Consider the following 115,343-nt stretch of genomic DNA (forward strand, 5'->3'; position numbering starts at 1 on the left):
CCATTGTGTCATTTTTTTACGCACTACAGGATGTCCACCACGTTCTGAAACGCCATTAACAATTTCATCATTGGCTAAAACGGTTCCTAAAGCAGGACACCAATTTACTTCAGTTTCAGCTAAATACGTTAACCTGTATTGCAATAGTATTTCTTGTTGTCTTTCAGAAGAAAAGGTTTTCCATTCTTCCGAAGAAAATATTTTAATATCATCATCGCAAGCAGCATTAACGTTTGCATTTCCTTCTTTTTCAAAAACAGAAATTAAAGTTGAAATGTTTTCAGCTTTATCGCTCTCGTTATTGTACCACGAGTTGAACAGTTGAATAAAAATCCACTGTGTCCATTTGTAATAGCTTGGGTCTGATGTGCGTACTTCTCTACTCCAATCAAACGAAAACCCTATTTGGTCTAATTGACGACGATAAGTTGCAATATTGGTTTCGGTAGTGATTGCAGGATGCTGACCTGTTTGAATAGCATACTGTTCTGCTGGCAAACCAAAACTATCATAGCCTTGAGGATGCAATACATTAAACCCTTTATGACGCTTGTAGCGTGCATAAATATCACTAGCAATATAACCTAATGGATGACCAACATGTAAACCTGCTCCACTTGGATAAGGAAACATATCCAGTACGTAGTATTTTGGTTTATCACTATGGTTTTCGGCTTTAAACGTATTGTTTTCTGCCCAATATTTTTGCCATTTGGCTTCTATTTCGTTGAAATTATATGTCATAATAATGCTCTCGAAGGTGAGTATTTTATTTTTACTATCGCTTTTATGGATTCCGCATCAAGTGCGGAATGACAAATCGCACTTAATTTGGAAATTAGGTGCAAATTTAAGGTTTATTATACGATTGTAAAAGGAAGCGCTATCAAAAAACAGGTTGCATTAGTTTTCCTGAATACAGTACCCAAATCATCGATAAAAACGCTGAAATATTCATTGCAAATCCAAAGAGTTTCATTTGTTGTACTGAATATGGTTTTTCTTTAAAACAGACAAACACATCAGCTATAAGCCATAACGAAAACACAGCTAAAAACGCAGAGAGTACATAGTCTTTAAACCAATATGCTAGAATAAATGTTTCTAGAAGCAATAATAAGAGCATTAATAATTTGGTGTTCTTTCTACCAATTAATGTTGCTGTGGTTTGTTTTCCAGCTTTTAAATCGGGTTCAATATCCATGATTTCTCCTGCAATATGTGCTTGAAATGCAAACAATGTTAGATATAAAATGGTTTGCCAAGGCAACATTGGTAAATCATTAAGTACAACACTGAAAAAAGCTGTGAATACATAACCAACCTGAATGCATATTTCAAAAGGTGGACGTTCTTTGACTCTGAGAGGTTTAAAATTGTAAATGATGTTTATGACAATCATAAACACTAAAAGTAATAGCATTTTTAATCCAGATACTACTGTAAAATAGATTATAAAAGGCAATAGTATTACTGCTATTTTCTTAGGAATAGACACCAGTTGTTCTGCTGTGGATTTTGCTCCAAATAAAAAATTTCCTTTACGCTCATTGACTTCATCGGCTTCCACATCATTATAATCGTTTAAGCCATACACTAAATAATTAAGCGGAAAAGTGACAAAGAGTAAACCTATCCAGAAATTATAATCTTGCCAAAAATGGGTTTCTAAACTAAATGGCACCAAATAAATCCAAAGCGTTGGAAACCATAAACCTGGACGTGAAATTTTTAAATCGTGGAGCAAATACTAGATTTTAAAGTGCATTTTGCTTCAAATTTAAGGTTATTATAACAATGTTGAAAGATTAAACGTTGTAAACCTTACGGAAATAGTTTTGTTTATTATTTTTACACCATTAACCCACAATATTTATGAGTTCATCTTTTGATAGATACCAAAAACGAAAATTAATTTCGTCATACTTTTCTGTAGTTATCAGCATCGCCTTGGTTCTTTTTCTTTTAGGCTGTTTAGGTCTTTTGGTTTTAAATGCTAAAAAAGTAGCAGACCATTTTAAAGAGCAAGTTGTTGTTACTATTTTCTTGAATGATTCTGCTAAAGAGGTTGAAATCAACCAGCTTCAAAAAAGTTTAGCCATGGCTGAATACACCAAGAAAACGGTTTATGTCTCAAAAGAAGAAGCTGCTGAGTTTATGAAAGCAGATACAGGTGAAGATTTTATGGATTTTGTTGGGTACAATCCGCTACAAAACAACATTGAGGTTTACTTAAAAGCCGATTATGTTACTAACGAGACCCTTGATGGTATTACCGAAGAGCTTGCCAACAAACAGTTTATTGAAGACATACGTTATGACAATGACCTTGTGGAATTGATGAATGACAACGTTAAAAAAATAACCTTTTGGGTACTGATTGTAAGTGCATTATTTACCGTAATTGCGGTTTTACTCATTAACAGTTCTATACGTTTAGCTGTTTATTCTAAACGTTTTATCATAAAAACGATGCAAATGGTAGGTGCTACCAAAGCTTTTATTCGTAGACCATTTGTATTTAAAAGCGTTCAACTTGGTGTTATAGGAGCTATTGTTGCACTTATTGGCATGGCTTTAGTACTGTATTACCTTAACCGAACATTCCCTGATCTTGGCTTTGTTCAAAATCCTGTGTTGTTAGCAATATTGTTTGCTGGTATTTTTATACTTGGCATAATTATCACTTGGATTAGTACATTTATTGCCACACAACGTTTCTTGAATTTGAAAACCGACCAGTTGTACTATTAAATCGCAACACACTAAATACTAGGTTTTTTACGTTTTTAATGAAACCAACCAAGATTTCATTCATGAAACGAACAGTTCCTTTTTTTGCCCTTGCCCTTTTTCTAATGTTCTGGTCTTGCATTATTAATAATCCTAAACCAGAAGAATGTACTATGGTTACTGCTAAAATTGCCAATATTACTGAAGGTACATCGTATGATATTGTGTTTCATGATGACAAAACCGACTTCTTTTACATTAACAGAGGTTTGGAACGCGGATTAAATTTAGATACTCTTAACGCAAAAGTTTTAAATAAAACCGTTACTTTGCACTTACCTAAACTTTGGTTAGGCACCTCAGAACATATTGCACAACTTGCCATAGGTGATGAGATTATTTTTACAGAATTTGAGTAATTAAAATAGATTCCTGCTTTGGTAGGAAATGAATATGGGAGAACAAAAACGTAAAGAAAGCGCAAAAGCCGAATTTGTTTTCGGGAAGAAAAACTACAAGTTTATGCTAATAGGTTTAGCATTTATAGCCATTGGTTTTATTTTAATGTCTGGTGGTGGTAGCGATGACCCAAACGTTTTTGACCCAAGTATTTTTAGTTTCAGAAGAATTAGACTAGCACCAACACTTATCTTAATTGGTTTTGCTATTGAAGTGTATGCTATTTTATTGAACCCAAATAAAGAAAACAGTAAGAAATAAACCCAGCTTCTATTTTTTAATGTTTATCCGTTAGAACTACATCCTTTCTTTCGCTTTAGTTTCTACTTTGTTAATACTTAACATTTTTTCATTTGTTTTTAAATTTTCAAACGAAAAAATTCATGTACTTTTGCGCACATGGATATTATCGATTCAATTATATTAGGTATTATACAAGGACTAACAGAGTTTTTACCTGTATCATCTAGTGGACATTTAGAAATAGGAAAAGCCATTCTTGGAGATAATTTAGTTCCAGAAGAAAGCCTTCTATTTACGGTTGTACTGCATTTTGCCACAGCATTAAGTACAATGGTTGTTTTTAGAAAAGATATTTTGGACATCATTAAAGGTATTCTGAAATTTCAATGGAATGAAGACATGCAGTTTTTCACCAAAATTGTTATCTCAATGATTCCTGCTGTTATAATTGGATATAATTACGAATCACAACTGGCTGAACTTTTTGGCGGTAATATTCAATTGGTAGGATACATGTTATTATTAACAGCCTTCTTGCTGTATTTAGCCGATAAAGCCAAAGACACTAATAAAAAAGTGAGTTTTAAAAATGCTTTGGTAATTGGTTTTGCTCAAGCTATTGCAATGCTTCCTGGAATTTCGCGTTCGGGAGCAACTATATCGACTTCAGTATTATTAGGAAACGATAAAACCAAAGCAGCTCGTTTTTCGTTTTTGATGGTTGTTCCGTTAATTTTTGGTAAAATAGCAAAAGACGTTTTAAGTGGTGACATCACCTACGACAGCTCAAACTTTACAAGTCTAAGTGTAGGTTTTATTGCTGCTTTTGTTACTGGCCTTTTTGCCTGCACATGGATGATTGCTTTAGTTAAGAAAAGTAAATTGTCTTACTTTGCATTATACTGTATTGTTGTAGGTATTATTGCCATAATCTATTCTTATAGCGCTGGATAATGACTAAAGACGATGTACTTTCTGGTCAAGTTTTATTAATTGACAAACCTTTGCACTGGACTTCCTTTCAAGCCGTTAATAAACTGCGTTGGGAAATTAGGCAAGCATTCAACATAAAAAAAATAAAAGTAGGTCATGCTGGTACTTTAGATCCTTTGGCTACAGGACTATTGGTGATTTGTACTGGAAAAATGACTAAGCAAATCAATATTTTTCAAGGTCAGATAAAAGAATACACTGGAACGTTTGTTTTAGGTAGTACAACACCTTCTTATGATTTAGAAACCGAAATTGACCAAACCTATCCTACCGAACACATTTCAGAAGCACTCATACACGAAACCACCAAACAATTTATTGGTGATATAGAGCAGTATCCTCCTGTATTTTCGGCTATTAAAAAAGATGGTAAGCGTTTGTATGAATTTGCAAGAGCTGGTGAAACGGTTGAAATCAAATCTAGGACTGTACATATTTCAGAATTTGAAATTACTTCTATCAATGGTAATTCTGTGGAGTTTAGAGTAGTTTGCAGCAAAGGCACTTACATACGTTCTTTGGCTAACGATTTTGGAAAAGCCTTAAACTCTGGCGCTCACCTTTCGGTTTTAAGACGTACAAAAATTGGTGATTTTAGTGTTGACAACGCTGTTACTCCCGAAAAGTTTATTGAACAACTTGCTTCGGAATAATTATTGATAGCAAACTAGCTTTAAACCTAACAAAACCATGAAGCTATTTTTACAACTCTACTTTGCACTTTTTACTAGCCTTTTATTTTCTCAAGACACTATTAAAACACGAGGTCTTTTTTATAAAGTTTCGGCTGCTGTTACATTAACAACCAATGACGATTATAGCATTGGAAATGACGATGGTGAAACCTTTATAAACCCAAACGCTATTTTTATCAATAACACTTTAGGTTATCAGTTTGACGAACGCTCAAGTATTGGTTTAAACATAGAATATGACCGTTATTTTAAGCAAGAACTCAACTTTTTTCCTGTACACTTAAGTTTTAGATACAATGTGTTTGATTTTGATGACAAAGTGTTTGTAAGAGGAGGTTATGGTAAGATGATAGACTTAGGCAAAAACTTTGAAAGTGGTACGCTTTACAAACTAGGAATTGGATATCAAGCCTTTGATGACAACTTTAAAAACTCGTGGTTGATTGGGTTAGATTTTAGCCGAAAACGCTTCGGATTTAGACAAACCGAAAAGCTATCTAGTGTATCATTTTTTTTAGAATTTATGCTCTTCTAATCTATTTTCCTTATTTTAACGTATATATTGCGTACACAAATCATAACGTTTGGAATGGATTGAACGACATAAAGCAGCATTAATTACGGTTCTTTTAGCAGGCATCATACTATTTGCTATGTTTAGTTTTCATATTACTAAACAGCAAGAATTTATTGCTGAAAGTTTTTATGAAATAGAACCTCCTACCGAAGAAGAGCTTAAAGAACTTGAAGCTTTAAAAGCTTTGGAAAAAGGACTAAAAACGACTAATCAAGCTTATAACGAAGACGAAGAATTCAAGGAAATGATGAAGAACTTCAAATCCATGAATGCCAATGACTTTGATCGTACCACAAAAGCCCTTGAAGAAGAAGCTTCGCAAGAACTAAATGATGTGGTTACCTCATCGTCTTCCTACAACAGTTCTAGTGGCTATTCCGTTAATAAAGAAGAACTCAACCGTTATAAAAAAGCAAACGATGTACTTGCAATGCGTTCTCCAGAAAAGCGTGAAAAGAATCAAAAAGGAAATGCAATAAGTACTTTAACCTACTCTCTAAAAGGAAGAGAATTACTAGATTATAATACTCCTAGATACTTATGTGAAGACAGTGGTAAAATTGTAATAAACATTACAGTAAATGCTGATGGCTTAGTAACCGATGCTTATATAAACAGTTCTTCTACAACTCAAAATGAGTGTTTAACCGAACATGCTTTGGAGTATGCAAAATCAGCTACTTTTGATGCCTCAACCAACAATTCGCAAATAGGCTCTATTACGTTTTTCTTTAAAGGAAAAAACTAGTTCTCGATACATACCGACAGTTTCTGTCGGCATACTCGAACTGACACTTCTATCTATTTTTTATAATTGTTTTTAAAAATAATCGGCAGCTATAGTTTTCAATTAGACTCTTAATAACTGTAACACATCTTTAATTACAGTTTTACCTTTATCTTGATTGTACCAACGCTGTAAGTCTTCTTTAAACTCCGCAGATAGTGTTCCGTGTTTTGCTTTAAAATCGTTTACCAATTTAGTTGCTTCACTTGGTCTTGGTCCATAAGTATCCACAACTTTTTGTGTAACGTTATCAGTCATAATCAGTTTTGGGATAGACTTTGCTCCATTGGTTAAATACTGATTCATTAACTCCTCGTTTTCATCTCTAAAGACAAGTTGTAGTTCAATACCATCGTTAAGCTCAGCTATTTTATTTAACACAGGCACTACATGTGCTGCATCACCACACCAACTCTCGGTAAGTACTACCCAAGTAACATTTCCTTTAAAAGATTTTATACGTGCTTGGTCTTCCTCTGAAATTTTTACGGTCTTGTCCCAACGCTTCATTCTTCGGTCGTTGAGCATCGTGTAATTCACCAATGCTTCAGAAGTATCGTTACCAGTTGTTGATTTGTTTTCAACCAATTCAGAAACCAACTCTCTGTATTGATTGTATGATAGTTTTGTATCTATATTTGGGTTCATAATTGTATATTTGATAAAGCAAAAATAGTATCTTGTACGCTCTTGTTTTATGACTAATGTCATGAATAAGTCTAATTTATAATAAAAAACTTACAACTAAGTTATGCAATCAAAACACAGATGCGGTTGGTGTGTTGGAGACGACCTTTACGAAGCTTATCACGACCAAGAATGGGGAGTTCCTGTTTATGACGATGATACTCTTTTTGAGTTTTTAATATTAGAAACCTTTCAGGCAGGATTGAGTTGGATAACCGTTTTACGCAAACGCGAAAACTTTAGAAAAGCCTTTGATAATTTTGACTATAAAACCATTGCTAACTACAAGCAAGCTAAGATTGATAGTTTACTACAAGATGCTGGTATTATCCGTAACAAACTAAAGGTAAACGCAACCGTTACCAATGCCAAAGCATTTATGAACGTGCAGCAAGAGTTTGGAAGTTTTTCAAAATATATTTGGGGATTTGTTGATGGCAAACCTATAAAAAACACGCTTAAAAACTACAAGGATGCTCCTGCAACCACTGCGTTAAGTGATGCCATTAGCAAAGATTTAAAAAAGCGAGGCTTTAAGTTTGTGGGCTCAACCGTTATTTATGCGCATATGCAAGCCACAGGTATGGTAAACGACCATGAAGTGGGTTGTTTTAGGTATGATGAGGTTTAGTTGAAAGATTTTCACAAATACCCTAAAAACACCTCTCTATCCATGTCTTCAGCACCTAAACGCTCTAAATGATTGGTATAGACTTGGCAATCTATAAGCTTGTAATTGGTGTTTTGTATAAAGGTTATAAAACCAGCTTTACTCGCGTTACTTACTTTGGCAAACATACTTTCGCCACAAAACACACCATTACCAACATCTACACCATACAAACCACCAACCAACTCATTGTGTAACCAGACTTCAACAGATTTGGCATAACCTAATTGATGTAATTTGGTATAGGCTTCAATCATGGTTTGGGTAATCCAAGTTCCATCTTGTCCGTCGCGTTTTGCCTTAGCACACTCCTTAATTACTTGTGTAAATGCTTGATTTACGGTTATAACAAAATCGGTGTTTCGCAATACTTGTTTCATGCTTTTTGAAACTTTAAGCTTTTCAGGAAAGAGCACAAATCTTGGGTCTGGAGACCACCAAATAATAGGTTCGTCTTCGCTAAACCAAGGGAATATCCCAGATTTATAGGCCAACAATAAGCGTTCAACAGACAAATCGCCTCCAATGGCTAAAACGCCTTCAGGTGATGCCGAGGTTATTTCAGGAAACGCTATGTCTTTATTTAAAATGTGCATTATTACTAAAACGTTTTCGTTGATTTTTTACTGTTAAATATGGCTTAACACTTTGAAAAACAAACATTTTTAGCCATATTTGAGTAGACCTTTACTAATTAAATTTTGTTCATCATTGCTTTTTTTTGAGTTTGTTTGTAAAGGTCAAACCTAAAACCACATTATAAAGTCCTGAAGTTATTCAGGGCTTTTTTTATGCATTAAAAATAAAAAATCCCAATGGGTTTACATTGGGATTTTCATTAACACTTATTTTGGTTGCCAATTAAAATGGCAAATCGTCATGGTCATCTTCATTTAAATCGCCAGCAGGCTCAAACGCTTCTGCTGGTGGTACTGGTGGCATATCACTAGAGGCTTCTTGTTGTAAGTTTTCAATTCTCCATCCTTGTATAGAATTGAAATACTTGGTTTCACCTTGTGGGTTAACCCATTCTCTTCCTCTTAAATTGATGCTTATTTTTACTGGTTGACCTACTTGATAGTTATTTAACAAATCGGTTTTATCTTGAATAAATTCTACCATTATATGCTGAGGATATTGTTCCTCAGTAGTTACAACAATTTCTCTTTTTCTAAACCCATTACTTCCAAAAGTTTGGGTTTCTCCAATCATTTTTACTTTTCCTTGTATTTCCATCTAATATTTAATTTACTTATGATAATAATAACTTCCACGCACTACTTACATCGCCATAACTTAAATAGTTTCGCGCTATGCTATGCTTTTGGTGGTGAGACATGTTTTTAATATTTGGGTAATGCTCACTTACAGTGGTTATAAATGCGTCAATCTCCTTTTGGTTTGGTAACTCTTCTACATTACCCAACATACCCAAATCGTTTCCTGTCAACACCATACTGTTTTTAATTTCTTCAGGCATTGCATCGACACCTATACCTAGTGTTGAGAGTGGTTTAGGAATTTCAAAAAATCCTTTTTTAGCTCTATTGTAATAGCTTCCACCTGCTCTAGCAACTAAGTCTAGTTTTTCTTGGTTTATAACTTGGTTGTCGTCCAGTACTTCTTCAGTAATATGGAATTTAACCACTTCGCATATTACCAAATTACCTGCTCCTCCTTCGGTTCCTAGTTTAATAACATCGTTTACCTTACACTCAAATTGAATAGGTGATTCGGCTACTCTAAAGGGTTTTACCACATCAGATGCTAACATGGTTAAACCTGCTTTATCAAACTCGTTAACACCTTTAGCGTATTCGGTACTACTTAATGATGCTTGATGTACCATATCATAATTCACCACATTAATGACCACTTCTTTTATAGCTTCAACATTTTCTAAAGTGTGTTTTACTGTATTATCTCTTACACGTCTTGCAGGAGAAAATATCATAATTGGCGGATTAGCACTAAACACATTAAAGAAACTAAAAGGCGACAAGTTTGGGTTACCATCTTTGTCTATAGTACTTGCAAATGCAATAGGTCTAGGCGCTACAGCACTTAATAAATAACTATGAAGTTTTCCTGTTGAAAGGTCTTTAGGCTCAAAAGATATCATTACACCATTGATTTTGCACAAATGTAACCATATTAGTACTGTTATAAAAATGATTTGAAGTGGTTGATGTACAATATTATTAACAGATTTGCATTATATTTAATTATTGTAAACATTTTATAATGACACTTACCGCAAACAAGAACATTCTACGCTGGACCATTATTATAGTTTCTTTTATTATTATCTCGCTAATACTTTGGAATACCTATATTTTCTTTCAGAATTTTAAACAAGAAGAGCGAATAAAAATGCAAAATTGGTCAAAGGCTCAAAAAGAAATTACCAAAACCACAAACCTTGATGGCGACATTGGCGAATTACCCTTAGAAATTTTAAGAAGCAACTCCTCTACTCCAATGATTTTATTGGATGCAAAAGGAAATGTAACCAGCAGTAACAATATTGATGAAGAGAAAATTCAAGATCCTGAATATGCTAAAAAGTTAATTGAACAGTTTAAAAAGGAAAATCAACCTATTGAAATAAAATACAAAGACAAGATTTTTTCTACTCTATACTATGGCAACTCTCCTCTATTGAATAAGTTGAAGTATTACCCAATGGCATTGTTGCTTATTATTTTCCTGTTTATAGCTGTGGCCTACTTTTTTTACCGAAGTGCTAAAAATGCTGAACAAAATAAACTCTGGACAGGAATGGCAAAAGAAACAGCACACCAAATTGGGACACCATTGTCTTCATTAGTTGGTTGGACTGAAATTTTACGTTCTGAAAACGTAAATCCAGATTATATAAAAGAAATTGAAAAAGACGTCAATAGGCTTCAAACCATTACTGAACGCTTTAGTAAAATTGGTTCTGTGCCAACACTTAAAAAAACTGATATTGTACAAGAAACTTTAGACTCTTACGATTATTTAAAAGCACGTTCTTCCAAACTTATAGATTTTGAAATCACTACTCCTCATGCTAATATTTTTGTAAACCTCAACGCTCAACTTTACAGTTGGACTATTGAAAACCTTGTGAAAAATGCTATTGACGCTATGAAAGGTAAAGGCGAGCTTAAAATAGCAATAGTTGAAGATGGTAAATATGTAAAAGTAACTATTAGCGACTCAGGAAAAGGAATTCCAAAACACCAATTCAATAAAATTTTTGAACCTGGTTTTACCAGTAAAAAACGTGGTTGGGGATTAGGACTTTCGTTATCCAAACGGATTATTGAAGATTACCACAAAGGCAAGATAAAAGTCTTACAGTCCGAAATTGGCAAAGGCACCACAATGTTAATCAGTTTAAAATTAGTTTAGTACATTTGAAGTATGGCTAAAAAGTTTTTTACACTAAAAGAAGTTAAACTTAACAACAATTGTCCTGAGTGCTACTCCAACAATGGATTGCAACTCACCTTTAAGCAACAGTTTGTTGAAAACGCTTTTTACAAAGCCATTACCGAAGAAACCACACAATCTATGTCTTGCTCTACCTGTGATACTGATATTTTCCCAGTACGTTGGACTGATGAAATTGAACAAGTAGTTGCTTACCAAAAACGCGCTGCTAAGCCTAAACCAAAATCTTTAAAGCTAAAAACCTTAGCTTGGGTACTTATTGTTTTAGATTTGCTTATCATAGCAGGAGTTGTCCTATTTGCTATGGGAGTTTTTGGGTAGTTTACATAAACGAAGCAATACGTTTTGCTGTAGCTTCAAACGCTTCTTTATCCATTGCAACTTTTGAAATAAAACGAGCATCTTCCATTGAGTTTAATGGAATAAGATGTACATGTACATGAGGAACTTCTAGCCCAATAACCGAAACACCTACACGTTTACAAGGTACTGCTTTTTCTAGCGCAATAGCAACGCTTCTAGAAAACTCCATTAAACCTATATAGGTCGCTTCGTCAAGATCAAACAATTTATCTACTTCAATTTTTGGAATACAAAGCGTGTGTCCTACTGCATTAGGGTTAACATCCAAAAATGCCAAATAATCTTTAGTTTCGGCTACTTTATAACAAGGTATTTCACCATTTACAATTTTTGTGAATATGGATGCCATTTTTTAGGTTTTAGGTTACTTAGTTATTGCACTATATGTAAATATAAAAAGATTCCAACGTATGTGGAATCTTTTAGCAAATAATTATGTCATGAAAGCTTATCGGCTTATCTCTAAAATATCAAATTTCATTATACCATTAGGCACTTGTATATCGGCAACATCTCCTACAGATTTTCCTAACAATCCTTTACCTATTGGAGAGTTAACTGAAATTTTTCCTTGTGCTAAATTAGCTTCACCATCAGCAACCAAAGTATAAGTCATTTCCATACCATTGGTTTGGTTTTTAATTTTCACTTTAGACAATACCAATACTTTTGAAGTGTCTAATTGCGACTCATCAATAAGTCTTGCGTTAGCCAAAGTTTCTTCTAACTTAGAAATTTTCATCTCTAGCATACCTTGAGCTTCTTTAGCTGCATCGTATTCAGCATTCTCACTCAAATCACCTTTATCTCTAGCTTCGGCAATTGCTTGTGACGCTTTAGGACGTTCTATATCTTTAAGTTGGTTTAACTCTTCTCTTAATTTTTTTAATCCCTCAGCAGTATAATAAGATACTTTACTCATAACTTCATCGTTTACTTTATAATTAGCTTTGCGACTTTATTCAAAATATCCCGATGCTTATGCTCGGGACTAACGCAAAAAATCTCGCTCACACGAGATTATGACACAAATATACAAAATATTTATTTCACTATTTATTTTGTTTAAATTGCAGGCTTATAAATTCATGCTATGAAGAATTTTTTAACACTACTTACCTTTGCTTTATTGGTATCGTGCAGTAAAAGTGACGATAACAACAACTGCAATTTTTTACAAAATTTAGGGGTTAACGCAAGTATTAACCTTAACCTACCACAATACAGTCAATTACAGTTTACGAGTAACTCTGTATATATTCCCAACCAAGGTAATGGAGGCATTATTGTGACCAATGTTGGCTCAGGACTAAGAGCATGGGATGCTGCAGACCCTAGCCACACAGCTAGCAGTTGCTCAATTATGACTATTGATGGTGCAAATGCTAAGTGTGGTTGTGGTGATGAAAATGAATATAGCCTGTTTATTGGTCAGCCTCTTAACGAAGCATTACCTTGTGGTCTTAAAGAATACAGAGTTACTCCAACTGGAAGTAACACCTATAGTATTACTAATTAAAATCTTAAGGTTACTCCTACTAAAAAGTTAGTAGTTGCCTGCGGATAAAAGCCTGCACCTTCAATTGTTTCAACTTGTCCTGGATTAGACCAAGTATCATCATAGGTATAATAATATCCGTTAGACTCATATTTTTTACCAAACACATTGTTTACCAATCCTGTTAGCACTATGGATTTGAAAATAGAATTGGTTTTAATTTCATACATGATATTGAAATCGTTAACAAAATAGCTATCGAGTTTTGAAGCCTCAGCATCAGTATTTCCCATAAACTGCTCACCAACATACTTGCTTAAAAAAGACATTTGAAACTGTGGTGTTGGTTGAAAAACAAAAGCATTGGCTGCAATAAACTCTGGTGAAAATGAAATATTGGTTTTACCAAGATTTACTAGCTCGCCATCAATTGAGGCAACAGTTTCTTTGTTTTTATTAGAGCTAATGGTAAAATTAGGTTGCACTGAGAACTTAGGCGTTATGGCTAAAGCTGCATCAACTTCTAAACCTAGTCTATAGCTTTCTCCACTGTTGGCTCTTACAGGACTACCAACATCATCAATAGTTCCTGTTAAAACCAATTGCTCGTTATACTGCATATAGTAACCATTGATATTAAGTCTAAAGGTTTCTTTACTGTATCTCCAACCTAATTCAAAATCGTTTAACTGTTCTGGTTTTACATCTGGATTGTTTTCAAAATCATCTCGCTTTGGTTCTCTGTTAGCTCTAGCATACGAGAAATACAGGTTACTTGCTGTGTTTAACTTATACGTGACACCTGCTTTAGGATTGAAAAAACTGTAGTTTTCATCAATATTAAATGGCACTCTATCTGATGTCTCTCCTGAAGTTTTATAACCTACATTTCGTAATTGTAAATCACCATATAAACTAACTTTATCATTCAATCTGTAGGTTGCTTTTGCAAATACACTAAAATCATTTTTCTTACCATTTCCGTCATAATAATGGTCTCTTATTTCACTATTACTAGCATATTGAGCCCAAATTATTTCTCCAAAATGATCGCCATCATAATTACTATAAGATAACCCTGAAATAACATTTATAGCATCGTCTTTATAATTAACGTTAGCATTAACTACATAAAAATCGTTATCTAACCATCTACGTCTAATCAAATCTGTTTCATTGATAGTTTCACCACCAATAGTGATTTCTTCTAAATCATAATCTGAAAAGCTTTCGTCTTCTTTATACTGCTCAAAATAACCATGACCATAGGTATAGTTAAGCCCTAAGTTAGTTGACCAATTGTTATTGTAACGTTGGTTCCAGTGTAGCTGATAGTGATCTTGCTGGTAATTATCAACCTCGTTGTCGTAGAAGCGTGTGTTACCATCTTCGTCAGTATACATACCTGCTGTATTGAAGGTACGATCATTTTCTAGTTTTTCTAAATCTTCCAATCCATTCCAAGATTGATAGGTAATTTCTTTACCAGAAAAAGTAATGGCTTTAATTAAGGTATTAGCATCTACATAAGCTGCTTGTAGAAAATAGGAATTTAAATCAGAAGTTGCTCTGTCTATATATCCATCAGATTTTATTTGAGACAAACGACCTGCAATTTCAATATGGTCATTTAACTTTCCTGTGCTAAACTTTAAGGTGTGTTTTCTAGTATTATAACTACCAAATGAGTTTGAAATTTCGCCATAAGGTTTTTCAGAAATTGCATCAGTAAGCACATTAATACTAGCTCCAAAAGCTCCTGAACCATTAGTAGAGGTTCCTACTCCACGTTGCAATTGTAAGTTTTCAACTGAAGACGCAAAGTCCCCTAAATTCACCCAAAATGTTCCTAATGACTCTGCGTCATTATAGGGAATTCCGTTAATAGTTACGTTAGTAGATTGCGAGCTAATACCACGAACTCTAATTCCTGTGTAACCAACTCCTGCTCCAGCATCGGTTGTAGTAACAACTGACGGTAAATAATTTAAAAGTACAGGAATGTCTTGACCTAAATTGCGTTTTTTAAGGTCTTCTTTTTTTACGTTTGTGTGAGTAATTGGCGATGTTGCCTCAACACGAACTGCTTTTACTAGAACTTCGTCTAGTTTTTCTACTTCGGTAGAATCTTTTTGTTTTTCTTGTGAAAATGCACTGACAGATAGCACAAATAATGCTAAAAATGCGAATAAATTTTTCATTACGATTATGTTTATAATCGAATAAAAAGAGGTAATTATTCTTTGGTTAATAAATAACTATAAAATAGAATACTTTAGGTTGTTCCGGATACAGCATTAAGTATTCACAGTCCCTAAACAGCATTACCTGTTCTAGGTTCATTGGGTATGATCTCAGCCACTTATTGGCACCCCTTTTTGAGAACGCTGCAAAATTAATGAACTAATTTAGACTTTAAAAGACTTCTCGAAACAATTTTTTGTTACTTAAAAAATCACTGATAGTAATACCTATGACTTTTAAATTTCAGGAGGTTTTCTATTGGCTTTTTTTTCAGACAGTTGCCTTTTGTTTTGAAGTCGTTTTTGTTTTACTGCCTTAGGAACAGCTGTCTTTTTTCTTTTTTTAGGAACGATCAAACCTTGTTTAATAATTTCTAAAAAACGCTCAATTACAAGTGCTTTATTTTTATGCTGACTTCGGCTTTCACCACATTGTAAGATAAGTACATTTTGGTTGCTTAATCTTGTTTGTAGGTTTTTGAGCAAGAGCTCCTTTTGTTCCTCATTTAAAACTGTAGATGCTTCAACATTAAAAGTCAATTCAACTTTAGAAGCTGTTTTATTAACGTGTTGTCCACCAGCTCCAGAGCTTTTTATGGCTTTGAAAGATAATTCGGTAAGTAAGAGTTCTTCGTCAAGCATCACTTTTTATTTGATGCGGTGCTTTTAATAAATCGTTTACTGTTTTTACAGGATTAAAGGTAATAAGAGGTACTTCAACAAAAACCGTGTTCCAGTTAGACATGCTTCCATTCCATAAACCAGGTAGCTCAAGTGCTTTTAAATCTTTTCCTACTTTGGTCTTCATGGTAATGAATGCTGTTTTTGGGTCTACAAAGTCAGTTAAATCAAACTTTTCTCCTTTATAGTTTTTAACACTGCATACAATATCAACAGGATTAAAGTGTGTAGATTTTTTTAAAATGGCTTTTTGTGGCTTGTTTTTCATGTTTATTTGAGCAGACTCCACTATTTGAAGCGACACATTTCCGCTTTCGTCTTTTACCCAAAATGGTCCACCTCCAGGTTCGCCTTCATTTTTCACCATTCCGCAAATACGTATTGGTCTATTAAGTTTTTCTCTTAAATATTCAATTTGGTATTTAGCTTTATATTTTTCAAACTCAGGAGAAATTTTTACCTGTAATTTATTAAGAAGGAATTCAGCAATTTTAATCAGTTCGTCTTCGGTTGTTTCTTCATCATCCAATTGCTCCATATATTTAAACGAGGTTTCTTGAAGGTTTAGTAAAACGCCTGCAAGTAATTTTTTGTATTTAGCAACTTCAGTCTTGTACTTATACACCACAACATTATCAATGTTTTTAATAAAGATAATGTCAGCATTTAGGTCGTTTAAGTTCTCAATAAGCGCTCCATGACCTGATGGTCTAAACAACAATGTACCATCGTCTTCACGAAAGGGTTTGTTTTTTGGAGTTACCGCAATAGTATCAGTAGATTCTTTTTGGTATGAAAACGAAATATCAAATTTTGCGCCTGTTTTTTTCTCTACTTTTTCTTGAATTCTATTGAACTCATTCTTGAATTTGTCTTTATACTTTTCAGAAATTGTAAAGTGCAGTTTAGTTGTTGCATTTGTTGAAGAATACAAAGCCGACTCAAATAAATGCTCTTCAAAAGCCGTTGAGATTATTTTGTTTTTGTATTCATGAAAAGGCAATAAACCTTTAGGGAAATTACCATAGTTAAGCTTGTCTTCATCTAACATAGTTTTTACAAACAACAATGCTTGATGACCTGTACTTAGCGCTTTATAATTAGGATATTTTTCATTGAGCATATCCATAACCTCATAATAAAACGGAAACTTTTCTAAACCAACCATAAACATAGACAGATTACTGTTTTTTGTTCTGTTTATATAGGCATTTAAGGTTTCAGCTTCAGGGTCATAGTCTTTTATAAACTGAAATAAAAACTTAAACATGCGAGTTGCAGCACCAGAAGCAGGAACAAATTTTAAAACGCATAGGTCATTTTTTTTGCCTTCAAACACGTTTATATAATGTTCAACCTCAGTATCAGTATACCTGATAATTCCATCACCAATGGTAGCTGCTGACACAAGGTTAGAAAAAGGTAATCCTGTTACAAAAAGTTCTATTTGAGACTGGACTTTTCTAAGCGTTAGACCTTTACTTTCAATTTGTTTTAAATCTGAATCTGAAAAACTCATGTATTGCTTTTTAATAATTGATCAATGTGTTTTATGGCAGTTTCTAGACGTTCACTTTTATTTCCTTTAAGCAAAACATAAGGTTTTTTATGCTTGATTAATGCACTTTCAAACGCTTTAAACATACGTTCTCGCTCATTGGGTTTATCACGTAAATCGTCTGCCTCCCAAGGCGTATCAATATACGTTAAAAAGTATAAACTATAGGTGTTCTCTAAAGCAAATTTTTCTAAAATTGGATCGCAAGTCCCTGAGTAGTACGCTTCAGAATAAACTTTGGTTTCTAACAAGTCGGTATCGCAAATCAAAACAGTATTTGTTTTTTTAGCTAGCTCATTTTCTAAACGTATTTGTCCAATAGCAATTGGCAGCAAGTCTTTAGGTTCGCAGGTTTTACGCTCATTGTTCCATTTATTTTGAAGGTACTCACGTGCATACTCTGGTACCCAAACGGAATTATAATGTCTAGCTAACTGTCTAGAAAGTGTTGTTTTGCCTGTACTTTCCGGTCCAAACAAAACTACTTTTATGCAATTTGCTGGTTGTTGTTTAAGTTGTTCTTCCATGCTTTATATCCATAAATAGCTATAATAGTAAATAAAAAATATTGAAAAGACGTGAAAATTAGACCTTTATAAAAATATAAGGGTACCGAAATTAAATCTCCTATAATCCAATATGTCCAATTTTCTAATTTCTTTTTTGCCATTAACCACATACCAACAAAAAATATAGCAGTTGTAACAGTATCTACATAAGCTGTCCAAGAATCAAACTTATCATTTACTTTATAAATTAGAATCACAAAAAGAATTGTAGCTACAAAAATAACTGCACCCCACAAGTGTTCTTTTTTTGTAGTTTTTGTTACTGGCACTTCTTGGTTATTATCATCTTTTCTTGTCCAGAAATACCAGCCATAAATACTCATAGAAAAGTAATAGGCATTTATAAACATATCTCCTAAAAGACCATAAACCCAAAGAATATAAACAAAAATTGCTGTACTAATAATTCCTGTTGGATACACCAAAATGTTTTCTTGCTTGGAATACCAAACACTTAAAAAGCCAAAGAAGACTCCTATAAACTCAAGAACTATTAAATATGTATCTATACCTTGATACTGTGAAAATAACCAATCAAAAATGTGGCTCATAATCGTGTCTGTCTGATTTTACAATTTTCATATACAGTAAGCCTCTTTCCACAAGTTCAAATGCTTCTTTTATTTCGGTTGTAAGCACCTGCATAACCTCATCATACTCACCATAAACCTGAGTGCTTAATGGGTTTTCTAATACTTTAAGATTTGAAGCTCTCAACTTTTTAATAAAATGGATGATTGATGGTTCAAAATCGTCTTGTAATGGTGTTAATGTTAGTTCTACTGATATTTTCATATTTATTTTTTTAAACTGTCAAAAAATGATTCGTCTTCTTCAAAAGCGGTTCCTATAACCACAACATCTGCTCCTGCTTGATATGCCGCATTCATTTGTGTTTTACTTCTAATTCCTCCTCCTACAATCAACGGAATATTCAGTTCACTTTTCACTTTAGAAATAATACTTTCTGAAATTGGTTCACATGCTCCACTTCCTGCTTCAAGATAAATAAGTTTCATACCTAAAAGCTCTCCAGCTTTAGCTGTATTTACTATATGTTCACTATTGTTTTTAGGCATAGGTTGGGTTTGAGTAACTCGTTGTACAGCTGTTTCTTTTCCGTTTTCTATAAGTAAATATCCTGTTGGAATAATATCAAGCTGTGTGCCTTTTAGTTTTGAAACTGCTTTTATATGTTTACCTATTAAATATTCTGGGTTTCTTCCAGAAATCAATGATAAAAATAGTAAGCCATCAGCTTTATTTGTAATTTGAGTAACATCTCCTGGAAATAAAACAATTGGCAATTGCGTGTGTTTTTTTATTTCATTAACCAAAATATCTGTAAGCTGTTCTTCTACTTCACTTCCTCCAACAAAAATATGAGTTGCTATAGACGCGTTAACTTTACTAATGAATGCTGGTGTATGTTCTATTTGAAACTTATCAGGATCAATAAGTACTACCAATAACTTTTCGCCACTAGAAACAGACTGCATTATGTTTTTGTAAATCTGTTTCATTTATGATGGTAAAGCTAACGCACAGGTAAATCCTTCAAATTCTAAAAATGTGGTTTGGTAACGGTATTTCTTATTATCATAATCAATCCAAGCTATTGTTTCTTCATCTTTCATCATAAATGGAATTACCAATGTATGCTGAAAAAAGCTTAAACCTGGTGTTGCAAACAACTTATACAAGGACTCTTTAATACACCAAATTACAGTAAGCTTATTAATATAATCCGTTGCAGTTTTATCGAGATATTCAAACTCATACTCAACAAACTTTTGAGCAATAATGCTTATTTTTTCTCGTTGCTTTTCAATATCAATACCTACTTCTTTATCACTTACTACAACTGCCGAAAATATAAACGAATGTGTTATGGAAATATGCTTTCCATCTTTTAGGTGTGGCTTTCCATTTTCGTCATAAAACAAATCAGCATCAGTGTATCCAAACTCTGCTAGCAAATGTCTCACACTTAAAAAACCACGTTGATGCAACTCGCTTTTCATACCTAAAACACGAGTTTCACACTCTGGTCTTAAAAACATACCTTGCTTTAACTGGTTATAAGATTCTGTAATCTTCCAAATTTTAACAGTAGTATAAGAATTAGGAGTAAGGGTTTTATATAGAGGCATTTATTATTCTGAAAGTTATTAGTTATCTTTGCAGTCTCAATTAATTTTACAAAGACAAATATACTAATATGAACACAAAAACTGTTGCTTACGTACCTAATAAGGTAAAAGATATGTCGCTTGCGGCTTGGGGACGAAAAGAGATTGAATTAGCCGAAGCAGAAATGCCAGGTTTAATGAGCCTTCGTGAAGAATATAAAGATAAACAACCTTTAAAAGGTGCTCGTATTGCAGGATGTTTACACATGACTATCCAAACTGCTGTTTTGATTGAAACATTACAGGCTCTTGGCGCTGAAGTAACTTGGAGTTCTTGCAACATCTTTTCTACACAAGATCAAGCTGCTGCTGCTATAGCTGAAACTGGTACTGCAGTTTATGCATGGAAAAATATGACCGAAGAAGAATTTGATTGGTGTATTGAACAAACACTTTTCTTTGGTGAAGACAGAAAGCCACTTAACATGATTCTTGATGATGGTGGTGATTTAACAAATATGGTATTAGACAAATACCCAGAGTTAGTTCCTGGAATTAACGGATTGAGTGAAGAAACTACAACAGGTGTTCACCGTTTATACGAGCGTATGGAAAAAGGCACATTACCAATGCCTGCTATTAACGTAAACGATTCTGTTACTAAATCTAAATTTGACAACAAATACGGTTGCCGTGAGAGTGCTGTAGATGCTATTCGTCGTGCAACTGACGTTATGCTAGCTGGAAAACGTGTGGTTGTTTGTGGTTATGGTGATGTTGGTAAAGGTACTGCTGCTTCTTTTAAAGGTGCGGGAAGTATTGTAACTGTTACTGAAATTGATCCTATTTGTGCACTACAAGCTGCTATGGACGGTTTTGAAGTGAAGAAGTTGGAAACTGTTATTAGTAATGCAGATGTTGTGATTACAACTACTGGAAATAAAGATATTGTTCGTGGTGAGCATTTTGAAGCTATGAAAGACAAAACCATAGTTTGTAACATTGGACATTTTGACAATGAAATTGACATGGCTTGGTTAAACAAAAACCATGGTAACACTAAGGATGAAATTAAGCCACAAGTTGACAAATACAACGTAAACGGTAAAGATGTTATCATTTTAGCTCAAGGTCGTCTAGTAAACTTAGGTTGCGCAACAGGACACCCAAGTTTTGTAATGAGTAACTCGTTTACAAACCAAACATTGGCTCAAATAGAACTTTGGAATAACAAAGACGCTTACGAAAACAAAGTGTATATGTTACCAAAGCATCTTGATGAAAAAGTAGCGAAATTACACCTTGAAAAAATTGGTGTTGAGCTAACAGAACTTAAGCAAGACCAAGCAGAGTACATTGGTGTTAAAGTAGAAGGTCCTTATAAACCTGAGTATTATAGATACTAAAAAAACTAGCGTCTAAACTATAGATTGCTTTGCTTTTAGATAATAAAAAAACCCTTACTAAATTTAGTAAGGGTTTTATTTTTATCCTATTTATTGAGCTGTTTTACTAACTAATTTCATTTCTTCAATTAGGTGTTTTGCTCCTGCATATTTATCTATTATAAAAAGGACATATCTAATATCTACCATAATGTTTCTACAAATTTCAGGATCATAATTCATGTCACTCATAGTACCTTCCCAAACACGGTCAAAATTGAGTCCTATTAAATTTCCGTAAGCATCTATAGCTGGACTACCAGAATTTCCACCAGTTGTGTGATTAGTACCTATAAAACACACTGGCACTTTTCCATTGTTATCAGCATATGGACCAAAATCTTTAGTATTGTATAAGTCTATTAACTTTTGCGGTACATCAAACTCATAATCACCAGGAATATACTTTTCCATAATTCCTTCTAAATAAGTTACTGGGCTGTAATACACAGCATCACTTGGCGAATAGCCTCGAACTTGCCCATAAGTAACACGTAAAGTACTATTTGCATCAGGGAAATAACGTTCGTTAGGTAATGCTTTCATTAAAGCTGTCATATAATCAGTTTGCAATGCAGTTATTAGCTCGTTTTTTTCTTTATACTCAGGGTCTATTGTATTAAAATACTCCTCTATTATAGGTTTTGCGTAAGCATAAGCAGCATCCTTATTTAAATTTTTTAGAACTTTTTTAACGTCGCCTTCTAAAAGTTTTAAAGCAGAGTCTAAGTTTGTTAAAGCCGTTTTATCATAAATTGAGGCATCAACAGATTCTCCATATAATGGCATTACATTTAAGTAAACGCCTTTATCAACATCAATATCATAATTTTTATGAATTTTCTTAAAACGTTGGATTAAATCAGGTTTTTGCTTTTCAAAATCTTCAGGATTGTCAACAAGTGCTTGTTCAAATTTGTATAACCTATACGTCATTTGCATTAACTCATTGGTTACTAAAAAAACTTCAGTAAAATTCCTTCTTTTGATATTAATTGGAGCAAAGTCTTTATAAAGTCTATCAAACTCAGGAAGAATGTGCGCATACTTTTCTTCTAAATTATTCTCTTTTAAAGCTTTTGTAAATGTAGCTTCAAACTCACGTCGTTTAGCAACAGCATCACTCTTCTCAATGCCTAAATTCTCACCTATCCATTTTTTCCATGCATTTGCAATTCTAGCTTGCTTAGAGGCATATTTAATACGTACTTCATCACTCGCTTTCATCTTAGCATCAATCACTTTTAAAGCGGCTTCCCTAATTGCAATATTTGTAGGGTTATACTCTTCAGTAATATGCTCAATGGCCACAGCTGGAAGGTATTCGTTTGTTCTACCTGGAAAACCAAAAACCATTGTAAAATCTCCTTCTTCAATACCATCTAACGAAACAGGTAAAAAATGTTTTGGTCTATAAGGAACGTTGTCCTTGCTGTATTTTGCTGGTCTGTTATTTTTATCAGCATAAATTCTGAATAACGAAAAATCACCTGTATGTCTTGGAAATACCCAGTTATCAGTATCACTCCCAAACTTACCTATACTGCTTGGAGGTGCTCCTACCAATCTAATATCTTCAAATCGTTCGGTTACAAATAAGAAATATTGATTGCCTTTGTAAAAAGATTTTGTTTTTACATCTTGCCATTCTTCTTTTGGCCAAGAGTCCATTACTGCATTTCTATTTTGATCAATTAAAGACTGTTTTTCTTTTTCGGTCATAGAGTTATTAATCCCTTTTAAAACGGTCTCAGAAACATCATGAATACTTACAATGAACTCAATATAAAGTCCTTCGTTAGGCAGCTCTTCTTCCAAAGACATTGCCCAAAATCCATCTTTTAAATAATCGTTTTCTAAAGAAGAATGTGATTGGATTTGACTAAAGCCACAATGGTGATTAGTAAGTACCAAACCACGTTCGGAAATTACCTCACTTGTACAACCTCCATTAAAATGTCCAATAGCATCTTTAAGGCTAGAATTATTAACATCATAAATATCTTTAGCTGTTAATTTACTTCCAAGGCTTTGCATTTCATCTTCATTCATACCTTCTAAAAGAGATGGAATCCACATACCTCCTTGTTGGGCAGACATTTGAAAAACAACGAAAAAGCAAAGCAATTTTATTATGCGCATATTTAATATTTTATAGTTTGCGTAAAAATAAAAAAAGTACATTTTTATATCTTTAAAACTTATCAATTTAACGAGATATTATGATATACCACCAATCAAAACTATCCAACGTAGGCAACTCCATTTTTTCTGTAATGAGTACATTGGCAAATACCCATAATGCTATGAACTTAGCACAAGGGTTCCCTGATTTTAAAAGCGACCAAAAACTCATTGATGCAGTTTCAAACGCAATGAATTCTGGGTACAACCAATATGCACCTATGCAAGGACATTTGGGTTTGCGTCATGCTATAAGTAAAAAATATGAGTTACTCTATAATTCTAGTTACAATCCTGAAAATGAAATTACCGTTACAGCTGGAGCTACCCAAGCTATTTTCACCATAATATCAGCATTTATAAGACCAAATGACGAAGTCATTATTTTTAAGCCTGCTTACGATTGCTATCAACCTGCAATCGAGCTTAATGGTGGAAAAAGCATTGCTATACAACTAAATGCACCTAATTATACTATTGATTGGAATACTGTTGCGAAAAGCATAAACAGTAATACCAAAATGATTATTGTCAACACTCCTCACAACCCAAGTGGAACAGTACTGAGTAAAGCTGATATGCTCAAGCTACAAGAATTAACTAACGAAACAGATATTGTTGTTTTAAGTGACGAAGTGTATGAGCATATTATTTTTGATGGTGAACAACACCAAAGTGTTTGTAGGTTTAAAAACTTAAAAGAGCGAAGTTTTATAACAGCTTCTTTTGGGAAAACATTTCATAACACTGGTTGGAAAATTGGTTACTGTTGTGCGCCAAAAACACTAATGGACGTTTTTAGAAGTGTGCATCAATTTAACGTGTTTTCTGTGCATCATCCTTCACAAAAAGGACTATCGGATTATATGGAAGAGCCAAATCATTATTTGAATTTACCTGAGTTCTATCAGGAAAAACGCAACTTATTTCTAGAATTGATAAAAGATTCTCGTTTTAAGTTTACACCTTCAAAAGGCACATACTTTCAAGTATTGGATTACTCTGACATTACACTAGAGCACGATGTAGATTTTGCAAAACGCCTAACTATTGAGCATGGTATAGCCTCAATTCCATTATCAGTTTTTAACGATAATAATTTAGATGAGCATGTGCTACGCTTTTGCTTTGCTAAAACAAATGACACTCTAAAAAAGGCTGCAGAATTATTAAACAGCATTTAAAAAATAGTTGAATTAATTTGCTACAAAAGAGTTACTTTTACAATAATTCTGTGTCTTACTTTACATAGAAACCAAATACATAAATACATGAAATTCTGGATTACAATATTATTTTTAAGCTTAGGACTGTACTTAAACGCACAAGAAGTTAAACATGAAGGAAAAACTTACGAAATAAAAAAAGGAAAAATTTTCCTTGAAGGAAAAGATGTTACTGATACGTTTACTAAAGAAGAAATTGAAGCATTTAAAGTAAAAATAGCCAAAGCAAAAGAAGAATACGACAAAGCTCAAAAACAAGAAAAAGAGGCTAAAAAACTCGAAAACCAAGCAAAAAAGGCTGAAAAAGCTCAAAAAAAGGCCGAAAAAGAATTAAAACGAAAAGAAAAGGCGCAATCAAAATTTGATAAAGCATCTAAAAAATTAGAAGACGCTCAAAGCAAGTACGAAAAGCTAAAAAAGAAAGGAAAACTATCTCCTAATGACGAGGCAAAATGGCTTGAAAAAATAGAAAAACTAAAAGAAAACTACGATAAGTCTAAAAAGAAGCTCAAGTGAGCCTAAACTCAATGCAAGACCAACTAAAAATCGCTTATTTACAATCGGATTTAATTTGGGAAGATCCAAAACAAAACCGCAAACATTTTAAACAAAAAATAGAAGACATCACCAAGCCTGTTGACGTTATACTTCTTCCTGAAATGTTTACCACAGGTTTCACCATGAATGCCAAGGACAATTCTGAAACCATGGCAGATAAATCTGTAGAGTGGATGCAAAAAATAGCCAATAGCAAAAATGCAGCTTTAGTTGGCAGCTTAATTATTGAAGAAGATAATGCGTTTTATAATAGACTGTGTTTTGTTGAGCCAGATGGAACTATACATAAATATGATAAACGCCACACTTTCTCGTTAGCAGGTGAAGACAAAGTATTTTCGGCTGGTAATGATAAACTAGTGATAGATTTTAGAAGTTGGAAAATTTGCCCTCTTATATGCTACGATTTAAGATTTCCTGTTTGGAGTCGAAACATTGAAGACTACGACTTATTGCTATATGTTGCCAATTGGCCTAAACCTCGCATACAAGCTTGGGACGCATTGCTAAAAGCAAGAGCAATAGAAAACATGACATATTGCATTGGTGTAAACCGAATTGGTGTTGACGAAAAGGAAAACGAATATTGTGGACACTCAGCTGCTTACGATGTTTTGGGCAATGTGATGCTACCTATAAAACCCAATAAAGACCTTACTGAAATAGTTACGCTAGAGCGAAGCCATATTACATTTTATCGTAATAAACTCAGATTTTTAAACGATAAAGACCGTTTTACTCTAGAATAAACTCAATAATAGGGTCCCAATTAGCTCTTGCGTCTATAGCATCTGGGAAGTGACTAACGCGTTCGGGCTGTATCTTTTTAAGGTAATTTCCTGTATCCCATTTTTGGTTACCATTAGCATCATGCACAACTCTTAAAAAATAAGTTCCTGGAAGAATATACCTAAAATCTATTGGCTTTAACTCTGTAGCAAATTGTTCATATTTAACTTCGCCTTTATCATCAGTAAGTTGAACAACAGCAGGATATTTAGCGTTTCTTAAAGTCACTCTCACATTAGAATAATCAGAATAAGCTTTAGTTTTTAAATTAAAGTTTAGCGTATCATTAACTTCACCAAAAAAGTCGGTAAATGTTTCTGGTAACATCTGTATCTTATAGGTATTGTTTTGAGACTTTTCAAACTTAAAAGCATAGGTGTTTTCCATTTCGTTAAACTCTGTAGTGAAATCTACATTTACCGAATCTTGATCTAAGATAGTCACCTGCTTTTCGTTTAAAGACACAAAAGGCGTACTTCCTTGTAATGAAAAATCTTTACCAAAATCAATAGTTCCTGAAACCAACGCTCTAACAGTTAATGAGTCTTTATCTAAATCTCTAAACCTATGTTTTAGTGTATCAACATACGTTTTATTTTTAACCACAAACAATGTAGAATCTAATTCTAATTTAGGTTTGTACCAGTAATACAAAGTATCAGTTTTACTGTCTTTAGTTATTTTGGTTTTAAAGTTATTAGGTATACTGTCGTTGAGTATTTCAATCTGCATTCCGTTATAATCTCCTTCATAGCCAAAAGCAATTCGTTGTTTTGCAATTTGTTTTGGCTTTATAGCTTTAAAATCGAGTTCTTCTTCAAATAGTTTTAAAGTATAAATGGAATCGCTAGGGACTTCAATAAAGTCTTTATGAAACCCTATTTTATCACTTTTAGGCTCAAATGTGTAATTACTGTTTTCATCTTTTACAGCAACCATCAAGTATTTACCAGCTTTTAAGTTATCAATACTAAATGTTGTAACACTATCTAGTGTATTAGTAATGTATTTAGGTTTTTCTTTATAAATGATAGAATCAGTAAAAGTGGAATCGACTTCATACAGCATTACCGAAACAAAGGTATCTGGTTTTTTAAGTTTAGAATCCATAACCACACCTTTAACCGAAAGCGAATCGATATAATCACCTGTAGAGAATACATATCTGTAATAAGGGTAAGGGTTTTCTTCGTTGTTATCCACTATACTTTCACCAAAATTAAACGCATAAGTTGTATTAGGTTGAAGCGTATCTTTTATGGTTATTTTTATATACTTACTTGCTGAACTTAACGGAATAATATCTGGTTGTGTGTCCATTGGTGGCGAAATGATAAGCTGACGCTGAACATCTTTAACCTTAATGTATTCATCAAAATAAATTCGAATTTCGTTACCCTTAAAATTTGTCGTGAAGTTTTCAGGAACAGATTTTAGTATTACTGGTGGTTCAGTATCTTTTTCTCCACCTGATGGAGTTCCTCTATTAGCACAACTAGCAATAACTAATGCTAAGAAAACAATGCCTAAAATCCGTGTGATATATGAGCGCATTAAATAAGAATAATTTTGCACAAAGAAACAATTTTAAAAACTATACTCAAAACTCAAACTTATTAAGTTTTATTGTATTAAAAAACGAAAACCAACTACCGTTAAGCAATACGTTAATGTGTAATTGCCATAGTTGCCACACTTATTTTAACACCTTCTATTTGCAACATGGCATTAGCGCAAGCTTCTATTGTTGCTCCTGTTGTAATAATATCATCAACCAATAAAACATGCTTGTGTTTTAATGATTGGTTTTCAGATATAGCAAAAATAGTTTTACTATCATCGGTTCGTTTTAATCTGTCCTTAAATACTTGCGTTTTAGTATTTGCAATCTTTTGTAATGTTGTTGTGTTTACATTAACATTTAAGGCTTTGGCAATTTCATCTGCAAACTTTGAGACTTGATTATATCCTCGCTTTCTAAGTTTGTGTTTATGTAAAGGCACTGGTACCACTACATCTATTGTGTTATAAGCTTCAATTGTTTTTAATTCAGCACCTAACCACTTCCCTAAAAATGTTCCTACCTCTTCGTAACCTTTATATTTTAATTTATGAATAAGTTGCTGTACAATCCCTTTTTTAGAAAAGTGTAAAAAGGCGGTTGCATTTTCAAGTTTTACTCTTCCATAAAGTACTTTTTTAACGGTATCGTCCTCATTAAAATGAAAATTTGTCAATGGAAGATCATGCCTACACTTAATACAAATATATGCTTCATTATCACCCAAATAGCTTGCACATGACAGACAAACCTTTGGAAAAAACAAGTTTAACAAGTTTTTTATCATTTCATCGATAAAAATAATCAACCTTAACATAAAGTTATACTTTCGCGATGAAATAACAAATTAATAATGATAGTTAACCCTCAATTTTTTAACTACAGATTAATTATAGGTTCATTAGTAGCAACTATTGCGGTTTTATGTGTTTTTAGTTTTACAAGTTACCAATCCATTAGAACTCATCAACAATTTTTAGAACAAGAAAAACACTTAATGGAAAATGAATTATCTCAAATGATTTTGAGATATGACAACTCGCTTACCTCTAATAATCTTTTATCTTCTCAACTCGAAGACGCCAAAAGAGAAACACTAGTAGCTTTAGATTCTCTAAAGCTTATGCAAGTAGACTTATCAGTGATTTCGAAGTTTAAGAACCAAGTTATTAATCTTAAAGAAAAAAACAATTTATTGTTCTTTACTATAGACTCTCTAAAGGCTATTAATCACAATCTTCAAAAGGAAAAACTAATAGCTTACAACGAGTTACAAAAAGAGCGACTTACCAATAAAAAGCTTTCTGAAGAAAATTTTATCTTAAACAAAAAGCTAGAAGAAGGAGCTGTTTTAACTGCAAATTCTTTTAAAGCTAAAGCCGTTAAAAACTTTTTAGGAAAAGCTATAATTACTCGAAAAGCTAGTAGTACCAACCAAATAGACGTAAGTTTTACTTTGGTTGAAAATGCATTAGCTGAAAATGGTGATAAAGAATTATATGTTCAAATAGTAAACCCAAAAAACAATGTAGTAGCTGATAAAGGCTCTATTGATTTTGGAAATTCGCTATTAATCTACAGTCTTAAAGAAGTGGTTAATTACCAAAATAATGATATGGATGTCACACTGTCAATAGATACTGATAATGACGATCAACCTTTAACAAAAGGCACCTATCACATTAATGTGTTTCACAAAAATCATCATTTAGGTTCCACCAAAATAGAGCTTAATTAACTAACTAATTTTATTTTTTGAAAAACCGTTCCGTTAGTTGGTGCGGTTTTTTATTTTTGCACCATGGCAAACAACGACGATCAATTCAAAAAGGTTATATCACACGCAAAGGAGTATGGATACGTATTCCAAAGTAGTGAAATATACGACGGTTTAAGTGCTGTATATGATTATGCACAAAATGGAGCCGAACTCAAAAAAAACATACGTGACTATTGGTGGAAAGCCATGGTACAAATGCACGATAATATTGTAGGTATTGATGCTTCAATATTTATGCATCCAACTACTTGGAAAGCCTCTGGACACGTCGATGCTTTTAACGACCCATTAATTGACAACAAAGACTCTAAAAAGCGCTACAGAGCTGATGTGCTTGTTGAAGACTACTGTGCCAAAATTGAAGCTAAAATAGATAAAGAAGTTGCTAAAGCAGAAAAACGTTTTGGTGAGGCATTTAATAAACAAGAGTTTATTACCACCAATCAACGTGTTTTAGGGTATCAAGAAAAAATTGATACTATCTTATCGCGTCTTGCAAAATCTTTAGAAAATGAAGATTTAGCTGATGTAAAAGCGTTGATAGAAGAGTTGGAAATTGCCGACCCACTTACAGGAAGTCGTAACTGGACAGATGTAAAGCAATTTAACCTTATGTTTGGCACCAAACTAGGTGCTTCTGCTGAAAGTGCAATGGATTTGTACTTGCGACCTGAAACAGCTCAAGGTATTTTTGTAAACTTTCTAAACGTTCAAAAAACAGGACGTATGAAAATTCCTTTTGGAATTGCCCAAACAGGAAAAGCATTTAGAAACGAAATTGTTGCAAGACAATTTATTTTTAGAATGCGTGAGTTTGAACAAATGGAAATGCAATTTTTCATAAAACCAGGAACTCAAAAAGAATGGTTCGACTATTGGAAAGACACACGTTTAAAATGGCATAAATCTCTAGGCTTAGGCGAAGACAACTATCGTTTCCATGATCATGAAAAATTAGCACACTACGCTGATGCCGCTACTGATATTGAATTTAAATTCCCATTCGGATTTAAAGAACTAGAAGGCATCCACTCGCGTACAGATTTTGATTTAAAACAACACGAAGAATACTCTGGTAAAAAACTACAGTATTTTGATCACGAAGAAGGTAAAAGCTACGTACCTTATGTTCTAGAAACGTCTATTGGACTTGACAGAATGTTCTTAGCAGTGTTTTCAAACGCTTTAGTAGAAGAAGAATTAGAAGATGGTTCTAAACGTGATGTGTTGAAACTTCCTGCTGTTTTAGCACCTACAAAAGCTGCTATACTACCATTAGTAAGAAAAGATGAAGCTTTAACAAATATGGCTAAGGCTATTGTTGATGACCTAAAATGGGACTTCAACGTATTTTATGATGAAAAGGATGCTGTAGGTAAACGTTACAGAAGACAAGATGCTGCTGGTACGCCATTTTGTATTACTGTAGATGGAGAAAGTTTAGAAGACAATACAGTTACAATTCGTCATAGAGACACTATGGAGCAAAAGCGCGTTAAGGTTTCTGAGTTAAGAGACATTATCAAAAAAGAAGTTGATGTTCGTGAGTGGTTAATGAAAATGTAACTTATCACTACAAAAAACTAACATACCTCAATAAAAAAATCCCAAGTACACTCTTGGGATTTTTTTATAGCATTTTGTGTAGATTAAAATCTGTAACCAAAATTAACTCCAAACCTTAATTCGATATTTTCTAAATAATCAGTATCAAAATTTCCTAGGTTTCTTGCAATATCACCATAAAGTGTTAGAGTAAATTTATTACTAAACATCCATTTATGTCCAATTCCAAAGCCTGCTGAAAACCCATCAACATCATAGGTGTATTCTTCTTCAATTGATGTTTCATTTTCATAGTCATAGTAATAATATTCTTCAACAGTAATTTCTCCTGTTCTAACTTTTAATTGAGGGTAAAAGAAAAAACCTGCATGCTCTTTTTCTTTAGAAAAGTAAATTAAATAAGCAGCCTTAAAACTTAATGCATTGCTTTTTTCAATATATCCTGCGTCATAATAACCATAGGTATCAAAAAAGTTAGCACTAATTAATAATGATTGATTTTTGTCGAACAAACGCTCGTAATTTACATTTAAAGTTCCTGCTACTACTAAATCTAATAGGTTTGTTGAAATTTCAGATTTTTTTGGTGCTTCATCTGTTAATTCTTGAGCATTTACAGCAAAGACAGATAATAATAAAGCTACATGCAAAATTGTTTTTTTCATAAAGAATAGATAAAAATTAATACTATAAAGATGCAATAGTAGTGAAAACGTTGCGTGAGAATTCACTTATTTTTTAAAAATAAGCCTTTAACTGTACTGTTCCTGTATGAATGGTCTTGGAGGTTTCGGTTTTTCTTCCAAAGTAGTTTAAATTCAAATCTAAAAACTTAGTCAATTTCTTTTGAGCCAATAAACTCCAAGTAAAGTTTTTTCCTGGTTGTAAGCCTTCTAGCATTTGATAACTCACAGGTGTATTGGCATTACCCTCAAAGGTGTTTTGAAACAAATTGATTTCACCTGTAAGTGAAATTTTTTGAGCGTTATTATACGTAAAAGAAACTCCATAATTATTTTGAAGTAAGGTTTCCATATTACCAATAGTATTGTCTTTTGAAGTGTATTGGTAAAACACATCAAAACTTGCATTTTCATTGAATAAGTACGACAACTTTGGGTTAAACCTTACTTCGTCAATGGTATAATTTCTTGAGCTGTAATTTTCACTTTCGCTCTCATTGACATCAATAGCCGAAGTCATGTTAAGCAACCAGCTTTTCCCGAATTTATGATTAAAATTAAACTGATGACTCTTTAATTTATTTTGTTGAAATCCTATTGAAAGTACTGTTCTATTACTGTTGGACAAGAATGTGTAAGATGTTGTAAAACGCTGTTTCCCTCTATTAAAAAACAACACATTTCTTATACTTTTATTAACTGCCAGTTGGTTGTTTTCATCTTCTTCAAAAGGATTTAAATTAAAGTCATTGCCTTCTTTTCTCAACTTTCGGTCAATTAAAAATGCGGTTTGATTGTAAAAATGAGACCAGAACTTTTTGGATTTATTTTCTGAAACTGACCATTGCTGCGGATTTAAGGTTATAGTTTGACTTAACCTATTTTGATGTGTTTTTATAAATACCTGATTAGGCAATAACACGCGTATATAATTTCCTTCATCTTGAAATTGCGCTACTTCAAACTCGTTGAGCTCTTGTATACCATCTTCGTTATAATCAATCCAAGTATAGCTACCTTGTCCTGCTTCAACTTCAACATAAGTAAAATCTTGTTGTGGTAATGTTCCTGAATTGGTCTCAAAAATTGTATTCCACTGTACTAAATTATTAAACAAGTTTTGATTGTAGTTTACTCTAGAGTTCAACGACTGCTCATCTTCAACAGCTTCATCTACCCATTTTAATTTTCGGTAATTAACATAAACTCCTAAATTGGTATTATCATTTTGTATCAACTTTGACTTAATATAATACGTATTTGAACTGTTTACACGCTTAAGTCCTTCAACCCTTAAACTGTCATTAACCCTATGTTTATAACCCAATTCTACAAACACATTTGTACTATCACCAATACCTGTAAACACTTCGTAAGACGTAAAGCGCTGACTTAAATTAGTGAAATTACCTGATAGTTTTTCGCGTTGCTTGTTCTCTTCTGAAGCTAATTTGGCTCCAACCCATTGTTTGTTAAAACCATACACAGCACGATTAAATGACCTAAAAAACCTAGAATCTGAAATTGTGTTATCGCTCTTGGTTATGCTTGTATTTGTAAATACATTTAAACCTTTAAAATTCAAATTAGCCAAAAGGCTGTGACGGTTTCCTGTGAAGTTTTCAGAAAACCCTAAATGTTCAAACTTATAATTTGCAATTCCTTTTTTAGGATGAAATAATTCCACTCCTGAACTCAACAGGTTTTGATTACCAAGTGGATCTTCGAGGTTCCAATCTCTATTAAATTCGGCATAATACAAACGTTGAATGGTTTTAAAATTCTCCTGGATAATATCTGCATCTACATAAGCATTTAAGTTCCAAAGACTATCGGTTTGTATCAGTTTTTGGCTCACTTTTAATTTAGCAGCAAACCCATCGTTATTAGCATCATCTAAACCCGAAAATAAATTGAGATCGTTTTTGCTTCCTGCTACTTCAAAATACACATCTGTTTTCTCAGTTGGTTTATATGTTGCATTCAGTACTGCTATCTGCAATTTTGTAGGTGCTATCAACTGCACAACAGGTTCATAATTTCCTTGTGGAACACCATTTACTGGTGGTACATATTCGTAAATGTTATTAATGGCATTACTATTTATTATAATATAATTTCCCTGATTATCACCAACCAACGAGAATTTCACATTAAACAACTCGTCATCAGGATTGTTTGAAAACACAAAGGCTTCAACACCATTAATGAGTTCCTTTTTGTATAAAATTCGATTTTCGCTGTAATTTTCAGGAACATCAGAAGGCGCAACCATTAAGGAGCTGTCATCACCTGCATCGGCCAATATTTGCTTTTGTTCGTTAGATAGGTTTTGCTGCAAGGGTTGATTTTTAGCATCCACTTCAGAATACACCGAAACACCTAACTTTAGTTTTTCGGTTTCATAACTTCCGCCTCCATAAGCTGTAAAACGCGAAAAATTACGTTCACTAAACTGATAATCGACAGTGATACGCATTTCAGAAGTGATAGGATAGGTTGAGTTGAAAATAATCTCACCAGCATTATAATCTATGATATAGTCTTTGTTTTCTCCACGTTCAACCGGAATTCCATTAACATAAACCGTTTCGCTTCCAGAAACAATAAGCACAAACAACTCGTTATTTGGTCCTCTAAGTTTATAAGGACCTTGGTTACCCTCTTGAGCTGTAAACTTACTGGTTGTAAACTGTCCCCTTACCAAAGCACCTGAAGCAAAAAAATTGGTTTTAGAGTTAGGGTGTTCTAAATCCACATTAACCAGCAATCCTTGTACTCGCTTAGTAAAATTGGCAAAATAGCTACTGTTGTTAACCAAATCGATATCTCCTGCTCTAATGTTCCAATTGTCACTAAACAACTCAATAAACACTTGGTCAAACTCATCTAATCGTTGTGAATAACCACTCTCTTGCAAAGGTATATTTGCATCTTGTATTGATGCTCGTAGTGAAACTTTATCGTTCAATTTACCTGTGATTTGTAAATCCAATTCACTGTTTAATACTGAGTTTTGGTTGTTACCAATAGTAACACCTCTAGAGATACTTCCTGAAGTATTTAAACCGTCAAAAGGTGTGAAATTATTTTGTAGTGTAGATTGTTGCAACCTATACAATCGTTGTGTATCATTGGTGTTATTCACAATAATATTATCATCCAACTGAAAATACTTACGAGTGATAAACTCAGGAAAACGCAAGTATTCAATAACAAGTGTATCAGTTTCTATGGGAGCGTTAAAAGTTAAAAGCGCTTTAGAAAAATCGACATTGTACTTAGAGCTATCAATAACCACATTAGCTTTAGTCTTTAACACAAACTTGCTAGAGTTAATGCTTACAGTATCAATTTTTATGGTATCGCTTACTGCTACTTTTTTGGTTCTGTAATTAGAGGTCGTTTCTTGTGCTAAAGCACAAAAAGACATTAAAACACACACACAAGCTATAGCAATTTTCATCAGTACCTAAAACTCTTTAAACACAAAAATATTTTATAGTTAAAAGCTCCATAAAATTTTAGTGTAAAAGTACAGTATTATTTATTTTAGCTAAAATTCAAAAAAACGATTCAATGAAGATTATTTCCTATAACGTTAATGGTATAAGAGCAGCATTAAATAAAGGGTTTATAGATTGGTTAAAAATTGCAAATCCGGATGTTGTTTGCCTTCAGGAAATAAAAGCTTTAAAAGAGCAATTGGATTTAGATATTTTTGAAGAAGCAGGTTACACTCACAACTATTGGTTTAGTGCCCAAAAGAAGGGCTACAGTGGTGTTGCCATACTTAGCAAGATAAAACCTGATCATGTAGAGTTTGGTACAGGAATAGAGTCTATGGACTTTGAAGGCAGAAACATTAGAGCCGATTTTAATGGTGTTTCAGTAATGAGTATGTATTTACCTTCAGGAACCAATGATGATAGGTTAGCCCATAAATTTGAATACATGAACATGATTCATGAGTATTTAAATGAATTACGCGAAGCCTACCCTAACCTTGTAGTGTGTGGTGATTATAATATTTGCCATGAAGAAATTGACATTCACAATCCTAAAATGAAAGGCGTTTCAGGATTTTTGCCCGAAGAACGCGAATGGTTAGGCAATTTTATCAATAGTGGTTTTATAGATTCTTTCAGACATTTACATCCTGAAAAACAAGAATATACTTGGTGGAGTTATAGAGCCAATGCAAGAGCCAACAACAAAGGTTGGCGACTAGATTATGCTATGGTAACCGAACCTTTACAAGAAAACATAAAACGAAGCGTTATACTATCTGACGCTGTTCATAGTGACCATTGTCCTATTTTATTAGAAATTGATGCTTAGTTATCAGTAGGCAGTCATCAGTCAGCAGTTAAAAACACACATTAACAAATAAACAAAAAATATCTATGCTTAAAAAATTGTCGTTAATAGCACTTACACTAACCTTAACAACATCATGTGTATCTAAAAAAATCTATACTGATTTAGAAAACAAATATGCCGATTTAAAAAAGGAAAACAGAGCGTTATCCAGTGAGAACAAAAGTTTGTCTGATGCTTTAAACAAAGCTCAAAACGATTTGGCAAAACTTAAAAAAGATTACGACGCAACTGTTGCTCAGCGTGATAAATTGCAAACCGATTATGACGCTACAAAAACCAATCTCGACAACTTAAAAGAATCTTATGATGCATTAGAGAAAAACAGCTCTTCAGCTATTGCAGCAAACTCTAAAAAGAATAGAGAACTGTTAGCGCAATTAGAAGCTAAAGAACAAGCTCTTGCTGCAGAAAACGAACGTTTAGAGAAATTAAAAAAAGAACTGGAAAGTAGATCGCAACGTGTAGCTGAACTTGAAAATGTTATAGCCTCTAAAGATGCTGCCATGACACGATTAAAAGACGCTATTTCAAAAGCGTTAACCAACTTTGAAGGTAAAGGCTTAACTGTTGAGCAACGCGACGGAAAAGTATATGTATCTATGGAAAATAAGCTGTTGTTCCAATCTGGTAGTTGGGCTGTTGGTGCTAACGGACGAGAAGCTGTAAAACAACTTGGTAGCGTTTTAGCTGAGAACCCTGAAATTGCTATCCTTATTGAAGGACATACTGATAATGTTCCATATACAGGTAGTGGTCAACTTAGTGGTAACTGGGACTTATCAACAAAACGAGCAACTGCTATCGTTACTATTTTAAGAGAAAACCCTTCAATAAACCCTGAAAATTTAACTGCTGCAGGACGTGGAGAGTTTGCACCTGTTGCAAGCAATGATACTGCTGAAGGAAAAGCGAAGAACAGAAGAATTGAAGTAATTTTAACACCAAAGTTAGACGAGATTTCTAAGTTATTGAATGACATTTAATCGACATTCCTGCGAAAGCAGGAATCCTTTATCAGAAAAAAGTTTTAATTAGATGCTGAATCAAGTTCAGCATGACAAGAAAAGCAAAATGAAATACACTACACTCCCAAATACTGATATAAAAGTGAGCAAACTATGTTTGGGCACAATGACTTGGGGAAATCAAAACACCCAAGACGAAGGCTTTGCACAAATGGATATGGCTTTAGACCATGGCATAAACTTTTTTGATACTGCCGAATTATATCCTGTACCAGCAACACCTGAACGTTATGCGCACACCGAAATAATTATAGGAAACTGGTTTGAAAAAACTGGTAATAGAGACAAGGTTATTTTAGCAAGTAAAATTGCTGGACCAGGAGATTACACAGCACATATAAGAACTAATGGGTTTAGTAAAAACGCACTGCATGAAGCGGTTGAAAATAGTTTAAAACGATTAAAGACCGACTATATTGATTTGTTTCAACTGCATTGGCCAGAGCGTCAAACAAATACCTTTGGTATAAGAGATTATAAACACAATTCTGCTGATGCGTGGAGTGATAATTTTCATGACGTTTTAGAAACTTTAGACGATATTATCAAGTCTGGAAAAGTTAGACATGCTGGTATTTCAAACGAAAAAGCTTGGGGAACTATGCGTTATTTAGAAGCCTCTAAAACTCATGATTTACCACGAATGATCACCATACAAAATGCCTATTCATTATTGAACAGAACCTTTGAAGGTGACTTAGCTGAAATTTCATTACGTGAAAATATTGGACTTTTAGCCTACTCGCCAATGGCATTTGGTGTATTATCTGGTAAGTACATAAAAGGTCAAGATGACGAAAACGCGCGATTAAATCTCTTTCCAAGATTTGCAAGATACAGTAGCGCACAATCCACCGAAGCTACAAAGCGATATTTAAAAATTGCTGAAGACCACAACATGTCATTAGCTCAAATGGCTTTGGCATTTGTAACACAACGTCCTTTTGTAACCAGCAATATTATTGGAGCAACCAGTACCAAACAGTTACAGGAAAACATTGACAGTATACACATCACATTAACTGATGATATCCTTAAAGGAATAGACCAAGTACATGCTGAAATACCTAACCCAGCACCTTGACATTTAACAAATGTTAAAAAACAAAAACCCCTTTCCACGATAGTGAAAAGGGGTTTTAGATATTATTTGATTTCCTTACCATTTTTGTCAAAAAAATGATATTCAAGATATGTGTAAGCATCTCTAGGTAACACTTTTACCCATTTTTTATGTTCCATAAACCATTTTGTTCTAATGGATGGAAAACCTTTAGTTAAAAAGGCTGCTATAAAAGGATGTGTGTTTAAAGTCACCTTTTTATAGTCTTTATTGAAAATCCTTTCAAGGTCTTGTGTAATTTTATTCACAATTTTAATTGGTGCTTCAATTTCGTCACCATTATTACCATTAGGGTTTTCTTCTTTAGTTTTAATATTCCTTTCCGGACGTACACGCTGTCTGGTAATTTGTACTAGCCCAAACTTGCTCGGAGGTAATATCTTATGTTTTGCTTTATCATCTTTCATTTCTTCGCGAAGATGATTGTACAGTGTTTTTCGGTTTTCTGCTTTGTTCATATCAATAAAATCAACTACAATAATTCCTCCCATATCGCGTAAACGCAATTGTCGAGCAATTTCAGATGCTGATATCATATTAACTTCAAGAGCAGTGTCTTCTTGGTTTTTTTCTTTGTTAGATCGATTACCACTGTTTACATCAATAACATGTAGTGCTTCGGTATGTTCAATAACCAAGTAGGCACCTTTTGCCATTGATACTGTGCGTCCAAAAGATGTTTTTATTTGACGTTCTATACCAAATTTTTCAAAAACTGGTACGCCATTTTTGTACATCTTTACTATAGACTCTTTTTTTGGTGCAATTTCTTGCACATAATCTTTAATTTGTACGTACAACTCTTCATCATCCACAACAATACTAGAAAATGAATCATTAAATATATCTCTTAAAATAGAAGAGGCTTTATTCATTTCTCCAAGTACTTTGCTTGGGTGATGTGCTTTGTTAAGTTTTTTACACATTGCTTTCCATCTAGATAGTAAGTTTTGTAAATCTCTATCTAGCTCTGCAACTTTTTGTCCTTCAGCTACAGTACGAACTATAACTCCAAAACCTTTAGGTGTTATACTTTTTACCAATCGTTTTAAACGATCTTTTTCTTCTCTCGATTCAATTTTTTGAGAAATTGAAATTCTATCAGAAAATGGTACTAAAACAATATAACGACCAGCTATGGACAACTCACTACTAATGCGAGGTCCTTTGGTTGAAATTGGTTCTTTTACAATTTGTACTAATATTGATTGATTGGACTTTAAAGCGTTAGTAACGCTTCCGTTTTTATCAATATCTTTTTCAAACTGAAAGTTTTTGAGTAAAAAATCTGTGTGTTTTCCTGTGCTTACACGTTTTACGAATTTTAAAAGTGAAGGTAATTTTGGTCCTAAATCATGATAATGCAAAAATGCATCTTTTTCATAACCTACATTAACAAATGCAGCATTTAAACCAGGAACAACTTTACGTATTTTGGCTATAAACACATCACCAACCGAGAAGTTGTTATCCTCTTCATCTTTATGTAATTCAATAAGTTTTCCATCTTTTAATAAGGCAAAATCAACAATATCTGAACTCGATCTTATAATCAATTCATTCTCCATATTGTAAATTTAAATCCACCATGGTCATAAATGACCACGATAGATGGATTGTACTTTATTTTTTGACACAGGATGTTAAATCCGTTAAATCCATATTTTACGAAGGTAAACGTAAAGTATTATGGATTTTATATCAAAGAACGTTAGTTTTAAAAAATTGAAAAAGTAGCTTAAAAACTACTTTTTCAACTTTATTTCTTTTTGTGTCGATTAGCGCGACGTCTTTTTTTACGCTTGTGCGTAGCTACCTTGTGTCTTTTTCTTTTTTTACCACTTGGCATAAATTGTTGTCTTTTTTAATTAATATTTATTTTATAATGTCTTAGTTAACTTCAACATTTGTCTTTACACCTTCTACAAATACTTTAGCAGGCTTAAATGCTGGTATGTTGTGAGCAGGAATTTTAATTGTTGTATTCTTAGAAATGTTTCTTCCTGTTTTTTCTGCTCTTGTTTTGATAATAAAACTTCCAAAACCTCTTAGGTAAACATTATCACCACCTTCTAATGAGGTTTTTACTTCTTCCATGAATGTCTCTACTGTTGCTTGTACATCTCCTTTTTCAATTCCTAACTTGTCAGAAATTCTAGCTACTATATCAGCTTTAGTCATAGTTATTTAATTTTTGGGTTACTATTAATTATAAGGGATGCAAATATAGGAATTTTAATTTCAATATTTCAAGCCTAATTAATTAAAATTTAACGTTGTAAAGATTTATTTTTGTCAATATTTAGAAATTTAAATGAATTTTAAAGAAATTTTAACTAATTGGTATTCAGTAAATAAGCGCAAACTTCCATGGCGAAAAACCAAAAACCCATATTACATTTGGTTATCGGAAATAATTTTGCAGCAAACCCAAATTAAGCAAGGTTTACCATATTATGAAGCTTTTGTTACTAATTTTCCTACTATTTTCGACTTAGCTAATGCCAGCGAAGAAGAGGTTTTAAAACTATGGCAAGGTTTAGGTTACTACTCTAGAGCCCGAAATCTTCATTTCACTGCAAAATATATTGTAAACGAACTAAATGGGATTTTCCCTAACACATACAAGGAGCTACTTAAATTAAAAGGTGTAGGAGATTATACCGCAAGTGCAATAGCTTCAATTTGTTTTAATGAACCTACTGCTGTTGTAGATGGTAACGTATATCGATTTTTATCTAGACACTATGGTATTGAGACTCCAATAAATACTACCGAAGGCTTTAAAACTTTTAAGGCTTTGGCAACAGAGCTTATTGATACCAATAATCCTGCTGATTTTAACCAAGCCATAATGGAGTTTGGTGCTACACAATGTAAGCCTAAAAACCCTGAGTGTACTCGTTGTCCTTTTAACTCTAGTTGTGAAGCTTTAAAAAATGATACCATTTCTAAACTACCTGTTAAACTCAAGAAAACTAAAGTAAGTAAAAAGCACTTTAACTTTTTGGTGTGTATCTCTTCTGATAAAAAAACTGTTTTCAATAAACGAATAGGTAAAGGAATATGGAAAAACCTTTATCAATTTCCCTTAGTTGAAACTAAATCTAGTTTAAGTGTTGACGATTTTAAAACACATCCTTTGGTTAAAGGTTTTTTTAATGGTCAGCGTTATGACTTTACATTATATAATGAGACTGAAATTATACATAAACTATCGCATCAACATTTACATACTAAATTTTGGATCATTGAAGTTGACACCTTGCCTGAAGAAGGAATTTATATTACTGAGTTACACAATTATCCTACTCCAGTTTTAATAAGTAACTTTTTAAACGATTTTAATTTTCCTGTTTAGTAAAGACTCATATTTTTTTATTACTTTTAAAAAAGTCATTTTAAAATGGCTAATTTTGCTAACTTAAATTTTAATTTTAATTATGTCTGGAACCTTAAATAAAGTAATGCTCATTGGGCATTTGGGAGATGAAGTAAAACTGCATTATTTTGAAGGTGGAAATTGTGTTGGTCGTTTTCCTTTGGCTACTAACGAAACCTACACCAACAAGCAAACTAACGAAAGGGTTACTAATACTGAATGGCATAATATAGTGGTTAGAAATAAAGCTGCTGAAATTTGCGAAAAATATTTAACCAAAGGTGATAGAATTTATGTTGAGGGTCGTATAAAAACCAGAAAGTGGCAAGACGATAAAGGCATGGACAGGTATTCAACCGAAATACAATGTACAGACTTTACATTTTTAACTACTAAAAGTGAATCTCAACAAAACAACCCTACACCTCAACCACAAAAACCACAACCAACTGCCAATAGTAGTTCTGAACCAATGGTTGATGATAATGATGATTTGCCATTTTAATTATGTTTAACCAAATTTTTTAGAATTGGACCCTGAACCCTCGAGTTTAATAATAACATTAATTTCAGTAAACCTTCCGTTAATTTCGGGAATTATTCTGCTTGTAGTTTTGCTAACTTGCTCTGCACTTATCTCTGGAGCCGAAGTTGCTTTTTTCTCTTTAACACGATCTGATATTGATACAGGTTTAGACGAAAAACCTAACACTTTCAATATAATTTCTAACCTTTTGGAACGCCCAAAAAAACTTTTGGCAACCATACTTGTTGCTAACAATTTTATAAACATTGGTATTGTAATCTTGTTTGCTTATTTAGGAGAAAGTTTATTTCATAGCATACAAGTCCCTTGGGTACGTTTTTTATTAGAAGTGGTGGTGATTACCTTTTTAATTTTACTATTTGGTGAAATTCTTCCTAAAATTTATGCGAGCAGAAATAGGGTAAAGTTTTCATCTTTTATGGCTGTTCCTTTGCGCTTTTTAGATGTTGTTTTTACACCTGTGAGTATGCCTATGCGTTTTATTACCATTACTATTCAAAATAGGCTTGGAAAACAAAAATCCAACATTAGTGTAGACCAGCTCTCACAAGCTCTAGAACTCACTAGCGAACAAGACACCACTACCGAAGAACATAAAATATTACAAGGAATCGTTTCTTTTGGAAACACCGACACCAAACAAGTTATGCGACCAAGAATGGATATTTTCGCGCTTAATTCTGAACAGAAATACTCCGAAATTATTCCTGAAATTGTAAAAAATGGATATTCTAGAATTCCTGTTTACAAAGAAAGCATAGATACTGTTGTAGGTATTTTATATGTAAAAGATTTATTGCCATATATTGACCGAAAGCAGTTTGATTGGACCAGTTTGCTACGCGAACCATTTTTTGTTCCTGAGAATAAAAAACTAGATGATTTAATGGTTGAATTTCAAACTAAAAAAGTACATCTTGCAGTTGTAGTTGATGAGTATGGAGGCACATCAGGGTTGGTCTCTTTAGAAGATGTTATTGAAGAAATAGTTGGAGATATTAGTGATGAGTTTGACGATGAAGACCTTATTTACACCATAATTGATGATAAAAACTTTTTGTTTGAAGGTAAAACACCTTTAAAGGATTTTTATAGAATTATCTCGTTAGAAGACGACTCAGACTTTGAAGAGTTTAAAGGAGAAGCTGAAACCGTTGCAGGCTTTGTCCTAGAGATTTCTGGTATATTTCCAAGAGTGAGAAGTAAAATAAATTTCAAAAACTACGTTTTCACTATTGAAGCTCTTGACAAAAAGAGAATAAAACAAGTAAAGTTTACAATATTAGATTAATGAAGAAGCTCATTTTACCTGTCTTAGCAAGTTTATGCATGTCTTGTGGTGATGACCCAGTACCAAAACCTAATGGTTATCTTCGCTTAGATTATCCTGCTGCTGAGTATAAGCGCACAAACACTATTCTTCCGTTTTCATTTGAAAAAAATACACTTTCTGATAGTATTTCTTCAATAAAAATTGACGAGAATAGAAATGCTTATGGTATTGATATAAACTATCCTTCAATGAAAGGAACTATCTATCTTACCTATAAAAAAGTTACCGAAGACAACTTAAACAATTTACTAAGAGATGCTCAAAGTTTAACTCTAAAACATGTTAGTAAAGCTGATGAAATCGTTGAACAGCCTTATGAGAATGAAAAGCAAAGCGTTTTTGGAATGTTTTACGAAGTTGGTGGTAATGCTGCATCGCAATCTCAGTTTTATGTTACTGATAGCATTAATCACTTTTTAACAGGGTCACTTTACTTTTATGCAAAACCTAATTACGACTCCATTTATCCTGCTGCTGTGTATTTAAAAAACGACATTAAGCACATAATGGAAACCATAAAATGGAGACAATAAAATAAAAAAAAACCGCTGAAATGCTTCAGCGGTTTTTTTATAGTGATATATGTTATTATTCGTTCAATATCCACTCACCACCTTCTTTGATAAGGCTTAAAGATTCAACTGCACCACTACCAACATATACATCATAGCTTAATACATATTTTTGACCTTCTTCAGCAGTAGGAGCAATAACATTAGCTAATAAATCTGTTAATACAGTAAACATCATTTCATCACTCCAGCTAGTTCCACCACCAGTTCTGTTAAAGTTACCAAATGATGCTAAGTTACCTGCAGCAGCTTCAAACCCTTCTACTTCAGCATAATTTGTTGCTACGTAAGAGTAATCAGTTCCTGTTAATGTGTATTGAATTGTGTTATCAGGTAGCCACTCAGTACCATCATGTCCAAACTGTAAAGTTGTTTCGATAGTAGATTCGTGACCTGTCCAAACACCGTCAGTTACAGTGTAAAGGTTTCCTCTAATTTGCGCTCCAGTAGAACTTGAGAAATAGTCATAAATAATAAACATTTCTTCATCTTCTTGACCGTAAGGGAAAGTGATTTCCATAAACGCTGGCAAGTAGTTGTTTGGTGATACAGAACTACTAAAGTTATCGTACTGACCTGGTTGACCAGAACCTTCTCCCATTGCATCAAAATCATCAGAACTTAAATAGTATACACCTTCAACAGCTACCCAAGTACCTCCAGAATACATAAAGTATTCTCCTTTAGAGTTAGTGTCTCCTGTTGCACCAAGAGTTTTAATTTTTAAACTTGCAATTCTCCATCTAGCAGCATCACTATCAGTTGACTCATATCTAAATGCAACGTTAATTGTTTCTCCATCATAAGCTGAAAAATCATAATCTTCAGAAGAAGCCATATCTCCTGTTGCTGGGTTAGCTAAAGTAATTTCATCCCAAGTTGCAGTTAAAACATCATCAGTATAATCAGTTGAAACTAAGATCTTGATTAAAGATGTATCTCCAGCGAAATCTAACTCTTGAGTAATTTGGAATTTCAAATCACTTTCTCCTGATAAATCAATTGAAGGCGATACTAACCACTCTTCATTAGCTATTTGAGTTCCAAAATATCCGTTACCTTGAACATATCCTGATTGAGAAGTCCAAACATCATCAGCTCCTGATTCTTCAGCAACAGTCCATCCTTCCATGCTTCCTGCAAAGTTGTAAGCTACTAAGTCAGCTAAACCTACTTCAGGAGTTTCTGTATATTGATCGTATTTAGCTAAAACTATTTGTCCTTCAGTTGGACTAGCTATTTGAGCATCTAATATTGCAGGAATTTCGTTAGTAGCATTTACATTAGGATAAAAACCAAAAGCATCACTACCTGTTGTAGCATAATCAGAATTTGTGAATTCATAAATATCAGCTCCAGTAAAATCACTTACACCTTCAGCATTTCCAACATAAAGGTTGTACCCTACTACTACTGATGAACCATCTCCCCAAAATGGGTATAATCCTGCAAGGAAATCTGGTAACAATTCTCTAGCTTGGTCTTCAGAGTCGAAGCTACCAAAACCTAGTTCAAGATCTTCGTAATCATCATCTGTTAATGTGTATTCTGCATTTCCAACAACTGGGTTGTCAATTGCATCTATCTCATTATTGATGTCTTCCATAGGATTACATCCTACAAAGATGATTCCTACAATTGTTAATAAATAAACTATTCTTTTCATTGTTCTATTTTTTTAAAATTTAAGTTTTGCGCCTACACTAAATGTTCTTCCAAATCCGTAATAAACAAGTGCTGTTTGAGCATTAGAACCTGTTCCGTCTAAAGCATCAGCAATGTATTCAGTATCAAATACGTTGTTTATTCTCGCTGTTAAAGAAGCATCGAACTCTCCAAAAGAGAAACCGTGAGTTAATGCAGCATCAAAAACACCATACGCTGGAACTTCCCATGGATCTGGAGCACCTTCAGTACCTCTATCACTTGGGTCAAAATCAGCATATAAACGATCAAAATAATTATAATCTACTATTAATCTAGTATCAGCACCAAATTTATAGTTAATACCTAAAGCTAAAGTAGTTTGAGCAGCATCTCCTACAGGAGTATCTTCGATATATAAGTCTACTGTATCAACCACTTCTTGCTCTTCATTTAAGATTTGAACACCTGTTACATCTTCTTCCCATCTCCAGTCTCCTAAAGACGCCATACCAGTGATATCTAATTTATCAGTAGCTCTATATACAAAGTCTACCTCAATACCTTGGTGAACAGCGTTAATTCCTAAAATATTAGCAAACCCTGTTTCGTCTTCATTTAATTGGAAACCGATTGTCTCTGTTCTATCTCTCCAAGCTGTTCTGTATAAGTTAACATTTGCAGATAACTTATCACTTCTATATCCATATCCTAACTCAAAACTTAGAATTTTTTGGTTTTCAGCATCCTCATTAATTTCCTCATTGTTAAAGTTAGGGAATACAGCGTCAAAATCGGCAGCTTTTTCAAAGTATCCTAAGTTAACAAATACGTTGTGGTTATCAGTAAGTCTATAGTTAGCACCTCCTTTTGCTCCAAAACCAAAGAAGTTGTAACGATCAGTCTCTCTTAATGGATCGTCTGGAGTGTATAAGAAGTAATCTTTTCTTTTGTAAGAAGTGTTAGACGCGTTTAATGCAATAAATGTGTTGAATTTTTCATTAACGTCATACTCTAACTGAGCAAAAGCTCCAACCCAACCTACAAGACCATCGTTATAGTAAGAAATTTTATCACCTACTCTAGCAATTCCTGTTGGGTTGTTTACGTTATCTTCGTTGATAATGAATTGACCTCCTAATAAATCAGTTACTTCTCTAAAGTGAATACCTTTATAATTTCTAAAGTCTAAACCTCCTAAAAGTACTAAATCATCGTTAAGGTTAGTTTTTAATGTAGAAATAACTCCAAACCAGTTGTGGTCATTACGAGAAGCTCTTAATGCTGCAGTTGAACCGTTAGCTCCAAGAGCAATGTTTTCGTCAATTATTCTGTCGAAATCTAAAGGACCAAACTCTCCTATTCGATAGTCATCACTAGTAAATTTAGATCTACCATCTCCAGCAACTTCACCATCGCTACCAAGAGTTCCTCCTCCTCCTCCAGAGCCAAAAGAAACGTAAGCTGCAGTAGAAAGACTAGTGTTATCATTTATATCCCAATAGTGGTTTAAAGATATTTGTGGTTTGTGGTAAAAGTTATCTTCTATAAAAGCAACTTCTCCATTTTTGTAACCCCAATCAGAGTTGTATTTTTTACCTCTTTCGCTATCTCTATAAGTTGCAATTGTATGACGGTTTTGTCTTTGACCGTGACGTTGTTTAGCTCCAAAAGCTGTGAAAGATAATTTGTGTGCGTCATTAATTTGCTTAGATAAGTTAACAAAATAAGAAACAGCATTAAATTGAGTTCCATCTACATATCCTTCACCATCTGTTTTAGAAGCAGAAACTGTTGCAGCAAAACCGTTATCCATTAAACCAGTAGAATAAGTCACTCCAAATTTCTTGTAACCATCGTTACCTAAAGTTGTGTAAAAATTTCCACCAGCTTCAACATCAGTAGTTTTAGTTAAAATGTTGATAGTTCCACCAACAGAAGGCACAGCTACTCTTGCAGCTCCTAAACCTCTTTGTACTTGCATTGAGCTTGTAACATCAGATAAACCAGCCCAGTTACTCCAGTATACTTGACCATTCTCCATATCGTTTACTGGTACACCATTAATCATTACAGCTACGTTTTCAGACGTAAACCCACGTAAGTTAATACGACCGTCACCAAATCCACCACCAGACTTAGTTGCATATACACCTGGAGTAGATTTTAATACTTCAGGAAATTCTTGAGTTCCTAATTTTAACTCAATGTCAGCAGCCTTAACAGTAGATACAGCAACAGGTGTTTTTCTGTCTACTGCTACAGAAGCAATAATTTGTACTTCTTGTAAACCTACTTCGCTAGATTGTAAAATGATTTCACCTAAATCTTGATTACCATTAAAAGCAATAGTCTTTGTTGTGTAACCAACATAAGTAATAGTAATCTCACCCGAAGATGCTTTAGTTGTAATTGAAAATTCTCCATCAAAGTTTGTTGTTGTTCCGTTTGATGTTCCTTTCTCAATAACATTTGCTCCAGGTAATGGTTCATTCATGTCTGAACCAATAACTTTACCTGTAATAGTGCTTTGTGAAAAAGCAATTGTCGTAAAAAGCATTAGTACGACAATCGATAAAAATTGAGTAATTTTTTTCATACTGAATTATTAAAAAATTTGAATTAGTTTTTTGGCAAAATTACGCATTAAAGGAAATAATATATTACCTAAATGTTAAGAATTAAACCGATAGAAGTTACCTATAATATTGAGGTTATCAGTTATTAACGCCTTTAAACTATCAAGAACTTTTTAACAATTTTTATGTTAAATTTTTGTAGAATTTTAAAAGGTTAAGCGTAGATGCATCGTGTTTATTAACAATTTCTTTTTCGTCAATGTCTTTTAAAATTGCATTTGCCAGTTGCTTACCAAGCTCTACACCAAACTGATCGTAGCTAAAAATGTTCCAAATTACACCTTGAACGAATATTTTATGCTCGTATAATGAAATTAGCTTTCCTAAGCTTTCAGGTGTTAATTGGTTTATTAAAATTGTAGTTGTAGGCTTGTTACCTTCAAATATTTTAAAAGGCACTAATTTTTCAGGAGCACCTTCAGCAATTACTTGTTCTTTTGATTTACCATTTAACAAGGCTTCAGTTTGCGCAATAAAGTTAGATATTAACTTATCTTGATGGTCTTGATTACCGTGTAAAGATTCAGCAAAACCTATAAATTCTGCAGGAATTATTTTTGTACCTTGATGTATTAATTGAAAAAATGCGTGCTGTGAATTAGTTCCTGGTTCTCCCCAAATAATAGTTCCTGTTTGGTAGTTTACAGGTTCTCCGCTTCTGTCAATACTTTTTCCATTACTTTCCATTATACCTTGTTGCAAATAGGTAGCAAACTGGTTTAGGTATTGTGTATAAGGGATAATCGCTTCGGTTTCTACATTAAAAAAGTTATTGTACCACACACTTAGCAAGCCTGCAATTACAGGTATGTTTTTATCAAAGTCTTCAGTCTTGAAATGCTCATCCATTTTATGAGCTCCTTGAAGCAGTTTATCAAAGTTTTCAAAACCAACCGATAAACTAATTGATAGTCCTACAGCACTCCAAAGCGAAAAACGACCACCTACCCAATTCCACATTGGGAAAATATTGTTTTCGTCAATACCAAAAGCTTTTACTTTTTCAATATTTGTAGATACAGCTACAAAATGTTTAGCAACTGCATTATCTGGCGCTTTTTCTAAAAACCATTTTCTAATAGTTGTTGCGTTAGAAAGCGTTTCTTGTGTGGTGAATGTTTTGGACACTATAACAAATAGTGTTGTTTCTGGATTTAAGTTTTTGATAACTTCATTAACATGATCTCCATCTACATTACTTACAAAATGCGTTGTTAAATGATTTTTATAATATGACAAAGAATCGACTACCATTGCAGGACCTAAATCGGAACCACCTATACCAATGTTTACAACATCAGTAAAAGCTTTTCCTGTATATCCTTTTAATTCGGCATTAACAATTTTATTAGTGAAATCTTTAATCTTTTCTTTAACACTATAAATTTCTGGGATAACATTTTCTCCACCTACTAAAACCTCAGCTGTTTTTGGAGCTCTTAAAGCAGTATGAAGTACCGCTCTTCCTTCGGTTTCATTAATGATATCGCCTTCAAAATATTTTGAAATAGCATCTTTTAAATCAACTTCATTAGCTAACTCTAGTAAAAGGTTTAGCGTTTCTTCAGTTATTCTGTTTTTAGAATAGTCTACATAAAAATCTTCCCATTTTATGGTCATTTTATTTGCTCTTTCTGCATCTTGAGCAAACCATTGCTTCATGTGAACATCTTTAACATTGTTAAAATGCTCTTCTAATTTTTTCCAAGATTTTGTAGTTGTAGGGTTGATTGTTTTTAGTGCCATTATATACTTATGATATTATATCGTCCTCTATTGCTAATTCGATTTCAGGTTCTTGTTCTTCAAATAGAATATTATCCAATTGGGTTCTTATTGGTTTTATGTATTCTAAATATCTAACCTTTAAGCTATCAGAAATTGGTTCAGCTTCAGGTAATTTTTCTCTAAAAGGATCTACTTGTTTTCCGTTTTTCCAAAAACGATAACATACGTGTGGTCCTCCAGTATTACCTGTCATTCCTACCCAACCGATAACGTCGCCTTGCTTTACATAGTCACCTACTTTAACTTTTCGTCTGCTCATGTGCAAGTATTGGGTAGAGTAGGTTGCATTATGCCTAATCTTAACATAATTACCATTTCCTCCTTTTCGTCTAGATTCAGTTACAGTACCATTTGCTGTTGCCATAATTTCAGTACCAACAGGAGCAGCAAAGTCTGTTCCTTTGTGAGGTCTAATTTTATAACCGTAATAGGCTATACGTCTTTTTAAATTATAGCGAGAAGACAATCTACCATACTTAACAGGCATTTTTAAAAAGGCTCTTCTTAGGTTTTTGGCTTCTTCGTTAAAGTAATCTTTAATACCTTTAGTAGAATCTGTTTCAAACTGAAATGCGTAAAAAGGCTCTTTGTTATGCTCAAAAAAAGCAGCTTTAATATTATGCACACCTGCATAAATACTGTCATCAATATACTTATCAGTATAAATTACTTTAAACCTGTCTCCTGGTTGTAAGCGTCTAAAATCAATAGTCCAAGCATATATTTCGTCAGCCATTTTAAATGCTAACCTAGGGCTTAAACCTTGCTCTTCTAAAGCTTCTGAAATATTGCTAGAAATAGTTCCTGTAGCAACTTTTTCGACATACTTTATTGGTTTTCGGCTAGTGTAAGCATGAATGGAATCGTGAAAATTCACAACCACATATTCTTCTTTATTAGGTTGATAAATAAAACACCTAGGCGTTTGTATAGAATCTTTAGCACATAACAAGGTGTAGGGTTTTCCTACCTGTAATTTTGTAATATCAAAAGTGTCTTTGGCTCTTTCGGCAATTTGAAAAATTTTAGGGTATCCTAAATTGTTTCTTTCTAAGATAACACCAAAACTATCTCCTGATTTTATGGTATCTCTTTTTACAATATAATCGTTAAGATTAAACCCAAACTCTTTAATTCCTTCAGGTTCAACAAAGGTTTGTAGCGGAGCTTCTTCAATTTTTTCTTTTTCATCATCCTTACATGATAAAATTGAAGTGAAAATTAAAAGTGCTATTAATAATTTTTTTGATTGCATTATTTTGATTGATTTTATACGTCCATTCCCCAATTATCCAATTCTTCTTTGGTCCAAAGTTCAGGAAAAAATATACGTCTTTGATATTTTGGGTGCATGTATTTTTTCCAATCGCTTCCTCCAGTAGCTTCGCCATCACCTGTGCCGCTTTCAATATAGTGTTTTGCAGCGTTGTAATGCGCCATAACCCATGTAACGTTTACAGTGTAATCGTAATGTCTCATTGCCTTAACAAGATCTTCATCTTTTTGATCTTTTTCAGGCAATTCTTTAAAACGCGTCCAAAGGTTTTTGGTATTATAACTTTCCATAAACCTTAAAAACTCATCTTTGTAGCGTTTTTCAAAATTAACTAAAAGTGTTGATTTTTTACCAGTTTTATAATCTTTACCTGCTGCTTGCCAATACAAATGCTCAAAAGCATGTGTGTAAGGTGTATTTCGATCAATAGAGGCTCTAAACCTATAGTCAATTAAATTTATCAATTCGGTTGAAGCAAATTCAACCAATCTGTATTGCGCACTTTGAAAACCACTCGCAGGTGTTAAAGTATATCTAAACTTCATGTACTGTTCTATTTCCATACCTTCTCTCATAATATTGAATGAGGTGGTAAGCATATCAAAATAACGACTTATACGCATTATTTTTCCTTCAAAGAACGTAGCATCTAATTCTTCTTTTTCGGCTACTTGCTGAATTTCCCACAAAATCATTTTAAAGATAAGCTCGTTAATTTGATGATAAGCAATAAACACCATTTCATCTGGTAACGTGGTACGTTGCGTTTGTAGGCTTAAAAGTGCATCGGTTTGAATATAATCCCAATAAGTAATGGGTTTACTGTACAAAAGACCATATAAATGGTCTTCGGTATCTTGATTTATGGCTTTGTACTTCTGTTGAAGTGCTTCTATTATTGTATCGTAATCTTGTTGGTTAGACATGGTATTAATCAAATTGTACTTGAAAGGAGTGCTTTAGTCCTTTAAAAGCTTCTAAGTCTGCTCTTAATGATCCTACAGCTAAATCTGCTTTAATTTTTAATGGTATTTTATTTTCGTCTGCACTTACCCAAAGCGTCAAACTTTCTTGTTCTTTAAACACTCGTCCTGCCATAACGTATGGTCTGAATATTAGTGTTTTTACTTTTCCAAATTCAGTATCTATAGTTTCTCTTCCTAGAAATTTCAATTTAAAATTGAAGTTTTCTTCATCAAAAAACATATTAAGAGAGACCATGTCTCCTTCTTTTATAGATTCGGTTTTATAGTTGTTACGTAAAAAATAAAACGCAGACACCATATCTTGTACATCTTGCTCTGTAGCAATTACTTTTTTGGTATTGTGTTTTTTATTTTCAACATGAGCTTGCCTTTTTTTATGGTCAAAGTCTATTTCAATATCTTTTGTGTGACCACCTTCATCTATTTTTCTTATAAATTTATATGGAAGTCCTGTTTGTTTATCAAAATAGCTTTCATAGCGATCTTTCACTTTAAAAAACCACTTTATAGCTCCAGTTGTCCATCCTTTACCAACTACATGGTATACTTGCTTACCATTGAGGGTAGTTTCATCTACTGTTAATGTTGCGTTACCAGCTTTTAAAAAGCCACTGTAACTCATTCTAAACTTAAACCATTCTCCATCTTGAAATGCAGTTTTCTCTTGAGCAAAAGACGTTTGCATAAAAGACAGGGCAACTATTATAAGTAGTAATTTTTTCATGATCTATACAAGATTGTAAATGTAACTTATTTGCTTACATTTTATTGTTATAAACTACAAATTACAATTACTGTTCCAAAAGTATTAAAACAAAAAAACTCCACAATATTTTAGCGGAGTTTTTTGATACTGCAATTGTTAAACATTTGTTATAATGTTCCGCGCTTTTCTTGCTCTCTTTCAATGGATTCGAACAAAGCTTTAAAGTTTCCTGCTCCAAAACCTCTTGCACCCATACGTTGAATAATTTCAAAGAATAACGTTGGTCTATCTTCTACTGGTTTTGTGAATATTTGTAATAGATAACCTTCTTCATCAGCATCAATCATGATACCTAAACTTTTTAACGTTTCGATATCTTCACGTAATTCATGACTAAATTCTTCTAAACGACCAGGAACCGCTCTGTAATACTCTTCTGGTGGAATAGATAAAAACTCAACACCTCGAGAACGCAACTGCGAAACTGTTGTTATGATATCATCTGTAGCTACAGCAATATGCTGAACACCTGGACCTTCATAAAAATCTAGATATTCTTCAATTTGCGAGCGTTTTTTTCCTTCAGCAGGTTCGTTTATTGGGAATTTAATGCGACCATTACCATTACTCATTACTTTACTCATTAAAGCAGAATATTCGGTGTGGATTTGCTTGTCATCAAAAGACAAGAAATTTACAAAGCCCATGACGTCTTCGTACCATTTTACCCAAGTATTCATTTCGCCCCAACCTACGTTACCAACCATGTGGTCAATATACTTTAAGCCAACTGGTTCTGGATTGTAATCAGATTCCCATTTCACAAACCCTGGCATAAACTGACCTTTATAGTTTTTACGTTCTACAAACATGTGAACGGTTTCGCCATATGTGTAAATACCTGCTCTTACAACTTCTCCAAACTCATCGGTTTCAACTGTTGGTTCCATGTAAGATTTTGCACCACGCGATGTGGTTTCTTCGTAAGCACTACGTGCATCTTCAACCCAAAGGGCAACTACTTTTACACCATCGCCATGTTTTACAATATGGTCGTTAATTGGGTGTTTTGAGTTTAATGGAGTGGTTAATACCAATCGTATTTTGTCCTGTTTTAAGACATAAGATACTGTGTCTTTACTTCCTGTTTCCAACCCTTTGTATGCGTAAGATTGAAACCCAAAAGCGGTTTTGTAAAAGTGTGCTGCTTGTTTGGCATTACCAACGTAAAATTCCACGTAGTCGGTTCCTAATAAAGGTAGAAAGTCTTCTGCGCCTTCAAATATTTTTTCCAGTCCGTAGTTTACTGATTCTATGTTTTTGCTCATTTTATTTATTTTTTAGCCCTGATTGAGGCAGTTTGTTGGAGCTCTTAAAAACTGTATCTCGACTGCGCTCGATAGGACAGTTTTTAAAGCGACTGCCGAAAGCAGGATTAGCTTCTTATTAATATGTTATTCTAACCAAGATTTAAAATAATCTTCGTCTGCTATTTTTAATGCGTCTTCGGTTACTTGTAAGGGTTTAAATGTATCAACCATTACTGCTAACTCGTCGGTTTTTATCTTACCAATGCTACGCTCTGTTGCTCCAGGATGTGGTCCATGCGGAATTCCTGCTGGATGCAGAGAAATATGTCCTGCGTCAATATCGTTTCGGCTCATGAAATCGCCATCTACGTAATACAATACCTCATCGCTATCTATATTGCTATGGTTGTAAGGTGCAGGAATTGCTTCTGGATGGTAATCGTACAGCCTTGGTACAAAACTGCATACCACAAAGGCATCGGTCTCGAAGGTTTGGTGTACTGGTGGTGGTTGGTGCACACGACCTGTTATAGGTTCGAAATCGTGAATTGAAAAGGCGTACGGATAATTGTAACCATCGTATCCAACAACATCAAAAGGATGAGTAGCATAAACCATATCAAAAATATCGCCTTGCTTTTTAACTTTCATTAAAAAGTCTCCTGTTTCGTTATGAGTTTCCAATTCTTGCGGTTGACGTAAATCGCGCTCACAAAATGGCGAATGCTCTAACAATTGCCCAAACCAGTTACGATACCGTTTTGGCGTGTAAATTGGACGACGAGACTCCACAATAAACAAACGGTTGTCTTCGGTATCGAAATCTATTTTATAGATGATTCCTCTTGGTACTAACAAATAGTCACCATATTTAAAATCGAGATTTCCTAAATGTGTTCGTAGTTTTCCGCTACCACGATGCACAAAAATAAGCTCGTCGGCATCGGTATTTTTGTAAAAATACTCTTTGGTAGATTGTTTTGGTGCTGCTAAAATAATACTACAATCGCTATTGGTTAACACCGTTTTTCGGCTTTCGAGATAATCGTTGATCTGTGGAATTTTAAATCCGTGAAGCCTATAGGATTGAATGTTATTTGCTTTGGCAATTTTAGGCGCTACACTGTATTGTTTTTTTATCTCTTTGACTTGTGTTGGCCTATGCTCGTGATACATATTGGTGGACATACCATCAAAACCGATGGTTCCAAATAATTGCTCGTAGTACAAGCTACCATCTGGTTTCCTAAACTGTGTATGTCGTTTATGTGGGATTTTCCCTAATTTATGATAAAAAGGCATTTTTTATATTTTAATGTTCTGATATTAAAAGTTTAAAGTTACAGAACAGTCGTTATTTAATTTATATAAAGATACAAAATATAAGATTTCTGTCTAAGCAGAAATTACAATAGAGCCTAATTATTCTGGGTTTCTCTTGATGAGAAAATGTAAGTGTAGTAATAAGTCTTCCCAAAATGGTTTCATGTCCTCAAATATCGAAAAATTTAAGCGATTATTAAAACCAAAACCCAATATTAAAGACCCAAATGCTTTTATTGTTCTCTGGAGACCATGTATACTTTGCTTCAAGCGGTCCTAAAAATGTTTCTACTGAATAACCTAAGGCATAACCACTGTAGTCAACCTTAGAAATCCACTCTCCGGATTCAAACAATCCATCTTCAATATTTGCATAGTTAGCAGCAGCTATTATATGGTGTTTTTTAAATAACTCATAGTCTAAGGTTATGGTTCCTTTTACAAAACTATTACCTGTTAAGGCAATGTTTTCATACCCATAGAATGAAATAAAATTATTGATAAAGTTATTACCATAACCACCGAGTGCAAAATCGAGTGTTTTGGTAGAGTCGTCACCAATTTTAAAGCCTCCTTGTGATAAAAGGTTTACCGCAAACTTATCAGAAAAACTAAACGCATATCCTATATCAGCTTTAGCTATTGAGAATTCAGAAAACTCCTTGTTAAAGTTTGAAGCGTGTAAATACAAATGAAAATCGCCATTAAAATAAAATCCTTTCTTTGGAAAATACTTATTACTATATGTGTCTAGCTTAAGTCCTCCAAACAAACTTAAATAATCGGTGTTTTCAAAAATGACCTCATCATCATCGCTTTGAAAATCGTCGATTATCGTTTCCGATTTAATTCTTAAACGCTTATGCTCTGCTCCAATACTAAATGCAAAGTCTTTTCTGAAAAGGGTTTGTAAATAAAATTGATTGGTTTGATCCTGTAATTCTACATCTAGTTTATTGATTCCTGTTAAGTCTTGCTCAGCATCATCTAGCAATAATTGTGCACTAATTCCCTTTTGAAATTGGTTAAATCTAGATCTTAAACCAATACTCCAGTAAAACCCTTTGTCAATAAAATATTCAAAATTATATCTAACATTATCTCCTAGAATAAAATCGAAAGAAGCTACATCGTTATCAAATAAAAATCGCTTTTTAGTAATGTTTACTAAAGCTGCACTTTTATAAAGATCGTCATAATGTAAACCCAGTTTTAAAAACGTAGTTGCTTTACTTTCCTTTAAGGTTGCATCTAAATCGTAACCATCAGAGTCTTTTGACTTTTTGAACTTGTATTGAAAGGCATCAAAATTATTGGTTGCAACCAAATTATTTACGCCACTATTAAAATCTTCATAGCTTACTTTAGAGTTTTGTTTTAATCTTAACTTTCCTAGCACATACGACCTCGTGTAGCGTTTATTACCATCAAAATTTACTGAATTAATAAGTATACTATCTGGTGATTTAACTACTTTGTGTTGTACTGATTTTTGATGTGTTTTTGCTAATGCCACAAGTTCATCAATCTTTTGACTTGCAGCATATTCTCCATTTTCCACAATTTGACTTCCTTCACTAAATGAAATTACAGTAAAGTCTTTAATGTCTGGTTTTATGTAAACATCTGTTTTCTTTACTTTAGACTTCATATCATTAATTGTTCGGTAATTATTGATTTGAAGTAATATATCAGGTGCTGAAGTCAACTCGTCCCTTGTAGCCAATCCATCTTGCACATCAACACCAATAATTATATCCATCCCTTTGGCTCTAAGCTCATCAATAGGATAATTGTTTACTACACCTCCATCAATAAGTAGTTGCCCATCAATCTCAACAGGCTGAAATAAAGACGGAAACGCTCCACTTGCTGTAATAGCTTTAGCTAAATTTCCTTTATCTAGAATTACCTCCTTACCAGTTTCTACATCAGTAGCAATACAAAAAAACGGAATAGGTAATTTTTGAAAATCATCAACCTCACTCACATGTAGCGTTAAATAGGTCAATAAATTATATACATTTTGCCCTCTTGAAATTGCTGAAGGCAACTTAAGTTTAAATTTATCAAACGGTAAGCTCACTGCATATTTTTCGGCATTATCGCGCTCGTAAAATGTTTTTGCTTCTCGCGGAAGATTATCGCTAATAACATCATCAAAATTTAGAGTTCTAAAAATTGAATCTAATTGTTTTCCTGTATAACCAGACGCATACAATGATCCAATAATTGCTCCCATACTGGTTCCCGCAACATGGTCTACTTTAATACCTAAGCTATCAATAACTTTTAAAACACCTATGTGTGCAAACCCTTTTGCTCCACCACCACTTAGCACTAAACCTATTTTAGGCTTGGTTTCTTCTACGTTTTCTTGAGCATAAAGTGATATATTAAAAAATATCAGTGCTATTAAGATTATATGCTTCATTAATTATGATAGTAATTATAAATTTTATCTGCTTTTGATTTACCTACTACATCTTCTAATTCATCTAGCTTTGCATTAGATACTCGACGAGCCGATTTAAATGTTTTTAAAAGCTCAACAACTGTTTTTTCTCCAATTCCTGGAATGGTTTCCAACTCAGTATTTAAAGCACTTTTGCTACGTTTGTTTCTGTGGTGTTCTATTCCAAAACGATGTGCTTCGTTACGTAATTGTTGAATGATTTTTAGGGTTTCACTTTTTTTATCTAAATATAAGGGAATTGGATCATCTGGATAAAATAATTCTTCTAAACGTTTTGCAATTCCGATGATTGCTATTTTTCCTCTCAACCCTAAAACATCCAAACTCTTTAAGGCAGAAGAGAGTTGTCCTTTTCCTCCATCAATAACAATTAATTGAGGTAAAGGTTGATCTTCGTCAAGCAAACGCTTGTATCGTCTAAACACTACTTCTTCCATAGACGCAAAATCGTCTGGTCCTTCAACTGTTTTTATATTAAAATGTCTGTAATCTTTTTTACTTGGTTTACCATCTTTAAACACAACACAAGCTGCAACAGGATTGGTTCCTTGTATGTTTGAGTTATCAAAACACTCAATATGTCTAGGTTCTTCACTTAAACGCAAATCGGCTTTCATTTGTGCCATAATCCTATTGACATGTCTATCAGGATCGGTAATTTTTACCTGCTTAAAGCGTTCCATTCGGTAATATTTGGCATTTCGAAGAGACAGGTCTAAAATGTGTTTTTTATCTCCTAGCTTAGGAATTGTTGTTTTTATATGTTCTCCAATATTCACCTTAAATGGCACATAAATTTCTTTTGACTTTGAATTAAAACGTTGTCTTAACTCGGTAATTGCCAATTCTAAAAGCTCAACATCAGTTTCTTGAAGTTTCTTTTTAATTTCTAATGTATGCGAACGAATAATTGACCCATAAGATAATTGTAAAAAATTGACATAGCCATAAGATTCATCACTTACAATGCTAAACACATCAACGTTGCTAATTTTTGGATTGACAATGGTAGATTTTGACTGGTAGTTTTCTAAAACTTCAATCTTTTCTTTTATTTTCTGTGCTTCTTCAAACTGCATGTCTTCAGCATAGTCTTTCATTTGCTGTTTAAACTGCGAAAGCGAATCTTTAAAATTTCCTTTAAGAATTTCTTTTATAGCATCAATGTTTGCGTGATACTCTGTTTCAGTTTCATAACCTTCACATGCACCTTTGCAATTTCCTAAATGGTATTCTAAACATACTTTATATTTATCGGCATCAATTTTTTCCTGTGACAAATCATAATTACAAGTTCTTAATTGAAAAAGCCCTTTTATAAGGTTAAGCAATGTAGAAACTGTCTTCATACTTGTATAAGGACCAAAGTACTCACTACCATCTTTTATGACTCTTCTGGTAGAAAACACTCTTGGAAAACGCTCATTCTTAATACAAATCCATGGGTAAGATTTGTCGTCTTTGAGCATAACATTGTAACGAGGTTGGTATTTTTTAATAAGATTATTCTCCAGCAACAACGCATCGGTTTCGGTATCAACAACAATATGCTTTATAGTTGCAATTTTTTTTACCAACACTCTGGTTTTACCATAATCGTGCTGTTTATTGAAGTAAGAGCTTACACGTTTCTTTAAGTTTTTGGCTTTACCTATGTACAAAATCTTGCCATCACTATCAAAATACTGATATACACCAGGTTGATTTGGTAGGGTTTTTAGCTGAATTTCTAGTGATGTATTGCTCATTACTTCAAAGGTAAATATTTTAATTTTTTAGCGTGAAAAATTTATGATTTTTAAAATTTTTTGAATTAACTTATTTACTACATTGCGCCACTTTTTTAAAACGTAAAAAAACACATGACAAAACAAATTATTGGCAGAATTGACAGAGTAGATTTTCCTACGCTAGGTCTTTTTAGCATTGATGTTAAGATAGATACAGGTGCTTACACCTCTGCCATACATTGTTCAAAAATTATTGAAAAAGACAACAAACTTTTTTGCACATTTTACAGTGCTGGTCATCCTAATTTTAGCGGAAAAGAAGTTGTGTTTGACAGCTATACTCGTACTGACGTAAAAAGTAGCAATGGTTTTAAGGAAAATAGATTTAAAATAAAATCAACCATTATATTTTTTGGTAAAACGTATAAGATTAACTTAACTTTAAGCACTAGAGATGATATGAAATTTCCTGTACTCATTGGCAGACAGTTTTTGAGCAAGAAATTTCTTGTTGACGTTAATCAACAAAATGTATCATACAATACCAGCATCCATGAACATTGTCATTCTATCTAGAAATTCGCATTTGTATTCAACACGTCGATTAATCGATGAAGGAGAAAAAAGAGGTCATATCGTTGAAGTTATTGACCCTTTAAAATGTGATATTATTATTGAAAAAGAAAAACCAACCATCTATTATAAAGATAGATATTTGGATTATGTAGATGCTATCATTCCTCGAATTGGAACTTCGGTAACCTTTTACGGTTGCGCTGTAGTAAGACAGTTTGAAATGATGAATGTATTTACAACTGTAACCTCTGATGCCATTGTACGTTCAAGAGATAAGTTGCGCAGTTTACAACGCCTAAGTAAAGCTGGTGTTGGTATGCCAAAAACGGTTTTCACTAACTACTCTAGAGACGTTGAAGAAGTTATTGAACATGTTGGCGGAACACCTGTAATTATTAAACTTTTAGAAGGCACACAAGGTTTAGGAGTTGTTTTAGCTGAAACGAAAAACGCTGCCGAATCAGTGTTGGAGGCCTTTAATGGTTTACAAGCAAGAGTTATTGTTCAAGAGTTTATTAAAGAAGCAAAAGGAGCCGATTTAAGAGCTTTAGTTGTTGATGGACATGTGGTTGGTGCCATGAAACGCCAAGGTAAAGAAGGCGAATTTAGGTCTAACTTACATAGAGGCGGAACTGCTGAAGTAGTAAAACTAGACGATGCTGAACTACGATTAGCAATGCAAGCATCTCGCGCTTTAAAATTACCTGTTTGCGGTGTTGATATGCTGCAATCGGCAAGAGGACCTTTGTTATTGGAAGTCAACTCTACTCCAGGACTTGAAGGCATTGAAGGTGCAACAGGGAAAAATATAGCAAAAGCTATTATCACTTATATAGAAAGAAACAGAACATGACCTACAAACAGAGGAAAGTAATAACAATTTTAGGACGCGATATTAAAGTTGGCGAAAGCTGTGAACTTAGTTTTGGTGTTGCTAATTTGCATACTTCCTCTAGTGTTGATGTTCCTGTAATTATTGAACGTTCTAAAAAACCTGGACCTGTAGTTTTATTTACCGCAGGTATTCATGGTGATGAAGTTAATGGTGTTGAAATTGTACGTCAAATTATAGCAAAAGGCATCAATAAACCTAAGTGCGGAACTATTGTATGCCTACCTGTAATTAATGTGTTTGGGTTTATTAATCTCAACAGAGAGTTCCCAGACGGAAGAGATTTAAACCGTGTATTTCCAGGCACAAAAAAAGGCTCTTTGGCTAGTAGAGTTGCCAATAAATTAGTTACCGAAGTTATTCCTGATGTAGATGTTGTAGTCGACTTTCATACTGGAGGAGCAGGTCGTTTTAATGCACCTCAAATGCGTATTGTAAAAAACAATCCTGAGCTTGATTTACTAGCAAACATTTTTAATGCACCTTTTGTACTGTACTCAAAAAACATTAAAAAATCGTTTAGAAGCGTGTTAAGCAAACATGGTAAACCTGTACTATTGTTTGAAGGCGGAAAATCTAATCATATTGATAACAACATTACCAATACTGGTGTAAATGGAGCTAAACGCGTCTTAAATCATTTAGGTATGTTATCTACAAAGTTTAAGGTGTCTAAACCTAAAAACAATCCTGTTTATATTTTAGACAGTCGTTGGCAACGTGCAAATATTTCAGGTATGTTTAGAGCTTCAGTTCAAATAAGTTCTGAAGTGACTAAAGGAGATATTATTGGTAATATTACTGACCCTTACGGAAAATTCAACCATTTTGTGAGAGCTTCTTTTTCGGGTTATATTATTAATGTTAATGAATCTCCTATTGTATATCAAGGTGATGCCCTTTTTCATATTACCACTAAATTAAAACCCTCTTCAAGTGAAAAAAGCCACCTTAAGAGCAACTTATAAACAAAAACGCAACGCTTTAACACTAGATGATGTTGATGATTTGAGTCTTCAAATTGCAAATGCGTTACTCCAATTAGATATTTGGGACAAATCGTTTTATCATATTTTTTTATCTATTGAAGAACAAAAGGAAATCAATACCGATTTTATTTTAAATATACTCTCTGGAAAAGATAAAAACATAGTGATTTCAAAAAGTGATTTCAACACGTATGAAATGACTCATTTTCTATTAACTGATGCAACGATTATTAAGAAAAACCATTATAATATCCCAGAACCAGTTGATGGTATTGCAATTCCTTCGGAAAAAATAGATGTTGTTTTTGTTCCGCTTTTAGCTTTTGATAAACAAGGTCATCGTGTAGGTTATGGCAAAGGATTTTATGATAAATTCTTGTCGCAATGCAACCCTGAAACACTAAAAATTGGACTGTCTTTTTTTGAAGCAGAAACCCAAATTGAAGACACTTTTGAAAGTGACGTAACTTTAGATTATTGCGTGACGCCTAAAACCATATATAGGTTTAATTGCTCTCTTTAATTTTTCGGATTAACTCATCATCAATTACATTAGTGTTTAATCTTATATATTTAAATGAACTAACTATAGAATCGTTAAACTCAATTATTAACACTTTGTCTTTGTGAGAATAAACTATTCCTTTTTCAAAGACTAAATAATCTTTTCCAAATTTAGATTCTATATCTTTTTTTGTGGTTCCAACAAGGTTTGCTTTCTTTAAACTTACATCTTTATTAGAAATCTTTAGCTCTATCAATATTTCTGTTGAATCGTCATACTTGTGTTTGCTTTCTCCATATTTAAAGACAACTAGTTTATTAATTCCAAGCTTACCTCCTTCTTTTTCTGTTATAAAATTGTATTTATAAAAAATTGAATCTTTAAATTTTGGGGAGAAGTAGTAATTCATTCCATTAGTAACTGTTGTAGTGACATTTCTCTTTTTGTCGCTTTTAAATTTCTGTAAATCTATTGGATTTTTTAAAAATTCAACTAAACTAGAGTTAACATCTAATTTTGGCGTTTTAACAACTTCATTTTTTTCAATTGGAATTTCGCGATATTTCTTTTGAACATGAAAAAACATGCTAACCAAATAAATCAAAACTGAAATTACAAGAACCAAAAAAATAATTATCAATATGTCTTTAGACTTTTTCAAACCATTAATGACACTTAATTTTCACAACTCTCACAATAGGTTGTTCTTAAATAACTATCTTCCAACAACTGAAATGTAACTCCACCTTCACCATAAGGATTAAACAATTTACAATAGCGTGTTTTGTTCATGTTTAATGCATTTAGCATAATAGTTCTATAATCTGATGTTTGTGTAAGTTCAGGATTTATGATGGTTAAATTCAAATAGTAAAACAGCAAGTTTTCGTCAATATCAATGCTTTTTGCTTTTGGGCTTAATAGTTCCACAGCCATATCAGTATTAGCGTAATAGCTAAAAAACTGCGCTAAACTTAGATAATCATAGTCTGATAAATAAAAATTTTTATAACTGTTTTTAATATACGAAACAGCTTTGTCCTTGTTGGCATAATCGCGTTTTCGCATTAAATTTTCAGCTTCAATAATATGATAATTCACCAGCATTCTAGAGATTAGTTCCTGATTAATACCATATGTTTTTAAAGCATTTATTTTGCTTTTAAGTTTGTTTTTATCAATATCCATTGCTTTGTATCGCCACAACTTAAGCTCAATAGCTGCAATGTTGTACTTTACACGTTTGTCTTTTGGTGACAGTTTTTCTAGCTGTTGCAATTCGTTATAAACAATTACTATTTGAGGCTCTTCCAACATATATTTCATTGCTGAATTTTTATTCAAAAACGTAAGGTATTTTAATTGATTTGGTACTTGAAGTTTACCTATATGATCTGGTGAAACTTCTTTGCTCTTTAATTTTTCGAAAAGCGAATTTTGAATTTGCAATGCCTCATCAAGTTGGTCTTGGGTTAGTGCTGTATTAAACTTGTTTACCAGTTCTGTTCCACTCAAATCCTTGTACTTGTCCTTTTTTTCAAGTTCCAACTCCACTAAAGCTTTTCGATGGTTTTTTAAAATTGGTTCCATTTCAGTAGACAAACTACCAACGAGTTTTGCTTTAATTTCTGATTTACTTAACTCTTTTAAATCACTGTATTTGGTATTTTCAATAGCATTTAGAAATTCCACCCAATTCTCAGAAGACGAAATGTCATTTTTTATAGATGGTTTTTGAAACGATTGTAGTGCATTCGCAATACTTGCTGCACGCTGTTGCTGTAGTTCTATATTACGTTCCAAGCTACCTTCAACCGATGCATAAGCTTTTATTTTTATTGCTTTTATGTAATAATCGGTTAAGCGAAGTGAATCATAAATAGGTTTAATATCTTCAGGAGAGTATTCTGATTTATTCTTTTCAAAAGGAATTTTAAACTTTAAGGTTTTATTCTTTATAATGTAAGCGTCCTTAGCGTTGGCTTTTATCTGTTTTGCATTATAGGTTACAGAATCTAGATACATTCCCATATCCAATAAATCCCAAGGGTAAGACTCTAGATCATAAATTACATAATATTGACACAGGTTTTTATCGCTTAAAAAGAGAATATTAAACTCTAGTTCTTTATTCATAAGGTTTGCAGGAATACGACCTACTAAAACCCTATATGATGTTTCACTGCTTTTTTTAAGACCTGCTTTTAGCTTTTTAGCATATACAGGTGGTAAAAGTGTTCCTTTAATTTGCACTTGTTCTATTGACGCTACACTACAAGCATAACGGTCTTTATCTACTATATCTATAGCAATTCCGTCGGTTATATTTGTAAAAAGAGCATTGAACCATTCTTTATCATTGGTTTCAAAAAACAGATTAGAGTTTTCACGTTTTATTGCAAACTTTGATTCTTTAGGTCTGTTTACAAAAGCCTGATTGAACTTTTGACAAACTTGTTGCTCGCCTTGATTAGGAAAATGTATTCCGAAATAATTTTGGGAATGTAAAGTATTAGCACAATAAACGAATACAAAAAGACTTAAAAAATGTTTTAGCTTCATAAAAGAATGATTTTTAAGAAACTAATATAAGCTTAATTGAACGCTTTTTTATTAAAGAAGATTAAAATTCCTATTCCAGTACTTATTGCCATATCAGCAATATTAAAAACAGGTTCAAAAAATGTAAAGTACTTTCCGCCATAAAACGGAATCCAATTAGGCAAAACACCTTTCCAAATAGGAAAATGAAGCATATCTACAACCTTACCATGAAATAACGAATCGTAACCACCATCTTGCGGTAAAAATGAGGCAACCTGGTTAGAGCTAGAATCGAATAAAACACCATAAAATACTGAATCTATAATGTTACCTAAAGCACCAGCAAATATTAAAGAAACTGCAATGGTTAGTGTTTTGGATGCATTTTTTTTAACCGAAGTTACTAGCCAATATCCAATACCAACAACAGCTACTATTCTAAAAAGTGTTAGGCAAAGTTTAGCTGTTCTATCAGAAATAAAAGTAACAAAATCGCTGAGTTTAGTTCCCCAAGCCATTCCATCGTTTTCAACAAATACTATTTGAAACCAATCAAAAACTATTGCTCTTTCGGTTAGTGAAAAATTCGTTTTAATGTATACTTTACTTATTTGGTCAATAAGTAGTATTACAATTATTAAGAGTGTTGCTTTTTTTAATGACATATTTGGGTGCAAAAATAAACTATTATTTTATTAAAAATAAAAACGTCTTGCCATGAGCAAGACGCTAATTATAGTTACTTAAACTCGTTACAATATCACGAGGTTCTCACTTTTATGAGAATGTTATTGTTGCATATTTTTAGCTTCAATACTAAGTGTAGCATGTGGCACAAGCTTTAAACGTTCTTTATTGATAAGCTTTCCTGTAACACGACAAATGCCATAAGTTTTATTTTCTATTCTAATAATAGCATTTTTTAAATCGCGAATGAATTTTTCCTGACGAATAGCCAACTGTGAGTTTGCTTCTTTACTCATTGTTTCACTACCTTCTTCAAAGGCTTTAAACGTTGGAGAGGTATCATCAGTACCATTATTGAGGTCATTCATATAAGCACTTTTAATTAATTCTAAATCGTGCTCTGCTTTATCTATTTTCTCTTGTATTAAAGCTTTAAATTCTGCTAAATCTTTATCAGAGTATCTTACGTTTGTTTCTGCTGCCATATTCTCTAATGTTTTTGAATAAACAATTTGGTATTTACATCATCAAAAGCAATTTCTATACCATTGTTTACAGTGTCCATAATTTCAAGTTCTTCGGTTAAAGTTTCTGTTTTGATATACTCAAGATTTGTATCTATGGCTTTAACAATATTATCATCTTTTTGAAGTACAACATTAATTCTGTCTGTAACTTCAAAGCCTGAATCTTTACGTAAATTTTGAATACGGTTTACGAGCTCACGAGCAATCCCTTCTCTTCGTAAATTATCAGTAAGTGTAACATCGAGTGCTACTGTTAAAGCACCTTCGTTAGCAACAAGCCAACCTTCGATATCTTGAGATGTTATCTCAACATCAGCGAGTTCTAAAGTAATGTTTTTTCCGTTAACTTCAACATCTAAAACACCATTTTGCTCGATTTTTTTAATATCTTCTGAAGTAAACTTAGAAATTGCTCCAGCAATAAGCTTCATATCTTTACCAAAACGTGGTCCTAACGCTTTAAAATTAGGCTTTATTTGTTTTACTAAAATGTCTGAAGCGTCGCTTAACAATTCAATTTCTTTAATGTTAACTTCATGTTTTATTAAATCGGCAACTGCAAGAATTTCTTCCTTTTGTTGTTCACTATCAACAGGAATCATAATTTTTTGCAATGGTTGACGCACTTTAATCTTCTCCTTTGCTCTTAACGACAATACCAACGACGATATTGTTTGCGCATTCTCCATTTTACGTTCTAAACTTTTATCTACAAAGCTTTCATCGTATTTTGGAAACTCTGCCAAATGTACACTCTCAAAGTTTTCTTTTTGTGTTACTTGTGTTAAGTCTTGGTAAAGTTTATCCATATAAAATGGTGCAATTGGCGCGCCTAATTTAGCAAGCGTTACCATACAGGTATAAAGCGTTTGATAAGCCGAAATTTTATCGGTTTGGTAATCGCCTTTCCAAAAACGTCTTCTACTTAAACGCACATACCAGTTACTTAAATATTCTTGTGTAAAGTCTGATATAGCTCTTGCTGCTCTTGTAGGTTCGTATTCTGCATAAAACTCATCTACCTTCTTGATAAGCGTATGTAGTTCAGATAAAATCCAACGGTCTAACTCTGGACGTTCTTCTAAAGGAATATCAGCTTCGCTATAATTGAATTTATCTAAATTGGTATATAAACTAAAGAATGAGTAGGTATTGTAAAGTGTTCCGAAGAATTTACGTTTTACTTCCTCAATGCCATCTACATCAAATTTTAGGTTATCCCAAGGGTTTGCGTTTGAAATCATGTACCAACGTGTGGCATCAGCACCATAAGTTGATAAGGTTTCAAAAGGATCTGTAGCATTACCTAAACGTTTAGACATTTTTTGTCCGTTTTTGTCTAATACCAATCCGTTAGACACTACGTTTTTATAAGCTACCGAATCAAACACCATCGTTCCAATAGCATGTAGCGTATAGAACCAACCACGTGTTTGGTCAACACCTTCTGCGATAAAATCGGCAGGGAATGAAGTGTTGTTGTCTATTTTTTCTTTGTTTTCAAACGGATAATGCCATTGTGCATAAGGCATAGAACCTGAATCAAACCAAACATCAATTAAGTCGCTTTCGCGCTTCATTGGTTGTCCTGATGGTGACACAAGCACAATTTCATCTACAATGTTTTTATGTAAATCTAACTTTGCATAGTTTTCTTCGGAATTGTTTCCTACTTCAAAATCAGCAAAAATATCAGCTTTCATTACGCCAGCCTCAACAGCTTTAGCCATTTCAGCTTTTAGTTCTTCAACCGAACCAATACAGATTTCTTCTTTACCATCTTCGGTTCTCCAAATTGGCAACGGAATTCCCCAATAACGCGAACGCGATAAGTTCCAATCGTTGGCATTAGCAAGCCAATTTCCAAAACGACCAGTTCCTGTTGCTTTTGGTTTCCAGTTAATGGTTTCATTCAATTCAAACATTCTGTCCTTAACATCGGTTACTTTAATAAACCAAGAATCTAACGGATAGTATAGAATTGGCTTATCAGTTCTCCAACAGTTAGGATAGCTGTGTTTGTATTTTTCAACCTTAAAGGCTTTATTTTCGGTTTTTAATTTGATAGCTAACTCTACATCAACTGATTTTTCAGGAGCTTCGCCATCATTATAATATTCGTTTTTTACATATTTACCTGCAAATTCACCCATTTCTGGACGGAATTTACCTTGTAAATCTACTAAAGGCACCAAGTTTCCATTGGCATCTTTTACTAACATTGGTGGCACTTCTGGTGTTGCTTGTTTAGCAACCAAAGCATCATCTGCACCAAAAGTTGGCGCTGTATGAACAATACCAGTACCATCTTCAGTCGTTACGAAATCTCCAGCAATAACTCTAAAGGCATTTTCAGGATTGTCGTTTGGTAACGCATAAGGCAATAATTGCTCATACGTAATACCTACTAAATCGGCTCCTTTAAATTCTTTTACAACGTAGTATGGTATTTTCTTGTCTCCAGATGAATATTCTAATAATTCTGGTTTTGTTTCAACACGCTTAAACTTTCCGTCAAATTGCTTGTTAACTAACGGTTTTGCTAGCACAACGTTAATTGGTTCAAACGTATATTGGTTATAGGTTTCAACTAAAACATAATTTATTTTAGGGCCAACCGTTAAAGCTGTATTACTTGGAAGCGTCCAAGGTGTGGTAGTCCAAGCCAAGAAATGAATAGTTCCTTCGTTTTGTAAAAAGTCAGGAAGCGATGCTTCATTAGCTTTAAACTGCGCAACAACCGTTGTATCTGTTACATCTTGATAGGTTCCTGGTTGGTTCAACTCATGCGAACTTAATCCTGTACCAGCTTTTGGCGAATATGGTTGAATGGTATAACCTTTATACAACAAACTTTTGTTGTATATCTGCTTTAGTAACCACCAAACCGATTCCATGTATTTAGGTTCGTAGGTGATGTATGGATCGTCCATATCAACCCAGTAACCCATTTTTTGAGTCAGGTCATTCCAAACATCGGTATAACGCATAACCGCTTTACGGCAGGCAGCGTTGTAATCTTCAACCGAAATGGTTTTACCAATATCTTCTTTTGTAATTCCCAATTCTTTTTCCACACCTAACTCAATAGGTAATCCGTGGGTATCCCAACCAGCTTTACGTTTTACTTGGAAACCTTTCATGGTTTTGTAGCGCGGAAAAATATCTTTGATAGCACGTGCTAAAACGTGGTGTACACCAGGTAAACCGTTTGCAGAAGGAGGCCCTTCAAAAAACACAAATGGTTTAGCGTTTTCACGTGTGGTTACACTTTTTTCAAATACGTTATTTTCTTGCCAATAATTACCAATTTCTTCAGCAACTTTTGGTAAGTCAAGACCTTTATATTCAGGGAATTTCTTACTCATTATATCATTAATTCGTTTCGACGTGCGAAATTAATGATTTTTAGTAAAATAGTCATTGAAATGGTCTAAAACTATTTTGTATACAATCTAAAGGAATCAATGTGTTTTCTCAAAGTCTCTTTTAAATATTTCAGCCTTTTTAGAAAGTCTAGCAAATTCCCTTGCATGCTCTACTGTAGATCCTTTTGTTGTAAAGTATAGATATTGAGGATAAGAAGCTTCCGTTTCACCAACTAAAACGAAATAAAATTCACCATTTTTAAAGTAATAATTTTCAACTAGTGTCTTATCAGTTATTTCTATATTCTTTATCCTAAAGAGTTCATTTGTTTTCTCATTATAGAATACAGAATGTTTAAATCTTCCAACATCTTTAAATCCTAATGTATCTGTCAACGCTCCTTCTGTAATCTCTTGCTTTAAATTTTTATTGTTTTTAACCTCTTTTTCGTAATTTTTAAATGCTATTATTTCTTCTTTTAAATCTTCAAAAGACTTAACACTGTTAGCTTCTCGGGTAATTTTTGGACTACATGAAGCAAAAATTAAAAAAACAATTACTATTCTTATTTTCATTTGATTTTTTTTTAAACAATAAAATCTACCAAATCCTCAATTTTCGAAATCAATTGAATCTTGATAACTGTATTCTTGAGTGAGATTTTATTGTATTTAGATACGAAAATAGTTGAAAACCCTAATTTTTCAGCCTCTAAAATACGTTGCTCAACACGTTGAACAGGTCTAATTTCACCAGACAAACCAACCTCAGCAGCAAAACAAAAATCGCTTTGCAAAGCCTCGTCTTCATTAGATGATAAAATGGCAGCTACAACCGCTAAATCTATTGCAGGATCATCAACAGTAATACCACCTGTGATGTTTAGAAAGACATCTTTTGCACCTAAGCGAAAACCAGCTCGTTTTTCTAAAACCGCTAAAAGCATGTTTAAGCGTTTTGCATTAAAACCTGTGGCGCTACGCTGTGGCGTACCATAAACCGCTGTACTTACCAAAGCTTGCACTTCTATCATTAAAGGTCGCATACCTTCTAGAGTTGCTGCAATAGCGTTACCACTTAAGGCTTCATCTTTTTCTGAAATTAATATCTCGCTTGGGTTGGTAACTTCTCGTAAACCAGAACCTTGCATTTCGTAAATTCCGAGTTCGTTAGTAGACCCAAATCGGTTTTTATTGGCTCTAAGGATTCTAAACACATGATTTCGGTCACCTTCAAATTGTAAAACCGTATCCACCATGTGCTCCAATATTTTTGGACCAGCTATATTACCATCTTTGGTGATATGACCAATCAAAATTACAGGTGTTGCAGTTTCCTTGGCAAATTTGATAAGCTCTGTAGTACACTCCTTAATTTGCGAAATACTACCTGAAGACGACTCGATATAATCGCTATGCAATGTTTGAATAGAATCTACAACAACAATATCTGGTTCTAACTCTTCAATTTGCCTAAAAATGTTTTGTGTTTTGGTTTCGGTTAAAATATAACAATTGCTACTGTTTGGGTTAATACGTTCGGCACGCATTTTTATTTGCTTTTGGCTTTCTTCACCTGAAACATAAAGTGTTTTGTATGGTAATTTTAAAGCTATTTGAAGTAGTAACGTGCTTTTTCCAATTCCAGGTTCGCCTCCTAAAAGCGTTAACGATCCAGGAACCAATCCACCACCTAAAACACGATTAAACTCATGGTCTTGGGTGTTTAAACGTGCTTCTTGGGCTGTGTCAATTTCATTGATCAATAACGGTTTTGAAACGCGTTTTGTTGAAGCCTTTTCGGGAGTTTTCCAGTCGCTTTTTTCTGGTTTTTGAATGAGTTCTTCAGCAATGGTATTCCACTCTTTACAGGCTGTACATTGTCCTTGCCATTTAGAGTATTGTGCGCCACAATTTTGACAGAAAAATGTTGTTTTTACTTTAGCCATTAACCTTTCCTAACAACCTCTCCAAAGGAGAAGGAATTTATATTTTTATTATAATTTAGTACCCAAAATCTGCTTTAATCTCATCTGCCTTTTCTAGCATTAAGTCTTTTGTGATGCCTCCTATTTCTTCTAAAATATAAGCAGACCTATAAGTTTTCATTGCTTTTTTAGGCTCTCCTGTTTGCTCATAAAACTGAGCTAAATAATAATGTCCTAAAAGTGTATCAGGATATTCTTTTCTGGCAATTTTGCCTAAATCTTCAAAATAGTCCCACTGCTCTTTCTTTTTAATAGCAGCTTCAATGGCTCTAAAATCGTTTACAAGAATTTTCTTATCAATTCCAAAAAGGTCTTTTATTGTGGTGTATTTTTCCTGAAGGTATTCTACTGGAGAAGAGTCTAGTTTTAAGATACTTTCGGTATATTCTTTTTTACTAATAGGTTGAAACACAAAAAAGATACTTTCTAAAGCTTTAGGAATTGCATGAGCTGGTAAAGCATAATGAGAAGGCCCTTCAAAAGTATCAAAATTATATAATAGGTTTTTATTGTCTAAACCTGTTAAACTTTTATTTAAAGCTTCGGTTCCCTCTTTTATTGAACCAACGTCGTTGGTTGATGTTGCTAAATAATAAAAAATCTTGTTCTCTAATTTTCCAAATCTTTCAGCTAAATACTCATTCATATTTGGTGCTAAATCTGGACTAATAGTAATGTAAGCTTGAAATAGCGGAACGTCTTTCAGTAAATAATAATTAATGAAATTAGCGGTTTCTCCATGACCTACTGCTACTCTAAAGTTTTCAGTTTTGTACGATTTGTTCAAATACGGAATAAGTTCCATACCTACAAATTCAAAGAACGCTGCACCTGTTTCAATTGGAAGCGAATTTTGTTCAGAATACATACAATCGTCAAACCTTTTATCGGCTTGCTTGATACCTACAACAATAGCTTCAGGAATATCTTCCCAATAGGAATAATAATCTACATTTCCAGCTACTGCCTCAAACAAATAATCCCCATCCATAACAATGATTAACGGATATTTTTTATTGTCATCATCACTATAACCTCTTGGTAATAGTATTTTTAACTGTCTATCTTCTCCTAGTTTTTCAGAAAAAATAGATTCGTAATTAGCTTGTGAATAAATTGTGTTTGCTGAAAAACACAACAGCATTAGCAGGATAAGTTTTTTCATGGTTAGCCTATTAAAAATTGTTACTGCAAGGTAAACAATTATTTTATTCTATTGTAGATTGGTAAGTACAGAAACGATATACTTCCTAAAACAATAACCATTATGGTTTGCGAAGCCCACATAATCCACCCAAATGCATAGCTTGGGTCTTTTTCAATTCCAAAAAGTGTAAATGCAGCCATAACAGCAGCAGGATAGACAAAAATCCCTCCATTAGTTGCTGCAATGGTAAAACTTGCTGAAATAAAACCAACCAACACTACTCCAATTGTAACTTTATCTAAATCTGGTAAAGCAAAAGTAGTAACGTAAAACATTAAAACATACATTCCCCAAATGAACAATGTATGAGCAATAAATGCCCATTTATGTTTCATTTTAAAAATACTTAACACACCTTCCATTAATCCTTTGAAGAAGGTCTTCACTTTTACAGCAAATTTAGAACTGCTTTTTTTGATATAAATGAATACTAAAAATAGAGCTAAAATTCCTGTAAGACCTAATAGTATTAGTTTTTTAGGCTGAAATGATTGCTCAAGAAGATTGAAAATAAAATCGTATTCTATAATTAAAGTCACTAAGATAATACCAAGCATAACTACCAAATCTGCCATACGCTCAGCTACAATAGTTCCAAAGCTTTTTTCAAATGGTACTTTTTCATAATTAGTAAGTACTGCTGCTCGTAATACTTCTCCAGATCTTGGAATGCCATAATTAGCTAAATATGCGATAAATACAGCCATAATTCCATTAGGTAATTTGGTAGTATATCCTAAAGGCTCTAGCAAATACTTCCACCTATAAGCCCTTGATAAATGACTCAAGACACCTAAAAACACACCAAAAGCAATCCACCAATAATTAGCAGATTTTACAAAAGGAATGATTGTATCTACAGGTAGTTTAGAAAAGGTGTACCAACCAAAAAATACAGCAAGAGCAATTGGAATTGCTATGCGAAGTAATTTTTTAGTTTTTGCTGTCAATGTTTACTTTAATAGATTAGTTGCTTCGTCTGGAAACACTAGTGAAGGTTTAAAGCTTTTTGCTGTTTCAATATCCATGAATGCATAGGTAATTAAAATAAGCGTGTCTCCTACTGATACTTTTCTTGCTGCAGCACCATTAAGAGTAATTTCGCCACTTTTTCGAGGTCCAGGAATACAATAGGTTTCTAAGCGTTCGCCATTGTTATTATTTACAATTTGAACTTTTTCACCTTGAATTATGTTTGCTGCATCCATTAAGTCTTCATCAATAGTTATACTACCAATGTAGTTAAGTTCAGCACCTGTACATTTTACTCTGTGAATTTTAGATTTTACGACTTGAATTTGCATGAGGCAAAGGTAATTAATTTAATGCGATATTATCTATTAGTCTTATATCATCTGCATATACAGCTATAAATGCTCTATATGTTTTGTCTTTTGACTTTCGTTTTACTGTTTTTAGTGTTTGGGTATCAGCAATTGTGAAATATTCTAGTTTTAATAACCCATGATTTTCAAACTGTTTTTCAACCCATTCCGTCACTGTATTAGCACTTTTTGTGCCAAACTTTTCTTTGGCTGCTAATAACGTTTTATAGATAAAAGGAGAAGCGTTTCTGTATTCTGGTTTTAAACGTGTATTTCTAGAACTCATTGCCAACCCATCCTTTTCTCTATGTATAGGACAGCCAACAACATTTACTGGAATATTGTGTTTTTCAACAAGCTTTTTGATAATCATTAATTGCTGAAAATCTTTTTCTCCAAAATAAGCATTGTCTGGTTGTACAATTTCAAAAAGACGTTTTACAATAGTACCAACTCCGTCAAAATGACCATGTCTAAATTTGCCTTCCATAGCATGCTCTAGACCATCAAAAGTATAGTTAACTGACGCTACATTATCACCATAAACATCTTCAACCGTTGGTGCATACACAATAATATCGTTAGATACTGTTTTAAGCAGCTCTACATCAGACTCTAAAGTTCTTGGGTATTTTTTTAAATCGTCCTTGTTATCAAACTGAGTTGGATTTACAAAAATAGAAATAGCAACCCTGTCATTATTTTCAAGCGCTTTTTTGATTAAAGACAAATGACCATCGTGTAAAGCTCCCATTGTAGGCACTAACCCTAAGGACAGTTTTTGAGCTTTCAATTCTTTAATGAATTGATTTAAATTTTGCTTTTTATGATAAATTTCCACGTGTTTACTAAAAAATAACAGCTTGCAAACTTAATATTTTACTAGCAATCTGCATAAATTTTTGTAATTTTGCATGTTTTTTATTTTTAATTTCCAAAACGAACTGATTTATGAAAGATAAGCGAATATTGTATGTGTCTTCTGAAGTTGTACCATATTTACCAGAAACTGAAATTTCCTCAATGTCTTTTGAGGCTCCAAAAATGGTAAACAAACAAGGAGGTCAAATACGAATATTTATGCCTAGGTATGGAAATATAAACGAAAGAAGACATCAACTACACGAAGTAATAAGACTTTCGGGAATAAACCTAGTTATCAACGACTTAGATATGCCTTTGATAATTAAAGTTGCTTCGATTCCTAAAGAACGTATTCAAGTTTATTTTATTGATAATGAAGAGTATTTTAAAAGAAAAGCAACCTTAACAGATGAAGATGGTAATCTTTTCCCTGATAATGACGAACGCGCTATTTTCTTTGCTAAAGGTGTTATCGAAACAGTTAAAAAATTAAATTGGTCACCAGATATTATTCATGTAAATGGATGGATGGCATCATTACTTCCTTTGTATCTTAAGGAGTTTTATAAAAATGAACCATTATTTAATGAAAGTAAAATAATAACTTCGATATACAATCAAAGCTTTGATGGTACGTTAGATAAAAACATGATTGGAAAAGTTAAGTTCGACAATATTGACGAAGAGATTGTAAAAGTACTTGACACACCTAATTATAACAACTTGATGAAAATTGCTATTGATCATTCAGATGCTTTGATTAAAGGGTCTCAAGAAATTCCTAATGAGCTTGAAGATTACTTAAAAGCATCTAAAAAACCTGTGTTAGATTATTTTTCACCAGAGGAGTTTGCTGAACCATATACTGAGTTTTATAATTCTCAGTTTTAGACTAATACAAATTCACTGAGCACTTTCTAAAGTTTTGTTAAACCAAAGGCATCAAAAAAGATAAGATGTTACATTTGACAATCAAAAAACAAAAATTTTAAATGAAAAAGATAAAGTTTGCCCTGAAATACATTGCTATTTTAACAGTGTTAATAAGCTCATTTATTGCATGTGATAAAGATTTTGCAAGTATTGATTCAGATATCATAAATGGAGATAATGCTACACATTTCAATTCAAGCCAAATCCAGTATGATGTTATAGCTTACAACAAAAAGCTGCCTCCTGTACAAACAAACAATCTTCCAGTAAACCCTTTTGGTGTATACAACGACCCTGTTTATGGTAGAACTACAGCTAGCTTTGTAACTCAACTTAACATTTCAACTTTAGATCCAGATTTTGGAGAAAATATAGAACTTGACTCGGTAGTACTTACAATTCCTTATTTTAGTACTGCTACAGAAGTAAATAGCGATGGTTCTACATCATACAAGTTAGACTCATTATATAGCAACAATTATATTGATTTATCAATTTATGAAAGCAATTATTTTTTAAGAGACTTTGATCCAACTTCTGAATTTGATATAACCCAACGTTACTATTCTAATGCTTCTACTTCTAGTTCTGACCTAATCAATCCAGTTGAATTTGAAGGACAATTATTATATTTTGAAGAAAACTTCCAACCTAGTCCAGATCAAATCGTATTGAAAGAAGAAAACGAGGATGGAGAAATGGAAATTTCTGATAGATTACAACCAGCTTTACGTATCAAATTAGACAATGCTTATTGGCAAGAAAAAATTCTTGACAAAGAAGGAGAACCAGAACTAACAAATCAAAATAATTTTAGCGACTACTTCAGAGGCTTATACTTTAAAGCCGAAGCTGTTGGTGGAGATGGTAACTTTCTTCTTTTAAATCTTGCTAGCAGTAATGCTAATATTACTCTACATTACACCAAAGACCCAATATCTGATGATGGAGACAGAATAGCTTCAACATATACAATTGACTTTAGCGGTAACAGGTTTAACATTCTTGAAAATGAATACACCATACCTCTTGACGATGGAGATGCTGTTAATGGTGACGAAAAACTTTACCTAAAAGGTGGTGAAGGCTCGATGGCTATAATTAATTTATTTAATGGAGACGAAAATGGAGATTCTCCTGAGCTAGAAGAATTCAAATCAAATAACTGGTTAATAAACGAAGCTAACCTAGTGTTTTATGTTGACCAAGATATGATGATTGGTGACAACGAAACTGAACCAGATAGAGTTTATTTATACGATTTAAAAAATCAAACTCCTTTGATAGATTATTACTACGACTTAACTAACACAACATACCCTCTTTTATCTAAAGCTAATCACCTAGGCGCTTTACAAAGAGAAGATACTGGTTCTGATGATTTAGGAAAAGGAATAAAATATAAAATTAGAATCACTGAACACATCAACAATATTTTACTTAACGACTCTACCAATGTAAAGCTTGGGTTAACCGTTAGCAGCAATGTTGATTTTGAAAACAACACAGTACAATATAGCTTTCAAACTGATGATGAGGATTTTAATAGGATTCCTGGTAGTTCTATTATATGTCCTGAAGGAACTGTTTTATTTGGAAACAACACAACAAACGAAGAAAAAAAGGTATATTTAGAAATCTTTTATACCGAACCAAATAACTAAAATATTATGTGCGGAATAGTTGGCTATATTGGACATCGAGAAGCTTACCCAATAATTCTAAAAGGTTTAAAACGATTAGAATATAGAGGCTACGACAGTGCAGGTATTGCACTTTATGATGGCTCTGATATAAAACTTTCCAAAACAAAAGGAAAAGTTGCCGATTTAGAAGCACGTTTAGAAAAAGAAATAACTACAAATGGAACTCTAGGAATTGGTCATACTAGATGGGCAACTCATGGTGTTCCAAACGATATAAACTCTCATCCACACTATTCAAATTCAGGCAACCTTGTTATTATTCATAATGGAATAATCGAAAACTATGAGTCTTTAAAAAAAGAACTTATAAAAAGAGGGTACACTTTTAAATCAGATACAGACACAGAAGTTCTTGTCAATTTGATTGAAGATGTGATGAAAAAGGAAAACACAAAACTAGGTAAAGCTGTTCAAATTGCCTTAAATCAAGTTGTAGGTGCTTATGCCATTGCTGTGTTTGACAAAAACAAACCTAACGAAATTGTCGTTGCTAGATTAGGAAGTCCATTAGCCATTGGTATTGGTGATGATGAATTTTTCATTGCTAGTGATGCATCTCCATTTTTAGAATACACTAAAAACGCCATTTATCTTGAAGACGAAGAAATGGCAATAGTGAGAAGAGACAAGGAAGTTAAAATCAGGAAAATTAAAGACGACTCTCCTGTTGCTCCTTACATGCAAGAGTTACAACTCAATCTTGAACAAATTGAAAAAGGGGGTTATGACCATTTCATGCTTAAAGAAATATATGAGCAACCTAGAGCAATTTTAGATACTTTTAGAGGTCGATTAAGAACCAATGAAGCCATAATAAAAATGTCTGGTGTTGAGGATAACATGAAAAAATTTCTTAATGCTGACAGGATTATTGTTGTGGCTTGTGGAACCTCTTGGCATGCAGGTTTAGTTTCAGAGTACATCTTTGAGGACTTAGCAAGAATACCTGTTGAAGTTGAATATGCCTCAGAGTTTAGATATAGAAACCCAGTTATAACAGAAAAAGACTTAGTGATAGCCATTTCGCAATCAGGTGAAACCGCTGACACATTGGCCGCAATAAAACTCGCTAAATCTAAAGGTGCTTTTGTTTTTGGTGTTTGTAATGTAGTAGGCTCTTCTATAGCAAGAGAAACTGACGCTGGAGCTTACACTCATGCTGGACCAGAAATTGGTGTTGCTTCTACAAAAGCGTTCACAACACAAATTACTGTCTTAACGCTTATTGCTTTAAGATTAGCTAGAGCAAAAGGAACTATTTCAAGTTCAGACTATAGACATCACTTAATCGAATTAGAACTTATTCCTGGTAAAGTGGAAAAAGTTCTAAAATCTGATGACTATGTAAAAACTATAGCCAACATTTATAAAGATGTAAAAAACTTCCTGTATTTAGGAAGAGGTTACAACTTCCCTGTTGCACTTGAAGGCGCTCTAAAGCTTAAAGAAATTTCATACATCCATGCCGAAGGTTATCCTGCAGCAGAAATGAAACATGGCCCAATAGCATTAATAGATGAAAACATGCCTATTGTAGTCATTGCTACAAAAAAAGGACACTATGATAAAGTTGTAAGTAATATTCAAGAAATAAAATCTAGAAAAGGAAAAATAATTGGAATAGTTACTGAAGGTGACCAGCAAGTAAAAGAGTTAGCTGACCACGTTATTGAAGTTCCTGAAACTCTAGAGTCGTTATCTCCATTAGTTACTACAATCCCGCTTCAATTATTATCATATCATATTGCAGTAATGCTAAATAAAAATGTAGACCAACCAAGAAACTTAGCAAAGTCAGTAACTGTAGAGTAAATTTGCTCTTATTTTACTAAATATCAAATGTTAAATTCTCAGTTTAAGTGTTCAAAATTGCTAAAAACACAATTTTAGCCCTTAAATATTTTCAAAATTTTACTATGCGTGCATACTTTTTTAAAAAAACGCATTAAAATTTCGTATATTTATTTATATTGCCATTAATAAATTAACTAATTCTCTATACATGAAAACAATTCTTAAGATTTTTATGCTGTTTTGTTGTGCTGTTTCCTTTGCACAAACTACCGTGAAAGGGACTGTGACTGACAATAACGGTCAACCATTACCTGGAGCGAATATAATAGTAGTAGGTACAACAACAGGTACAATTTCAGATTTTGATGGTAAATTTACCCTAACCTACAATCAAGAGCCACCATTTTCTATACAAATAAGTAGTGTTGGCTTTGAAACAGTAACAAAAGAAATAACCACAAACCCTCAAACAGTAGAAGTTATTTTAGTTGAAGGAACCTCATTAGATGAAGTTGTTATTTCAGCTTCAAGAACTCCTGAACGAATTTTCGAATCTCCTGTTACAGTTGAGCGTTTTGGATTAAAAGAAATCAAGAATACTGCTTCAGCAGATTTTTATGATGGTCTTGAAAACTTAAAAGGTGTTGACGTAAACACCAACAGTTTAACCTTTAAATCTGTTAACACTCGTGGTTTTGCAACCTTTGCAAACACAAGATTTATGCAGTTAGTAGATGGTATGGACAACTCCACACCTGCACTTAACTTCCCTATAGGTAACCTTATGGGTATGAATGAAACAGACATTCAAAGTGTTGAGCTTTTACCAGGAGCTGCTTCTGCATTATATGGAGCAAATGCTTTTAATGGTATACTATTTATGAGAAGTAAGAGTCCTTTTGACCATCAAGGTATAAGTGGATATTACAAGCAAGGTATGACATCTCAAGATGCTGCTGGAGACAACACTTATAGAGATGCAGGAATAAGAATGGCTTATAAGTTTAGTGATAAGTTTGCTGCTAAAGTGAATTTTGGTTGGTTAAAAGGAACCGATTGGGCTGCTAATAACTACAATGGTAAACCAGGAACTGGAGACACAAGAGATGCTCTAGGTTACGATGGATACAATGTTTATGGTGATGAGGTTGCAACTAACATCAGAGCTGCTTCTGGAGGATTAGGAATAATTCCAGATGTTGTTGTTAGTAGAACTGGTTACAATGAAGAAGACCTAACTGATTATAATGCTGAAAGTGTAAAGGCTGATTGGGGATTATACTATCGTCCATGGGCTAATGACTTCGAAATTCAATATGTTGGTAAAGTAGGTACTGGGTCAACAATTTACCAAGGAACTAACAGGTATTACATTAATGGGTTTACTCAGGAACAACATAAAATTGAAGTTAAAAACGATAATTTCTTTTTAAGAGGATATATTGTATCTGACAAAGCAGGTGATTCTTATGACATGGTATTTACAGGAATTAATATCAATAGAAGTTGGAAAAGTGATGAAGATTGGTTTGGGCAATACATACAAACATATGCTGCTGCAACTTTAGGTGGTGCAAATGATACTCAAGCACACGCTGCTGCTAGAGCTGCTGCTGAAACTGGAAGATTAGTACCTGGAACTCCAGAATTCCAAGCTGCATTTAATAATGTAATTACTAACCCTGATTTTGCTAGTGGATCAAAATTCCAAGATGCTTCTAAATACTATCATGTAGATGGTAATTATAACTTTAGCCACCTTTGGGATGAAATAGAAATTCAAGTTGGTGGTTCTTACAGACAATACAGCTTAAATTCATTCGGTACAATCTATACTGATTATGATGGAAATATTGACTATAACGAATATGGATTATACACTCAGTTACAAAAACAACTAGACCTTAATGAGAATTTAAAACTTAAGCTTACAGGATCTATTAGATATGACAAATCTGAATTCTTTGATGGTTTCTTATCTCCAAGACTTTCAGCTGGTTTCACTATCAATGAAAACCACAACATTAGAGGGTCATTCCAAACAGGTTTTAGAAACCCAACTACTCAAGATTTATTTATTGGATTAGATGCTGGTAGAGCAATATTGGTTGGTTCTGCTCCTGATAACTTAGATCGTTATACAAGAACATATGGCGTTAGTGCATCTGGTCAATTATTAGGTGTACCATCTACAGTTCAACAATCAGGTAGAGCAGCTTATGAAAACTCATATCTTGCAACATCTGTTCAAGCATTTGCGCAATCAGAAAACCCAGCAGACTTAGTGATTGCTAATTCTGATTTAGTAACGCCAGAAAAAGTAACTTCATTTGAAGTAGGGTATCGTGGAAAACTAAACAAAACGATTGTTGACTTAAGTGTTTATTACAATAAGTACCAAGATTTCATTTCAGGTGAAAATGTAATTGCTCCGTTATATGGTGAAGTTGGTGACAACTCTCTTTCACTAGCTGCTGTAGCAAATGGAGATTATAAAGTATATCAAACTTATACAAACTCTCCTGCAGATGTGAATGCATTTGGTGGTTCTATTGGAGTTTCTACTAAAGTATTTGGTGACTTTGATTTAAGCGGTAACTATACTTATGCTAAGCAAGATTTTGATGAAGACGCATTCCCTGATTTTAGAACAAACTTTAATACTCCTGAGCATAAAGTAAAAGCTAGTTTTGGTAATACCGATTTATTTAAAAACTTTGGTTTTAACTTAGCTTGGAGATGGAGTGACAACTATTACTGGCAAGCTACTTTTGGTGACGGAGAGATTCCTTCATACCATACTTTAGATGCTCAAATCAACCTTAGAGTACCTTCTTTTAAATCTACATTTAAAGCAGGAGCAACTAATATTCTAGGAGATGAATACTTTACAGCAATTGGTACTGGTAATATAGGTTCAATGTACTATGTATCTTGGACAATTAACAACTTATAATAACATGAAAAAGAATATTATGAAAGTAAAATATATATGGTTACTTGCTGTATTATTAGGATTTACAGCTTGTGAAAATGACGACGATTCATCAAATGGTGGTGGAATGGAGTTACCAGCTTTAACTGCTGGAGAAGCAGATTTTTCTAACTATGTATCAGTAGGAAATTCTTTAACCGCTGGATTTTCTGACAACGCATTGTTCATTGCATCTCAAGAAAACTCACTTCCAAATATTTTAGCAACTCAATTTGCTTTTGCTGGAGGTGGAAGTTTTACTCAACCATTAATGAATGATAATATTGGAGGTCTTATATTAGGCGGAACTCCTGTTTTTCATCCTTTAACTGGAGAGCAACTATTTAAGCCTAGATTAGTAACTACTGGTGGAGCTCCACAAGACCTAGAAGATGTTATTGGTCCTGTAACTTCAACAACTGATTTCTTACTAAACAACCCAACTGGTCCTTTTAATAATATGGGAGTTCCTGGTGCAGCTAGTTTTCACTTAATAGCTCCAGGATATGGTAACATCGCTAATTTCCCTGCTGCTGCTAACCCATATTTCATAAGAATGACAGGTGCTACTCCTGATGCAAGTGTATTAGAACTTGCAATGGCGCAATCACCAACTTTCTTTACATTATGGGCTGGTAACAATGATGTTTTAGGATATGCTACTTCTGGTGGTGATGGTTCAAGTGCAATAACTGACCAAGCCACTTTTGATTTTGCTATAAACACCTTAGTAACTACATTAACTTCTGGTGGTGCAAAAGGTGTAATGGCTAACATTCCTGATGTGACTTCAATACCACATTTTACTACAGTACCTCACAACCCATTAGACCCAACAAATGAAGATTTTGGTCCTCAAATACCATTATTAAACTCAATTTTTGGTGCTATAAACCAAATTTATGTTGCTTTAGGTCAACCTGAAAGAGCTATAGTTTTTTCTGAAACTGAAGCAAGTGCTGTAGTTATTAAAGACGAAAGCTTAGATGATATTTCAGCTCAAATTACAGGAGCACTAATGGCAAGTCCAACATTCCCTGCTTTTATAGCACAATTTGGTTTAGATGGTAGTAACCCTATTGTTGTACAGTTAGTAGCTAACCTTTTAGGGCAAACTTATGGGCAAACAAGACAAGCTACTGAAAACGACTTATTCGTATTACCAAGTAGTTCAGTGATTGGTGAAGTGAATATGGATTATGCTGGCTTTTTAGCAGGTCAAGGTTTACCAGCCGAATTAGCAGGTCAATTTGCAATCGAAGGGATTACTTTACCTTTAGAAGATAAGTGGGTATTAATACCAACAGAGCAAGCTGAAATCGCTTCTGCAACAGCAAGCTTTAATGCAACGCTTGAAACTGCTGCTACATCTGCTGGTTTAGCATTTGTTGATGCTAACTCATTGATGATGCAATTAGCAAGTAGCGGATATTCTGATGGTGACTTTACACTAACTTCTGATTTAGTTACAGGTGGAGCGTTCTCATTAGATGGTGTACATCCAACATCTAGAGGTTATGCTTTACTTGCAAATGAATTTATGAAAGCAATTGACGCTACTTACGGTTCAAACTTTGAAGCTTCAGGTAATTTGGTAAACATTGGAAATTACCCAACAAATTACTCTCCTACACTTCAATAAACTATCTTAAAAAATCTTATACAAAACACCTTCAACTTGAAGGTGTTTTTTTATGCTTAAAAAGCCTAAAAAAATGATAGAGTTTTTAAATTAAAACTCATATATTTGCAGCGCGAAAACAATAGGTGTTTTCATTCAATTAAATTGCATAATATTAAACACATAAGTAATGTCAAAAGTTACAGGTAAAGTTGCACAAATAGTAGGTCCAGTTATCGATGTTGAATTCGGAGCTGGTGCTGAACTTCCAAAAATTTATGATTCGTTAGAAATTAAAAGACCTGATGGTTCTGTTCTAGTACTAGAGGTACAATCTCACATTGGTGAAGATACTGTACGTACTATTGCAATGGACTCTTCTGATGGTTTAAGTAGAGGAACAGAAGTTACTGCTACAGGTGCTCCTATTCAAATGCCAATTGGTGAAGATGTTTACGGACGTCTATTTAATGTAATTGGAGATGCTATTGATGGTATTGGAAATTTACCTAAAGCTGGTGACGCAGGTTTACCAATTCACAGACAAGCGCCAAAATTTGAAGATTTATCAACTTCTACTGAAGTACTTTTTACAGGTATTAAAGTAATTGATCTTATTGAGCCTTATGCTAAAGGTGGTAAAATTGGATTATTTGGTGGTGCTGGTGTAGGTAAAACCGTATTAATTCAGGAGTTAATTAACAATATTGCAAAAGGACATGGTGGTCTTTCAGTATTTGCAGGTGTTGGAGAAAGAACTCGTGAAGGAAACGATTTACTTCGTGAGATGTTAGAGTCTGGTATTATTAAATATGGTGATGACTTTATGCACTCTATGGAAGATGGTGGATGGGATTTATCTAAAGTAGATAAAACTGCTATGAAAGGTTCTAAAGCTACTTTCGTATTCGGACAAATGAATGAGCCTCCTGGAGCTCGTGCTCGTGTAGCACTTTCAGGATTAACTATAGCAGAATATTTCCGTGATGGAGCTGGTGACGGTCAAGGAAAAGACGTACTTTTCTTCGTAGATAACATCTTCCGTTTTACTCAAGCTGGTTCGGAGGTATCTGCACTTTTAGGTCGTATGCCATCTGCGGTAGGTTACCAACCTACATTAGCAACTGAAATGGGTGCGATGCAAGAGCGTATTACGTCAACTAAAAAAGGTTCTATTACATCTGTACAAGCGGTTTACGTACCTGCGGATGATTTAACGGATCCTGCTCCTGCAACAACGTTTGCTCACTTAGATGCAACAACAGTATTATCTCGTAAAATTGCAGAGCTTGGTATTTACCCTGCGGTAGATCCATTAGATTCTACATCAAGAATTTTAACTGCTGATATTTTAGGAAATGAGCACTATGACTGTGCACAACGTGTAAAAGAGTTATTACAACGTTATAAAGAATTACAAGACATTATCGCAATTCTTGGTATGGAAGAATTATCTGAAGAAGATAAATTGGCTGTATCTCGTGCGCGTCGTGTACAACGTTTCTTATCTCAACCTTTCCACGTAGCAGAACAATTTACTGGTATTCCAGGTGTTTTAGTAGATATTAAAGACACAATTAAAGGATTTAACATGATTATGGAAGGTGAATTAGATCACTTACCAGAAGCAGCGTTTAACCTTAAAGGAACTATCGAAGAAGCGATTGAGGCTGGTGAGAAAATGTTAGCTGAAGCTTAAAATTAGTTGGCAGTAGTCAGTCTTTATTGACTGCAAACTGCTACTGAAAACTAAAAAACTATGTATTTAGAAATTGTATCACCTGAAGCAACAATTTTTTCATCAGAAGTAGATTCTGTTGTTGTTCCTGGAGTTAATGGTGAGTTTGAAATGTTAAAAGACCACGCTCCTATCGTGTCGCTTTTAAAAGAAGGAACTATTAGAATCCACACTCACACACAAAGTCATTTAGTATTTGATGAGCTACATGCAAGTGTTGTTCCTCATAACGATAATGACAAAATACTAACTGTGAAAATTAATTCAGGAACTATTGAAATGAAAGACAATAAAGTAATTGTATTAGCTGACTAATTACATTTCTTTATTCTTAATATTAAAAAGCCAAACAATAATGTTTGGCTTTTTTTATGTAGCTTTAATTAAAATAACCATGACTCATAATTTAACCTAAGTCAGTACATTTACTAATATGTATAAAAGTGAATTTATAATTAAAGAACCTAATGTACCTTGGTTTTACCGTATTGTATTTTCACTAATTTTTACATCGTTTTTTGGTCTTATGTACTTCATTTTTAGTAGTAATATTATTCAAAGCTTAACATCTTCTGATATTATTAAAATGATTATTTTCTCTATTTTAATTTTCATAACGCTTATTTATTGCTTTACTCCAATTGTAGCACAACATTCAATACATTTTAACTTCAGTGAGCATAAAATAAAACATTCCTACACTATAGGTATATTTAATCATAATGAAAAATGGCAAAATCTTGAAGACTTAAATTACATTTCAATGTTTAGCTCACGAGGTAGTTACCAAGTAAACTTATGGTATGGAAACAATGAATTTTTAAACCTTTTTTTACTTGATGATTATGATTCAGTTATTGAAAAGGCCTTTATTTTTTCTGATAAATTAAACATTGATTTGTTAGACGCTCGTGAAAGAGGCAACCATAGGTGGGTAAATAAAGATGTATATAGAGAAACAAAACAGGTTAAATATCTGTGACACCCTATATTGTTTTAATCTTTAGTATACTCCAAAATATCTGAAGGCTGACAATCCAAAGCTTTACATATTGCTTCTAAAGTTGAAAACCGAATCGCTTTTGCTTTTCCTGTTTTTAAAATAGAGAGGTTTGCTGTAGTAATACCTATAATTTCTGCCAGCTCGTTGCTCTTCATATTTCTTTTTTCTAGCATAACATCTAGATTGACTACTATTGGCATAATTATATAGTTAATTCGTTTTCTGTTTGTAATTCAACAGCGCGTTTATATAAAAAAGCTATTATAAATATAACTCCAGCCATAAAAAGAAATCCTGAAGCATTCCAGTTAAATGCAAAAAACACTTTTTGAGAAAGCCAAACTGTATATCCATAAGCTAGTGCTGCAATTAAGCCTATACAAAATGAGACATAACTAATTTTAGTAATTGTTTTTGCAACTGTTAAATTAAACGGATTGTTGACATCTAAATGTCTAAACACTTTAATCAACAGATAGAATAAATAGGCTTTCAGTATTGCGGTAAGAATATATAACACAATTATGCTCGCGTAATGAAACACACTAAAATTGTACACATTTAATAAATCTAACCCAAGGTAAAGGTTCTTTGACGCAAATTCATTCACAAAAATGCTAACAATAAATGAGATTATTAATGCACCTGCCTTAATACTTAATCCTATAAAAATAATCCACGATATCACATGCATTATTTTAAAAACTTGTAATGACTTCATTCTTAAATTATCGTTTAACGATAACAAATGTATTAAAAATTATCGAAAAACAATAATTTTAACTAAAATCTAAAAAGCTATATTTATAATCCATTTAAAACAAATATGTCATCAACCTTTAAAACCATTGCAAAATTTCAGTATTCTACAGAAGCGCAAATTATAAAAGGACGTTTAGAATCTGAAGGTATTGAAGTCTTTTTAAGTGATCATTTAACTATAGATACTGATCCTTTGGTTAGCAATGCTATTGGTGGTGTTAAGCTAAAAGTACTCGCTAAAGATGCTTTAAAAGCACAACATATTTTAGAAACCATTAATAAATATTCTATAGATGACGATGGTAACGCTATACAATGCCCTAACTGCAATAGTAGTAAAGTAATGTTGTTTTCAACTATTAAAGATTTTAAATCATTTTTCTCTTTCCTTATTGGGTTTTTATTTAGTACTCTCCCATTTTATGCAAAAGACAAATACAGATGTCAGGAATGCAATACTGAATTTGATATAAAATAACTACAAACCTTTAATTGCCGTGTAAGACTCTTTTAAAATAGTAACGACTGCAGTTATTTCATCTTCATTTAAATGTCCATAGCCAAACCTAATAGCGCAAATAGTTTTGCTTTGATACAGTATTGTTTTTGGCAACAATAAATTTCGCGCTTTAGTTTTTTCAGCAAGTTTAGCAAGCGATATACTAGGTTTAAAATGCAACCAAATGGCTAAGCCACCAGAAGGCACTTTCCAATACAAATCATCGCAAAAATGATGTTGTAAACAAGAAATTAAATAGTCTCGTCGTGCTTTATAAATGGTAATATTCTTTTTAATTAAACGGTGTATCTCGCCTTCATTAATAAGTTCTGCAAGCATTTGCTTTTGAATTAAATCTCCTTGCTTATCCAAAATTTGCAAGTAATTGTTCGCTTCTTTAATAATAGTTTGAGGAGCTACTATAAAACCAGCTTGAAAACTTGGGAAAAACGACTGACCCAATCGTCCTAAATAGATAACAACACCTTCAGCATCTGCACTTGCCATTGGTAACATTGCAGACCCATCAAATTGAAAATCGTAGTCAAAATCATCTTCAATGATAGCAAAACCATAAACCTTTGCTAACTGTAACAGTTTTAAACGTCTTTCCGCAGAAAGCGTTACCGTAGTTGGATACTGCCTATGCGCACAAACATAAACGCAACGTATGCTTCCTTTAGTAAAATGTCTTTCAATAAAATCTACATCAATACCATTAGCATCAACAGGAATTGTCTTTAGCGTTGCTCCTGCCTGTTGAAAAATCATATTAGACTTGTAGTGACTTAAATCGCCTACAAGCACAATGTCATTTTGTTGAATAAGTAGTCGAGATACAATGTACAAACTCATTTCAGTACTTCTTGTACTTAAAATGTTATGCGGTTTTATATGAAACCCACGTGTAGCATTAAGGTAATTACACAATTGTGTATTGAATGTTGAATGCGATTGTTCATGGGTTTGATTCCATTTAGAAATTAAAGCAGTTCGTTTCATAGAAGCACTATACCATCTTGAAAACTGATGCGTAGGATGCAACCTTAAATCTGGTTGACCATCATTAATCACATAATTACATTGTGTTGTTTCTTCGGTAGAAGCCAAATTGAAAGACGGTTGAAACGGAAAACCTGTAGTTTCAGGATATGCTGTTAAGTGTTCAATACTTTGCGATGCAGCTTTAATGACAGCCGTTTTTTGCTCTGGCATCAGTACAAACGTTCCTTTATTGGGTACAATATCAACCCAACCTTGCGATGCTAACTCATCATAAACAGCAACAGCTGTATTTCTATTAATAGATAATATCTCACCAAATTTTCGTGTTCCTGGAAGTGCTATTCCTTCATGTAAATAACCTCTTTGGATAGCATTTACCATTTGCTGTGCAATTTGAATATAAACCGAAGTGCTTGACGCTTTATCAAATGCAATTAAGGATTTAAGATTGTCTTCAACCGGACTACTCATTGTTTTAAAACTGGACTATTTTAATGATCCGGAAAGTTACGACTTTTGCAGCGTTAAAAACACGAAAATCATTTATATTATGAGAGCAATCTCTTTATTTACTGTACTTTTTATTTTTTCATTATCAATACAAGCTCAAGAACTAGAGGAACAAAATCTAGACTCGGTTGTAATAACATCAACACGAATCGATGTTCCGTTTAAAGAAAACTCAAGAACCATTACTGTTATATCAAGTAAGGATATAAAAAATAGCGCAGCAATTAATGTTGCTGATTTACTTCAGCAATTTGCAGGAGTCGATATTAGACGTCGTGGTACTGGAGGCAGTCAAGCCGATTTATACATAAGAGGTGGTGGTTTTGATCAAACCTTATTACTAATTGATGGTATAAAAATGGACGATGCTCAAACAGGTCATCATACTATGAATGCTGCACTTCCGCTAGAAGTTATTGAGCGTATTGAAATTGTTAAAGGTCCTGCTGCTAGAATATTTGGCCAAAACGCCTTTAATGGTGCCATCAATATTGTTACCAAAAATAAGTTAGACACATCAGTGTCTGTTAATGCAGAAGCAGGTTCTTTCGGTCAACTTAACGGTTCAATAACTGCTGCTAGTGCGCTTGAAAATTCTCAACACCTAGTACATGCAGGAAAAATGACTTCGGATGGATATCGTACAAATACCGATTATGATAACACCAATTTCTTTTTGAAAAGCATTTTCAATACCAAACATAAACCTATTGAAATGCTTGCTACCTTTATGGATAGAAAGTTTGGTGCTCAAAATTTTTATACCACAAACCCAACATTTTTTGAATACGAAGAAACCCAAAATAGCCTTTTAGCATTTACAACAAAATTTGCATCAAACAAATTAAAGATACAACCAAGGGTTTACTGGAAAAGAAACCAAGACCTCTTTTTACTACGTAGAGAAGAACCTAGTTTTTACAGAAACCTTCATATTACAAACAAAATAGGAGCTGAAGCCAATGCGTCTTATACTTCAAAAGCAGGTGTAACAGGATTTGGTATCGATTTATCCCAAGTTTACATTAGCAGTAATAACCTTGGACAACGTAACCGCTTTATGGCTACAGCTTTTGTTGAACATCAATTTAAATTTGCTAATGACAAACTAGATGTTACTCCTGGTGTTGCACTAACTTACTTTTCCGATTTTAAGTTTCATGCATTTCCTGGTTTAGATATTGGTTATGACATTTCAGACCGTTTAAAAGCTTACGGAAATATTGGATATACCTATCGTATTCCTACTTACACTGACTTGTATTATAGCGACCCTGTTACCCAAGGAAATTCTAACTTAGAACCCGAAGAAGCTTTTGCACAAGAAGTAGGTCTTAAATATACTTCAGCAAAACTTACAGCTAGCATTGCAGCGTTTAACAGAGACGCAAAAAATTTAATTGATTATGTAAGAACAGACGTGTCTGAAGACACTTTCACAGCTACCAATATTACCGAAGTTAATACCAAAGGACTAGAGTTTGATGCTGCCTATAACTTCAACATTAATAACTATAAACAAACATTAGGCTTTGGCTATTCATACTTAGATGATAACATTTTAGATCAAAACGAAGATTTATCACGTTACTCATTAAATACCTTGAAGCATCAATACATTACTAGGTTTAGCTCTCAATTATTTAAAAATGTAAGACAAAACATAGTTTATAAATATGCCGAACGTACTACAGGACAAACTTACAATGTTTGGGATGCATCAGTTATTGTAAAAGTAAAATCTGCTGAGTTTAGTGTAACTGCAAACAACATTTTTGATGTAGATTACATTGAGTCAGGATTTGTTCCAATGCCTCCAAGCAATGTATTATTTGGGTTGCGTTATAACTTTAGATAAAAACAAGTAAACGCATTAAATGTAATTCCTGTCTATTTCAGACAGGAATTTTTTATTTAATTTATTTCAAAAATGTAACAAAATTAAATTGTAAACTACTGATATATTGAAAGTAGTTTTTACACCTTCCTTTTTTTGAGCTCAAAAAATATGGTTTAAAAACCGCCAAGACTAACCATCTTAAATTTATACTATTGACATTCCTAAATTTTGGATAATTCACTATCCAAAAAAAGATTTCAAAAAACATCCAAGACTATGTAAGTCTATAAGGTGGCTAAACTTTGTCGAAAACTTTCAAAAATAAGATAGAATAATCTTACAATGATTGTATATTTATTAACGCATTTAAAATCTTTAAAATATGACAGAGTGGTTTTCAAATTTAGAATTTTTGCCTAAAGTATATTGGGTAGTTGCCATTATAGGTTCTGTTGTATTTTTGGCAGTAATGTTTATGGCCTTTTTGGGAGGTGATGCTGATGAATTAGGCGATATTGACACTGATATCGATAGCGACATAGGTGCAGGTTTTCAGTTTATCACATTCAAAAATTTGGTTGGGTTCTTTACTATTTTTGGCTGGAGTGGAATTGCTTGTTTAAATGCAGGATATTCTAAGCCTACAACCATAATTATTTCTGTGATTAGCGGTTTACTCATGATGCTAATCATGGCTGCAATGTTTCATTTTATAAGTAAGCTTAGCGATAGCGGAACTCTTAACTATAAAAATGCTATAGATGCAGTTGGTGAAGTTTACCTTACTATTGGTGCAGATCGCTCTAGTATGGGTAAAGTAAGCGTAAATGTACAAGGAACTGTGCGTGAATTAGACGCTTTAACCGACTCGTTAACCGAATTAAAATCTGGAACAATAATTAAAGTTGTAGACGTTACTTCTAATGGTATTCTTATTGTTGACCAAACCAGAAAACCAATTGAACCCTCAGTTGCTGAGCATCAAAAACTCAATAACGGTAACAACAACTTAATTGAGTAACACACACTATTAATCTATCATAAAATCATAACACAATCTATTAAATCTTTAAAATGACTCAAATGAAATTTCTAACCCTTCAGGAAAGCTTCAACGTTGAAAGTTTAGGCGGTCCAATGCTACTTATTTTTGTAGCACTATTTATAGTTTTAACCTTAGTTATCCTTATTAAGCGTTACAAACGTTGTCCATCAGATAGAATACTTGTAGTCTATGGAAAAGTTGGAGGCGGAAAATCTGCCAAATGTATTCATGGTGGAGCTGCTTTTATAGTTCCTGTAATTCAAGATTATGAATATCTCGATTTAACACCAATTTCTATTGAAGTAAATTTAGTAAACGCACTTTCTAAACAAAACATTCGTGTAAATGTACCATCGCGTTTTACCATTGGTGTTTCTACTGAACCTGGAGTAATGCAAAATGCAGCAGAACGTTTATTAGGTTTAGGCTTACAAGACATTCAAGAACTTGCTAAAGAAATTATTTTTGGTCAGTTACGTTTGGTAGTTGCTTCTATGGATATTGAAGAAATTAATTCAGATAGAGATAAATTCTTAACCAATATTTCACAGTCTGTAGAATCTGAGCTAAAAAAAGTTGGTCTTAAACTCATCAACGTAAATATTACTGATATTGTTGATGAATCAGGATACATTGAAGCTTTAGGTAAAGAAGCTGCAGCACACGCTATTAATGCTGCTCGTAAATCGGTTGCTGAGAAAAACAGAGATGGAGCTATTGGTGAAGCTAATGCAGTACAGGACGAAAAAACACAAGTTGCCGCTGCAAATGCTAAAGCTGTTGAAGGAGAAAATACAGCTAAAATTTCGGTTGCAAATTCAGATTCCTTACGTCGTCAACGTGAAGCCGAAGCTGAGCGTGTAGCAATTGCTTCAGAGAAAGTACAAGCTGCAAAAGCATTACAAGAGTCTTATGCTGCTGAGCAAGAAGCTGAAACTGCCAGAGCAGAACGTGAACGCTCATCACAAATGGCTGATGTTATTGTACCAACCGAAATTGCTAAAAAGAAAGCTGAAATTGATGCAGAAGCTGAAGCGGAACGCATTAGAAGACGTGCAAAAGGTGAAGCAGATGCTATATTGTTTAAAGCGCAAGCAGAAGCAAAAGGGCTTTATGAAGTATTAACCAAACAAGCTGCAGGTTTAGATGAAATCGTAAAAGCTGCTGGTAACAACTCTAAAGACGCTGTACTTTTATTAATTGCTGATAAGTTACCAGAACTAGTAAAAACACAAGCTGAAGCCATTAAAAATATTAAGATAGATAAAGTAACTGTTTGGGAAAATGGAGGTAATAAAGACGGAAAATCTTCAACATCTAACTTTATCTCAGGAATGTACAAAGCTGTACCACCTCTACAAGAAATGTTTAATATGGCAGGAATGGATTTACCTGAGTATCTTAAAGGTAAAGACAAAAAAGATCCAGAAGAGACAAAATCTCTACCTAGCAAAAAGGAAGATGATAAAAACTAAACAATGAAAATCCGCTACTTAGCGGATTTTCTTTCTTTACTAAAAACTATAATTTACTTTATGAATAAAAAGATAAAATACATCCGAAAAGCACCAGTGATGAAACAAGTACTAGGAGTTACATTGTTTTGTTTTGGAATCTATGGATTTATATTTAATAATTACTTCAATTTAATTCTTTCAGGAATCGGTGTATTTCTTATGCTAAGAGAAGGTTCTGAAATTAACTTAGCCAATAAAACCTATCGTCAATTATACTCCGCATTGGGAATTGATATAGGTAAATGGAAACCTTTACCTGATATTGAATATGTATCTGTATTCAAAACAAAAGAAAACAAGCGAGTACAAGGAATGGGAGCTTCAGCAGTTTGGGAAAATCAAATTATCAAATTGAATTTATTTTATAATTCTAACAAAAAAATTGAAGCCTACATAACAACTGACAAAGACGATGCTTTTGAAGTAGCTAAACATTTAGCCGAAGTCTTGCAAATTGATATTTTGGATGCAACCGAAAATGAATCTAAATGGCTGTAATTCTTTTCAGTGTAAAATTTTTCAATATACAATGTAATTCATTTCGTAACGTTTTCTTAACTTTGGCGTTCTAAATTAATAGCATTGAAATTACAACTTCAGGACATCCCTCGAGTAAAAACCATCACTAAAGAGGATTTCATAAAACACTATTACAAACCACAAAAACCTGTGGTTATAGAGCGTTTTATCGAAGATTGGCCTGCGTATTCCAAATGGAATTTAGACTATATGAAGTCGGTTGCTGGTGATAAAACCGTACCACTTTATGACGACAGACCTGTTGATTATAAAGACGGTTTTAACGAGCCACATGCTAAAATGAAAATGCGCGACTATGTAGATTTACTTAAAAAAGAACCTACACGTTATCGTATTTTTCTTTGGAACATTTTAAAAGAAGTACCTCAACTTCAAAAAGATTTTAGCTATCCTAATTTTGGTATTCGCTTAATGAAAGGACTACCAATGTTATTTTTTGGTGGAGAAGACTCTTATACCTTTATGCATTATGATATTGATTTGGCTAACATTTTTCATTTTCATTTTGAAGGTAAAAAACAAATTATCCTTTTTGACCAAAAACAAAACAAGTATCTATATAAAGTACCTCACTCTTTAATCACAAGAGAAGATATTGATTTTTCCAATCCAGATTTCAAAAAATGGCCAGCATTACAACATGCAAAAGGTTACACTACTGAACTCAACCATGGAGAAGTCCTTTATATGCCTGAAGGCTATTGGCATTACATGAAATATGTGACCCCAGGCTTTTCTATGAGTCTAAGATCTATAGCAAAGCGTCCTAAAAATTTATCAAAAGCGCTATACAATATTTTTATCATGAGACATTTTGATAATGTAATGCGTAGAATTAAAGGACAGAACTGGATAGATTGGAAAAACGAAAAAGCCATAACAAAGACCAATAACTATCTTAAGAATTTATAATATATACAGGCTTAAAACTTTAAGACATTTTAATTATGAAAAACTTATTTTTATTTATTGCATTAATTTCATTTTCATTAGTAAATGCACAAGCATTTAAAGGAAAAGGAGACCAGAAATTTCAAGTCGGACTGAATTTGCAAGATGAAGCTACAGGAATTAACGTAAATTACGACTATGGTTTAGGCGAAAACATCTCTATTGGTGTATCCTCTACCTATGCTTTAGGAATTGATGATCGTTTAGATGCTGGTTTTGGTGATCGCTTTGATATTAAAGGGCGTTTTAATGCTAACTTAGGTAATGTGGTAAATATTGATGAAAACTTTGATCTTTATCCTGGTTTAAACATTAGCTTAAAGAATTTTGGAGGTCATGTTGGAGCTCGGTATTTTTTCACTGATGGTTTTGGAATTTTTACAGAAGCATCATTCCCTTTAGCAAAATATAACGATGATAAATCTGACATTAGTTATTACATTCATAATCAGTTTGCTTTAAATATTGGAGCTTCATTTAATTTGTAAGTTTATTCACCACAAATTAAGATTTATCCTACATAAATAATCGTTTAATCGAAAACAAATTGCATTTCATAGGTGAGTTAATCTAAAGTTGTATAATTACTCAACGATTAACCAAATCCAAACTTAACCTATGATAATTAAATTACTTAACCTACGAGTTATACGTGTATTGACCATTGCTTTTTGCTTTGGAGTATTAACACAAGCAAAAGCTTTAGCCTACACTGTTAGCGTTCCTTCAATTAGTGGATTTTCATACGAATATGAAAATGGTCCCTCAGCTGCACAATTTTTTTTAGTATCCGATGCGTTTTCATTAAGTAGACCTTACACCATTACTGCCCCAACTGGTTATGAGGTTTCTACTAATGAAAACTCAGGATATAGTTCTGAAATTACTATTCCAGGAGCATTAATTAGCTCAGGCTCCGTAATCGTTTACATTAGACTTGAAAGCGGACTAGTTATTGGAAACTATAATGGAACTATAGCAATTTCAGCCCCTGAGTTATTACCAAACCCTTCTGTTTCTGAATCTGTTTCTGTAAGTGGTGAAGTTGTTAGACACTCTACGACATGGAATGGAACTTCATGGAGCAACTCTCAACCTAACGAAAACAGTATTGTTGAGATAAATGCTGATTATATTACTAATCTTCAAGGAAATATAAACTCGTGGAGTCTTCAAGTTAATGCAGGTCATACATTATCAGTTGGTGATAACACACATGTCTCTGTAACTACTGACGTAGTAGTTGATGGAACAATAACTGTAGCTCATTATGGTGCTTTCGTGCAAGTTGAAGATACAGGTACATTTACTGTTAATGTAGGTGGTACTTCTAACGTTGTAAAGCAAACTGCACAATTAAACAACTGGTACAATTATACCTATTGGAGTTCGCCAGTTGTTGGTGAAACTGCTGGAGATGCGCTTTCATCATCTCAATATCGTTTTGTTTATAATGCACAAAATTATCTTGATGTTTTAGATGAAATTGGAAATACTGGAACATATGTTGCTGGACATGATAATATTGATGATGATGGTAACGATTGGCAAAGTATTTCTGACGCAACAGTTTTACAACCAGGAACAGGATATGCAGCAACACATACAGCAAGTGGGTTTTCATCTGGAACTTCATATCCATACACCTTTAGCGGACCATTTAACACAGGAGATATAACGACACCTATATATTATAATGGAGACAATGGAGATAACGATTGGAATATGATAGGAAATCCATATCCTTCAGCAATAAGTGTTGATGCCTTTTTTACTGAAAATACAGGTATAGTCTCTAACGCAGTTTATTTATGGTCACAAGCATCACCTCCTAGTGGTAATAACACAGGTAATGAAACGCTAAACTTTAACACCAATGATTATGCTGTTATTAACGGAAGCGGACAAATTGCAGGTGGATCAGGCATTGTACCTTGTAGATACATCCCTTCAGGACAGAGCTTTTTTATTCAAGGTTTAGCAAACGCCAATGTAACCTTTACCAACAGCATGCGTATGGGAGACGACATTAGTAACAATCAATTTTTTAGAGATGCAGGTTCTTGTAGTCCTTCAGCCGAAAGTAGATTATGGGTTAACCTTACCAATAACAATGGTGCATTTAATCAAACTCTTGTGGCTTATGTTAATGGTGCAACTGACGGTGAAGACTCTAGTTTTTATGATGCTGAAAAAAACCTAGCAAGTGGTGCTAATGCTTATTTATATTCACTAATTAACGAAACAGATGTTCACAAACTAGCTATACAAGGTAAAGCGCCTAGTACACTTACTGAAAACGAAATAATCCCATTAGGATTTATAGCAACTGAAGACGCTCAATTTACCATTTCAATACCTCAGCTTGAAGGAGATTTTTTAAATACACACACTATTTATTTAAGAGATAATTTTTTAAGTATAGAACATGATTTATCATCAGCTGATTATACGTTTAATGCTATAGCAGGAGAACATGATAACAGATTTGAAATAGTTTTTACAGAGAACAGTACTCTAAGTGTTTCTGAAGCTGAAATAAATGATTTTTCAATTTACAATTTAGACAGAACGAGTATTAAAGTTAAACACAAAACTCAAGACATAACACAAGTAAAACTTTATACCGTTTTAGGTCAAGTAGTAAATGAAACTAAAGCCAATAACAATGAAGTTGTTATTAACACTTCACAACTTTCTAAAGGCAATTATATTATTGAAACAACCCTAACAAACCATACTAGATTAACCAAAAAATTCATAAAGCAGTTTTAAATTTCACCTTTGGTTTTAAAAAAGTCCTTGTAGAATTTACTCAAGGGCTTTTTTTATATCAGCTCATTTACTTTATCGAATACTAAATGGGTTTCCCAACCTCTATACAGTAAATAATCTGCTAGTTTTTTTCTTTTCTTTTGAAGATTAGATTCCTTTATTTGTGCTACTTTTTTTTCGGCAAGTTGGTTAAAGGTTTCTAGGTATTCAGCATCAGAAATTTCTTTGAACGCTAACTTGATATTATAAGCACTAATTTCCCGTCTTTTAAGCTCTAACTCTAAGCGCTTACGACCCCATTTTTTTATTCTAAACTTCCCTAAAACAAACGTCTTTGTAAAACGCTCTTCGTTTAAAAAATTATGCTCAAGTAAATGCACAATAATTTTGTCTCTTGCCTCAGGAATCATTCGCATTTCATATAACTTTTTGGTCACTTCTTGATGACAACGTTCTTGATACGCACAATACCGTTCCATCCGTTTTTGCGCTTCGTCTAAAGTATATGTTTTTGGTCGATGCATAGTGCAAAAATAGTAACAATTTGTTAATAAAACCGAAAACTCAACCCCTTGAAAATTAAGTAATTTAGCTTATATTTACAGCTTGTATTTTTAGCGTTATATAATTTTCCCCTTTATGAAAAAGAAATACTCCCTCGTATTAATAGCCTTTTTATTCCTAACCGCAACTGGGTTTGGGCAGACTTATACCAAAATTACAAGTTTAGCAGAACTCACAGATGGTTATTATGTTGTCACAAACGAAGATGACCAATATGCTATGAACAACAACAATGGCGGATCTTATTTTGGTTATACCAATGTTTCACCAGTTAGTGGTGAAATCTCAAATCCCGCTGCCGCTATTATATGGAGAATTGAAGTCAATGGCTCAGGTAGAACCATTTATAATGAAGCTAGTAGTAGATATGTGTCTTATACTGGTACAAGTAATCATGCTTATGCTGTTACTGCTGTATCCAGTGATGAACAAAGATGGGTCTTTTCATATAGTAGTGGCAAATTTACAGTATTAAATGTTGATCATTCATCGAGACAACTTTCTTACAACGCTGGAGCTCCTAGATTTGCAGCATATGGAAATTCCGGACAACAAGAATTGCAATTATATAAGTTAGTAACTCCAACCTCAGACCTTGCCATTTCAGGCGCTTCAACAAACCATGGTTCTTCTTGCTTAAATACATCTGCTACAACACTACAGTATACAATAACCAATAATGGTACTGTGCCTGCTGTTGATGTTAATGTGGTTTCAGATGACCCTCAGTTTGTAGTAAGCAATTTATCTTCAACTACTATTGCTCCTTCTAGTACAGCCACCTATGATGTTACATTTACTCCTACTGCTATTGGAGCGCAAATAGCTACTTTAACAATAAGTAGCACAACAATAACAGATGATGCTACAAGCATTTTAACTGGTACAGGAATTACTGCTCCTAATATAACTACACAACCAACCGATCAAAATGCTATAATACCAAATACAGCAACATTCTCTGTTGCTTCTAGTAATGCTACAACATACCAATGGGAAGTTAACTCTGGTTCGGGTTGGAACAATGTAACAGATGGTACTGGAGCAACAACTAACACCTATACAACAGGAGCTACAAACACGACAATGGATGGTAATCTTTACAGATGTGTATTAAGTAATGCTTGTGGTTCAACAACATCAAACAGTGCCACTTTAAATCTTTCTAATCCTAATCCAAATAACGTAACTGGTATTTCAGGTTGTTTTGAAGATAATAGTGTTATTTTAAGCTGGACACCTCCAGCTACAGGAACTACTCCAACAGGTTATGTTGTTTTTGCAATCGACGGAGGAACCGATCCTGCAGGAACCAAAACTGACGCTAACACTTATACTGCTAATTCAGATTTTTCATTAGCTACTCCTGTAACACCTGCTTCATTAGGTCGCGTCGTTTATAAAGGTAATGCTACATCTGCTACTATTACAGGATTAACTGAGAATAACAATTATTCGTTTACAGTATATTCTTATGTTGGCGAATCACTTACTGGATGGTCAAGTGGAGGCACAGGTGGAAGTACTGTTACCAATGGTATTGCTCAGGGAGATATTAGCAACCTAACTGCTACACCACTTACTAACCAAGTCAATTTAAGTTGGAATAATCCAACACCTACTTCTTGTTGGGATCAATTAATTATAGTAGCTAACCAAGGTTCAGTTACCTTTACTCCAACAGGTGATGGCTCAGCTTATTCAGGAGCTGACAATGATGTTTATACTACACCTAATCAGCTTGTTTACGAAACAACAGCAAATGTTACCAACAAATCAGTTACTGGTTTAGTTAATGGCTTAAATTATTGCTTTAAAGTATTTATAAGAAGAGGCACAACTTGGTCCGAAGGAGTAGAAGTTTGTTCAGTACCTACATTAACATATTGTAGTTCTGATGGTGGAACTAATGCGTCTGGTATTTTAAATGTTAATCTAAATACTATTGATAATACAACTGTTTCTACTAATAGTTATTCGAATTACACAGCAATTACAACCAATTTGACTTTAGGTGATAGTTATAATTTAAGTGTTAATGTTAACACTTCAGGTAATTATACGTCTTATGTAAAAGTTTGGATAGATTGGAATCAGGACGGAACTTTTAATAATTCCGGAAACGAAGCCTTTGAATTAGGAACAACCACCAATAGTGCAAACGCTCAACCATCTTTATCTCCTTTATCTATTACAGTTCCTACAAACGCTGCACTTGGAAATATAAGAATGAGAGTAAGTGCAAAATCAGATAATGGAGGACCTTACGCAACACCTTGTGAAGATTTTAATTTTGGTGAGGTTGAAGATTACACCATTAATGTTATTCAACCAACAAATGCTGAAATAAATGTAATAGGTAATAATATTACTATACCAAACGGCTTTAACGCTCCTTATGGCTTAAACAACACATTATTTGGATCAACAAACGTAGGGTCAACTAGTGCTGAAAAAAGTTATTTTGTAGAAAACATTGGAGCAACTGCTTTAAACCTTACTGGAGCACCTGTCGTTGAAATTACAGGTGCAAACGCAAGTGATTTTACAGTAACCCTACAACCTAATGCTTCTATAGCTTCATCTTCTGATTCTGAATTTAGAATAGAATTTTCTCCTACTGCTGATGGAACAAGAACAGCTACTGTGAGCATAATTAATTCTGATAGCGACGAGAACCCTTATACTTTTGATATTGAAGGCACAGGAGTATGCACAGCAACTTTAGTTAGTTCTATTTGGCCAATTGAAGGACCTGAAAACACTGAAGTAACCATCACTTCTGCTGAAGATTTAACTGGAGCCTACGCTGAATTAAATGGCTTACTTATGACGACGGTTTCTTCAACTTCTACTGAGCTTGTTGTTTTAGTACCTGCTGGTTCAACATCAGGAAATTTAGTTGTTCAATTTCCAACTGGCTGTTCTTCTACAAATACTTTTACTTTTATTGATAATGCAATTAGTGGTTGTGAAACTGCTCTGTCATCAACAATTCCAAATGATTTATTTATAAGCGAGGTTACAGATGCAACAAGTGGAAGTTCATCCTATGTTGAGATTTTTAATGGTACATCAGGCACAATAAATTTATCAGATTATAGAATAAATGTATACAATAATGGTAATGCAAGCCCTTCTAGTTCAAATGTATTATCTGGTAACTTAACATCTGGTAGCGTTTATGTTGTAGCGCTTGGGACAACATCTTGTAGTCCATTAAATAATTTGAGTGTGAGCCCTAACCAAACTTTTAGTTCATCAAGTGGAATTAATTTTGACAATAATAGCTCTGATATGATTGCTCTTTACAGAATTTCCACAACTTCTATTATTGATGCATTTGGAGTTTATGGAAGTAGCACATGGGCTAATGGACTAGGTATTGGTGGTGATGGTGTTAATTTTAGAAGACAAAATAATGCTACTCCATTGCCTTCTAGCACATTTGACATTAATGATTGGGATATGATTGACTGGACTGATTGTTCTGATTCTGATTATGTAGACATTGGGCTATTTGATTTTTCTTTAGGAATTCCACCAACAGTTTCTGTATTAAACACACCTACTTTTGACTGTAATAACTCCATTCAACTTACAGTAAATGGCTCTGAAGGTGTTGCAGGAGGTCTACCTTTAAGTTATCAATGGTACTACCTTGCACCAAACGCTACTACTTTTGTTGTTGTTCCTAATAATGTCGATTTTAATAATGATTCAACATCAGCAACACTAGATATAATTAACCCAATTACTTATATTGATTATCAATTCTATTGTCAAGTTAGGGAAAATTCTAGCACTTGTTATACAGCTAGTAATGCTGTTAAAATAAGTGCTGAAACAGCAATTTGGGACGGAACAAACTGGTCATCTGCTCCTGCTTCTAATAAGACTGCAATTTTAAATGCCGATTATAACACTAGTGTAAATGTTAATGGAGAAACAAGCTTTGAGGCTTGTAATTTAATCATTAATGATGCAGAACTTATTATTGCAGATGCTAACAATGGTGGTATTAACACGTATGTAGAAGTTGGTAATGACCTTATACTAAATGGTACAGCTTCAATATTAGTTCATCCTCAAGGTGCTTTTGTACAAATTAATGATGATGGTTTAGTAACTGCCGATAATCCTGACAATATTCAAGTTAATAAGAGAACTGCAATGATGGATAACTGGTATGAATACACCTACTGGAGTTCGCCTGTTTTTGAAGAAAGTATTGGAGATGCTTTAGTAGATGCTTCGAGTAACAGGCGTTTTAAATTTAGCGCTCAAGACTATAGAGATTCTAATCAAGAAATTAACAATACTAACACATTTATAATTGGTCAAGACAATATAGATGATCCAAGCTCATTTGCTGATGGGACAGGGTACGATTGGCAACAAACAAACAATAGTGATTTTATGACTCCTGGTGTTGGATACGCTTCAACTCACGATTCTGGCTTATTTAGTGCACTTCCTTGTAATAATGGTCCTAACTGTCAATTTACTTATTCTTTTAGAGGTCTTTTTAATAATGGTGTTATTGAAGTTTGGATGTATAGAAATGATGAGGAAACCAACGATAATAATTGGAATTTACTTGGAAACCCATACCCTTCTGCAATAAGTGCTGATGCATTTTTAAATTACAATGCTGATATAGGTACCGCTACAAACAGAGTTGTTGATGGAGCTATTTACTTATGGTCACAAAACACTCCTCCTGATGGCAATACAAGCGGTAATGAGCAGCTAAACTTTTCTCAAAGTGATTATGCTATCATTAATGGTGTAGGAGAAACAGCTACTAGTGCTGGTGGAGATAGCAGTGACCCAACAAATAGAATGATTCCTTCGGGTCAAGCATTTTTTATTGCAATGTCTGATACTGCTCCTACTACTGAATATGTTTCAAACCCAACAGCACAAGCAGGAGATATACAAAGAAAACGTGTTGTTTTTAATAATTCAATGCGTGTAAGAGGAACCAACGATAACTCTCAATTCTTTAGACAAAACACAACCAACACACCTAATAAATTATGGTTAGATTTAACAACTGATAATGGAGTGTTTAATCAAATTTTAGTAGGTTATGTCAATAATGCAACTAACGGTTTGGACAAAATGTATTTTGATGCTCCTATGGCTTCGCCAAACGTTAATGCTGTGATGTATTCAATTATTGAAGGTTCTGATAAAAAGTACACCATTCAAGGAAAAGCGCCAGAGAGTTTAACCTTAAACGAAGTAATTCCTTTAGGATTTAGTACATTAATAAATACACCTACAATTTATACCTTAACTATCTCAAAACTAGAAGGTGAGTTTTTAACCACTAATACTATTTATGTAAAAGATAAATTATTAAATATCACTCATAATTTATCAGAAACTGATTATACTTTTACATCAGAAGCTGGTGAGTTTAATGAACGCTTTGAAATTGTATTTATGCCAGAAGCGCTATCAATTGACGATAAAGATATTAGTCCTAAAGATTTAACAATCATTGAGCTTAACGACAATGATGTTAAATTCACTATAAGTGCAAATATTACTATTGAACATGTTGAAATTATTGATCTTTTAGGAAGAACGCTATACAACTTTAATGGTAATAGCAATTCAGAAATTTATAACCTTTCGGCTTTAAGTCAAGCTACCTATTTGGCTAAAGTAACATTGTCAAACGGACAAGTAATTACTAAGAAAGCAGTGAAACGAAAATAAAATAATCATCACACAAAAAAGCCTCCTAAGTTGGAGGCTTTTTTATTTATAATGTGTACATCAAGGACAGAATTAAATTTCTTCCAGCAGAAGCAATACCTGATGAATATGTTTTATAGCGTTGGTCAGTAATGTTTTCTAAACTCGCTATTAATGTTGCTGCATCAGTAATCTTATACTTAGTTCTTAAATTAAGAGTATACCAAGAAGGCGAATAAGGATTTCCGTTAGCATCCAAAGCATAAATGTAATCTTTTTCAGCTTCAGAAGGCGCCAATTGATTAAATGACAACTCATTGTTATAAACCGCAAATGCATCTAACTGTAACTTATCATTTTGCCAAACTAAATGCGTGTTTCCAAAGTTTGGAGCAGCATGCCTTACTGGAACTTCAATACCATTATCTTCTTCTGTCCCTCCTATTATATTATATTGTGTGGTTAGTTTAAACTTTTCAGAAAAATTAAGTTGAGCTCCTGCTTCAAAACCATAAATCCAAGCTTTAGATGCGTTTTGAATAGCTTGCACATTACTTAATTCACCATTATACTCTATTTCAGTTTCACCATTAATATTAAAGTCTCTTCGCACAAGTGCATTATCTAAATAGGTGTAATACGTTGAAAGGTCAATGATAAATGTTTGATCAAAATTTAAATTAAGCCCAAGTTCACCACCATAAGCATACTCTGGTTTTAAATTGTTATTAGGCACAACTACTGAACCAGGTTCAGAGTCGAACACTTTACCAATGTCATCCATATTTGGAGCTCTAAAAGCCGAAGAGGCATTTAATTTCCATTGGATGGTTTCGTTTGGTATCCAACTTATTCCTGCTGTACCAGTAAATGCTCCTGCATTAATTTTTGATTCATTAAACGGAAGGTTCAAAAACTGATTGTTTTCAGTAAAATCAGCATTTGAAATAATATGATTATAACGCACTCCTGTTTGGAAAACAAATTTAGGATTAGGCTTATATTTCAAACTTGTGTAAGCTGCCATAGATTGCCAATCGGAACCATCAGGATATCTTGACACAGCGTTAGCAGTCTCGTTGGTTTCTATGTTGTATGTGTTTCCGTCTGATTTAATTTTATTGTAAACGTATTCTACACCATAAAACAACTCTGTTTTTGAACCCAACTGCTTTTCAAGATCAAGGTTAAATGATATAGCGTTTACACTTTCTTCGGTTGTATTTCTTTCAACAGACTGAAAATCTCTATCAATTCTGCTTTCCTGAAAATTTTGAAAAGCAACATTCGTTTGTATTTTATCATAAAAGCTAGAGTTACTGCTCAGTTTAGTGTACTGTAAGTTTGCCATAAACCAACGTTGTGGTCCGTAATTCCATTCGGCAGATCTTAAATCGTCGCCTCGATATCTTATTAATCGGTCGTATCTAGAATACTCTGAAGTTTCAGTATAATACAGCCCTAAATCAAAGCTTTGGCTATCTTCTGGTTGATACTTAATTTTTTGCAGAAGATTAATTTGATCATAGCCTGTTGGTTTTTGTACTAAGGGTTCATCATTAGCAACAATAACGTCTTCGCCATTAATGGTTTCAACATATTCAGGTCTAATGTATTCATCTGGACCATGAGCTCCCATTCTTAAATCGTCAAAATTAGTATAACTTACGCTTGTTAAAAATGCCCATTTTTTAAGTCCGAAATTTAAGTCTAAATGTCCTGTTTTTTCACTATTTGCTGTTGCATATCTTGCTATTGCATTGGCTTTAAAAAACAAAGAGTCTGAATACGAAAGCTGAGGTTTTTTAGTATAAAAACTCATAACTCCACCAATAGCATCGCTACCATAAACAACAGAGCCTGCTCCTAAATTAACTTCGGTATTTTGAATAGAAAAAGGATCAATAGAGATTACATTTTGAAGATTACCTCCTCTAAAAATGGCATTATTCATTCTAACACCATCAACTGTTATCAGCAATCGGTTAGTTGAAAACCCTCTAATCATTGGGCTTCCACCACCCAACTGGCTTTTTTGAACATAAATATTCCCTGTGTTTTCCAACAAATCTGCACTTGTTTGCGGATTTGAAAACTGAATTTTTTCAGCATCAAAGCTGATCACTTTCTGAGGAATATCTCTCTTGCTTTGTTCAAATTTTGAGGCAGAAACTACTACCTCATTCAACCCTTCAACGTTTTGAGTTAAATACACAATAAAATTGTTACTTGCTATTTCCTCTTTGGTTGTTTTTAGTTTTTGATATAACAAGTTTTGAAAAAAGATTGTTTCATTATCATCAAACTGACTTAAAGTCGTATATCCATCGATATCAGTAATTACCGATTTAGATTTATCAGAATTATAAATTGTAACTCCAGAAATGGGTAAATTTGTCCCTTTTTCAAGAACTTGAATTTGTTGTGCCTGTAAAAATGAAGTAAAGCAAATTAATACAAATAGAAATTTGTGTTTCATTGTACGTTTTTTTGTTGGTTTTAGTTAGTTAAACACTTGATTAAAAACAGTTAGCGATTTAGGTTTTTTAAAATCTCCTAAGTGTAACTCATAATAAAGTAATATCATATTTAAAAACGATTGCCTTTGTTTTGAGTTTAATTTAATCGTACTTAATGCATCAAAATTTATGCCTAACAGCTGTTTTAAGAGCACTAAATTTTCTCCAGAAATGGAATACATGTTAGTCTTGTTTACCTCAAACTCTCCACTGCTTAAGTTAAAGTATTTATTATCAATATTTGACTGTTGAGGATAAAACCCTAAATGCTTTGTTAGATTAAGTAAAAATAATAGATGAAAGTTTGAAAAACTACTTTCATTATCCAACCAAAGTAGTGTAGTCTCTAAATATTCAAACAACAAATCATTTTTCTCCTCCTCTTTTAATGTATTTGATAACACTTCTGACAAAAACATAGCAACAGACCCTTTTAAAACATTGGTATTTATACTTTCGTAAACATACTTAGGTTTAACTTCTTTAAGGGTTTGAAGAGATTGATTAGGTCGATAGTTTTCTTCAACTTGAAGCTGAGTTAACGGTTGAAAATAGGCAGTTTTAGCACTACCTTTTCTAGATTTGAGAACACCTCTTAAAATATAACTCACCAAACCTCTATGCTTGGTATAGCATTTTACAATAAGATCGTTATCTCTGTATTTGAGTTTTGAAAGAACAATTACATTAGTTTTTATAAGCATAAACTGTGTAATTGGATTATCTTACAATGAGGAGCTTTAAAACTTTTGTTTCAAAAGAATCTAAATCGGAAATCATAATTAGATACACACCTGTTGCAACAACATTATTAGCTAGGTTTTTACCATTCCACACTCCTGTTCCACCATCAATAGCAAAATTATAGTTAGAAGACCTTTGGTTAACGTTAGATTGAGCCTCGGCAACCAAATTGCCCTCAATATCAGTAATCTTTACGTTTACATTTTCAGTAAGCCCTTTTATTTTGACTCCTTTTGTAATATTATTTAAATCATTATACCCTAAAAGATCATATTCAGGCCTAACAGGGTTTGGATACACAAAGGCATTTTTTAACTCATCTTCAGGCTTTGATCCTCCAGAAAGAAAAGAAACCATTCCTTTGTCTGTAGCTATAAACACTTCTCCGTTACTATTATCAATTGAAACATCATTAATAGTATTTGAAGGTAAAGGAGAATTGTCTTTTGTAAAATGATAAATTGTTTCTTGCCCATCAGGAGAAAAGTAAAAAATTCCTGAAGTAGATGTCGCTACCCATTTATTGTTAGAACCATCTACTTCAATGTCAGTAATTAATTGATTAGACAATAATTCTTGAGGGATTCCATTATCTAAAATTACTATTTCATTAACCGAAAGTGACTGTTGTTCAAAAACATTTGAAGTATTATATAAAACTCTTAACCCTTTTCTAGTTCCAATCCATAATGCGTTATTCCTATCTAGAGCTAAGGCTCTCACATCTTCAACTGGCATATTTTGTTCTAATGAAACAATATTTATAACTGGAGCATCTGCACTTTCAGTATCACAAATTACTAAACCATAACTAAAAGTCCCTAAATAAACTTTATTTTGAGAGTCAACTTGAATTGAAGAAAAGCCTAAATTACTATCAGATGGATTAATGAGCGACAAGAAATCATATGATGTCCAATTTCCATCTACAAATTTATTAAGTGGTCTATCTACTCTTCCATTAGCGACCCACAACACACCTCTATCATCAAAATGATTAACCAATGTTAAATGCAAACTTGCTGCAAAAGGAACAATAGTACTATTATCTTGATTATATATTCCAACAATTTCATCGTCTAAAACCTCTAATAAACCAGAATAATAAGATGATATATATACTTGAGAATTATTAAAAGGGTTAATTGCTATGTGAGATAAATATCTTGGAAAATCAACAATAGACAAAATTGAATCATAAGGTTTATTTATCCACTGTTCATCTTTAAAGTGACTTATTCCAGACCTAGCCAATCCTCCACTAAAAGCAAACGAATTTGAATAACCTCCAAAAACTGTCCAAACTTCATTATTATTTGCATTAACCTCAAATACGTCATTCCTGAGAGGTCCGTCAGGATGTATAAACTGATATGTATCATCGTTAGAAAACTTGAGTAACCCGTATGCAGGTTTACCTATATTTTGTATCCCCTCTGTTCCAATAAATATAGTGCCGTTTGCGTCAATAGTTCCTGTGGTGTATTTTGTCTCTAAATCAACAGGAATAGTTTGAGAAAAAATCAAATCAAAATTTTCATTGTAAACATTAGACATAGTGCTAACTGTTACTACTATTTTATCTTGAGCTATTTGTGTGTCCATTATTTCTCCATTAATGATAAATAATTGGGTCAATGTACTTCCATCAATTTCATATACAGTTCCATTGAGTCTAACTGCATATACACTATCCAAAACACTTAAAACGGCAACATAGTTACCACTTATTATTGTTGACCACTGCGTAGCATCAATTAAGTTAGGATTAGAAAGATTAGCCATTTTCATACCGTTTCCTGATTTACATGCAGCGTAAATAATGCCATTACTAGTCGTTGTTTGTGTTACTTCAACAAATGTGTTGCCTGATCCAATATAATAAGTATCTCCAAACTCAATATTTGTTAAATTAAAAACAGAAATACCATAATTAGTTGATATATATATTGTTCCATCATCTTCATAAAAATGATTAATTCTCTTGATATTAGGTGGTATTGTTTCTTTGTTTACAATATCAACAACAGATATAACTTCTATTTCATCTTGAATATTAACAATCTCAATTAAACCGCTTTCATGACCAAGAAATAAATAATCAAATTCTGAGCTATAATGAATTGTAGTAATATCTTCTCCTGAAAGTCCATTAATGGTAGTTATTTCTTGTATTTCAGAAGTAATCGTATTGTAAACAAAAATAGAATTTTGAGAAGCTACATATATCTTGTCTTCATCATTTGCGACATCAGTAATCTCTAAATAAGAAAAATGTTCAGCCCACAAATCAGAATAGTCCTGAGCAAACGATAAATTAAAAGAGAAAATTAAAGCAAGTACAGCAATGTGTAAATTTAACTTCATAAGACAAAATAAGTTCAAAATAATATTAACCAAAAATAATATTAATTATTGTATTTTTGACTTCATTACTCATTAATAACAATACAGTCAATGCTGTTTAGTAGCCCTGTTTTTTTATTTGCTTTTCTACCTTTAGTAATTCTACTATATTTAATCATTCCCAAAAGGGTAAAAAACTTTTTTTTATTGCTTGTTAGTGTTCTTTTTTATACTTGGGGAGAAAAAGAACTGGTAATACTTATCTTACTTTCTGCAATAGTTGATTATTGTTGTGGTTTAATTATTAATTCTGGCAAAAGAAAAGTAGGCTTATTTATTTCTGTTTTCTTCAATTTAGGTATACTTATTTATTTTAAGTATTCAAACTTTGTATTCTCAAATCTTTGTGATTTACTCAGTGTTTTTAATGTAAGCATTGAGAACAGTACTAGATTTGCTGATGTTGTTTTACCTTTAGGTATTAGTTTCTATACTTTTCAAACTATGTCTTATACTATTGACGTTTATAGAGGAACTATTAAAGCTAATAAAAACTTTATTGATTTTGCTACATATGTAACTTTATTCCCTCAATTAATTGCTGGACCTATTGTAAGGTATAGTGAAATACAACATGAATTAAAAAACAGAAAAGTTACAGTAGATTCTTTTTCTAAAGGTGTTGAACGCTTCATTATTGGATTAGCAAAAAAAATGATTATAGCTAATAACTGTGCCTATTTAGCTGATGCTATATTTAACTTACCAGACGGAGAGATGAGTGCTATTACTGCTTGGTTAGGAGTTATAGCCTATAGTTTCCAAATTTATTACGATTTTTCAGGTTATTCAGATATGGCAATAGGAATAGGTAAAATGCTTGGGTTTAACTTTCCCGAAAATTTCAATTTTCCATATATATCCAAGACTGTTCAAGAGTTTTGGAGACGCTGGCACATGACTTTGTCTAATTGGTTTAAAGATTATGTTTACATCTCTCTAGGTGGAAACAGAAAAGGAAATAATCGCACTTATTTTAATTTAATGATTGTTTTTTTTGTTACTGGTCTTTGGCATGGCGCAAGTTGGACATTTATTGTTTGGGGTTTGTTTCATGGTTTATTCATTATAATAGAACGTATTGGGCTTAAAAAAGTGCTTGTCAAAAACCGTATTGTTTCCCATTTTTATTTACTACTAATTGTAACTGTTTCTTGGGTTTTTTTTAGAAGTGACAACTTAAGTTATGCTTTTAATTACTTAACAAGCATGTTCTCCTTTAATAGTAGTATCAACCTTGATTTTATAGCATACTACCTTAACAAAGAGGTTGCTATAGCTCTAATTTTAGCTCTTGTGTTTTCTATGCCTATTTACAAATTTATTAAAGCTAGGTTACTGCACAGTCAATTACATCAACTAAATAAGAGCTTACTGCTACTTAGACCTGTTGGACTAACTGTTCTATTTATAATTTGCTGTATGTATATTGCTTCAGACTCTTACAATCCTTTTATATACTTTAGGTTTTAATGAGTAATTATAAAAAAATATCACAACTACTCACCATAATACTGTTTATGGCTTTGCTTATTGTTCCTAGTACTATAATGTTTTTTAATCCTAAAGAGAAAAAACAAAATAAAAATGAAGAAGAGCTTAGTGAAATTGATAGAGTTAATGAGTTATTTCAAAAAGAATTTGGCTTAAAAACTGAGCTAATAGATTCATATTTTAAATTTAAAAACAACATCAATGTCAGCCCATTACCCAATAGTTGCGTAGTAGGAAAAAGTGGCTGGTATTTCTTAGGAAATGAATATAACAACTTATTTGATGACAGCTTTGGTTATAATACTGTTATTGATTCTCAAGAGTTAGAGACGATAAAAAACAACATTGAGTCTATGAGAAGCTTTTTAACTTCAAAAGGAATAGACTTTAAAATAGTTGTACCTCCTAATAAACACAGAGTTTATCCTGAATACTTACCTTATAGTCATCCTCAAAAGAAAACACGTTTAGAAATACTAAATGACTATTTAAAAAAAGAAATAGATTTTGAAATTGTTTATTTAAGAGACACACTAGTTAAGGCGAAAAGCGAAAAGCTACTATACTATAAAACCAACACACATTGGAACGACTATGGTGCATATATAGGCTATAACTATACTATGAAAATTATAAATAAAACTCATGATTTACCTATAGCAGGCATTGAAGAGTATGAAGAAGTTATTCAACCTATAAAAGTAAATGATGTTACGCAGCAGATAAACCTAACTTTCAAAGAAGATGCTATTTTTTTACAGAAAAAAGATACAATAGCAACCAAAATTATTTTTAGCAAATATCATAAACAAGTCTTTTCAAACCCCAGCAAAACTAAAACATTACTAATGCATAGAGATTCTTTTGCCAATGCTTGGATGGGATTTTTCAATGAAAGTTTTGGAACTACTATATACTTAAGAGGTTATAAACTAAATAAAGAGTTAATAAATAAGGAAAAACCAGATATTGTCATTTTTGAGATGATTGAACGTAATTTGTTTGAAAACTTGTCCAAATAAAAAAAGACCTATGATTTTCATAGGCCTTATTACTCTTTTTATTTTTTATTTGAAATTACACTACTCCTTGAGCTAGCATAGCATCAGCAACTTTTACAAAACCTGCAATGTTCGCTCCTCTAACATAGTCAACATAACCATCTTCATCTTTACCATACTCAATACATGCTTCATGTATGTTAGCCATAATTTCTTTTAACTTATTGTCTACTTCATCTCTCGTCCAGTTGTAACGTAACGAGTTTTGAGTCATCTCTAAACCAGAAGTTGCAACACCTCCTGCGTTAGATGCTTTTCCTGGAGCAAACAATATTTTAGCTTTATGGAATTCTGCAATCGCCTCTTTAGTTGATGGCATGTTAGCACCTTCACTTACACAAATGCAACCGTTATTTAATAATGCTTTAGCATCATCACCATTAAGTTCATTTTGTGTTGCACAAGGTAAAGCAACATCACATTTTACATTCCATGGCGTTTCACCTTTAAAGAATTTAGCGTTAGGATATTTCTCAACATACTCACTAATTCTTCCTCTTTTTACGTTTTTAAGCTCCATTACAAACGCTAATTTAGAAGCATCGATACCTTCTTCATCATAAATGTAACCTGAAGAATCTGATAATGTCACTACTTTTCCTCCTAATTGAGTTGCCTTTTCAGCAGCATATTGTGCCACATTACCAGATCCAGAAACCACTACTGTTTTTCCATTAAAATCATCTCCTTTGGTTTTAAGCATACTTTGAGCAAAGTAAACATTACCGTAACCTGTTGCTTCTGGTCTAATTAAAGAACCACCCCAAGACATTCCTTTTCCTGTTAAAACTCCAGTAAACTCGTTTCTTAATTTTTTATACATTCCAAAAAGGAATCCTATTTCTCTAGCACCTACTCCAATATCTCCTGCAGGAACATCTGTTTGAGGTCCAATATGACGGAATAATTCACTCATAAAAGAATGACAAAAACGCATAATTTCGTTGTCACTTTTTCCTTTAGGATCAAAATCACTTCCTCCTTTACCTCCACCCATTGGCAGAGTTGTTAAACTGTTTTTAAATACTTGTTCAAAAGCCAAAAACTTAAGAATACTCATATTTACTGATGGATGAAAACGTAATCCTCCTTTGTAAGGACCAATTGCAGAGTTCATTTGAATTCTATAACCTCTATTTACTTGTATTTCACCAGAATCATCTACCCAACACACTCTAAAAGTCACCACTCTTTCTGGCTCAACCATTCTTAATAGAATGTTTTTTCCATGATAAATATCGTGTTTAGCAATATAAGGAATAACTGTTTCAGCTACTTCTTCTACTGCTTGTAAAAACTCAGGTTCTTGACCATTTCTTTCTTTTACAAGGTCTAAAAAAGCTTCAATTTTTTCTTTCATTATATATTTATTTAATAATGCATTGATAATTTCAAGGCACAAAGATACGTTATCTCTAAAAAATACAACTTATTTTTTTATTATTCTCAAAAAAATAATATGAGAGTAACAATCTTATAAATCAGAACGTTTAAATTATAATTATAGCTTAAACACTAATTATTTGGTAGTTAAAGCAGTTTTTATATATTTGTTGATATCTATGCCCTCACTAAAAGAAACCATATGGCGCTTAATTTGAAACAGTTAACCATTATATTTGTTCTTCTTGCAAATGTAAATAATGTGTTTTCTCAACTAGGTTTTTCCCACGAAATTGGTGCTATAGTTGGACCAGTTCAATTTAGATCAGATTTTGGTAGTAGAAACGAAGAAGAAACCAATTTTGGAAACTCTGGTATTGGTATTGGTATAGTTCACTACATCAATTTTGC

Annotated in this window: 100 protein-coding genes and 1 riboswitch (2 of these 101 running past the window's edge); of the genes, 48 read left to right on the plus strand and 52 right to left on the minus strand. The window is 33.2% G+C overall.

Annotated features, from left to right (window positions below):
- Together DMZ43_RS03145 and DMZ43_RS03150 are read right to left on the minus strand one after the other, a co-directional pair.
- Positions 1-744, minus strand: partial view of a leucine--tRNA ligase gene (locus DMZ43_RS03145; protein ID WP_131506180.1) — the 5' portion only. Its footprint begins 2,367 nt before the window's first position; the window shows 744 of its 3,111 coding nt (coding positions 1-744); it begins with the start codon at positions 742-744; its stop codon lies off the left edge, out of view.
- A gap of 142 nt (positions 745-886) precedes the next feature.
- Positions 887-1,747, minus strand: coding sequence for a UbiA family prenyltransferase (locus DMZ43_RS03150; RefSeq protein WP_131506181.1), 861 nt, complete (start codon positions 1,745-1,747; stop codon positions 887-889).
- A gap of 128 nt (positions 1,748-1,875) precedes the next feature.
- On the opposite strand from DMZ43_RS03150, the gene DMZ43_RS03155 reads away from it, so the two are divergent.
- The 7 genes from DMZ43_RS03155 to DMZ43_RS03185 all read left to right on the plus strand — a co-directional run bounded on the left by DMZ43_RS03155 (position 1,876) and on the right by DMZ43_RS03185 (position 6,448).
- Positions 1,876-2,754, plus strand: a complete 879-nt coding sequence (locus DMZ43_RS03155; RefSeq protein ID WP_129759528.1) for an ABC transporter permease — start codon at positions 1,876-1,878, stop codon at positions 2,752-2,754.
- 62 nt (positions 2,755-2,816) lie between these two features.
- Entirely contained in the window at positions 2,817-3,152 is a 336-nt protein-coding gene (locus DMZ43_RS03160; RefSeq protein WP_131506182.1) for a hypothetical protein, read from the plus strand.
- Positions 3,153-3,186: 34 nt separating this feature from the next.
- Positions 3,187-3,453, plus strand: a complete 267-nt coding sequence (locus tag DMZ43_RS03165; protein WP_129759530.1) for a DUF3098 domain-containing protein — start codon at positions 3,187-3,189, stop codon at positions 3,451-3,453.
- A gap of 138 nt (positions 3,454-3,591) precedes the next feature.
- Positions 3,592-4,389 (plus strand): undecaprenyl-diphosphate phosphatase, encoded by a 798-nt coding sequence (locus tag DMZ43_RS03170; protein WP_131506183.1) that lies wholly within the window; start codon positions 3,592-3,594, stop codon positions 4,387-4,389.
- On the plus strand, positions 4,389-5,081 hold the full coding sequence (truB, locus tag DMZ43_RS03175; RefSeq protein ID WP_131506184.1) for a tRNA pseudouridine(55) synthase TruB: 693 nt from the start codon (positions 4,389-4,391) through the stop codon (positions 5,079-5,081). Before DMZ43_RS03170 ends, truB begins: the two co-directional genes overlap by 1 nt.
- A gap of 37 nt (positions 5,082-5,118) precedes the next feature.
- Positions 5,119-5,658, plus strand: a complete 540-nt coding sequence (locus DMZ43_RS03180; protein WP_131506185.1) for a hypothetical protein — start codon at positions 5,119-5,121, stop codon at positions 5,656-5,658.
- 49 nt (positions 5,659-5,707) lie between these two features.
- Positions 5,708-6,448, plus strand: a complete 741-nt coding sequence (locus DMZ43_RS03185) for an energy transducer TonB (protein WP_131506186.1) — start codon at positions 5,708-5,710, stop codon at positions 6,446-6,448.
- A gap of 102 nt (positions 6,449-6,550) precedes the next feature.
- Here the strand turns inward: DMZ43_RS03185 and DMZ43_RS03190 are convergent, their stop codons facing one another.
- Positions 6,551-7,135, minus strand: a complete 585-nt coding sequence (locus tag DMZ43_RS03190; protein WP_238155761.1) for a thioredoxin family protein — start codon at positions 7,133-7,135, stop codon at positions 6,551-6,553.
- 103 nt (positions 7,136-7,238) lie between these two features.
- Between DMZ43_RS03190 and DMZ43_RS03195 the strand changes: the two genes are divergently transcribed.
- Positions 7,239-7,805, plus strand: a complete 567-nt coding sequence (locus tag DMZ43_RS03195; RefSeq protein WP_131506188.1) for a DNA-3-methyladenine glycosylase I — start codon at positions 7,239-7,241, stop codon at positions 7,803-7,805.
- A gap of 11 nt (positions 7,806-7,816) precedes the next feature.
- Here DMZ43_RS03195 and aat read toward each other — a convergent pair whose 3' ends face one another.
- From aat to DMZ43_RS03210, 3 genes are all read right to left on the minus strand, one after another.
- Complete coding sequence (gene aat / locus DMZ43_RS03200; RefSeq protein ID WP_131506189.1) at positions 7,817-8,440, minus strand: leucyl/phenylalanyl-tRNA--protein transferase; 624 nt, start codon at positions 8,438-8,440, stop codon at positions 7,817-7,819.
- 265 nt (positions 8,441-8,705) lie between these two features.
- Positions 8,706-9,080: a DUF3127 domain-containing protein gene (locus DMZ43_RS03205; RefSeq protein WP_129759538.1), complete on the minus strand. Its 375-nt coding sequence runs from the start codon at positions 9,078-9,080 to the stop codon at positions 8,706-8,708.
- Between the two features lie 16 nt (positions 9,081-9,096).
- Complete coding sequence (locus DMZ43_RS03210) at positions 9,097-9,966, minus strand: flavin reductase family protein (protein WP_131506190.1); 870 nt, start codon at positions 9,964-9,966, stop codon at positions 9,097-9,099.
- 122 nt (positions 9,967-10,088) lie between these two features.
- Here DMZ43_RS03210 and DMZ43_RS03215 point away from each other — a divergent pair, with 122 nt between their 5' ends.
- Together DMZ43_RS03215 and DMZ43_RS03220 are read left to right on the plus strand one after the other, a co-directional pair.
- Positions 10,089-11,243, plus strand: a complete 1,155-nt coding sequence (locus DMZ43_RS03215; RefSeq protein WP_131506191.1) for a PAS domain-containing sensor histidine kinase — start codon at positions 10,089-10,091, stop codon at positions 11,241-11,243.
- Between the two features lie 12 nt (positions 11,244-11,255).
- The gene (locus DMZ43_RS03220) at positions 11,256-11,606 is read left to right on the plus strand and encodes a hypothetical protein (protein WP_131506192.1); all 351 of its coding nucleotides are present in this window, start codon (positions 11,256-11,258) and stop codon (positions 11,604-11,606) included.
- A gap of 1 nt (position 11,607) precedes the next feature.
- Here DMZ43_RS03220 and DMZ43_RS03225 read toward each other — a convergent pair whose 3' ends face one another.
- Both DMZ43_RS03225 and greA read right to left on the minus strand, forming a co-directional pair.
- Entirely contained in the window at positions 11,608-11,997 is a 390-nt protein-coding gene (locus tag DMZ43_RS03225) for an HIT family protein (RefSeq protein ID WP_131506193.1), read from the minus strand.
- A 99-nt stretch (positions 11,998-12,096) separates the two neighbouring features.
- Positions 12,097-12,570 (minus strand): transcription elongation factor GreA, encoded by a 474-nt coding sequence (greA, locus tag DMZ43_RS03230; protein ID WP_129759543.1) that lies wholly within the window; start codon positions 12,568-12,570, stop codon positions 12,097-12,099.
- A gap of 171 nt (positions 12,571-12,741) precedes the next feature.
- Between greA and DMZ43_RS03235 the strand changes: the two genes are divergently transcribed.
- Positions 12,742-13,167, plus strand: coding sequence for a hypothetical protein (locus DMZ43_RS03235; RefSeq protein WP_129759544.1), 426 nt, complete (start codon positions 12,742-12,744; stop codon positions 13,165-13,167).
- On the opposite strand, the gene DMZ43_RS03240 is transcribed toward DMZ43_RS03235, so the two are convergent.
- The 8 genes from DMZ43_RS03240 to DMZ43_RS03275 form a co-directional block, all read right to left on the minus strand.
- On the minus strand, positions 13,164-15,347 hold the full coding sequence (locus DMZ43_RS03240; RefSeq protein ID WP_131506194.1) for a TonB-dependent receptor: 2,184 nt from the start codon (positions 15,345-15,347) through the stop codon (positions 13,164-13,166). The two genes, DMZ43_RS03235 and DMZ43_RS03240, sit on opposite strands and share 4 nt — an antisense overlap.
- A gap of 93 nt (positions 15,348-15,440) precedes the next feature.
- A riboswitch (TPP riboswitch) is annotated at positions 15,441-15,532 on the minus strand.
- A 94-nt stretch (positions 15,533-15,626) separates the two neighbouring features.
- Positions 15,627-16,031 carry an alternative ribosome rescue aminoacyl-tRNA hydrolase ArfB gene (gene arfB / locus DMZ43_RS03245; RefSeq protein WP_131506195.1) on the minus strand — a complete coding sequence of 135 codons (405 nt, stop codon included), beginning with the start codon at positions 16,029-16,031 and terminating at the stop codon, positions 15,627-15,629.
- Positions 16,024-17,589 carry a DUF4301 family protein gene (locus DMZ43_RS03250; RefSeq protein WP_131506196.1) on the minus strand — a complete coding sequence of 522 codons (1,566 nt, stop codon included), beginning with the start codon at positions 17,587-17,589 and terminating at the stop codon, positions 16,024-16,026. The genes arfB and DMZ43_RS03250 overlap by 8 nt, the downstream gene beginning before the upstream one ends.
- The gene (locus DMZ43_RS03255) at positions 17,586-18,155 is read right to left on the minus strand and encodes an AAA family ATPase (RefSeq protein WP_131506197.1); all 570 of its coding nucleotides are present in this window, start codon (positions 18,153-18,155) and stop codon (positions 17,586-17,588) included. Before DMZ43_RS03255 ends, DMZ43_RS03250 begins: the two co-directional genes overlap by 4 nt.
- On the minus strand, positions 18,116-18,748 hold the full coding sequence (gene pnuC / locus DMZ43_RS03260) for a nicotinamide riboside transporter PnuC (protein WP_131506198.1): 633 nt from the start codon (positions 18,746-18,748) through the stop codon (positions 18,116-18,118). The genes DMZ43_RS03255 and pnuC overlap by 40 nt, the downstream gene beginning before the upstream one ends.
- Entirely contained in the window at positions 18,732-18,992 is a 261-nt protein-coding gene (locus tag DMZ43_RS03265; protein WP_129759550.1) for a thiamine-binding protein, read from the minus strand. The genes pnuC and DMZ43_RS03265 overlap by 17 nt, the downstream gene beginning before the upstream one ends.
- A 2-nt stretch (positions 18,993-18,994) precedes the next feature.
- Positions 18,995-19,720: a geranylgeranylglyceryl/heptaprenylglyceryl phosphate synthase gene (locus DMZ43_RS03270; RefSeq protein ID WP_131506199.1), complete on the minus strand. Its 726-nt coding sequence runs from the start codon at positions 19,718-19,720 to the stop codon at positions 18,995-18,997.
- Positions 19,721-20,350 carry a 4'-phosphopantetheinyl transferase superfamily protein gene (locus DMZ43_RS03275; protein ID WP_129759552.1) on the minus strand — a complete coding sequence of 210 codons (630 nt, stop codon included), beginning with the start codon at positions 20,348-20,350 and terminating at the stop codon, positions 19,721-19,723.
- A gap of 68 nt (positions 20,351-20,418) precedes the next feature.
- Here DMZ43_RS03275 and ahcY point away from each other — a divergent pair, with 68 nt between their 5' ends.
- Positions 20,419-21,735, plus strand: coding sequence for an adenosylhomocysteinase (ahcY, locus tag DMZ43_RS03280; protein WP_131506200.1), 1,317 nt, complete (start codon positions 20,419-20,421; stop codon positions 21,733-21,735).
- Between the two features lie 90 nt (positions 21,736-21,825).
- On the opposite strand, the gene DMZ43_RS03285 is transcribed toward ahcY, so the two are convergent.
- The gene (locus DMZ43_RS03285; protein ID WP_131506201.1) at positions 21,826-23,916 is read right to left on the minus strand and encodes a S46 family peptidase; all 2,091 of its coding nucleotides are present in this window, start codon (positions 23,914-23,916) and stop codon (positions 21,826-21,828) included.
- 83 nt (positions 23,917-23,999) lie between these two features.
- On the opposite strand from DMZ43_RS03285, the gene DMZ43_RS03290 reads away from it, so the two are divergent.
- From DMZ43_RS03290 to DMZ43_RS03300, 3 genes are all read left to right on the plus strand, one after another.
- Positions 24,000-25,142: a methionine aminotransferase gene (locus DMZ43_RS03290; RefSeq protein WP_131506536.1), complete on the plus strand. Its 1,143-nt coding sequence runs from the start codon at positions 24,000-24,002 to the stop codon at positions 25,140-25,142.
- A gap of 87 nt (positions 25,143-25,229) precedes the next feature.
- Positions 25,230-25,700 (plus strand): hypothetical protein, encoded by a 471-nt coding sequence (locus DMZ43_RS14830; RefSeq protein WP_161566726.1) that lies wholly within the window; start codon positions 25,230-25,232, stop codon positions 25,698-25,700.
- 11 nt (positions 25,701-25,711) lie between these two features.
- The gene (locus DMZ43_RS03300) at positions 25,712-26,491 is read left to right on the plus strand and encodes an amidohydrolase (protein WP_131506203.1); all 780 of its coding nucleotides are present in this window, start codon (positions 25,712-25,714) and stop codon (positions 26,489-26,491) included.
- On the opposite strand, the gene DMZ43_RS03305 is transcribed toward DMZ43_RS03300, so the two are convergent.
- Both DMZ43_RS03305 and DMZ43_RS03310 read right to left on the minus strand, forming a co-directional pair.
- Complete coding sequence (locus DMZ43_RS03305; RefSeq protein ID WP_131506204.1) at positions 26,478-28,085, minus strand: Ig-like domain-containing protein; 1,608 nt, start codon at positions 28,083-28,085, stop codon at positions 26,478-26,480. The two genes, DMZ43_RS03300 and DMZ43_RS03305, sit on opposite strands and share 14 nt — an antisense overlap.
- A gap of 113 nt (positions 28,086-28,198) precedes the next feature.
- Positions 28,199-28,768 carry a ComF family protein gene (locus DMZ43_RS03310; RefSeq protein WP_370450256.1) on the minus strand — a complete coding sequence of 190 codons (570 nt, stop codon included), beginning with the start codon at positions 28,766-28,768 and terminating at the stop codon, positions 28,199-28,201.
- 177 nt (positions 28,769-28,945) lie between these two features.
- On the opposite strand from DMZ43_RS03310, the gene DMZ43_RS03315 reads away from it, so the two are divergent.
- Positions 28,946-29,830 (plus strand): hypothetical protein, encoded by an 885-nt coding sequence (locus DMZ43_RS03315; RefSeq protein WP_131506206.1) that lies wholly within the window; start codon positions 28,946-28,948, stop codon positions 29,828-29,830.
- Between the two features lie 63 nt (positions 29,831-29,893).
- Positions 29,894-31,438, plus strand: coding sequence for a glycine--tRNA ligase (locus DMZ43_RS03320; protein ID WP_131506207.1), 1,545 nt, complete (start codon positions 29,894-29,896; stop codon positions 31,436-31,438).
- An 83-nt stretch (positions 31,439-31,521) separates the two neighbouring features.
- Here DMZ43_RS03320 and DMZ43_RS03325 read toward each other — a convergent pair whose 3' ends face one another.
- Together DMZ43_RS03325 and DMZ43_RS03330 are read right to left on the minus strand one after the other, a co-directional pair.
- Positions 31,522-32,103, minus strand: a complete 582-nt coding sequence (locus DMZ43_RS03325) for a DUF3575 domain-containing protein (RefSeq protein ID WP_129759561.1) — start codon at positions 32,101-32,103, stop codon at positions 31,522-31,524.
- 73 nt (positions 32,104-32,176) lie between these two features.
- On the minus strand, positions 32,177-35,587 hold the full coding sequence (locus tag DMZ43_RS03330; RefSeq protein WP_131506208.1) for a hypothetical protein: 3,411 nt from the start codon (positions 35,585-35,587) through the stop codon (positions 32,177-32,179).
- Between the two features lie 113 nt (positions 35,588-35,700).
- Here DMZ43_RS03330 and DMZ43_RS03335 point away from each other — a divergent pair, with 113 nt between their 5' ends.
- The 3 genes from DMZ43_RS03335 (at position 35,701) to DMZ43_RS03345 (ending at position 38,613) form a co-directional block, all read left to right on the plus strand.
- Entirely contained in the window at positions 35,701-36,462 is a 762-nt protein-coding gene (locus DMZ43_RS03335) for an exodeoxyribonuclease III (protein ID WP_131506209.1), read from the plus strand.
- Between the two features lie 65 nt (positions 36,463-36,527).
- A complete protein-coding gene (locus tag DMZ43_RS03340) occupies positions 36,528-37,487 on the plus strand; it encodes an OmpA family protein (RefSeq protein WP_131506210.1) in 960 nt (319 codons plus the stop codon).
- Between the two features lie 88 nt (positions 37,488-37,575).
- Positions 37,576-38,613 (plus strand): aldo/keto reductase, encoded by a 1,038-nt coding sequence (locus DMZ43_RS03345; protein WP_131506211.1) that lies wholly within the window; start codon positions 37,576-37,578, stop codon positions 38,611-38,613.
- Between the two features lie 62 nt (positions 38,614-38,675).
- On the opposite strand, the gene DMZ43_RS03350 is transcribed toward DMZ43_RS03345, so the two are convergent.
- Together DMZ43_RS03350 and DMZ43_RS03355 are read right to left on the minus strand one after the other, a co-directional pair.
- Positions 38,676-40,220, minus strand: coding sequence for a ribonuclease E/G (locus DMZ43_RS03350; RefSeq protein ID WP_131506212.1), 1,545 nt, complete (start codon positions 40,218-40,220; stop codon positions 38,676-38,678).
- A 322-nt stretch (positions 40,221-40,542) separates the two neighbouring features.
- Positions 40,543-40,833 carry an HU family DNA-binding protein gene (locus DMZ43_RS03355; protein ID WP_129759568.1) on the minus strand — a complete coding sequence of 97 codons (291 nt, stop codon included), beginning with the start codon at positions 40,831-40,833 and terminating at the stop codon, positions 40,543-40,545.
- Between the two features lie 133 nt (positions 40,834-40,966).
- Between DMZ43_RS03355 and mutY the strand changes: the two genes are divergently transcribed.
- From mutY to gldD, 4 genes are all read left to right on the plus strand, one after another.
- Entirely contained in the window at positions 40,967-42,013 is a 1,047-nt protein-coding gene (gene mutY / locus DMZ43_RS03360; RefSeq protein ID WP_131506213.1) for an A/G-specific adenine glycosylase, read from the plus strand.
- 82 nt (positions 42,014-42,095) lie between these two features.
- The gene (locus tag DMZ43_RS03365) at positions 42,096-42,539 is read left to right on the plus strand and encodes a single-stranded DNA-binding protein (RefSeq protein ID WP_131506214.1); all 444 of its coding nucleotides are present in this window, start codon (positions 42,096-42,098) and stop codon (positions 42,537-42,539) included.
- A gap of 25 nt (positions 42,540-42,564) precedes the next feature.
- Positions 42,565-43,872, plus strand: a complete 1,308-nt coding sequence (locus DMZ43_RS03370) for a gliding motility-associated protein GldE (RefSeq protein WP_129759571.1) — start codon at positions 42,565-42,567, stop codon at positions 43,870-43,872.
- Positions 43,872-44,447: a gliding motility lipoprotein GldD gene (gene gldD, locus DMZ43_RS03375; RefSeq protein WP_131506215.1), complete on the plus strand. Its 576-nt coding sequence runs from the start codon at positions 43,872-43,874 to the stop codon at positions 44,445-44,447. The genes DMZ43_RS03370 and gldD overlap by 1 nt, the downstream gene beginning before the upstream one ends.
- A gap of 55 nt (positions 44,448-44,502) precedes the next feature.
- Here gldD and DMZ43_RS03380 read toward each other — a convergent pair whose 3' ends face one another.
- The 10 genes from DMZ43_RS03380 to uvrC form a co-directional block, all read right to left on the minus strand.
- Positions 44,503-46,152: a choice-of-anchor J domain-containing protein gene (locus tag DMZ43_RS03380; RefSeq protein WP_131506216.1), complete on the minus strand. Its 1,650-nt coding sequence runs from the start codon at positions 46,150-46,152 to the stop codon at positions 44,503-44,505.
- 12 nt (positions 46,153-46,164) lie between these two features.
- Positions 46,165-48,729, minus strand: coding sequence for a TonB-dependent receptor domain-containing protein (locus DMZ43_RS03385; protein WP_131506217.1), 2,565 nt, complete (start codon positions 48,727-48,729; stop codon positions 46,165-46,167).
- Positions 48,730-48,892: 163 nt separating this feature from the next.
- Positions 48,893-50,515: a glucose-6-phosphate isomerase gene (pgi, locus tag DMZ43_RS03390; RefSeq protein ID WP_131506218.1), complete on the minus strand. Its 1,623-nt coding sequence runs from the start codon at positions 50,513-50,515 to the stop codon at positions 48,893-48,895.
- 7 nt (positions 50,516-50,522) lie between these two features.
- Positions 50,523-51,812, minus strand: a complete 1,290-nt coding sequence (locus DMZ43_RS03395) for a peptidoglycan DD-metalloendopeptidase family protein (RefSeq protein ID WP_131506219.1) — start codon at positions 51,810-51,812, stop codon at positions 50,523-50,525.
- A 14-nt stretch (positions 51,813-51,826) separates the two neighbouring features.
- On the minus strand, positions 51,827-52,759 hold the full coding sequence (locus DMZ43_RS03400; RefSeq protein ID WP_131506220.1) for a tryptophan 2,3-dioxygenase family protein: 933 nt from the start codon (positions 52,757-52,759) through the stop codon (positions 51,827-51,829).
- Between the two features lie 4 nt (positions 52,760-52,763).
- Positions 52,764-53,543 carry a DUF3108 domain-containing protein gene (locus tag DMZ43_RS03405; protein WP_131506221.1) on the minus strand — a complete coding sequence of 260 codons (780 nt, stop codon included), beginning with the start codon at positions 53,541-53,543 and terminating at the stop codon, positions 52,764-52,766.
- A gap of 149 nt (positions 53,544-53,692) precedes the next feature.
- Entirely contained in the window at positions 53,693-54,853 is a 1,161-nt protein-coding gene (hppD, locus tag DMZ43_RS03410; protein WP_131506222.1) for a 4-hydroxyphenylpyruvate dioxygenase, read from the minus strand.
- Between the two features lie 126 nt (positions 54,854-54,979).
- Complete coding sequence (locus tag DMZ43_RS03415; protein WP_131506223.1) at positions 54,980-56,137, minus strand: homogentisate 1,2-dioxygenase; 1,158 nt, start codon at positions 56,135-56,137, stop codon at positions 54,980-54,982.
- A 217-nt stretch (positions 56,138-56,354) separates the two neighbouring features.
- A complete protein-coding gene (locus DMZ43_RS03420; protein WP_131506224.1) occupies positions 56,355-58,592 on the minus strand; it encodes a patatin-like phospholipase family protein in 2,238 nt (745 codons plus the stop codon).
- Positions 58,592-60,382, minus strand: a complete 1,791-nt coding sequence (uvrC, locus tag DMZ43_RS03425) for an excinuclease ABC subunit UvrC (protein ID WP_131506225.1) — start codon at positions 60,380-60,382, stop codon at positions 58,592-58,594. Before uvrC ends, DMZ43_RS03420 begins: the two co-directional genes overlap by 1 nt.
- A gap of 114 nt (positions 60,383-60,496) precedes the next feature.
- On the opposite strand from uvrC, the gene DMZ43_RS03430 reads away from it, so the two are divergent.
- Genes DMZ43_RS03430 through DMZ43_RS03445 form a run of 4 tightly spaced genes read left to right on the plus strand, consistent with a single transcriptional unit; the run spans position 60,497 to position 63,344 of the window.
- On the plus strand, positions 60,497-60,940 hold the full coding sequence (locus tag DMZ43_RS03430) for a RimK/LysX family protein (RefSeq protein ID WP_129759583.1): 444 nt from the start codon (positions 60,497-60,499) through the stop codon (positions 60,938-60,940).
- On the plus strand, positions 60,918-61,793 hold the full coding sequence (rimK, locus tag DMZ43_RS03435) for a 30S ribosomal protein S6--L-glutamate ligase (protein WP_129759584.1): 876 nt from the start codon (positions 60,918-60,920) through the stop codon (positions 61,791-61,793). Before DMZ43_RS03430 ends, rimK begins: the two co-directional genes overlap by 23 nt.
- Positions 61,790-62,800, plus strand: a complete 1,011-nt coding sequence (locus DMZ43_RS03440) for a succinylglutamate desuccinylase/aspartoacylase family protein (RefSeq protein WP_131506226.1) — start codon at positions 61,790-61,792, stop codon at positions 62,798-62,800. The genes rimK and DMZ43_RS03440 overlap by 4 nt, the downstream gene beginning before the upstream one ends.
- Complete coding sequence (locus tag DMZ43_RS03445) at positions 62,769-63,344, plus strand: 5-formyltetrahydrofolate cyclo-ligase (protein ID WP_131506227.1); 576 nt, start codon at positions 62,769-62,771, stop codon at positions 63,342-63,344. The genes DMZ43_RS03440 and DMZ43_RS03445 overlap by 32 nt, the downstream gene beginning before the upstream one ends.
- Here DMZ43_RS03445 and DMZ43_RS03450 read toward each other — a convergent pair.
- The 11 genes from DMZ43_RS03450 to panC form a co-directional block, all read right to left on the minus strand.
- The gene (locus DMZ43_RS03450; RefSeq protein ID WP_131506228.1) at positions 63,328-63,987 is read right to left on the minus strand and encodes a hypothetical protein; all 660 of its coding nucleotides are present in this window, start codon (positions 63,985-63,987) and stop codon (positions 63,328-63,330) included. The genes DMZ43_RS03445 and DMZ43_RS03450 overlap by 17 nt on opposite strands.
- 14 nt (positions 63,988-64,001) lie before the next feature.
- The gene (locus tag DMZ43_RS03455) at positions 64,002-65,888 is read right to left on the minus strand and encodes a hypothetical protein (RefSeq protein ID WP_131506229.1); all 1,887 of its coding nucleotides are present in this window, start codon (positions 65,886-65,888) and stop codon (positions 64,002-64,004) included.
- Positions 65,889-65,920: 32 nt separating this feature from the next.
- Complete coding sequence (locus DMZ43_RS03460) at positions 65,921-66,535, minus strand: lipoprotein signal peptidase (RefSeq protein WP_131506230.1); 615 nt, start codon at positions 66,533-66,535, stop codon at positions 65,921-65,923.
- Positions 66,536-66,658: 123 nt separating this feature from the next.
- Positions 66,659-67,042 carry a TraR/DksA C4-type zinc finger protein gene (locus DMZ43_RS03465; protein WP_129759590.1) on the minus strand — a complete coding sequence of 128 codons (384 nt, stop codon included), beginning with the start codon at positions 67,040-67,042 and terminating at the stop codon, positions 66,659-66,661.
- A gap of 5 nt (positions 67,043-67,047) precedes the next feature.
- Positions 67,048-70,452, minus strand: coding sequence for an isoleucine--tRNA ligase (gene ileS, locus DMZ43_RS03470; RefSeq protein ID WP_131506231.1), 3,405 nt, complete (start codon positions 70,450-70,452; stop codon positions 67,048-67,050).
- Positions 70,453-70,548: 96 nt separating this feature from the next.
- Entirely contained in the window at positions 70,549-71,028 is a 480-nt protein-coding gene (locus DMZ43_RS03475) for a hypothetical protein (protein ID WP_131506232.1), read from the minus strand.
- An 11-nt stretch (positions 71,029-71,039) separates the two neighbouring features.
- Positions 71,040-72,401, minus strand: a complete 1,362-nt coding sequence (gene radA / locus DMZ43_RS03480) for a DNA repair protein RadA (RefSeq protein WP_131506233.1) — start codon at positions 72,399-72,401, stop codon at positions 71,040-71,042.
- Between the two features lie 55 nt (positions 72,402-72,456).
- Positions 72,457-73,605, minus strand: coding sequence for an alpha/beta hydrolase (locus DMZ43_RS03485; RefSeq protein WP_131506234.1), 1,149 nt, complete (start codon positions 73,603-73,605; stop codon positions 72,457-72,459).
- A 38-nt stretch (positions 73,606-73,643) separates the two neighbouring features.
- A complete protein-coding gene (locus tag DMZ43_RS03490; protein ID WP_131506235.1) occupies positions 73,644-74,597 on the minus strand; it encodes a lysylphosphatidylglycerol synthase transmembrane domain-containing protein in 954 nt (317 codons plus the stop codon).
- 3 nt (positions 74,598-74,600) lie between these two features.
- A complete protein-coding gene (panD, locus tag DMZ43_RS03495; RefSeq protein WP_129759595.1) occupies positions 74,601-74,951 on the minus strand; it encodes an aspartate 1-decarboxylase in 351 nt (116 codons plus the stop codon).
- Positions 74,952-74,964: 13 nt separating this feature from the next.
- Positions 74,965-75,813: a pantoate--beta-alanine ligase gene (gene panC, locus DMZ43_RS03500; RefSeq protein ID WP_131506236.1), complete on the minus strand. Its 849-nt coding sequence runs from the start codon at positions 75,811-75,813 to the stop codon at positions 74,965-74,967.
- A 110-nt stretch (positions 75,814-75,923) separates the two neighbouring features.
- Between panC and DMZ43_RS03505 the strand changes: the two genes are divergently transcribed.
- From DMZ43_RS03505 to DMZ43_RS03540, 8 genes are all read left to right on the plus strand, one after another.
- Positions 75,924-76,727, plus strand: a complete 804-nt coding sequence (locus DMZ43_RS03505) for a glycogen/starch synthase (RefSeq protein ID WP_131506237.1) — start codon at positions 75,924-75,926, stop codon at positions 76,725-76,727.
- A 101-nt stretch (positions 76,728-76,828) separates the two neighbouring features.
- The gene (locus tag DMZ43_RS03510) at positions 76,829-78,433 is read left to right on the plus strand and encodes a DUF4270 domain-containing protein (protein ID WP_131506238.1); all 1,605 of its coding nucleotides are present in this window, start codon (positions 76,829-76,831) and stop codon (positions 78,431-78,433) included.
- Between the two features lie 6 nt (positions 78,434-78,439).
- On the plus strand, positions 78,440-80,287 hold the full coding sequence (glmS, locus tag DMZ43_RS03515) for a glutamine--fructose-6-phosphate transaminase (isomerizing) (protein ID WP_131506239.1): 1,848 nt from the start codon (positions 78,440-78,442) through the stop codon (positions 80,285-80,287).
- 190 nt (positions 80,288-80,477) lie between these two features.
- Complete coding sequence (locus DMZ43_RS03520) at positions 80,478-83,225, plus strand: TonB-dependent receptor domain-containing protein (protein WP_131506240.1); 2,748 nt, start codon at positions 80,478-80,480, stop codon at positions 83,223-83,225.
- Positions 83,226-83,229: 4 nt separating this feature from the next.
- Positions 83,230-84,885: a G-D-S-L family lipolytic protein gene (locus tag DMZ43_RS03525; RefSeq protein WP_238155762.1), complete on the plus strand. Its 1,656-nt coding sequence runs from the start codon at positions 83,230-83,232 to the stop codon at positions 84,883-84,885.
- A gap of 169 nt (positions 84,886-85,054) precedes the next feature.
- On the plus strand, positions 85,055-86,563 hold the full coding sequence (gene atpD, locus DMZ43_RS03530; RefSeq protein ID WP_131506241.1) for a F0F1 ATP synthase subunit beta: 1,509 nt from the start codon (positions 85,055-85,057) through the stop codon (positions 86,561-86,563).
- Between the two features lie 60 nt (positions 86,564-86,623).
- On the plus strand, positions 86,624-86,917 hold the full coding sequence (locus DMZ43_RS03535; RefSeq protein ID WP_129759603.1) for a F0F1 ATP synthase subunit epsilon: 294 nt from the start codon (positions 86,624-86,626) through the stop codon (positions 86,915-86,917).
- A gap of 118 nt (positions 86,918-87,035) precedes the next feature.
- Positions 87,036-87,584 carry a hypothetical protein gene (locus DMZ43_RS03540; protein ID WP_131506242.1) on the plus strand — a complete coding sequence of 183 codons (549 nt, stop codon included), beginning with the start codon at positions 87,036-87,038 and terminating at the stop codon, positions 87,582-87,584.
- A gap of 14 nt (positions 87,585-87,598) precedes the next feature.
- On the opposite strand, the gene DMZ43_RS03545 is transcribed toward DMZ43_RS03540, so the two are convergent.
- Positions 87,599-87,805, minus strand: coding sequence for a helix-turn-helix transcriptional regulator (locus tag DMZ43_RS03545; RefSeq protein ID WP_131506243.1), 207 nt, complete (start codon positions 87,803-87,805; stop codon positions 87,599-87,601).
- Positions 87,806-87,807: 2 nt separating this feature from the next.
- Positions 87,808-88,326, minus strand: coding sequence for a DUF2975 domain-containing protein (locus DMZ43_RS03550; protein WP_131506244.1), 519 nt, complete (start codon positions 88,324-88,326; stop codon positions 87,808-87,810).
- Positions 88,327-88,431: 105 nt separating this feature from the next.
- Between DMZ43_RS03550 and DMZ43_RS03555 the strand changes: the two genes are divergently transcribed.
- On the plus strand, positions 88,432-88,845 hold the full coding sequence (locus DMZ43_RS03555) for a putative signal transducing protein (RefSeq protein ID WP_131506245.1): 414 nt from the start codon (positions 88,432-88,434) through the stop codon (positions 88,843-88,845).
- Here DMZ43_RS03555 and DMZ43_RS03560 read toward each other — a convergent pair whose 3' ends face one another.
- Positions 88,846-90,342, minus strand: coding sequence for a PLP-dependent aminotransferase family protein (locus DMZ43_RS03560; RefSeq protein ID WP_131506246.1), 1,497 nt, complete (start codon positions 90,340-90,342; stop codon positions 88,846-88,848).
- Positions 90,343-90,421: 79 nt separating this feature from the next.
- On the opposite strand from DMZ43_RS03560, the gene DMZ43_RS03565 reads away from it, so the two are divergent.
- The 7 genes from DMZ43_RS03565 to DMZ43_RS03595 all read left to right on the plus strand — a co-directional run bounded on the left by DMZ43_RS03565 (position 90,422) and on the right by DMZ43_RS03595 (position 99,049).
- Complete coding sequence (locus DMZ43_RS03565; protein WP_131506247.1) at positions 90,422-92,239, plus strand: TonB-dependent siderophore receptor; 1,818 nt, start codon at positions 90,422-90,424, stop codon at positions 92,237-92,239.
- A gap of 364 nt (positions 92,240-92,603) precedes the next feature.
- Positions 92,604-93,242: a hypothetical protein gene (locus tag DMZ43_RS03570; RefSeq protein ID WP_131506248.1), complete on the plus strand. Its 639-nt coding sequence runs from the start codon at positions 92,604-92,606 to the stop codon at positions 93,240-93,242.
- 62 nt (positions 93,243-93,304) lie between these two features.
- On the plus strand, positions 93,305-94,741 hold the full coding sequence (locus tag DMZ43_RS03575) for a flotillin family protein (protein ID WP_131506249.1): 1,437 nt from the start codon (positions 93,305-93,307) through the stop codon (positions 94,739-94,741).
- Between the two features lie 60 nt (positions 94,742-94,801).
- Positions 94,802-95,281, plus strand: a complete 480-nt coding sequence (locus DMZ43_RS03580; RefSeq protein ID WP_131506250.1) for a hypothetical protein — start codon at positions 94,802-94,804, stop codon at positions 95,279-95,281.
- Positions 95,282-95,365: 84 nt separating this feature from the next.
- A complete protein-coding gene (locus DMZ43_RS03585; RefSeq protein WP_131506251.1) occupies positions 95,366-96,235 on the plus strand; it encodes a cupin-like domain-containing protein in 870 nt (289 codons plus the stop codon).
- Between the two features lie 35 nt (positions 96,236-96,270).
- On the plus strand, positions 96,271-96,762 hold the full coding sequence (locus DMZ43_RS03590; protein ID WP_131506252.1) for a DUF6646 family protein: 492 nt from the start codon (positions 96,271-96,273) through the stop codon (positions 96,760-96,762).
- Between the two features lie 130 nt (positions 96,763-96,892).
- Positions 96,893-99,049 (plus strand): T9SS type A sorting domain-containing protein, encoded by a 2,157-nt coding sequence (locus tag DMZ43_RS03595; protein WP_131506253.1) that lies wholly within the window; start codon positions 96,893-96,895, stop codon positions 99,047-99,049.
- 53 nt (positions 99,050-99,102) lie between these two features.
- Here the strand turns inward: DMZ43_RS03595 and DMZ43_RS03600 are convergent, their stop codons facing one another.
- Positions 99,103-99,573, minus strand: coding sequence for a regulatory protein RecX (locus DMZ43_RS03600; RefSeq protein WP_131506254.1), 471 nt, complete (start codon positions 99,571-99,573; stop codon positions 99,103-99,105).
- A gap of 115 nt (positions 99,574-99,688) precedes the next feature.
- Here DMZ43_RS03600 and DMZ43_RS03605 point away from each other — a divergent pair, with 115 nt between their 5' ends.
- Positions 99,689-105,346, plus strand: coding sequence for a GEVED domain-containing protein (locus DMZ43_RS03605; RefSeq protein ID WP_131506255.1), 5,658 nt, complete (start codon positions 99,689-99,691; stop codon positions 105,344-105,346).
- Between the two features lie 46 nt (positions 105,347-105,392).
- On the opposite strand, the gene DMZ43_RS03610 is transcribed toward DMZ43_RS03605, so the two are convergent.
- Genes DMZ43_RS03610 through DMZ43_RS03620 form a run of 3 tightly spaced genes read right to left on the minus strand, consistent with a single transcriptional unit; the run spans position 105,393 to position 110,955 of the window.
- Positions 105,393-107,804: a TonB-dependent receptor domain-containing protein gene (locus tag DMZ43_RS03610; RefSeq protein WP_131506256.1), complete on the minus strand. Its 2,412-nt coding sequence runs from the start codon at positions 107,802-107,804 to the stop codon at positions 105,393-105,395.
- A gap of 24 nt (positions 107,805-107,828) precedes the next feature.
- Complete coding sequence (gene recO, locus DMZ43_RS03615; RefSeq protein ID WP_131506257.1) at positions 107,829-108,548, minus strand: DNA repair protein RecO; 720 nt, start codon at positions 108,546-108,548, stop codon at positions 107,829-107,831.
- Positions 108,549-108,564: 16 nt separating this feature from the next.
- Positions 108,565-110,955, minus strand: coding sequence for an ABC transporter substrate-binding protein (locus DMZ43_RS03620; protein ID WP_131506258.1), 2,391 nt, complete (start codon positions 110,953-110,955; stop codon positions 108,565-108,567).
- Between the two features lie 186 nt (positions 110,956-111,141).
- Between DMZ43_RS03620 and DMZ43_RS03625 the strand changes: the two genes are divergently transcribed.
- Both DMZ43_RS03625 and DMZ43_RS03630 read left to right on the plus strand, forming a co-directional pair.
- The gene (locus DMZ43_RS03625; protein ID WP_238155763.1) at positions 111,142-112,467 is read left to right on the plus strand and encodes an MBOAT family protein; all 1,326 of its coding nucleotides are present in this window, start codon (positions 111,142-111,144) and stop codon (positions 112,465-112,467) included.
- Positions 112,467-113,510: a hypothetical protein gene (locus DMZ43_RS03630; protein ID WP_131506260.1), complete on the plus strand. Its 1,044-nt coding sequence runs from the start codon at positions 112,467-112,469 to the stop codon at positions 113,508-113,510. The genes DMZ43_RS03625 and DMZ43_RS03630 overlap by 1 nt, the downstream gene beginning before the upstream one ends.
- Positions 113,511-113,565: 55 nt before the next feature.
- Here the strand turns inward: DMZ43_RS03630 and gdhA are convergent, their stop codons facing one another.
- On the minus strand, positions 113,566-114,909 hold the full coding sequence (gene gdhA / locus DMZ43_RS03635; RefSeq protein WP_129759622.1) for an NADP-specific glutamate dehydrogenase: 1,344 nt from the start codon (positions 114,907-114,909) through the stop codon (positions 113,566-113,568).
- Positions 114,910-115,134: 225 nt separating this feature from the next.
- On the opposite strand from gdhA, the gene DMZ43_RS03640 reads away from it, so the two are divergent.
- Positions 115,135-115,343: the 5' portion of a glutamate dehydrogenase gene (locus DMZ43_RS03640; protein WP_131506261.1), read on the plus strand. 598 nt of this gene lie beyond the right edge of the window; only the first 209 of its 807 coding nucleotides appear in the window; its start codon is at positions 115,135-115,137; its stop codon lies beyond the right edge, outside the window.

This window comes from Meridianimaribacter sp. CL38 (genome assembly GCF_004328055.1).
Classification (GTDB): Bacteria; Bacteroidota; Bacteroidia; order Flavobacteriales; family Flavobacteriaceae; genus Gaetbulibacter_B; species Gaetbulibacter_B jejuensis.

Excerpts from the sequence above, each read along its gene's own strand:
- DMZ43_RS03155 (WP_129759528.1), top strand. The coding sequence starts at position 1,876 with ATGAGTTCATCTTTTGATAGATACCAAAAACGAAAATTAATTTCGTCA.
- DMZ43_RS03160 (WP_131506182.1), top strand. The coding sequence starts at position 2,817 with ATGAAACGAACAGTTCCTTTTTTTGCCCTTGCCCTTTTTCTAATGTTC.
- DMZ43_RS03165 (WP_129759530.1), top strand. The coding sequence starts at position 3,187 with ATGGGAGAACAAAAACGTAAAGAAAGCGCAAAAGCCGAATTTGTTTTC.
- DMZ43_RS03170 (WP_131506183.1), top strand. The coding sequence starts at position 3,592 with ATGGATATTATCGATTCAATTATATTAGGTATTATACAAGGACTAACA.
- truB (WP_131506184.1), top strand. The coding sequence starts at position 4,389 with ATGACTAAAGACGATGTACTTTCTGGTCAAGTTTTATTAATTGACAAA.
- DMZ43_RS03180 (WP_131506185.1), top strand. The coding sequence starts at position 5,119 with ATGAAGCTATTTTTACAACTCTACTTTGCACTTTTTACTAGCCTTTTA.
- DMZ43_RS03190 (WP_238155761.1), bottom strand. The coding sequence starts at position 7,135 with ATGAACCCAAATATAGATACAAAACTATCATACAATCAATACAGAGAG.
- DMZ43_RS03195 (WP_131506188.1), top strand. The coding sequence starts at position 7,239 with ATGCAATCAAAACACAGATGCGGTTGGTGTGTTGGAGACGACCTTTAC.
- aat (WP_131506189.1), bottom strand. The coding sequence starts at position 8,440 with ATGCACATTTTAAATAAAGACATAGCGTTTCCTGAAATAACCTCGGCA.
- DMZ43_RS03205 (WP_129759538.1), bottom strand. The coding sequence starts at position 9,080 with ATGGAAATACAAGGAAAAGTAAAAATGATTGGAGAAACCCAAACTTTT.
- DMZ43_RS03210 (WP_131506190.1), bottom strand. The coding sequence starts at position 9,966 with ATGATATCTTTTGAGCCTAAAGACCTTTCAACAGGAAAACTTCATAGT.
- DMZ43_RS03215 (WP_131506191.1), top strand. The coding sequence starts at position 10,089 with ATGACACTTACCGCAAACAAGAACATTCTACGCTGGACCATTATTATA.
- DMZ43_RS03220 (WP_131506192.1), top strand. The coding sequence starts at position 11,256 with ATGGCTAAAAAGTTTTTTACACTAAAAGAAGTTAAACTTAACAACAAT.
- DMZ43_RS03225 (WP_131506193.1), bottom strand. The coding sequence starts at position 11,997 with ATGGCATCCATATTCACAAAAATTGTAAATGGTGAAATACCTTGTTAT.
- greA (WP_129759543.1), bottom strand. The coding sequence starts at position 12,570 with ATGAGTAAAGTATCTTATTATACTGCTGAGGGATTAAAAAAATTAAGA.
- DMZ43_RS03235 (WP_129759544.1), top strand. The coding sequence starts at position 12,742 with ATGAAGAATTTTTTAACACTACTTACCTTTGCTTTATTGGTATCGTGC.
- DMZ43_RS03240 (WP_131506194.1), bottom strand. The coding sequence starts at position 15,347 with ATGAAAAATTTATTCGCATTTTTAGCATTATTTGTGCTATCTGTCAGT.
- arfB (WP_131506195.1), bottom strand. The coding sequence starts at position 16,031 with ATGCTTGACGAAGAACTCTTACTTACCGAATTATCTTTCAAAGCCATA.
- DMZ43_RS03250 (WP_131506196.1), bottom strand. The coding sequence starts at position 17,589 with ATGAGTTTTTCAGATTCAGATTTAAAACAAATTGAAAGTAAAGGTCTA.
- DMZ43_RS03255 (WP_131506197.1), bottom strand. The coding sequence starts at position 18,155 with ATGGAAGAACAACTTAAACAACAACCAGCAAATTGCATAAAAGTAGTT.
- pnuC (WP_131506198.1), bottom strand. The coding sequence starts at position 18,748 with ATGAGCCACATTTTTGATTGGTTATTTTCACAGTATCAAGGTATAGAT.
- DMZ43_RS03265 (WP_129759550.1), bottom strand. The coding sequence starts at position 18,992 with ATGAAAATATCAGTAGAACTAACATTAACACCATTACAAGACGATTTT.
- DMZ43_RS03270 (WP_131506199.1), bottom strand. The coding sequence starts at position 19,720 with ATGAAACAGATTTACAAAAACATAATGCAGTCTGTTTCTAGTGGCGAA.
- DMZ43_RS03275 (WP_129759552.1), bottom strand. The coding sequence starts at position 20,350 with ATGCCTCTATATAAAACCCTTACTCCTAATTCTTATACTACTGTTAAA.
- ahcY (WP_131506200.1), top strand. The coding sequence starts at position 20,419 with ATGAACACAAAAACTGTTGCTTACGTACCTAATAAGGTAAAAGATATG.
- DMZ43_RS03285 (WP_131506201.1), bottom strand. The coding sequence starts at position 23,916 with ATGCGCATAATAAAATTGCTTTGCTTTTTCGTTGTTTTTCAAATGTCT.
- DMZ43_RS14830 (WP_161566726.1), top strand. The coding sequence starts at position 25,230 with ATGAAATTCTGGATTACAATATTATTTTTAAGCTTAGGACTGTACTTA.
- DMZ43_RS03300 (WP_131506203.1), top strand. The coding sequence starts at position 25,712 with ATGCAAGACCAACTAAAAATCGCTTATTTACAATCGGATTTAATTTGG.
- DMZ43_RS03305 (WP_131506204.1), bottom strand. The coding sequence starts at position 28,085 with ATGCGCTCATATATCACACGGATTTTAGGCATTGTTTTCTTAGCATTA.
- DMZ43_RS03315 (WP_131506206.1), top strand. The coding sequence starts at position 28,946 with ATGATAGTTAACCCTCAATTTTTTAACTACAGATTAATTATAGGTTCA.
- DMZ43_RS03320 (WP_131506207.1), top strand. The coding sequence starts at position 29,894 with ATGGCAAACAACGACGATCAATTCAAAAAGGTTATATCACACGCAAAG.
- DMZ43_RS03325 (WP_129759561.1), bottom strand. The coding sequence starts at position 32,103 with ATGAAAAAAACAATTTTGCATGTAGCTTTATTATTATCTGTCTTTGCT.
- DMZ43_RS03330 (WP_131506208.1), bottom strand. The coding sequence starts at position 35,587 with ATGAAAATTGCTATAGCTTGTGTGTGTGTTTTAATGTCTTTTTGTGCT.
- DMZ43_RS03335 (WP_131506209.1), top strand. The coding sequence starts at position 35,701 with ATGAAGATTATTTCCTATAACGTTAATGGTATAAGAGCAGCATTAAAT.
- DMZ43_RS03340 (WP_131506210.1), top strand. The coding sequence starts at position 36,528 with ATGCTTAAAAAATTGTCGTTAATAGCACTTACACTAACCTTAACAACA.
- DMZ43_RS03345 (WP_131506211.1), top strand. The coding sequence starts at position 37,576 with ATGAAATACACTACACTCCCAAATACTGATATAAAAGTGAGCAAACTA.
- DMZ43_RS03350 (WP_131506212.1), bottom strand. The coding sequence starts at position 40,220 with ATGGAGAATGAATTGATTATAAGATCGAGTTCAGATATTGTTGATTTT.
- DMZ43_RS03355 (WP_129759568.1), bottom strand. The coding sequence starts at position 40,833 with ATGACTAAAGCTGATATAGTAGCTAGAATTTCTGACAAGTTAGGAATT.
- mutY (WP_131506213.1), top strand. The coding sequence starts at position 40,967 with ATGAATTTTAAAGAAATTTTAACTAATTGGTATTCAGTAAATAAGCGC.
- DMZ43_RS03365 (WP_131506214.1), top strand. The coding sequence starts at position 42,096 with ATGTCTGGAACCTTAAATAAAGTAATGCTCATTGGGCATTTGGGAGAT.
- gldD (WP_131506215.1), top strand. The coding sequence starts at position 43,872 with ATGAAGAAGCTCATTTTACCTGTCTTAGCAAGTTTATGCATGTCTTGT.
- DMZ43_RS03380 (WP_131506216.1), bottom strand. The coding sequence starts at position 46,152 with ATGAAAAGAATAGTTTATTTATTAACAATTGTAGGAATCATCTTTGTA.
- DMZ43_RS03385 (WP_131506217.1), bottom strand. The coding sequence starts at position 48,729 with ATGAAAAAAATTACTCAATTTTTATCGATTGTCGTACTAATGCTTTTT.
- pgi (WP_131506218.1), bottom strand. The coding sequence starts at position 50,515 with ATGGCACTAAAAACAATCAACCCTACAACTACAAAATCTTGGAAAAAA.
- DMZ43_RS03395 (WP_131506219.1), bottom strand. The coding sequence starts at position 51,812 with ATGCAATCAAAAAAATTATTAATAGCACTTTTAATTTTCACTTCAATT.
- DMZ43_RS03400 (WP_131506220.1), bottom strand. The coding sequence starts at position 52,759 with ATGTCTAACCAACAAGATTACGATACAATAATAGAAGCACTTCAACAG.
- DMZ43_RS03405 (WP_131506221.1), bottom strand. The coding sequence starts at position 53,543 with ATGAAAAAATTACTACTTATAATAGTTGCCCTGTCTTTTATGCAAACG.
- hppD (WP_131506222.1), bottom strand. The coding sequence starts at position 54,853 with ATGAGCAAAAACATAGAATCAGTAAACTACGGACTGGAAAAAATATTT.
- DMZ43_RS03415 (WP_131506223.1), bottom strand. The coding sequence starts at position 56,137 with ATGCCTTTTTATCATAAATTAGGGAAAATCCCACATAAACGACATACA.
- DMZ43_RS03420 (WP_131506224.1), bottom strand. The coding sequence starts at position 58,592 with ATGAAGCATATAATCTTAATAGCACTGATATTTTTTAATATATCACTT.
- uvrC (WP_131506225.1), bottom strand. The coding sequence starts at position 60,382 with ATGAGCAATACATCACTAGAAATTCAGCTAAAAACCCTACCAAATCAA.
- DMZ43_RS03430 (WP_129759583.1), top strand. The coding sequence starts at position 60,497 with ATGACAAAACAAATTATTGGCAGAATTGACAGAGTAGATTTTCCTACG.
- rimK (WP_129759584.1), top strand. The coding sequence starts at position 60,918 with ATGAACATTGTCATTCTATCTAGAAATTCGCATTTGTATTCAACACGT.
- DMZ43_RS03440 (WP_131506226.1), top strand. The coding sequence starts at position 61,790 with ATGACCTACAAACAGAGGAAAGTAATAACAATTTTAGGACGCGATATT.
- DMZ43_RS03455 (WP_131506229.1), bottom strand. The coding sequence starts at position 65,888 with ATGAAGCTAAAACATTTTTTAAGTCTTTTTGTATTCGTTTATTGTGCT.
- DMZ43_RS03460 (WP_131506230.1), bottom strand. The coding sequence starts at position 66,535 with ATGTCATTAAAAAAAGCAACACTCTTAATAATTGTAATACTACTTATT.
- DMZ43_RS03465 (WP_129759590.1), bottom strand. The coding sequence starts at position 67,042 with ATGGCAGCAGAAACAAACGTAAGATACTCTGATAAAGATTTAGCAGAA.
- ileS (WP_131506231.1), bottom strand. The coding sequence starts at position 70,452 with ATGAGTAAGAAATTCCCTGAATATAAAGGTCTTGACTTACCAAAAGTT.
- DMZ43_RS03475 (WP_131506232.1), bottom strand. The coding sequence starts at position 71,028 with ATGAAAATAAGAATAGTAATTGTTTTTTTAATTTTTGCTTCATGTAGT.
- radA (WP_131506233.1), bottom strand. The coding sequence starts at position 72,401 with ATGGCTAAAGTAAAAACAACATTTTTCTGTCAAAATTGTGGCGCACAA.
- DMZ43_RS03485 (WP_131506234.1), bottom strand. The coding sequence starts at position 73,605 with ATGAAAAAACTTATCCTGCTAATGCTGTTGTGTTTTTCAGCAAACACA.
- panD (WP_129759595.1), bottom strand. The coding sequence starts at position 74,951 with ATGCAAATTCAAGTCGTAAAATCTAAAATTCACAGAGTAAAATGTACA.
- DMZ43_RS03505 (WP_131506237.1), top strand. The coding sequence starts at position 75,924 with ATGAAAGATAAGCGAATATTGTATGTGTCTTCTGAAGTTGTACCATAT.
- DMZ43_RS03510 (WP_131506238.1), top strand. The coding sequence starts at position 76,829 with ATGAAAAAGATAAAGTTTGCCCTGAAATACATTGCTATTTTAACAGTG.
- glmS (WP_131506239.1), top strand. The coding sequence starts at position 78,440 with ATGTGCGGAATAGTTGGCTATATTGGACATCGAGAAGCTTACCCAATA.
- DMZ43_RS03520 (WP_131506240.1), top strand. The coding sequence starts at position 80,478 with ATGAAAACAATTCTTAAGATTTTTATGCTGTTTTGTTGTGCTGTTTCC.
- DMZ43_RS03525 (WP_238155762.1), top strand. The coding sequence starts at position 83,230 with ATGAAAAAGAATATTATGAAAGTAAAATATATATGGTTACTTGCTGTA.
- atpD (WP_131506241.1), top strand. The coding sequence starts at position 85,055 with ATGTCAAAAGTTACAGGTAAAGTTGCACAAATAGTAGGTCCAGTTATC.
- DMZ43_RS03535 (WP_129759603.1), top strand. The coding sequence starts at position 86,624 with ATGTATTTAGAAATTGTATCACCTGAAGCAACAATTTTTTCATCAGAA.
- DMZ43_RS03540 (WP_131506242.1), top strand. The coding sequence starts at position 87,036 with ATGTATAAAAGTGAATTTATAATTAAAGAACCTAATGTACCTTGGTTT.
- DMZ43_RS03545 (WP_131506243.1), bottom strand. The coding sequence starts at position 87,805 with ATGCCAATAGTAGTCAATCTAGATGTTATGCTAGAAAAAAGAAATATG.
- DMZ43_RS03550 (WP_131506244.1), bottom strand. The coding sequence starts at position 88,326 with ATGAAGTCATTACAAGTTTTTAAAATAATGCATGTGATATCGTGGATT.
- DMZ43_RS03555 (WP_131506245.1), top strand. The coding sequence starts at position 88,432 with ATGTCATCAACCTTTAAAACCATTGCAAAATTTCAGTATTCTACAGAA.
- DMZ43_RS03560 (WP_131506246.1), bottom strand. The coding sequence starts at position 90,342 with ATGAGTAGTCCGGTTGAAGACAATCTTAAATCCTTAATTGCATTTGAT.
- DMZ43_RS03565 (WP_131506247.1), top strand. The coding sequence starts at position 90,422 with ATGAGAGCAATCTCTTTATTTACTGTACTTTTTATTTTTTCATTATCA.
- DMZ43_RS03570 (WP_131506248.1), top strand. The coding sequence starts at position 92,604 with ATGACAGAGTGGTTTTCAAATTTAGAATTTTTGCCTAAAGTATATTGG.
- DMZ43_RS03575 (WP_131506249.1), top strand. The coding sequence starts at position 93,305 with ATGAAATTTCTAACCCTTCAGGAAAGCTTCAACGTTGAAAGTTTAGGC.
- DMZ43_RS03580 (WP_131506250.1), top strand. The coding sequence starts at position 94,802 with ATGAATAAAAAGATAAAATACATCCGAAAAGCACCAGTGATGAAACAA.
- DMZ43_RS03590 (WP_131506252.1), top strand. The coding sequence starts at position 96,271 with ATGAAAAACTTATTTTTATTTATTGCATTAATTTCATTTTCATTAGTA.
- DMZ43_RS03595 (WP_131506253.1), top strand. The coding sequence starts at position 96,893 with ATGATAATTAAATTACTTAACCTACGAGTTATACGTGTATTGACCATT.
- DMZ43_RS03600 (WP_131506254.1), bottom strand. The coding sequence starts at position 99,573 with ATGCATCGACCAAAAACATATACTTTAGACGAAGCGCAAAAACGGATG.
- DMZ43_RS03605 (WP_131506255.1), top strand. The coding sequence starts at position 99,689 with ATGAAAAAGAAATACTCCCTCGTATTAATAGCCTTTTTATTCCTAACC.
- DMZ43_RS03610 (WP_131506256.1), bottom strand. The coding sequence starts at position 107,804 with ATGAAACACAAATTTCTATTTGTATTAATTTGCTTTACTTCATTTTTA.
- recO (WP_131506257.1), bottom strand. The coding sequence starts at position 108,548 with ATGCTTATAAAAACTAATGTAATTGTTCTTTCAAAACTCAAATACAGA.
- DMZ43_RS03620 (WP_131506258.1), bottom strand. The coding sequence starts at position 110,955 with ATGAAGTTAAATTTACACATTGCTGTACTTGCTTTAATTTTCTCTTTT.
- DMZ43_RS03630 (WP_131506260.1), top strand. The coding sequence starts at position 112,467 with ATGAGTAATTATAAAAAAATATCACAACTACTCACCATAATACTGTTT.
- gdhA (WP_129759622.1), bottom strand. The coding sequence starts at position 114,909 with ATGAAAGAAAAAATTGAAGCTTTTTTAGACCTTGTAAAAGAAAGAAAT.